This window comes from Sutcliffiella horikoshii (genome assembly GCF_020524325.1).
Lineage (GTDB): Bacteria > Bacillota > Bacilli > Bacillales > Bacillaceae_I > Sutcliffiella_A > Sutcliffiella_A horikoshii_D.
In genome coordinates this window covers 170,791-286,133 of record NZ_JAIVKY010000006.1, presented here as the reverse complement: position 1 = coordinate 286,133, position 115,343 = coordinate 170,791, and the positions used below count along the sequence as shown (strand labels likewise).

The following is a 115,343-nucleotide window of genomic DNA, read 5'->3' as shown; positions in this document are numbered from 1 at the left end:
GGTCGGAACGGAGGAAGACCTTTCAAAGACCCTAAGTTGGTGGAACGTGCTTTGAAATTACATTCATCTAAACAATATAGGGGTATCGTCAGGAAAATGCGGATTTACAACGTTAAGCAAGTTTTCCTGACGATTACCCCGTTTTTAACAACGTTAAGAAAGTTTTAATGGTCTTAAAGAATCTAATGAAACCATTTTCTCCGGACTGAAATGGTATTCCCCTAGTAAATTAATATGCTCCCAGCCTAAAGGAGACATATGATGCAACAAGTCCTCTTTAAAATCACCTAAACCCTTTTGGTATTCCACTGCTTTTGTCAGATGTAGCGTATTCCAAACACTAATGGCATTGATAATTATGTTTAAAGCACTGGCCCTTTGTAGTTGATGCTGTATCGTTCGTTCCCGAAGTTCCCCTTGTTTCCCAAAGAAAATAGCTCTTGCGAGACCATTCATCGCCTCTCCTTTGTTTAAGCCTTTTTGAATTTTTCTTCTTAAAGATTCACTAGTAAGGTAATTAAGAATAAAAATAGTTTTTTCGATTCTTCCCATTTCACGCAATGCTGTAGCTAAACCGTTTTGTCGAGAGTAGGAGCCAAGCTTCCCCATAAGAAGTGATGCCGAGACAGTTCCTTCTCTTATTGAATGAGCTAATCGTAAGACATCATCATAATTATCTTTAATAATTTTTGTATTTATATGGCCACGTAAAATAGACTCTAATTTTGGATACTCGCTTGCCTTTTCTAATGTAAACAGCTTTGAATCTGACAAATCTCTTATTCTTGGCGCAAACTTAAAGCCTAAAAGGTGAGTTAATCCAAAAATTTGATCTGTATAGCCTGCTGTGTCTGTGAAATGCTCTTCTATATTTAAGTCGGTCTCGTGATGCAATAATCCATCTAGAACATGAATAGCATCTCTTGAATTAGTATGAATAATTTTTGTATAATACGATGAGAACTGGTCGCTGGTAAATCGGTAGATTGTTGTACCTTTTCCGGTTCCGTAATGCGGATTTGCGTCTGAGTGTAAAGATGAAACGCCTACCTGCATTCTCATTCCATCTGACGAAGAAGTTGTACCGTCACCCCAATAGGAAGATAAGTCTAACTTGTGGTGAAAATTTACTAATACAGCTTGCGCTTTGTTCATAGCATCTTCATGCATTCTCCATTGAGATACATTGGCAAGTTGTTTATATGTAAGATCAGGCGTTGCTTCAGCCATCTTACTTAGCCCAATATTCAATCCCATTCCTAATAGGGCTGCCATGATGATAACCGTTTCTTCTTTATCTGGTTTACGGTTATTTGAGGCGTGAGTAAATTGTTCATGAAATCCAGTTATATGAGCAACATCCATGAGTAAATCGGTTAATTTTATCCTAGGAAGCATTTGATAAAGGCTAGCACTAAATTTTTTGGCTTCCTCTGGAATCACCTTCTCCAACCGTGCAATTGAAAGCTTTCCTTTCTCGAGCGAAACTCCCTCTAGTTTATTCCAATTGTTAGATAACCATTTTAATCTCTCATTAAGACCATTGTTCCTTTCTTGAATGTAGTCTTCGAACGACAAGCTAACTGATAATCGTGTATGATCTTTGTCTTGGTTCCACGTATCTTGTGAAAACAAATATTCCTCAAAATCTCTATATTGCCTACTGCCTGAGATAGACACATCACCGGCTCGAACATGCTCTCTTAATTCCGTTAAAACAGCCATTTCATAATAGTGACGATTGATTGTACCGTCTTCTTCATATAAATGCTTTTTCCAACGATTTGAAACAAAATCTACAGGAGCTTCTATAGGGACTTTTCGCTTTCCGGAATCGTTCATTCCACGTATAATATCAACCGCCTGCAAAAGTGGTTCGTTTGACTTTGTTGAATGAAAATCGAGAACTCTCAATAGGGTCGGTGTATACTTTCTAAGGGAATAAAAACGCTTCTGGAGTAAATCAAGGTAATCATAATCAACAGGTCTGGCTAGTTCTTGGGCTTCTTCTACTGATGTGACAAAGGAATTCCATTCAATAATGGACTCTAAAACCTCAAAGACATCTAACCCTTCCGTTTTCGCTTTTATTAATGCTTGGCCTATGTTAGAAAAGTGAATTACTTTTTCATTGACTTTCTTACCATTTCTTTTCTGAATTTCTTCTTGTGCTTTTCGTCCTTTTGACAGCAGGCTAAGTATTTGTCTATCATGAATTTCAAACGCCTTATCTGTTAACTCCTCAGTAAGTTGCAATAAATATACGGTTAGAATTGTATAACGTTTGTTTTCTTGGAAGTCACGAAAAGCATAAGGTTCATATCTTGAACCTAGTCGAGAAAATTGTAAAAAGCGATTCCGGTGTAAATGATTAACTTTAACGCTTCCTAGTTTCATTCCCCGAATATATTCTAGTCTTTCTATTACTTTTAAAAATGTCTCAGGAGAAGGATGACCTGGTGACTCCTTTAACCAACCCAATATTGTCTTATTAGTTTCAGATCTATGCTGAGAGGTAATGATTTCTTCAAGCTTTTCCTTTTGGTCATTAGTTAAAGATTGACTGACGGTATTAAATATCTTCTTTTCTGCCATTGCCCTAGCTTCCCATACCATCCTTTCAAGTGTTGTAATAGCAGGCAGTATAACTCTATTCTTTCTCAAAAAATCTATGCTCTCGTGAAGTAAATGAATAGCATCTCCATTTTCCAATGCTAATTGATAAAGGTGTTTAAATGTCATTCGATATTCTTTTAGAGTGAATGTTATAAAACCATATTCGTTCCGAATCTCTTTCAAGTGATCCCACAGCGTATTTTCTCTTTGAGGATAAAGACTAAGTGAAGAAGGATCCGCATTAATTTGATTTGCTATGTATCGCATAAACGAATCAGGCAGGTTTTTAATATGTGTATATGACCAGCCTGGATATCGAAGAACAGCCAATTGCACTGCGAATCCTAATCTATTTTCTTGCCTGCGTCTCTTATTAATAACTGCCAAGTCTTGATTAGAAAATGTATAGTAGGTTCCTTCAATCAAATCATCTTCCGGAATCTCCATAAGAAGATTCCTTTGATCCGTTGTAAGTAATTCTCTTCCTCTTGCAATTTTCAAATTGTATCATCTCATTTCTTTAACTATTCAGTTTATTAGTATTATTATATATCAATAGAGTGTACTCTATTGATACAATAGTAGAAGATTGGTAGAATCAGTGTTAGGGATGTCTCATAAGACTTGTCTCAAAATTGAGGTGATATTTTGCGGAAAATCGGTTATATTCGTGTTAGTTCAACTAGCCAAAATCCTTCAAGGCAATTTCAGCAATTGAACGAAATCGGAATGGATATTATGTTTGAAGAAAAAGTTTCTGGTGCAACAAAGGATCGTGAGCAACTTCAAAAAATGTTAGGGGATTTACAGGAAGGTGACATTATTTATGTTACAGACTTAACTCGGATCACTCGAAGTACACAGAATTTATTTGAATTGATTGATTTAATACGAATTAAAAAAGCAAGCTTAAAATCAATCAAGGATACATGGCTAGATTTATCTGAAGATAATCCATATAGTCAATTTTTGATTACGGTTATGGCTGGGGTTAATCAGTTAGAACGAGATCTATTACGTATGCGACAGCGTGAAGGGATTGATTTGGCAAAGAAAGAAGGAAAATTTAAAGGTCGGTTAAAGAAATATCATAAAAATCACGCAGGAATGAATTATGCTGTTAAGTTATATAAGGAAGGAAATATGACTGTAAACCAAATTTGCGAAATAACAAATGTCTCCAGAGCTTCTTTATATAGAAAGGTATCGGAGGAAAATCTCATTATTAATAATTAAATAGTTTAAATGAATTTTATAGGGGCAAACAATTTCTAGAAATAGTATAATTATCTGGAAATCAAAAACAAAATTGGGGGGATAAAGTTGTTAACTAGTGAAATTCATCGTATTTTGGCAAGTAGGAAAAGCAAATTTTTTATTTCTTTGATATTTATAATCCCATTTATTGATTTATTGAGTAATTGTTATACTTATTTTTATGATTTTTTAATGCATCCAGATGCCTATGGGGGTGCTATTTCTAGAGAAACATTATTACATCCTTCAAAAGCCAGTTTTCTATCCGGTTCTTCACAAGGTCATGTTGCTCAAATGTTATTAATTTGGGTGTTGCCTATATATTTTTTAATTATATATTCTGATTTTTATATACAAGAAAAAAAATTAGGGTACTCTAACATAACTTTTACAAAGTTATCAAAAAAAAAATTTTTAAGCATTCGTTTTTTTGTTACATTCTTTTTACCATTTACTATTGTATTAATATCCTTATTATTAAATTTTATCCTTGCAGTTGTTATTTTTCATGGAGGACAGAGCTTTCAAGGAATGGAAAGTTATTCTAATCCGCATCCATTATTAAGCTATTCATTAAATAATCCTTATTTAGCCTACATAGGTTACATATTTATTTTTTCATTAATTGCTGGGTGTTGTGGAGTTATTTGTACATCGCTAAGTTTATTATTTTCTAAATATAAACATGTATACTCTATTGCTTTTTTTATTTGGATCATACAGATTATTTTACCTAATAGCCTTACTTATTTAATTCAACCTTTTATTGAATACGGATTTGATAGAATAATTCCAGCAAGTATTTTATTTAGTTCTATTGTCATTATATTATTTGTATCATCATGGTTTTATAAGGTGAAATTTGATGAGATATAACTACTTAAATCTTCTACCTTTAATTGGATTCTTTCTTTTTTTCTGGGTTTTCTTGAATAGAAATAATATCAATTTTATTAACACTAATTCTGATTTATTAGATTTATTAACATCTTACGCAGGATATAATTCTCTAATGCTGCATGGGACTATGTATACATTATTGTTTCTATTATTACTTTTTTCCTCAATTCCGAATAATTTAACTCAACTAATGGTTAGGGTGACTAGGAAAAAATTTATAAAAAAGATAATAAAAAATGTTATATTACAAGCATTTATATTTGTAGGTATATTTACTAGTATAAACTTAATCTTAACCTTATATTTTGTAGATACTTCAATATTAACAAATTCTGGATTTTTTGTGGGATTTATTATATCTTTTGTGAGTACAGTATTTTTATATATTTTAATAGGACTACTTTTTTCTATTATATATATATCTCTCTTTTCAGAAGTAAAATCTCTCATACTAACCTTTATTATTAGCACAATATTTGTTTGTGGAGACCTAATATTAGGTTGGAATACACCATTCCAAGATACTATTGTTTATGATTACCTTTTAAATTCCGGTATAAACTTAATAAAATACTTATATATTTACTTCAAAAATATAGTGTTAATATTTTGTGCCTATTACCTATTAATAACTATTTTTAAAGAAAAGGATATTATAAATGTTTAAATCAAAATATAGTCTGGTATTAATGATGGTTTTACTTACTATCTATAGTATCTTATGGGCATTTCTAAATCGAGACGAAAGCTTATTAGTCTTATACGGAGGTGTTCCATTTGATGGGGAATGGTATGTTTATTTACTAAATTATTTTATGTTCTCTGGGTATGTTTTTTTTGTTTTTAAAAAAAATGATAACTATGTTAATGGATATGGGATTTATGTAGTCCTACGTTTTCAATCTAAGATGAAAATAATAATCCGGATCATTATTAATACAATGTATTATGTTTTTATCTTTGAATTGTTCAAGTTATGTATATATACAATAGTTCTATTAGTCATTAATAAACAAGTTTTTATAGAGAACTACTTTACTTTTATAAATATGATTTCAATAAATTTATTTCTATTGTTTTTATTTTTATTTGTCCAAATAATATTAGAGTTGTTTTGGGACAGTAAAATTGCTTTGGTCTTAATGCAGAGTAGTTATTTATTATTACTCTCATTAGGGAGTGTTGTTAGAATGGTTATTGGAGATAGTTATTTGAATTTGTTAATCCTTCCTAATGTTTTAATGTACGAAAGATTAAAGAGTTTTTATACCTTTGACTGGATTAATATGGTATTTATTTACTTATTTTTAATAGTTATCTTTATTACACTAATACTTATAGTTAAAGTATTAATAAATAAAAAAGATTGGTTAGAAAGGGTGTAGGGTTATGTCGAAAATTAGAATTATCAATTACTCGAAAACTATTAAAAAAAAATCTATTTTAAAAAGTATTAATTACACTTTTGAATCTGGTAATATATATGGTTTGTTTGGAAGAAATGGATCAGGAAAAACTATGATTCTAAGAGCAATTGCAGGGTTAATATATCCAAATGAAGGACATATAGAAATTGATGATAAAGTTTTACATAAAGATATTGATTTCCCCCCTGAAATAGGAGTAATTATAGAAAATACAGAACTGTTACCTCAATATTCAGGTTATAAAAACTTAAAAATTCTAGCGAATATAAATAAAAAAGTATCAGATGAAGAGATATTAACTACATTACAGCAAGTAGGCTTATCTCCTTATATAAACCTAAAAGTAAAAGAATATTCATTAGGTATGAAACAAAGACTAAGTATAGCTCAAGCTATTTTTGAAAAACCTAGGATACTATTATTAGATGAACCTACAAATGCCCTAGATGAAGAAAGTATTACTTCAGTTAGAAACTTACTATTAGAATTGAAAAATCAAGGTTGTACAATCTTAATCGCTAGCCACAATAAAGAGGACCTAAACATATTGTCGGATAAAATTGTAAAAATTGTTGATGGGGCAATTGAATAGTAGTAAAATATAGTAGATTCATAATTTACTAAAAATTAAGAAAAGTAGTTGTTTAATTTATGAGAAAATATAGCAAAATTACCAAACTGGCTTGTGTTGCTGTTATTGCCGGGGCAGTATCAATACCTTTCACATCATTTGCTACAAATGATGATGTCCCTTATGAATTTAAAATCTATGGGTATCAACAGAACGGTAAAGAAGCTGATGGTAGATACAGACAAACTAAAAGTGTTGATAATACCTGGAAAGTAAAGTTAAATAAAACTGGCGAAGGTTCAGGATCTGTCACTAGATTCTGGATAGAAGACTCTTCAGCACGCAATGTTAGTATTCACAAAGATGTTAAACAAGGTAATGGAGAGTATCATACAAGTCCATATGCAAGTGCAAATGAAAGGACAGTTTGGTTAACTGCACAAAATAACAATTATAATGGTACTAGTTATACTGTTGAAGGAATATGGGATGAGGAAATTTGGTAAAGTGATATGAAAACCCATTATAACCTATAAAACTACTTCAAAGGTATAAAGAGAAACTTTCTTAAGACCAGATTTTAGATTTGCGGTTAATTGCTTACTAATTTTAAGAAAACAAAATACCTTTATATTTGGTTATCAGCCCAATTTCTCGACTTTAATATTGAGAAATTGGGCTTTTATTTATAAGATATTCCTTAACGTTGTAAATCCGCATTTTCCTGACGGTACCCCAATATAGCATTAAAGAAATTACGGATATGACGGGTGTTAGTAAATCAGTTTTGTATCGAGCTTTGGAAAAAATTTAAGCCTTTGGGTTGGATTGGGGGATATTCCTGTGTATCTAAGAGCAAGAGAACTACTTACACCTGATCAAAGAAAGGATTTTTTGACAATCCCTTCTACTTTAAGTAAATGGGAATTATCATATTACTACACCCTTACACAAGATGATATTGAGATAATTAAACGTAGAAGAAGAGACCATAATCGATTGGGATACGCTATTCAAATTTGTCTTTTTCGATATCCTGGTTGGTCTCTATCGGATATCAAGAACGTTCCTGATAAGGTGCTAACCTATGTTGCTAAACAGTTACAAGTAGATGCAAGTGAATTTAAGTTATACTCTGAACGAGGGCAAACGAAACATGAACATATGGAAGAAATACGAAACCATTATGGATTTTCTAATTTTTCCGCACAGTCATATCGGATTATTTCACAGGCATTACTCCCCCATGCAATGGAAAATGGAAATGCCTTATTCCTAATAAGGATGACTTTAGATGAAATGAGAAAGCGAAAAATCATCTTACCTGCTATTACAACGATTGAAAGGTTAGTATGGGAAACACGGCGAAGGGCAGAGGAAAAAGTATATAATTCACTCTATAAACCGTTATCCCAATGGCAAAAACAACAATTGGAAAAATTAATTATTACCACTGCAGATAGATCAAAAACAAAACTTGGGTGGCTAAGGGAAATACCGGGTCAATCATCACCAGATGCTTTTTTAAAAGTAATTGAAAAATTAGACCATATCCGTTTATTAAATCTTTCAACAAGGATCGAACACATTCATTCCAATAGGTTGCTTCAGCTTGCTAGGTTAGGTATCCGGTATGAACCTCATTCTTTTCGAAGGTTTAAAGAGAATAAAAGGTATGCTATTCTTGTAGCTCATCTTTTAACTCTTAGTCAGGATCTAATCGATCAAGCTATAGAAATTCATGACCGCCAAATCATGATCTTACAGTCAAAGGGTAGAAAAGCCCAAGAGGAACTGCAAAAGCAGAATGGAAAATCTATCAATGAAAAAATATTGCACTTTGCAGACATAGGAGAAGCTTTAGTAAAAGCACGAAATGAAAAGTTAAATCCATTTGAATTGTTAGAGAAAATAATGCCTTGGGAAAAGATGGTTGATTCTATAGAAGAAGCAAAACGTTTAGCTCGACCTATGGACTACGATTACTTAGATTTATTAATCAACCGGTTCACATACCTTAGAAAGTATACACCAGTACTTCTTAGTAAATTAGAATTCCATACAACTCAAGCTGCTGAACCCGTATTGCGTGCTCTAAATGTCTTGCGTGAAATGAACGAAAATAAAAAACGTCAAGTTCCTGAAGGCGCACCATTGGATTTTGTGCCAAAGAGATGGCAAAAGCATGTATATAATGAGGATGGAAATATTAATCGCAAATATTATGAATTAGCAGCATTAACCGAACTAAAAAACCATATTCGTTCAGGAGATATATGGGTTGTCGGAAGTCGTTTACATAAGGATTTTGAGGAATACTTAGTCTCCAAAGATGTTTGGGATAATACAAAAAATACAGGCAATAGATTAGCCGTTGGTATGTCTGCCAATGAATATTTAATAGAAAGAAACGAATCTTTAAATAAGAGATTAGATTATATCTTGAAAAACTTAGATTCTCTCGAAGGAATAAGTATTGAAAAGTCAAGGATACGGTTAGATCGTTTAGAGAAAGACACACCAGAAGACGCAAAATCTCTTAGTCAAGCTTTGTATAACATGATACCTAGAGTAAAACTTACGGACTTATTAATTGAAGTTTCCAATTGGACAGGATTTGATGAGCACCTTACCCATGCATCGAATAATCGTCCTCCTAAGGGAGAAGAAAAATCTATTGTAATGGCCGCGATTATGGCGATGGGAACCAATATTGGGCTTACCAAAATGGCTGAGGCAACACCAGGAATTTCCTATCATCAGCTGGCTAATGCAGCCCAGTGGCGACTACATGAGGATTCTTTAAGTAAAGCTCAAGCTACTTTGGTTAATTTTCAACATCACCTTTCTTTATCAAAACATTGGGGAGATGGCAGTACTTCTTCTTCTGATGGCATGCGTGTACAAGTTGGTGTTTCTTCTCTTCATGCTGATGCCAACCCACATTACGGAACTGGGAAAGGAACTACTATCTATAGATTCACGAGCGATCAATTTTCTTCCTTTTATACAAAGGTTATTAACACTAACGCTCGGGATGCCGTCCATGTTATAGATGGGTTGCTTCATCATGAATCAGAATTATCTATTGAAGAACATTATACAGATACAGCTGGTTATACAGACCAAGTCTTTGGATTAAGCCATATATTAGGTTTTCGTTTTGCTCCTAGAATGCGGGATCTATCAGATTCTAAACTTTATATTATGGATAAATCTAATGACTATTCAAAGATTGAAAGCATATTACGGGGGAAAATCAATATTAAAATCATTAAAGATAATTATGATGATGTCTTACGATTAGCACATTCTATACGAGAAGGAAAAGTATCAGCTTCTTTGATTTTGGGTAAGTTAGGATCCTATTCTCGCCAAAATAAAATGGCAACAGCTTTACGTGAAATGGGTAGAATTGAAAAAACAATCTTTATATTAGACTATATTTCTAATGAAACATTACGTCGACGTGTCCAAAGAGGATTAAATAAGGGAGAAGCAATGAATGGATTAGCAAGAGGCTTATTCTTTGGGAAACGTGGAGAGATAAGAGAAAGAGGATTGCAAGATCAGCTTCAACGGGCTAGTGCCTTAAATATCCTTATCAATGCTATAACAGTTTGGAATACAGTTTACCTTACTGAAGCTACGAGGATATTAAAAGCTAAAGGATTATTAAAAGAGGAATTATTACCTCACATTTCCCCATTAGGTTGGGAACACATAAACTTATTAGGTGAATATACATTTGACTTAAAGAAGGCACCTAACTCAAATGAACTACGTCCATTAAAGACATAAGGATAAGCTGATCTTCTCTTAGCGTTGGAGAAATCAGCTTTTATTTACCATTTATTGTCTTAACGTGGGTTTTATGTCAAAATGCTGGCGGTACCCCTATCTTAGAATTAATGCTTTGGTCACAACGCTCCATAAAGAAGTATGCTTTCTTTAATTGCTGAACAACCTTTTGGACGCTATTAGGATTTATTCGGTTTACTCCAATATCTTGAAGATATGCAAATGCGACGGCCAAAGAAGGTAATAGATAGTCTGAACTCAAAAGATTGGCATCATATTCAATCAAGATTTTAATTTCTCTTTTCAATTTAACTTTATATTTTTTGAACTGTACGATTAGCTCTTCCTGCAATTTTGCTTTCTGTTCATAGTTTGATCCTTCATAGCTTTCAAGTAAATCAAGAAGGACTTTTAGCTCATGGCGAAAATAGTGTAAAGAAGCACGGACTTTTTCCATATCATAATCATTCATAGGTATTACCTCACTTAAAAATTATAATATGACTTTTTTCGACAATTTACTACATAAGTCCTTCTTTTATTCCTATAAGAATAGTTATATTTATTTTACAGGCACTGTTGTTGCCATATATCTTTTTTGAAGGATACTTAAACGCCATGAAAGCCCGACTGCACCTGCTGCTAACCCACAAATTAAGCCGATCCAATAACCGAATGCTCCAAATTCAGTAAAGTTTGCGAGTAGATATCCAATTGGCAAACCGATAATCCAATAGGATACAAAAGCTAGCATAAACGTAACATTGACATCTTTATATCCTCTTAAAGCCCCTTGGATCGGTGCAGCAATTGCATCAGATAGCTGGAAGAAAATAGCGTATAAAAGGAAAGCGGTTGTAAGTGCAATCACTTCTGGATCTTTTGTATAAAGAAAAGCCACTTCTGCTCTAAATAAATATAGAAAGACAGCACAAATGGAGGAAAGAAGAACTGCTGAAGCTACGCCCAGGATGGTGTACTGTTTGGCATCATGAATGCGACCTGCTCCAACTTCAAACCCAACCAAGATAGTTAACGCCATTGAAATGCTGAGCGGAATCATATAAAGCAGGGAAGCAAAATTCAGTGCTACTTGATGAGAAGCGATCGTTACTGTATCGAAAGAACTCATCAGAAGTGTAACAGCTGAGAAAATACTGGTTTCAAAGAAAATCGAAAGTCCTATGGGAACCCCGATTAATAGGATCTCTTTCCACTTGGAAAAGGAAATGGGATATAGTTTCTTAAACAAAGGATACTTGGTAAAAGGCTTTTTTTTCAGGACAATGTATAGTGAAATGAACATGATTAGCCAATAGGTTAATGCAGATGCAACTCCAGCACCAATTCCCCCAAGGGCAGGAAGTCCAAGTTTTCCAAAAATCAATAGGTAGTTAAGTAAGACATTTATAGGTAGGGAAAGGAGTGTAATAATCATAGACGTTCTTGTATGTCCTAACGCATCAATAAAACAACGAATTACTGTATAGACAAACAATGGAATGATCCCAAAGCCAAGTGCAATCAAGTAATAATTAGCTATGTGTCTAACTCCGTCTTCCAGATTCATTCCAGAAAGTATCGGGTTAATCAACATAGCCCCAAGTAAGATTACGATTATACTCATGGCAAACGCGACATATACACCTTGAGTGATCGAAAAAGGGACACCTTCTGTTTTCTTGGCACCAACTAATTGGGCCACGATAGGAGTAATGGAGAGTAATATTCCACTAAGACCAGTGTAGACTGGAACCCAAAGTCCAGAACCAATTGCCACACCTGCTAAGTCGCTTGCACCAACATTTCCGGTCATCATAATGTCAAAGAGATTCATCGAAAATAATCCGAGTTGAGTGATAAGAATAGGAACGACAATTTTAATGAAAAGTTGAAGACGATCTTTATAGGAAAATACTTGATGCATATCGAAGCCACGACCTTTTATATGTAGTAAATATCTAATAATGGTATGGATTATATCATAAAACATTTATTTAGAGTGTAGAAATAAACTATTTGAAATGTAAGACAATTAATTTCCTTTAGTTGCATGGAGAGGATTAAACAATGTGTTGACACATTTCTATAAAGCTACTAGAATAGGTATATATTAAAACTACATATGCACAAGCCCAATCAAAGGGGAGTAGCTATGAGAACGATATTGCCGTCATGACGTGACTGAATAAATCAGCACCGGCTTTATCGGCAACCTTGATGTTGTTAGCAAGACCTTTGCCTAAACTGGAAATTGGACAGTTCTAGGTAAAGGTCTTTTATGTGTTAATAAAAGCCTTTACCTATTTCTGGGAAAGGCTTTTGTTATGTAAAAAGGAGAGGAAACCATGGAATTATCATTATTATTGGAATACGGCTGGGTTCTTCTTGTCTTGATTGCACTAGAAGGTATATTAGCGGCTGACAACGCACTAGTACTAGCAATTATGGTTAAGCACCTACCGGAAGAGGCCCGTAAAAAGGCTTTATTTTACGGTCTGGCAGGGGCACTCGTCTTCAGACTTGGTTCTTTGTTTGCCATTTCATTCTTAGTAACAATTTGGCAGGTGCAGGCGATTGGTGCCGCATACTTGCTGTTTATCGCACTCAATCATATATGGCGACGGTTTGCAGTGGCAAAAGTGGAACATGCTGCTACCGTTGATTCGCCAAAAAAACAGTCCGGTTTTTGGATGACAGTTTTCAAAGTTGAAGTTGCAGACATTGCTTTCGCAGTAGACTCTATCCTTGCAGCTTTCGCATTGGCCATGACGTTGCCAAAAACAAACCTGCCTCAAATCGGAGGTATTGATGGAGGTCAATTCATCATTATCTTCCTGGGTGGATTTATCGGGGTAGTTATTATGCGTTTTGCTGCTACCTTGTTCGTTAAGTTGTTAAAAGAGAGACCAAGTTTGGAAACAGCCGCATTTTTGATTGTTGGTTGGGTAGGTTTCAAACTGGCTATGTACACATTGGCACACCCAAGTGTTGGCGTGCTTCCATACCACTTCCCGCACAGTCCGTTATTTAAAGCGATGTTCTGGATTGTCTTAATCGGTATCGCTGTTGGTGGCTGGATTGTTTCCGGAAAGAACAAAGTAGTTCAAGAAGTGGATAGCATTAAGTAAGCTAACTCTTTTTACTTCAAGTAACATACAATAATTGATATAATGTACTAGGCTGTTGACAATCTAATGTCAGCAGCCTTTTTCAATCATACGATATCTAGGCCCATATTGTGGGATACTAAAGGGAATAAGTTAAAAGGAGACTGAAACATGTTTGCTATAGATCAATTACCTACAGCTATTCAAGAAAAGATAAAAAGCAATAAAGAAAAAGAAGGTAGCAGCTCCCTTATAGGGGCTGCAGGGTATACATCAGCTGACGATGATGTGTTGTTTGATTGTATCATTGCTTTATCTATGGGGAAGAACGTTCTTTTAAAGGGACCAACCGGCTCAGGAAAAACGAAGTTGGCAGAAACATTATCTTCCATTTTTCATCAACCGATGCATAGTATCAACTGCTCGGTAGACTTAGATGCTGAAGCACTACTTGGCTTTAAGACGATTCACAATAATGATGGAAAAGCGACGATAGAATTTGTACCAGGTCCTGTAATCAATGCCATGAAACAAGGAAACCTCTTATATATAGATGAAATAAATATGGCGAAACCTGAAACCTTGCCGATTCTAAACGGGGTACTAGACTACCGTAAAACCATTACGAATCCTTTTACAGGTGAAGTAGTCAAAGCAAATCAGGACTTTGGCGTGATCGCTGCCATCAATGAAGGGTATGTGGGAACGGTACCATTAAATGAAGCGCTGAAAAATCGATTTGTTGTTATCGATGTACCATATGTGCAGGGAGAAATTTTACTTCAAGTATTGAAAAGTCAATCCAAGTTGGAAGATGAAAAGCTACTAAGTAAGTATGTAACATTATCTGCGGACCTTATCGCGCTTGTTGAAAACGGAAATCTATCGGAAGAGGCTGCGTCTGTGCGCGCATTATTAGACACTTGCGATCTTAGTGTATACTTGCCACCACTCAGAGCGATTAAGCGTGGTATTGTTGAAAAGTTGGAAGATGATAGAGAAAAAGCCGCTATCTTAAACATCGCACAAACTTTGTTTGAATGAGGAGATTAACTTGAGACCTATCGTTTTTAATGATAAAAAAATTGATTCCTTTCTATTTATGGAGTTATCGGACTTAGCAACTTCCCTTTCTAAGAAGAAAGACCTTGAAGTGGAATATGCCTTCAAGTCCTACTACGACCCATATATGAATAAAATGTTTATCAGTTTATTTTGGGATAACCATCCCACTTTTGAAAAACTGCACGGGATGAAAAGTGATGTGTATTTACGAAGTGTGGGATCTGTTGCACATACGGATTACAAAGTGATTAAACAGCTGTTTGCTTTTATGAAAAAAACACACTTATCAAGTATTAGCAGACAATTGTTTATCTTGATGGAAGACATAAGACTTGAGGAACTCTGCAAACGAGAGCGGCCAGGCACCACAAAAACCTTTCTGGTGAGAAGAGTGGAATATCGAAAATATTTCAGAAGCCAGCTAACGGTCAATTTGGAAAGAAACATTATGACAGATGCGCTTTACAATCTGTTGTATCTTTTATTGACTACTGATAATCCCTTGGAGGAAGTACCTCCATTAAACGAAGAGTTAGATTTAGCTATCCCATTCCTTCGGGACGAAATTACTAAATCTTATGAAGCGAAGAATACGAAGGAAATCTTTGGGAGTATCCAAACCATCGTTGAGGTATTGGAAGACCTCTTGGAGAAAGATATGCTTAATACTTATTTTTTCCTTCCGGACTTTTCAGAGATGCCTGAAATAGACGAGACGCCAACCTTTGATGAAATGAAAAGAAAAAGCGAACTGAAAAATGACGATATAAAACAAAAGGATAATAAAGACGACGAAGAAGATGTTCATGAAGACAAGCTACCAACATGGCACCGTGAATCAGAAAGCAACAACAAAAGCTTCCTCCAATTCGATATGGAACAAGGAACAAAAACTGATTTAATGGGGGAAGGCATGCGCGAAGGGGAAGACGGAGATCAAGCAATGGGCTTTGTTCAAGGGGAAAGTCAGCAGACGAATAAGAATGATTATTCCAAGCTAGAAGCGCTGGACGTTCTCAATGATACAAAGAAAGAAGGAGGAAGCGGCGCGGAGTTTGGGAAAGAGAACAAATACGCCTATCCTGTCTTCTTAAGTCCAGAGAAGATATCAGCAGAACATTATGCTGGGTATGATGAATACAAACTGTTTGTCTCCACCTACCAAAAGAAATTAAAACAACTGATACAGAAAACGTTGGAGCACAAAAAAATCATGCCAAGAAGTGACCTTCCATTTGGCAGGCTAAGCAAGAAGCTTTTACCATGGTTTACGGAAGAAAATCCAAGAGTGTTTTATAAAAAAGATAATCCTTCTATTGAAATTGATGCTGTATTCTCCCTATTGGTTGATTGCTCGGCGTCCATGTTCGATAAAATGGAACAGACCAAATATGGAATCACTCTTTTCCATGAAGCGTTAAAATCTGTGTTTGTCCCACACGAAGTGGTAGGATTCTGGGAAGATACGAATGATGCAACAAAAACAAGCCAACCGAACTACTTTAAAACAGTGATAGATTTCAACTCAAGTCTCAGACCTGCTTCAGGCCCTGAGATTCTCCAGCTTGAACCTGAAGAAGATAACAGGGATGGTTATGCAATCAGACATATGACCAAAAGACTTGTACATCGTAGCGAAAAACAAAAATTCCTACTCGTATTCTCCGACGGGGAACCTGCAGCGATGGACTACGAAAAGAACGGGATAGTCGATACCCATCAAGCTGTCATGGAAGCACGGAAAAATGGACTTGAGGTTATCAACGTATTCTTGGCAAACGGTGAAATCGATGAGGGACAAGTAAAAACCATTCAAAACATGTATGGAAAATATAGTATCTTAGTTCCGGATATTGAAGAGTTACCAGATGTGCTCTTTCCACTTTTGAAAAAATTATTGTTAAAAAGCTTATAAAACTAGGATTAAGGCTAACTCTAAGATACAGGAGTTAGCCTTTATTTGTTGGGAGCGACATTATGAATAATTACATAAAACCTAACACTTTGTTTAAAATATGCGGTATTCTTTTTTGCATTTTTCTCATGGTAGCATTGTTGATTAATATAGAAGCAACGGAATCTTGGGACAGGATGATTGGTGAAAGCCTTTATAGAATAGGTGAGACGGATGGTTTTTTTATCTTTTTATCCTATATAGGGTCGAGGCTGTTTTTCTACCCAGCACTTGCTGTACTGACAGTCTTCGTTCTTTTCAAACGAAACTGGTATTTGGCCTTATTCCTTTGGACTAATCTTGTAGGCGTGCGAATGCTAAATACATTTTTAAAGACGATTTTTTCAAGAGACAGACCAAGCTTGGATCATGTTGTAGAGGCAGGGTTTTATAGTTATCCTAGTGGACATTCCATGAACTCTATGGCATTCTTTGGGGCTATCGCACTCTTGTGTTACTGGATGATTAAGAAAAACTGGTTAAGGAATACATTGATAATTTTTTGTTTTGTATTAATAGGACTAATTGGAATTAGCAGAATCTATTTAGGGGTACACTATCCGCTTGATGTATTGGGCGGGTTTGCAATGGGGGCTTCATGGTTATTGTTTTTGAGTGGGATTTATTTAAAAGTTGTACATAACAAAAAGAGTGTAATGAAGACCTAAGTGACGAGGAAAAAGGAGTAGGGAAGTCCTCATAGCCGGTATGAAGACCTGTGTGACGAGGAAAAGGGCCGAGAGAAGTCCTCATCGCTGTGATGAAGACCTGGGTGACGTAGAAAAGGGCCGAGAGAAGTCCTCATCGCTGTGATGAAGACCTGGGTGACGAGGAAAAGGGCCGAGAGAAGTCCTCATCGCTGTGATGAAGACCTCAGTGACAAGGAAACAAGAGTAGAGAAGTCCTCATGGACGTTATGAAGACCTCAGTGCCGAGGAAAAAGGAGGAGAGAAGTCTTCATCGCTAGTATTAAGATCTTTGTGACAGACTAAACAGAAATTTCGAGTGGCGAATTAATTCATTCCATGGTATAGTTTTCTTACAACAACACAACCGATCGGAGAAACTATCATGTGGAAAAACCGGAATGTATGGATTATTTTAATTGGTGAATTTATCGCAGGTTTAGGCTTATGGACTGGTATTATTGGAAACTTGGAGTTTATGCAGGCATTGGTTCCTTCCGACTTTGCCAAGTCTCTTATTCTATTTGCAGGCCTCCTTGCAGGTGTGATGGTAGGACCGTTAGCCGGTAAAATCATCGACTCAACAAGTAAAAAGCGAGTAATGCTAATTTCAGGATTTGGTCGGATGATCAGCGTAGTATTTATGTTCCTAGCAATTGAATATCAATCTATTCTCTTTATGATCATCTTCATGATTGCCATTCAGTTATCAGCCGCATTTTATTTTCCGGCATTGCAATCATCTATTCCTTTGATTGTGAAAGACAAAGATCTATTAGAAATGAACGGGGTCCATATGAATGTATCCACTGTATCTAGAATTGCAGGGACAGCACTTGCAGGAGCGATGCTAGTCATCATGAGTCTATCTTCTTTATATATGGCATCCATGGTTGCCTATGGAATACTATTCTTACTTACCTTTTTACTGAACTTTGAAGAACCGAACCAAAACGACTCAATAGAAGGCAAGAACAAAAAGTCAGGGGATTTCAAAGAGGTCCTGCCTGTTTTAAAGGAAACGCCGATTGCTCTTACCGTATTAATTCTAACGTTTATCCCATTTTTGTTCATAGGCGGCTTTAACCTTATGGTCATCAACATCAGTGAAATCCAAGATGATCAAGCGATTAAAAGTTGGATTTACACTATTGAAGGTGTCTGCTTTATGATTGGAGCATTTGCCGTAAAGCGCATTTCCAATGATAACAATATGGTACCTTTAATGTTTTTCTTTGTTACACTTATCGCCATTTCTCACCTGAGTTTGTATTTTGCAGACATTAAATGGATGACCTTATTTTCTTTTGGGTTATTTGGCTTGGCGGTTGGATGTTTCTTTCCGATTGCAGCAACCATTTTTCAAACAAAAATACCGAAAGAGTACCATGGACGCTTTTTCTCATTCCGAAATATGCTGGATCGTGTGTTGTTCCAAGTAGTACTTCTTGGAACCGGACTGTTCCTTGATACGATAGGACTTCAGATGATGGCTATTGTTTTTGGTATGCTATCTTTAACATTGATTTTGATATATGGTTTACGACTATTTCGTCAACCAGTTACAGTTGCCGAACAGAAAACACCTTAAATGGTGTTTTTTTGTGTTCAATAAAGGGAATGTCCCATAAAGAGTGAATATATTAAGGGAGAATGTCCTGAAAACTTTTAATTGGAGGGTACACAATGGAAAAATATTCGATGTACATAAACGGTGAATGGGTGAATACAGAGGAAGTAATTGAGGTGACAAATCCTGCAACTGGCGAAGTAATTGGTACGGTACCTAGCATCTCCGAGGATCAACTGGAAAATGTGGTCCAACATGCAGAAGTAGCGTTTCAAACATGGAGGAACTATACAGCATATGAGCGTGCAGATATTTTAAATAAATGGTTCCTTTTATTAGAGGAAAATAAAAAGCTTATCGCAGAAACCCTTACAAAGGAGCAAGGCAAGCCGTTCCGGGAAGCATTGGGAGAGGTTGGTTATGCGAACAGTTTTGTAGATTGGTATAAAGAGGAAGGCAAGAGAATCTACGGAGAGACCATTCCATCTTCCTCTAAGGAAAAAAGAGTTCTGATTCAAAAGCAGCCGGTAGGAGTTGTAGCCGCAATAACGCCGTGGAATTTCCCTGCGGCTATGATTACTAGGAAAGTTGCTCCGGCTCTAGCTGCTGGATGCACAGTAATCGTGAAGCCAGCTGGGCAGACTCCACTTACTGCCTTACTTTTGGCAAAATATGCAGATGAAGCAGGGGTCCCAAAAGGGGTTCTGCAAGTCATCACTGGTAAGTCTTCCGTTATTGGTGAGGCATTAATGAAACATAAAGACGTGAAAAAGCTTACCTTTACAGGCTCTACGGAAATTGGTAAAAAATTAATGGAACAAGCATCTCATACAGTCAAGAAACTATCATTGGAGCTTGGCGGGCATGCGCCATTTATCATTTTTGAAGATGCCGACCTTCAGAAAGCAGCGAAAGGGCTTGTTCAATCAAAATTCCGAAATGCCGGCCAGACATGCATTTGCGCCAATAGAATATATGTACAGGAGAGTGTAGCGGAAGAATTCACTTCACTTTTCGTCAAAGAGGTTTCTAAACTTAAAGTTGGAAACGGGATGGAGCGCGGAGTGGATCTTGGACCACTGATTGATGAAGATGCCTTAGAAAAAGTGAAAGAGCATTTAAGCGATGCCAAAGAGAAAGGTGCATCTGTTGCCTTTGGTGGCGAAGTGAAAGATAAAACGTTCATGGAGCCGACAGTCATCACAGGTGTAACAGATGAAATGCTTTGCATGAATGAAGAAACTTTTGGTCCTCTTGCACCAATTACCACATTTAAAGAGGAAGAAGAGGCAATCAAGCGAGCTAACAATTCTCCTTATGGATTGGCTGCGTATGTATTTACCGAGAAAATGTCGAGGATTTATCGAGTTACAGAAGGGCTTGATTATGGAATTATTGGTGTTAATGATGGGGCACCATCTGTGGCACAGGCACCTTTTGGCGGGTTGAAGGAAAGTGGTATCGGCAGAGAAGGCGGACATCACGGAATGGAAGAATATTTGGAAGTGAAATATGTTTCCATAGGCATTTAATAAACTTTAAAGCCCTTGATATCAACATAATCAAGGGCTATTTTCATTTATTCTATTGGCTGATACATAAAATATTTCGTATTCCTACTTCTTTCCTATATAATAAAACTATAATTTATTGAAACCTTTCCATTGTTCAATACGTAAGAAAGGTATAGTTTATTTTAAGCCTTTTAAAAAGGTGAGGAGTGAAGTTATGAAACGGTTTTTACTGCAAAGTTTTATTATCATATTATCGTTTAATTTAGCTGCCATCGGTTTTTTAATAGTATTCCTTTTAACAGGTAATCAAATTCAACTGGGTATCCTTGGCGCATTTGGTGGCTTTCTTGGAAGCTACTGGGCGTTGAAAAGAAAACTGCTTCCTAATAACGATCTGGAAAAGATAGAACGAAAAGAGAAAAAATATGTTAATGCTCAATTGAAGGAAGCGAAAGAAAAAGCAAGGAAGATTAATAGTTCAAGGTTTCGCGTGCGCTCGATTTTTGTTTATCAAACGATAACAAAATTATCTAAGATCTCGACTAAAATCATTAAAATGGTGGAAAAGGAACCGGTACGGTATCGTACAGCACAAAATTTCTTTCACCATCATCTCGACTCCTCTGCTATCATCACTGAAAAATATGTGCACTTATTAAATCAACCAGTGCGGACTCATGAAGTTTCTCAAGCGCTTCGAGAAACAGAAAGTGCCTTAAAACAATTAGAACGCAGTATGGAAAAAGAGATGATGGCAGTACTGTCAGGGGATATGAATAATCTTACGACAGAAATCAAACTTATGAATTATCAACAGCTTGATACAGATAAGAGAATAATTGAGAAGAAGTAGCTTATGGGGTGAGTGACGATGAAAAATAATGATCAGGTTAAGAGCCAAGTAAAGGAAGATACATTGAACGACTTATTGAGCAATCCATTCTCGACACCGAAAATGGAAAACGAAATGATGACGCAAGATCCAAATGAGGTTCAATCAGAACCAAAAAAAGAAAAAGTAATGGATACCCTTTCTGAAGAGTACAAAGCGAAAGCCATCGATATTGCTAAACAAATTGATCCAAATGATCAACACGCTATATCATCCTACGGAGTCACTGCACAAAACGAGTTGTCCACTTTTTCTAATTCCATATTGTCTCATGTTCAGGCAAAGGACGCAGGCCCGGTAGGAGAAGTAGTTTCAGAATTAATGAAAAAGATTAAAGAAGTAAAACCAGGAGAACTGGAACCGCAGAAAAAAGGTTTTTTTGGTAAACTTTTTGGAAGTGTTAATAATTCAGTTCAACAACTATTTGCGAAATACCGTAAAATTGGATTTGAAATCGATAAAATTTCAGATCAACTCGAAAGCTTTAAAAAGGTTTTACAGCGTGACAATATCATGCTTGAATCTTTATACGACAAAAATAAAGATTACTTCCAGGCATTAAATATTTATATCGCTGCAGCGGAGCATAAATTTGATGAAATTCAAGCGACCATCATTCCGGAGCTAGAACAAAAAGCAAGGCAAACGAATAATCAAATGGATGTACAGGCCGTTAGTGATATGATGCAATTTGCAGACCGCCTTCAAAAGCGCACACATGACCTGAAAATCAGCCGCCAAATCACCCTGCAAATGGCACCGCAAATCAGGATGATTCAGCATACCAATCAGACATTGGTGGAGAGAATACAATCATCCATTCTTACAGCCATTCCACTTTGGAAAAACCAACTGGTTATTGCCGTTTCCTTATACAATCAACAAAAGGCAGTGGATACACAGAAAAATGTTTCTGAGACTACCAATGAACTGTTATTGCGCAACTCAGAAATGCTTAAACAAAACACAATTTCGGCGGCACGTGAAAATGAACGTGGTCTTGTCGACATCGAAACGCTGAAGAAAACGCAAGAAAACCTAATCGAAACACTAGAAGAAACCTTACAGATCCAACAAGAAGGCCGAGAAAAGCGCCACCAAGTAGAACTAGAACTCGTCCAAATGGAGAACGACCTCAAAAACAAACTACTAGAAGTCCGTTCGAAAGCGAAACGGGACTGATTGAAACATATCAAAAAACAGGTTTGATCCTATGAAGGATTAGACCTGTTTTTTTAATAGATGCCATAGCTTAATCTCTTCATTTCATTAGTTTGTAAACCGACAGAACAAAAATGGCTTATTCAACAAACGGGCCAGATTGTTGAGGAACTTCTATCACAGAAACCCTGTTTTTACGGTGCAGTTTATTTAGTCAGTTTGGAAATAGTAAAAGTTAAATAATGTGGGGAGCGTCAGGAAGTCTCGGATTTATAACGGTAAGAGAATACAAATATAAAAAGCCTAGCTTCTCGTGCTTATAAGTGAGAAATTAGACTTTAGTTAAAATTATTAAAAAGACATTTTGTGTTAATAAAACATTGGTTATGAAATGCTAGATATTTTAGTTCTTTATTGTTATTAAATTACTCGGGTATGTTCTCCAATTTACCTGTAATAGGTTTCCGTCTTCATCTTCTAAAGTCTCAAAAGGGCTTTCAAAAAGTATAATATTTAAGTTGTTTTTAGTTTCAGATGTCATTGAGGGTATAGAAAAAGGTATTTCCACCAATCCTGTTTCCCTAATTGTAATAAAACGAGACGTTATATTTACTTGTTTATTGTTTAGAATACTGACAATAGCATAGTTACTGTCTTCATTCTGGTTATAAAAATTCAGAGTATAATTTTCTCTTGTTTTTATATTACTTAATGGTTCATTAATTTTTTTTGTAAGAAAAGGAGAATCAGTGATCATTTCATTGTTAGTAGTCGGAAGATAATGATAATCCACAGTTTCTATAGAGTTTTCTTTAACTATAAGAGTTGCTCTTCTTTTTAGAATTCTTCCGGAACCAGGAATAAACTCCCTTTCCTCAACAAAATAATCAGGCTCACGTATTACCATTATTATAAGATCATGAGTACCTGTTTTTAAGTCTTCAAAGGTAACATTTATTAATTCTTTACTATATGGTTCAAGGTTTATATCTATAGATTCTTTTGACTCACCATTATATTTCACATTTACTTGGTTATAATCCACAAGGAAAAATAATCTGTATTTACTTGACACTTCATAATCATTGAGTAACTCAACATCAGGTGAAAATTTATTTTCATTTATTATAAATGTTAAATTCTTTTCTGTAAGAGAATTATTTTCTTTTAGAGAAAGCTCGAAACCTCCATTGAGATTAAATATATCTAATGTATTTTCTTCTACTTTTTTAGAATACTGTTGTTCTTGTTTCAAAGTTTGATTAGAAGTATTGCAACTGATTAATAAAAAAATAGAAGAAATAAGCAAAAAAAGTGGGATTCTTTTCATAAGCAACTCCTAATTAAATAAAACAGGAACATTATGTAGCTCCTGTTTTATTTATTTCAAATATAAGATTATCTATTTGCTATCCTTTAATACTAATTTAATCTAGTATCAATGGTTCTAGTGGTATAAGTTCTTGAAGCATATCCAGCATCTTCTAATGTCACCGAAGATTGACCTCTCCAGTATGCTCCCCCAGAATAAGGCGTTTGGTACGAGTCTACCCAAATGCTATTCTTATTAATATTCTCAGTAACACGAGGTAGATTCTGTAATATATCATTCTTGTAAACACTTGTTGAAATGACTAATTTGTTTAAAGGGAATAACTCATTTTGGTTTTTTGGATTACATTTTGTTTCACCGTAAGCCCACATGACCCTACTTAGATTAGTATTAGTATGAATATAAAGCTTGGTATTTGATGTACAGCTAAACACTGAATAACTAAAATTTTGGGTACCAGTTGCACCAACTTGAGTAGCAGCTTTAACGCTATTAACATTTCCAAAGGATAAAACGGAAAGCAAGACAATTAAAACAAATTTTTTTATATTAACCACTCCTTTTTTAGTTTCAAGATTACAATTCTTCAAAAGAATTCAATTTCCTTCTTTTTTACTTATGAAATTGATTAATTTGTATATTTTTTCATTTTATACTAATTATATAAAAGATTTACAAATGAAGAAAGGGTGTCTTTATTGAAAAAACTAATAGTCTTAACAATTATACTATCGGGTCTATATTTCGAGAGTGGTTTCATTTATGCAAATAATGACTATACTGAATGTCAAAAGAAAATAGTTGAAGTCTACAATAAGTATTATAAGGAGATCAAAAAGGATTTATTGAGTAGTTACCATTTAAACTTATCTCTATACGATGAATATACTGTTCGTGAAGTTGATAAATTAGGAAGAGATTTAAAGAACAAGAAAAGTCTATCTTCTTTAATTGAATTATTTGATGGTGAATTTTATGGACAAAAATATTTACTTATTAAAAAGAACCAATTACAAGGATACGTATTATACAAGAACAACGAAGGGAACAATATACTTCAGACAATTAAAAACGAGAACAATAAATGGGTAATAGTTTCAACAAAATCAAAGAATGCTCAAAAAATCATCCTAAAAAAAGAGGAAGTACGATGTAATTAGTATTAAATTTATATAAAGTTTGTGATAGAAACAAACGTTTTAAGAACTAGGAGAATCTTGGGTTATCTTTTCATTTGACACCTCATATATTTTCCTTAGACTCATTCCATAATCGGGCGCATTTCTGGATCATCTATTTTTATTGAATAGGTCATTTATTTGAAGAAAATTTTAATAATTACCTCTTACGTTGCTTTTAAATTTATAATTTTTGTGTAATAATAAGGAAAATATATTTGAAACGCGATGATGAGGAAAGTAAGTCAACCATCATTTTCTTACAGAGAGCTTCGGTAGCTGAAAAGAAGCAGAAAATAGTTGATTGAAAATGGCCTTTGAGCAGCAAAGTCGACTTTCAGTTATTGAAATAGACCTTGACGAGATTTGGCACTCGTTATAAATGTCAAAGTATAAGAGTGAAACACTCACTCCGTACTTATTGAGGCTGATAATGTGAATTATTAGTAAATAAAGGTGGTAACACGAGATATACCTCGTCCTTAGGCAATTAATTTGTCTATGGGCGGGGTTTTTTTGATTTTATTAAGGAGGAAGAAGAATATGACCATTTTTATAGGAGGAGCATGGCCATATGCTAATGGATCACTGCATTTAGGGCATATAGCAGCTTTATTGCCAGGAGATATTTTAGCAAGGTATTACAGACAGAAAGGAGAAGCAGTACTTTATGTTTCAGGTAGTGACTGTAATGGAACACCCATATCTATACGAGCAAATCAAGAAAATACGACAACTGAATCAATTGCCAACCGTTACCATCAAGAATTTGTAGAGTGTTTTCAAAAGCTAGGTTTCACTTATGATTTGTACACCCGTACAGATGCCATACATCATCATAAGTCTGTACAGGTTATTTTTTCAAAGCTTCTTGAAAATGGTTATCTATACAAAAAGACGATTGAGCAGGCTTATTGTGAAACGGATCATCAATTTTTACCAGATCGGTTCGTAGAAGGGATTTGTCCGAATTGCGGTGCGAAAGCAAGGGGAGACCAATGTGATAATTGTTCTGCCATTTTAGATCCTCTTGATTTAATCGATAAGCGTTGTAAAATCTGTGGGAACCAGCCCACCATTAAAGAAACGGAGCATTTTTATTTCTCGTTTAGTCAATTCCAAAAAAAATTAGAAACCTTTGTGGAGACCGCGCGAAGGGGAAATAGGTGGCGTGAAAATGCGATTTCTTTAACAACAAGATATTTAAAAGAGGGTGTACCTGACCGAGCAGTTACACGTGACTTGCCGCATGGTGTTGAGGTTCCCATAGCAGGTTTTGAAGGTAAGAAAATTTATGTGTGGATTGAAGCAGTTGCAGGCTATTTAACAGCAAGTATAGAATGGTCGAAGCAACATAACGAAAATATAGAAGATTGGTGGAATAGTGAAACCATTTCCTATTACATTCATGGGAAGGATAACATTCCATTCCATACGGTCATTTGGCCATCTATTCTGATGGGTATCAATAATCCTGCTTTACCAACACACATTATTTCCAATGAGTATTTAACCCTTGAAAAGCGGAAGTTATCGACGAGTCAAAATTGGGCTGTCTGGGTCCCATATATTTTAGAGAGATATGATGCTGACTCTATTAGGTATTTTCTAACAATCAATGCACCTGAAAATCGAGATACTGATTTTTCATGGCGTGAATTTGTATATAGTCATAACAGTGAATTACTAGGTGCATATGGTAATTTTGTCAATCGCACGTTAAAGTTCATCGAAAAATCTTATGAAGGTAAAACACCAGAAGGTAAGATTAATTTAGAAATAAAGGCTAAGATTGGTCAACTATATAAAGAAGTTGGCTCACTAGTTATGAATGCCCATTTTAAAAAATCCTTAGAGATTATCTTTGAATTTGTGCGTTATGCTAATAAATATTTTGATGAGCAGAAGCCATGGATTCAAATTAAAGAAGAAAAACCCTTATGTGATAATACAATGGCAAATTGTATCTATATAATTTCAAATCTTACACAGCTATTAAATCCTTTTCTTCCTTTTTCAAGTGAAAATGTTAAAGAAATGTTAGGATTAAATGAACTTAAATGGGAGGAAATTGAAATTTCTTCCCTGTCCCTTAAAGAAATTAAACCACTTTTTGAAAGGATAGATTTAGTAAGAATTGATGAGGAATTAGAGAGATTAAATGAAGGGATTTTATAACAGTGAAGATATCTGTTATTCAAGAAACGGGCGCGATCCAGTAACAAGGATCAGCGCCATTTTTGTCGTGGCCAAAGAGAATTTCATATTGTAGGAATTTTTATATTATGAAATAATTGGAATTAAGCAATCGGGAGGATTAATGAATAAGCAAAAGTAGATAAAAGTAAGTTTGAGCTGGTTTCATTTCCTGGCCATATCAGCTTCTGAAATGATTCTACAACGGTGAGCAAAATGGTTATTGATAATTGTTTGTTATCCACTAATGCCTAAGGACCGCCTTTATTACATATAAAATAAATAAATAGTGTAAAATTATTATACATAAAAGCCACTTCTTATAAAAAATACGAGGGAGACTACACACATGATACTTACAGTCGATAACGTAAATAAATCATTCGGAAAAGAAAAGATTCTAAAAGAGGTTACGTTTAAAATCGAGCGCCCGTCTATTATCGCTTTAGTTGGCCCAAATGGTTCGGGTAAATCAACCCTACTAAGTATCATCACCAATCTACAACGAGCAGATAGTGGAGAAATAAGCATTTTAGATAAAGAAAATACTGATGTGAGTCTATTTAGAGAGGTTTCTTTCATGCAAGACAATACCGTTTTATATGACTATTTAACTGGATATGATCACATGCAATTTATTGCGGATGTACAGTCTTTATCTAAAAGCCAAATTGTAGAAACCGCAGAGCGCATTGGTATTACTAGATACTTGAATAAACGTATTGGTAAATATTCCTTAGGTATGAAGCAACACCTTCTACTCGCAATGGCAATCCTCAATAAGCCCAAATTGTTAATATTGGATGAACCATTGAATGGACTTGACCCCACAAGTGCCATTAAAGTGCGCAACCTGTTGTTAGAGTTACATAAAGAAGGCACCTCTGTTCTATTATCCTCTCATAATTTATCGGAGATTGACCGAATTACCTCAGAAATTTTATTCCTGAAAAAGGGAGCAATTATAAAAGAAGATATCTCCCAATATGAAAGGATATGTTACCACCTTACTGTAAATGACGTTTCAGATGCACATAAGCAATTAACTAAGGAATTATATGAAGTAGAAATTATATCAAACCAGAAAATCTCCCTGTTCCTGAAAGACACTCCCCTACATATTCCTCTGTCTTTGCTTATGCAAAGTGGGACTAAGATAGTTGAAATGGAAAAAATAATTTTTGGCTCAGAGGACCGTTATCAAAATATCTTTGGAGAAAAGGATGCAGACCATGAAGATATTCCTATTTGAGCTAAAAAAATTATGGAGACAAAAGAAATTCCTCTGGGTATCTATTATTTGCCTACTTTGTACCGTAGCTATCTTTCAATCCAACGCTAATGAACAAGAGGAAATGATGGAAAGAGCACAAGAGGAACTAATATTACACCAAGAAATTGTCAATGGAGTCCAAAGGGATCTTTCAGAATTAGATAGGCAACAGGAGCTACAAGAAATTCAACAAAATCAATTAAACCTTACAAAAGAAATGAACTTAATATTAATGCAGTTAAATAGAGTGATGGAAAGAGAAGAATGGGAAAATGTTTACCCATTAAAGCATTCGTTTCTAGAATTGGTAGAGCAATACGAAGCATATGGAGAAACTTTCCCTATCTTAACCGGGCAAGAATTAAGCATGGAAAAAGCTATAGCAGAGTGGTTTATTTCACACAATCTTAGCTATGAAGATGAAGAGTATCCTGTTTCTCCCCATTTAATCGTAAAGGAATTAAGTGACTCGGCATTCAGTTTAGCTGGCCTTTTTGTATTGATGTTGCTATTTGGGAATATATACACTAGTGAGAGGGAGCAACGAACATGGTTGACTTTACAAACTCAACCGATAAGAAAGTGGGAGTTGCTAATTTCCAAATATATTAGTCTGTTATGTGCCACCTTAATCTTCACGGCTTTATTCATCGTTGTTGGAATAGCCGTTACTACTATTTTTACGGATTACTCCTTTAGTGGACAATATCCGATTTTGTTACAAGATACCCAAACTTTCTATATACTACCAGTCATTACTTACATTATTAGAATCACTATCTTCTTTGTCAGTGCGGCTATTTTTCTTTTTGCAGTGGTAACGATTTTAAGTAGCTTACTAAAAAATACGTTTATAACAATTATACTAACTTCTTTTATTATCATGGTAGGTTATAGTTTAACGGAACTTAATGACCCGTTGCAGGTAATAGGAAATCCGTTTCAACTCTTTCGTATTTCCGCTTTATCAGCGACCATACCTACTGGAGATGATTGGATTTATCCCTGTGTATCGATTATCTGGGGTTCGATACTGATACTTTGTGCAAATTTTAATCCTGAAATAAGAATTTTGTCGTTCTTCCAACAGTCTTCCCACATTCAACCTTTTAAGAGTAAAAATGGATCGATTTTAAATAGGTTAATGTTTTTTGAAGGGAGAAAAGTAATTAGAAAAAAGCTGTATGTACAGATCAATATTTTATTATTGTTATTTGTGACGGTTAGTTATTTTATTCTTTTTCAACAATCTAGTGACCAAGAAACACAGTATCTAGAAGATTTATCAAAGATGGAAGAAACAGAAAATTTGATTGCACTTTCTGAAGAATCCATAGATAGGTACGAAGATGTAAAAAAGCAATCAGGAGAAACGATATACGATGACCTCATTGCTGATGTCTATAAATCCATCGATTTCTTTAAAGAGAGAAGAGAAAAAGGTATAGAAGCAGCTAAGGAATACGAACAAAAAAATTGGACAGCATTTTATCATTATCAACTCTTTGATAATCATACTGCAGCTGGAGAGATAGATACAGGTGGTTTTTATCTGGATAACAGAATGGATACTCTCGGAAAATTCACTGTGGAAGCCAGTATTACAGAAAAGGAATGGTTGATGAAAAACAATATTCAACCTATTTTTACAGGTACCTTTATCCCGACCATCTATCATCAATTTTCAGATGAGGAACTCCATCAGACATTCAAAGAAGAAAATAGAAAACTAGATAGTAGCGGTCTGTTTTCTTTATATTTATTTAACAAGTACTATCTTTACTTTATTCCTATTCTCTTATGTTTCTTCTTGTTTGGAGGGGGCTTGGCTTCAGAGAGAGGAAAAAAACAAACGTTACATTTATTACAAACGCAACCACTAACGTTAAGTAGCCTTTTCTTAGGAAAAATAATGACAAATAGTATTTTATCGATTTTCACTGGGTTAGGGTTATTTTTAATCATTATTTTGTTTGGAAGCTTATTCAATCGTTTTGGGGATTGGTTTTACCCGATTTTATATTATAACCATGAAGACATCGTGAATTCTTCCAACTACTCTGGCTTGATTTCAAGTGGAAATGGCTATCATTTCATCACTTTAGGGGAGTACCTTATCTACAGTATAATCTTGTTTGTTTTATGCTTACTTTTTGTCCTGGCACTTACCATGGTTTTGTCGATTTTTATAAACAATGCATTGACCGTTTTTTCGGTTTCTATCCTTTTTAACGTCTCTGGATATTACGCCACAACTAAAATAGGGATGGACATAGCTCATTTACTTCCATTCACATACTTTGATTTTCCTAAAGTTATAAACGGTGAACTATCTATTGTGATGGATAACGCAAAAATCAATGTATTACATGGATGCCTTGTACTTTCAGGACTGTCTATCTTTTTAGTGGTCATCGGTTATTTTGTGCTTAGTAAAAAGAAGACACGAAAATAAATCTCATACAAAATAAAAGGAGGTATTTTGATTGAGCAAAAATTATGAAAAAAGACATTACTTTATTGTAAGCACCATTGCTTTATTAGTTCTTTCTCCATTAGTCATCTGGTTACTTCCATATATTCTACAAAGAAGTACCTTTAGCCAAAGCTCCATATGGATGTTGGAGACGCCAAGTATTACTTACGCTTACTTTGCTGTAGCTTGGTTCTTTTTACTTGCGGCTTCCATTGCTTCTTATTTTTTTTACAGATGGAAAGTAGGTATTTGTTTACTAGCAGTCATTATAGCCCTACCACTCATGTACATTGGAGTAAAACCCATAACTATTGTTGGTTCAGCAGGATTTACAATGGTAGATGCGCCTTTTGACGAAAAAATTCTTTACAGCTGGGAAGATGTAGAGAAAGTATACTTAATTACCAATGATGAAACGAAAAAAGATAGTTTGGAGTTTCATTACAAAGATAATCAAACCATCATTATTGATAATCATCAGGAGGTACAACAGCTAAGAATAATGCTTCTAGAACTAAAAGATACTTATGGATTTACTTTTACTTCAAAAGAATAGATATTAGCATTGTTAGGACTTTTGTGTCAAAAAAAAGACACAAAAGTCTATAGTGCAACGGTTTATACTTATTTAGGTGCTATCGGAACAGGTTGTTTGGAATAGGCTCTCTTCTTATGGGTCTGCTAGCAGTAAATAAGTTGTTATAGATAAAGTGGCAAATGCAGATTTAAATATTATCTTGATATCAAGTCTTCAAGAAAAGGGCGCGATCCAGGAACAAGGATCAGCGCCAGTTTTTATATTGACCAAAGAAATTATCATATTGAAGGAATTTTTAGATTATGAAATAATTGGAATTAAGCAATCGGGCAGTTTTAATGAAGATGAGGTTGAGTTGAATAAAATATATGAGAGATATTATGAATAGGGAATTCTTTTGGTTGTAACTATAATTTATAGGTGTTGATTCATATGCATACTTGGAAATATAAAACCACAAATGATTTTTTTGAATACTTGGATTTTCACGATTGCGTTGTCGAAAAGACAATAGTTGAAAAAGGCACAGTCATTATAGATTTTGAATTTGTTTATGTTTCCCCAGATCATCATCTTAATCCCTATGGTGTAGCAAAATCAACGGATAGATGTAGGCTTACATTCAATGAAGTAACAGATAGTAATTGCATTATTCACTTTGGTGATGGGACGGAAAACCAAGTTTTAATAACAGACTTAGAAGAAATGGAATTCTTGCAGTTCAATCAAAAACCATTAGATAGTTATATCATTTTTGAAATGTTTGGTACTGATTGGAGAACACATCAATTTTGTAGTATTCAAATTAAAGCAATCAGTTTTACTTTAGAATGGAATAATTTTACTGAAGATGCTTGGTATGTGAAAAAACAAAAATAGGATATCTGTGTGGAAATCCTTATTCCCTTATTCTATTAAATAGGGCGATTGCAGCATAGGTAATTGCTCTTTCCATACTTAAGAATTGGGCAGGATTGTTCAATAGTCATATACTAGAGATTGTAAGGAGTGGAGTGAGCTAATGAATTCTTTTCTAGTCTTTATTATTCTTATTTTTACAGTTGTCATCGACTACTATTGGCTGGACACAGACCGAAAAAGATGGGGCTGGATGAAAAATTGGTCTACCAGAAATAAAATATTATTTTTCAGTGGATTTATTGCAGTTTCAAGTTTGATTTATTTGGGATTAAGCTATAAATACTTTTGATGAAAGTTTGGATTATGCAACAATCTAGGGCTTTTATTGAATAAGGCCTATAATTCACTAATAAAAATACCGACTTTTTGTAAAGTCGGTATTTTTGTGCAAATATCCTTGTGAGTTAGCAAGCGTCTTATTAGTGATAACATTATGAGATTATATGTGATATTTGTCTGTTTGCACCGCACAATTAACCCCGTTACTAAAAGCTTAGATTGTATTTTATATAAAAAATGCCCGTCTCTTAAGTAAATGATCAGACAGGCACTGTTATGTAATTCTTTTAATGGCTTTGTTTTACCGACTCACTAGGTAAGAAGGGATTGGGTGTGCTTTTGAGTATTTTAACGGGTTTGTCTTTTAGAACTGTAAATAAAAAGCAGCCTGCAATAACAATGCCACTGCCCACAGCTTGAATAAATGTCATTTTCTCTCCTAGAAAAGTAAAAGCTAGAACGGCTGTAAAAACGGGATTGAAATTCAAGAACAATCCTGAAGTATTTGGTCCCAGTTTATTTACTCCGATATTCCAAAGGACCATACACAGGACGGTTGAGACTAGGCCAGTATACAAAATGGCTTGAACAAATGAAGTATCTATGTTCGTTACCTTGAAGCTTGAGATGTTAAATGGAAGCAGGACAATAAGTCCGAATATTCCGGAGTAAAGAATCGACATCATCGGACTGACAGTGGCCATCGCCCATTTGCTACAGACCGAATAAATTCCCCACATGCCTACAGCTATCATCATATAGAGGTCGCCCACATTAAATTCCATCATAAATAACAGTTCATAGTTCCCCTTTGAAAGGACAAGCATAACTCCAAATAATGAGACGAACATGGAAAGGAACTGAAGTGAATTCATTTTTTCTTTTAGAAAAAAGAAGGAGAAAGCAGCAATTGAAAACATATTTAAGGTCGAGATTAACCCAACATTCGTGGCAGATGTTTTTTCTAGGGCCATGAATTGCAGTGCCTGAAATAGGGCTACACCCGTTACGCCCATTAAAAACAGGGGCAGGAGGGCTTCTTTTGATGGGAAAAGCTTTTTTTCTTTTCGCCAAACAAGTGGGACCAGACAAATAATCGCAATCCCCCATCTTATAATGGTCAAGGTTCCAGGGGAAGCATGATCCACAAGTGTTTTACCCACTATAAAATTACCGCCCCAAAGAAAGCTGGTTAATAGCAATATAGAATAATATTTCAAATCTTTTAGCCCCTTTTCTTTTATATAGGCTGTTTTAAAGCTTATTGGTTGTTATTGCACCCCTGTTGACTTCAGTGCAAAACAATAGACCAGTTTAACAGAGCTTCTTTATATTAAGAAATAAGAGCCATTGTGCACAATGACAGTATCTATATGAAATATCTTATCATTTCCCTTCAAAAACAAAAGAACATTTTGTATAATTAAATAAAATCAAAATAAATGAAAGAAAAATAGATTGTTAGTTTAAATAATTCATTTTATGATCATGCTTTTGTGTGTTGTTGGAATAATTGAAAAGGTGGAATTAATTGTGGAATCGATTGTAAGCAAAGTTTTGGACAATGTGGATATTAAAATCTTGGATTTACTGCAAAATGATGCTCAGCTAAGCAATCTGGAGCTTTCAAAACGGGTCAATTTATCGGCACCAGCTGTACATGCAAGAATCAAGCGATTAGAGGCGGAAGGATACATAAAAAAGCAGGTCGCCATTTTAAGTCATGAAAAGCTGGGCTTTGATCTATTGTGCTTTGTGTTTATGAGCACCAATCTGCATCTGGCTGAAAAACTGGAATCTCTTGAGAAAACATTGGAATCAATGGAGGAAGTTCTGGAGTGCCATTGTTTAACAGGGGAGTACGATTATCTATTAAAGGTAGCCTGTAAGGATCGCAAGGGGCTAGAGGTGTTTATTAGAAGGTTGAATGAATTGGGAATCACCAAAATACAGACTAGTTTAGCACTAAGGGAGATTAAGGATTCGACTGTGCTACCGATACAGGAGGAGGGGCGTTTATAAAACAGGTGGGTTCCACAGAACACACCATTATTAATATCTTGAATTCTAGGAAATCCCTGTTTAAGGGGATAACACTTAAAGATCATTTAAGAATTAGTTAAGAATTTTGTAAAACTCCTCTAAACTTTATACGTTATAGTTTCTTTAAGTTATTTATTAAGGAGGAGTAAAGGATGACATGGAAAAGGATTATCTTGTTTGTGGGAGTATTAGCTTGCCTTTCGATAGGCTGGTATTTGCTTTCGCCATTATTTATTAATCAAGTAGTAAATGAAGAGGTAATTCCTTTAAGTACAGCATCCTCTAAAGGAAAGTCTGCAGATTCTCCCTATGATCAAGTAGTGCTAACAGAACAGGAACCAGAAGTAATGACTGCCTCTTTTCAAGGAGCAGACTCTCTTCATAAAGTCAGTGGTACGCTTCTTTACTATAAAGAAACAGAGGAGCCTTATCTACGATTTGAAGATTTTGAATCGACGAACGGCCCGGACCTTTACGTCTATCTGGTGAAACAGGGTCAAGATACGAAAGACGGCCTATCTCTCGGTGAACTGAAAGGGAATATTGGTAATCAAAATTATCCACTTCCAAAAGGTGTGACGCTGGAGGGTGGGGATTCCATAGTCATCTGGTGCAAACAATTTGATGTGGATTTTGGCTTTGCAACAGTAGAAAAAGGAGAGTAAACATGAGTTACAAAGTGTTGTTAGTGGACGATGATGAGAACATTCTTGATGTATGTACACGGTACCTCAAGCTAGAAGGATATGATATCACTATTGCCAAGAATGGGGAGGAAGCACTGAAGCTTTTTCATAAGGTAGCTCCCCATGTAGTGGTACTCGATGTCATGATGCCCATCAAAAATGGCTGGGATACCGGGGAAGCGATGCGTCATGAACAAGACACACCGATTATCTATGTGACAGCACTTGGTCAGGAGCATGATCGGTTGTACGGATTATCACTTGGCGCTGATGACTACATGGTAAAACCGTTCAGCCCAAAAGAACTTGTTCTCCGGATTCAAAATATTATTCGAAGAGTTTACGGAAAAAGCGAACGGAAGGAAGAGAAAGGAAGTCTATTAAAACATCAACATCTCACACTTGATTTAGAGAAAAGACAAGTCCATGTAGCCGGTAAGGAGGTAGAGCTAACGGTGAAGGAGTTTGAACTATTAGCTCTTTTCATGCAGCATCCACAAAAGGTGTTTTCCAAGTCACAGCTCCTCGAAAAGCTCTGGGGTTATGAATATATGGGAGATGCCAATACCATCAATGTCCATGTGAGACGCTTACGTGAAAAAATGGAAGAAAACCCATCCAAGCCAGCGTTTATCCATACTGTATGGGGCATTGGCTATAAATTTGAAGGAAATCGCCATGAAGCTTAAAACCCTACTTGCCGTTACCAACGGTTTATCCATTTTACTGTTTTTACTCTTTTTAGTTATCAGCTATGTGCAAATGTTTCTTTCTAAGGAGGTCGTGCTCCTCCTCACCGTTATTACTCTGGTGGCCGGCGCTATATCCTTTCTCGCTTTTTACGTTCTTATCAACCCGCTTTTAAAGGTTGTGGATCAGGTTTCGAAGGAAGCACAAAGTATGGCAAACGGAAACCTCGAAGTAAAGATGAAGGAAGCTGGCCCAAAAGAAATAAAACAAGTCGCAAAGAACTTTAATGAAATGGCTATACAAATTAAAGAAAAAATCGAGGACATTGAACGTTCCGAGCAATTTAAGTCCGAGCTCATCGCTAATGTCTCCCATGATTTAAGGACACCGATCGCCTCTATCCGTTCTTTTACCGAAGCGTTGGAGGACAACATCTTACAAGATGAAGAAACGAAAAAAAGGTATTTATCCATCATTAAACAAGAGACCTTGCGTCTTGGAGATTTAATAGAGGAGCTACTTTATTTTTCAAAACTCGAACAGCGGAGTATACCGTATACTCCAGTGCTAACACCAGTGGACGACCTCCTTTTACAATCCCTTGGGCCATTTGAGTCCATGCTTTCTGAGCGGGGAATAGAGGTGAAAGTGGAGATGAATGAAGAAATTTCATCTGTATTGGTGATGCCGGAGAAAATCATCAGGGTTCTGAACAACCTGTTCAAAAACGCCATTACCTATTCACCTAGCAATGCCACCATTTTTATAAAGGTCACCAACGAACAGAATTCCTTACGCTTTCAGATCACAGATGAGGGTCCAGGAATTGAACAAGAAGAGCAGGAACGAATTTTTGAACGCTTTTATCGAACGGAAAAATCGAGGAATAAAGCCTATGGTGGATCAGGACTTGGCCTTGCGATCGCCAAAGAATTGATTGAGTGGCATGGCGGAACCTTAGGCGTTGTTAGTAAATGGGGGAAAGGAAGTACCTTCTGGTTTACCATTCCCTATGAAAAGGAGAGGGGAAGAGATGAAGAAGATTACCATGACCATTCTTAGTATCATCGTGGTCGCTTTGGCCATTTTCATCCTACCGAAAGTTTATGAAAGTCAGACAGAAAAATCGCTTGGTAGCAAACTTTATGAGGTTCATAACACTGGGGAGAAAGAGATTGCCATCTTTGCTGGTGGCTGCTTCTGGTGTATGGAACCACCGTTTGAAAAGATAGACGGTGTATACGAAGTTGTATCCGGCTATACAGGTGGGGATACCGAAAACCCAAGTTATGACGAGGTTTCAAGTGGCACAACTGGTCACATTGAAGCGGTAACAATAGAATACGATCCTACGATGGTAACATATGAAGAATTGCTGCAGGTATTTTGGAGGCAGATTGACCCAACGGATGATGAAGGACAGTTTGTCGATCGTGGTGAGCAATACACGTCCGCCATTTTTTATCAAAATGAGAAAGAGAAGCTTCTTGCAGAAGAATCCCTTAAGGAGGTAGAGGAAACAGGGCGTTTTGATGAGCCCATTGTCACTCCCATCCGTCCGGCAGAAACCTTCTATGTTGCAGAGGAGTACCATCAAGATTACTACCAGAAAAACAGCTTCCGCTACGAATATTACCGCAGCCGTTCAGGAAGGGATGAATTCCTCGATAAAGCATGGGGAGCGGATCGAATATACAAAGTGAAGCCGAAAGCAAAAGCCACCTCTGCCTATCCAACATACACGGATGATGAGCTACTTCAAATGCTCACACCAATTCAATATAAGGTGACACAGGAAGATGGTACAGAACCAGCTTATGATAATGAATATTGGGACCTGAAGGATGAAGGGATCTATGTGGATATCGTCTCTGGTGAACCTCTTTTTAGTTCAAACGACAAATATGACAGTGGAACAGGCTGGCCAAGCTTTACAAAGCCGCTTCTTCCTGAGAATATCGTCTTACGAGAGGATAACAGCCTGTTCATGGTACGAACAGAGGTCCGAAGCAAGCATGCCGATTCCCATCTTGGGCATGTGTTTGACGATGGACCTGAGCCGACAGGACTTCGATATTGTATGAACTCTGCAGCTCTCCGATTCATTCCTAAAGAAAACATGGAGGCGGAAGGGTACGGAGAGTTTCTATCTGAATTTGAATAAAGAAGATGGAATAGGGACATCGTGAAATCACGCTGTCCGTTTGATTGATTAATTGGAAGTAGGATTTACTGTGATCTCATTGCAACTAAGTTCAACAAACATAGGAGGCATAGTAATATTAACTTTATATTTACTGCTCGAATCTAGATTATTTTCGTTAACTGATATGTCATGAATGGTATAGGGTAATTGAGCAAATGTCCATTTTTCAGGAGGAATACCTTTTTCAAATTTAGGTGTATGTTTAATTTCTAAATTATAACACCCCTTAAAAATATAAATTCCTGATTCACATTCTAAAATCAATTCATCTGCAAAATACTTAATGTCAAAGGCTAAGACCTTTGAGTCCCAATAATGAATAGAGTCTACTAATTTTTGAATTTTCATGTAGTCACCTTAGATAGGGAATATGAGCTTCCTACTTTTATAATCAACTACTCGCCTGTATTTACTTAATGGTTGTCCGTTAAAGCTATATATGAACATGATGATAGTTAATTACTTTATCTGGCGGATGAATCTTTACTCTTGTAACATTATTATACCTGACTTCAATAAAAAAAGACTAGAAAAACCCAGAGCCATAAGGTTCTGGGTTTTTCTCAGTTAATTACAGTTATTTTTAAATTGTTTTTTCTTCTGGTTTCCTTTTCCTACATTATCTAGAAGTCGGGAATAAACGTTGCACTACTTCTGTAAACTCATCAAAGATTCCAGCGACAGGTCTGCCTTCCCTTATGTCATTCGTATAACCTTCCATACGATCGACAAATTCAGGGTTTACAGATACATACACATTACGTATACTACCGTCTGATTTGCGCACTTGATCTGCTATCTTCTTTTCCACGTCTTTTGTTAAGTCCTTTTTGCCTCCACCTTCTAATACAGCTGCCACATAGGCATTGCGGTTAGTTACGAGGACACTGCAGGATTCTACCTCTTTTAAATCAGTAATATGTTTTGTAGCTTCATCTGCCACTTCAAGTCTTGGTTCGTTTGTTTCATTCACTCTTCGAGGGTTGATGTCGCCATTTCTAACATTCCTATTGTATTGCCCCATTTTATCGTAATTGACATTTAGAGCGTCATCAGGATTGTCATTTCTTGCCGTTCCATAATCATCTACATTTCCACAACCAGTCATCACCATCGTCATGACAAGGCCAGTTACTAAATATCCTTTAATGTTCAATTCTCTACACCTCTTTCATCATATTTACCTATATGTTTCATCAAGAGGAAGGGAATTATTCGGTTTTTTGTTCGAAAATAAGGTAAGATAAGAATAACTAATCATGTTCATAGGGCGAAGAGAGGTCAACTATGGTAACATATGACAAGCAGGAGTATTTAAACTTTTATGGTCTAAATAAATGGGGATCCATACATATAAGTGAAATAATTACCCACCATCAACATGAAATATTTATTCAATCATTTTTGCCTCCAAAAAATAAGGGCATAGTCACTATTGTTCACGGGTATCTTGACCATTCAGGAGCACTTTCCAAAATCATCAATATGTTAGTTACCGATGGATATGGTGTCATTACGTTTGACTTGCCAGGTCATGGTCACTCTGGCGGGGAAAGAGGAGATATTAAGGATTTCTCTGAATACGTCCAAGTCCTCCATGCTGTCCATTCTCACATGACCCAAAAAGGAATAACTCATAAAAGTTGGTCAATAATGGGACATAGTACAGGTGCCGCCATCATTCTAACTTACATGAACGTGTATAAATGCTCATTTGATAAAGTAATTCTTGTTGCACCCTTAATTCAGCCATATTTGTGGTCATTTTCAAAGTTTGGTGTTAAACTCATTGGGGAGAAAAATATTCACTTAAAGAGGACATTTAGAAAGAACTCTTCAGACCCAGAGTATTTAGCACTTGTGGAGAAGGATCCTCTTCAATTCACGAGGTTACCTGTAAGATGGCTTCAATCTCTAGAGCGGTGGAACAGCAGTCTGTCGGAACAACTTTCTGGGAGTGAGAAAGCCCTTTTTATCATTCAGGGAAATAAAGATACGACAGTTGATTGGAGGTATAATTTAGTTTTTATTTTTAAAAAATACCCAAATTCCAAATGTGTTCTTATCGATCGAGGTAACCATCAACTTTTCAATGAAACGGCAATAATTAGGGATATAACTTTTACACATATTAAAAGATATTTATCAGCCATTGGGGATAATAAGGATAGAAGAGACTAAAGAATTAAAAAAAGGTGGAATTAGAACATGGAAGAAACAAAATCAACAAATGTTCAAGTTGGAGATACAATTCAAATTAATAAAGGATCAAAAAAAGGCAGTAAAGGCACGGTTATCGTTGTGAGAGACAGCTCGGTAATTGTTGAACTTGGTAAAAATCCAAACACTGGAGAACCAATCCGTACTGTTATCAACCATAAAAATTACAAAGCACTATAATCAAAAAAGCACCGGGCATAACCCCGGTGCTTTTTTCAATCATATTATTGTGCAAATACGTGATTACCGATTGTTTTCGTTACTTTTCTAGTTCGGATCCACTCATCACTTGTTTTGTCAGGGTTAAAGAAATAAAGGGAGTTGTTGCCATCTCCACGGAAGGCAATGGCTTCTTCTACCGCTTTTAATGCTTCTTCATCTGCTGCTTTATCAATTTGACCGTTTCCAACAGGGGAAAATTGATAAATTCCACCTGGCGTCGTTTCATACACTACTTCTTTAATCGAGTCAGGAAATTGCTCATTGTCAACACGATTTAAGACAACTGTTGCCACAGCAACTTTCCCTTCATACGGTTCACCTTTAGATTCCGCATGTACAAGACGTGCCAATAATTCCTTTTCTTCTTTTGATACTTTTTCTGGCAGTTGTAAAGCTTCTCCTGGGAAAATCAAATGGTTGTTTTTATTGTTTAATTCTTGCATTTCTTTTACGGAAACCCCGTACGTTTTACCTATATTCCAAAGCGTATCGCCTGATTGTACTTTATGTGAACCAGCTGCATGTGCATCAAACCCTGTTCCTGCAAATAATGCTACAGCTGCAGTAGAGATTGCAATAAGTTTTTTCATAAATAGAATTCCTCCTTGTGTTGTGTATAATCATCAACTCTCGGACGCTCTAGTAAACATCGTAACAAGTATATACAACTATTTCACTGTATAAATGTTGGCATGGGATGATATATATTGTAGATATTACCTACTTTTCACAATTAAGAGGATAATGTTGGAACAAAGGTGGGAAAATAAGTTCATTACGCCAAGTATAACCTAATCCAAATTGATGGGAGATGTAGATTTGCGCTATACAGCAAAGTATCCAACAGCAGTCCATAGCTTTATTTTATCCTTGATGTTGATTCAAGGAACTTATCAAATGTTGCAAGCTCATTATGGCAGGGGAATAGTACAGCTTTCTATAGGAATGATTATCTTGTTTTCTTATTTCATTCGATATGAAATAAAGATAGATGATACTAGCGTGCTCTATGACATCTTGTTTTTAGGCCACTCGTTTTATTCGAAAAAAATAGCTGCCAGTGACATTAGGAAAATAGTCTTTAAACGAGTGGGATGGTCAGCAAGAGGAGCATTCATTTATACAGATAAACTGTTCCCTATCCGACTAATAAATTTTAAACCTGATAATATGTATGATCAATTACATCTGTTCGCGAAGAAAAACGGAATTTCCATCGTATGTATAGAAGACTTTATGGATCAAAGTCAAAGTATGACAAAAGAAAGCTGAAGCATACATAAGTAGCTCCAGCTTTTTATCGTTGTGCTCGTATGATAGTTAATTCAACATGTTCCTGCGATTCATAGGTTAGCTTTTCATGTTGATGCATCACTTCAAAGTAGGTATCTTCAATTACTTCAGATGGGTTGATTTCTGGTTCAGAGGGTTCTAATTCTCCTAACGAGAATGGAGAGACTTCTACCTTTTTAAATCCATGTTGTTCAAGTGCTTCTTTCCATTCCTTATTACTGAATATTCTCGGCATATTATAGAATTGCTTCATTCTGTCTTCCAATTCACGGTGCATGGTACCTTTCTTCGTCATCTCAAACGCCAACAGAACACCTTCATCTTTCAGCAATCGAAACAACTCAGGAATTGTTTTGTTTGTGTCAGTAAAGGAAAGTACAGATTCAGAAAGGATAAAATCAAAAGTCCTATCTTTAAACTCAGTTTTTTCAATATCCATTTGTAGGGCTGTTATCCCTGCTTGATGTTCTGCAAATCGATGGTTGGCTTTTTCAATCATTAAGGGATGGTTGTCTATTGGTGTAATGTCTATATTCATAGCATGGAGGAACAAAGACGTTTGACCTGTGCCGCAACCAATTTCAAGAAGTTTCTTATCTTCAAGATTTTCTTTTAAAAGGGTAGTTTTTGTAAGCTCCAACCCTCCAGGATGAGCACCACCAATCCCAATTAAAGCCAGTAGATCCGTATACGCATTATTGCTCATACATTTTCACCTCACCTAATCATATGAGAAAACAGTTGTGTTTGTTCATTAATAAAAGATGAGGTAAAATAGGTGAGAGATAACTGTGGAGGTGCAAGGAAATGATACATAATTCTTGGGATAAAAAAGAAACGGTACAGCTCGTAAAATGTGTACATACTGACGCAAAAAAATATCTAGTAAGCAATATGCTGACTGTCGGACAAACGTACGAAGTGAAGAATGAAACGGAAGAGTTTATTTTCGTAAAAGACAACAGTGGCCATATTGGCGGATATTATAAAACTTATTTTGAAAAAGCATAAGGCAACGAAGAGACAAGGCGTAAACACGTCTTGTTTTTTTTGTATTTTCATTCGTTATTTGGATTAGACGTGAAAGATGAGGGGAAAAGAGTAGAGGGGTGACTTTTTTGAAAAATTTCATGTTAACTATTACTTTGTTATGCGTTTTTATAACAGGTTGTACACCTGTAGTAGAACCGGAAAAGAAATATAATAAAGAAGTACAGGAAACGACTACTTCACCTGACACGGAAGTGGAAAATCAACAATTTAGCGTTGGTAACAAAGAAGTAATAGCCACCAAGTTAAACGTACCATGGTCTATCACTAAATCAGGAGATACATTTTTCATTACAGAAAGAACAGGGAAGATAGTAAAAATAGATAGTTTCGGAATGACGAGGGAAAATATTCAGCTTGATAAGCCCTTATTGATTTATGGGGAGGGCGGATTGTTAGGCATGGAACTTCACCCTGACTTTCAGGAGAACGGACTCGCATTTGCCTATCATACATATGGAACGGAAGAGAAAGTAAAAAATAGGATTGTCACGTTGAAGTATGACGGAACAGAATGGAAAGAAACAGGGGTTCTCTTGGAAGATATCGATGGAGCAATTTATCACAATGGAGGACGGCTTAAAATCGGACCAGATAACAAGTTGTATGCAACAGTAGGCGATGCCAATAAACCTGAGTCGGCACAGAATAAAGAATTACTTACTGGCAGTATTCTCCGTATGAACCTGGAAGGTACTGTTCCAGAAGATAATCCGTTTCCAGGATCCTATGTTTACAGTTACGGCCATCGAAATCTCCAAGGGTTAGCATGGGACAAAGAAACTAGTGAAATGTATGCATCTGAGCATGGCCCGTCTGCATTCGATGAAATCAATATAATAAAAAAAGGCAAGAATTATGGATGGCCAACTTATACAGGAGATGACCATGCGGGAGGAGTAGAAGCGCCACTGTTTCACTCTGGGACTCAAACTTGGGCTCCATCTGGCATTGTTGTTGATAACGGACTTCTATATGCAGCAAGCTTAAGAGGGGAAATGGTGAGAGCTTTTGACATTAGTTCCAAGCAACAATCGATACTTTGGAAAGATAATGGTCGTATTAGGGACATGTGGAAGGAGGGGGATTCCATTTATTTTATCACCAATAACACTGATGGGAGAGGAAACCCTGTCCCAGAAGATGACCAGCTGATTAAATTGGAGCTAACGGTTGAATAACTAAAAAATTCTAGCTGTTGATTGTAGCAAAAGGCGAAGACTCCAGCGGGGGAGTAGCGACAATGTTGAGACCCCGCAGCGAATGCGAGGAGGCTCAAGGTCGCCCCGCGGAAAGCGAAGCCATTTGCGGAAATCAACAGCGGCTTTTACGAGAGTTAATTGGTCTTTCGCCAATCATTTAGGGGGAACAAGATGAAGAACTTTATAAAGAAAAATAAAATGCTGACTTTTATTCTTATACTTATTACTATTATCATCTTAACCAGTGTTTATCACAGTTATAAGCCTTTACCAGAAGGTGTATCATTTGAAGGAGACGTTCACTATGTTTCAGAAGTGGATTTCCTCTATGATATCACTTACGGAGAAAAGAATAATCTTGAGAAGGAACACGAGATATTTGATCGAATCTACGAAGTGATTGAAGAAGCAGAGGAATTTATCGTAATAGACATGTTTTTATTCAATGGATACCATGATGGAGAAATGGATTATCCTCCATTAAGCTCAAATCTAATGGAAAGTCTAATCTCTAAAAAGAAAGAAAACCCAGAGTTAGACATTGTATTCATAACCGATGAAATCAATACGACTTATGGATCACATGAAGCGGAGGAACTTTCAATCCTTGAGGATAATGGAATTAGAATAGTTGAGACAAATGTAAAGGTTTTACGTGATTCTAATCCGCTTTACTCAGGTGTCTGGCGAGTGTTTTTTCAATGGTTCGGCCAAGGTGGTTCAGGCTGGATTCCAAACCCGATGGCAAAAGAAGCACCGGAGACAACCGTGCGCTCCTATCTAAAACTCCTGAATATTAAAGCTAACCACCGAAAGGTAATTGCGACAGATAAAACTGCCATCATCTCGTCCGCAAATCCACATGATGCCAGCGGACTCCACTCTAATACAGCTTTTGAAGTGTCTGGAGACATCATTGGTGATATCTTAAAAACGGAACAGGCAATCCTCGATTTTTCCGGAGGAGGAACTTTACCGAAATACACCGGACAGGCAGAGGAAGGTGACATTGCAGTTCAATTGTTGACTGAAAGAAAAATATTAGATCATATTCTAGAAGAAATTAAAGAGTCCAAAGATAAGGAAGAAATTTGGGTAGGGATGTTCTATTTAGCCGAAAGAAAAATAATTGAGGAATTAATTGCCGCTGCAAATCGAGGAGTAACCGTTAATTTAATACTTGACCCTAATGAACATGCATTCGGCCAACAGAAAATTGGCCTTCCCAATCGGCCAGTTGCAGCAGAAATGGTCGAAGAAGGACAAGGTAATATCGAATTAAGATGGTACAATACACAAGGTGAGCAATACCACCCTAAAATGATTTATTTTAAGCGGGCGGAGGAATCCACCATTATCGGTGGTTCTGCAAACTTTACGAGAAGAAACCTCTATGATCTTAATTTAGAAACTGACATAAAGATAACTGCGAATAACAATGCGCAGGTTATGAAGGACATGAATGATTATTACTTGAGGTTATGGAGCAACGAGGAAGAGATGTACACATTACCATACGAAAACTATAAAGAAGATATGCCTATCGTAAAAAAAGCAATGTACCGACTACAAAAAATATTCAGATTTACAACCTACTAAAAAAAGCTGTCCATTGTGACAGCTTTTTTTATTTATTGTATAGGCAACACATATAACAAAACAAAAAAGAAGTGCAGCACAGTACCGCCTAACACAAACAAATGCCAAACCGCATGATGATACGGAAACGCCCGCCACACATAAAAAACTGCGCCTAAACTATAAACAACTCCACCAGCAACAAGATAGGCAATACCACCAGTACCAACTGTAGAAGTAATATCACTCCAACCAAACACAGCAAGCCAACCCATCAAAACATAAAGTAGGGTAGAAGCCAGAATAAACCTTTTTACGAAAAATACTTTAAATACCGTTCCTGCTATTGCCAGTCCCCATACTATACCAAAAAGTGTCCACCCTAAGGCACCATCCATGATGATAAGCGTAATAGGGGTATAGCTTCCCGCAATAAAGAAATAAATAGAAGAATGATCAAGAATTTCAAAAACATTCTTAGCTTTCCCTTTAGGCAATGCATGTAATAATGTAGAAGATGTGTAAAGCATCAACATAGTAACTCCATAGACGATAAAAGTAGCCAGATGAAGAGGGGTTCCGTTGATTGCAGAGAACACAATTAATAAAACGAGTGCCGCAATACTTGTTAAAATACCTATTCCGTGGGTAACTGTATTTGCAATTTCTTCTCCTTTTGAAAAGGTATTTGTTTGAGCCATATTTATCATCTCACTTTTGTCGTTTAATGAACTAAACTGATTTGTTCCTTACTATCATAACAACTATAAGTACATTTTTCCAATAAAAAAGCATGCCATGAAAGTGAAATCAACTTTGCATGACATGCTATTTAGGATGTAAGTGAAGATGTTGTTGTTGTTGTGATCTGTTTTGTACAAAAATCGGGAGAAAACACTCGTTTTAATGGGAGTCTCGAGTCGTTCGGTCATTTGGAACCATGGTTTGGACCATTTCCTCGCTTTTTTATAGGGGGTTCGGACATTTTTGATACGTGTTCGGTCAACTTTTAACGACCTTTGGACACCTCAAAATTTCGTTCGGTCAACTTTTGGAAAACTTCGGCCAACTTTGCCAAAACTTCGGCCAAAATCGGAAAAACTTTGGTCAACTTTTGAAAAACTTCGGACAATTGCCGCGTGGCCTCCCGTTATCTGTCTCCATGCCCCGCGTCAACGTCGATCATCTGTCCCCATGTCCCGCGTCGACCTCAGTCATCCGTCCCCACGACCAACTAAACACTATTCCCTATTTATAGAAGCGAATCTTCCGTAACTTTCACTTTTCTCAGTTTAATAAATCGAATGGTATGCAGAACAATTACTTTTGAAACGGCATAGGTTGGTACAGCAAGCAGTAGGCCAAGGAGTCCTGCAAACTTACTAGCGACCAATAAGAGTAAAATAATCGTCAATGGGTGAACATCCAATTTCTTACCCATAACCTGTGGTGAGATAAAATTGCTCTCTATCTGCTGAACAATTACCACTACTAAGAGTACCCACAGTGCCATAATAGGTTCGTCGAAAAAGGCTACGACAACACTTGGGATCGTCCCGATAAAAGGCCCGATGAATGGTATCACGTTTGTAAACATAGCAATCAATGCTAAAACGAGGGAATACTCAAGTCCGATAATTAGAAACCCTATATAAATTAAAACACCAACAAATACGCTGACAATGATTTGCCCTTGAATGTAGGAACTTAAAGCTATATCCATGTCTCTCAGTACATTTCTACCTTCGCGTTCATGTTGGCGAGGGATAATTTTGATCACCTGATCAGGTAAACGGTCTCCATCTTTTAACATGTAAAAAAGAACAAACGGAATAACTACAAGGAGAACTAGAAAACCTGTAATTGCGCTTATTATGTTCACTACATTTGACCCAAAAGCAGTAACATAAGCATTTAAATTATCCGCAAGTTTTCCGGATATTTCTTCTAAAGAAAAACGTTCGTTCTGCTGAAACCTTGCAATATATTCATTTTCTTGCAATTCAATGGTGTAATCTCTGATATCATTGATTATTTCTGGTGTATTCTTCACAAGACTATTAACCTGTTGTTGTAACGTAGGACCAATAAGGAACAAAAGTAAAGTTATAAGTCCAATAAACATAAGGTAAATACTTAAAATTGCCAATGCTCTTGGCACATAGCGATCTGCAAGATTAACAAGAGGTCGAAGTAAATAATACATCACACCTGCAAGTATAATTGGTGCGAATAACGTGCTGATCATCACGGTGAGAGGGGTGAAGATAAAATCTACCAGTGATGCTAAGAAAATAATTAACAGGATGACAATAATTCCATAGCCAACTTTAAACCACTTCGTTTGCGGCATTCCTACACCTCATTCATTCTAATATTCTAATAGTTAATGACCTAATAATTATATAGGTAAATTGTGAATATTACTAATACGGAACAAAAACAAGAAGGTTTCACGATTTGAAAAAAGCCCTTTGGAAAAAGGGCCTTTCACAATTTTAGGAATGAAGATCAGCTAATTGCTGTTGTACACTTGCATCCTCTAAATATTCATCGTAAGTCATTTGTTTATCAACCATACCTTTAGGTGTGATTTCAATGATTCTGTTTGCAATCGTTTCGATGAACTGATGGTCATGAGACGTGAAAACAATAGAACCTTTGAAATTAATTAACCCGTTATTAAGAGCAGTTATTGACTCAAGATCCAAGTGGTTCGTAGGGTCATCAAGCAATAGGACGTTTGAGCCTGAAAGCATCATTTTAGAAAGCATACAACGTACTTTTTCCCCTCCGGATAGAACACTTGCTTTTTTCATTACTTCTTCACCAGAGAATAACATTCTTCCAAGGAATCCGCGCAAGAAGCTTTCCGTTTGGTCGTTAGGGGAGTATTGACGCAACCAATCAACAAGGTTCATATCTACGCCTTCGAAATATTTTGAGTTGTCTCTTGGGAAATACGCCTGGGTAGTCGTGATTCCCCATTTGAAAGTTCCACTATCAGGTTCCATTTCACCAGAGATAATTTTTAAAAGAGTGGTATTAGCAATTTCATTTCCACCCACAAGGGCAATTTTATCATCCTTGTTCATAATGAAACTTACATTATCCAATACTTTCTCGCCATCAATCGTTTTAGTCAATCCTTCCACACGTAAAAGGTCATTACCGATTTCGCGTTCCGGTGTGAAGTTTACATAAGGATAACGGCGGGATGAAGGTTTGATATCATCCAATGAAATCTTATCTAAAAGCTTCTTACGGGATGTAGCCTGTTTGGATTTTGATGCATTTGCACTAAATCGGGCAATAAAGGCTTGAAGTTCTTTAATTTTTTCTTCTTTTTTACGGTTTACATCAGAAGCCATTCTTGATGCAAGCTGACTGGACTCATACCAGAAGTCATAGTTACCAACATAGATTTGGATTTTTCCATAGTCTAAGTCAGCGATATGTGTACAAACTTTATTTAAGAAGTGACGGTCATGGGATACAACGATGACTGTATTCTCAAAGTTGATTAGGAACTCTTCTAACCATTGAATGGCTTTAATGTCCAAGTGGTTGGTAGGCTCATCGAGTAGAAGTACATCTGGCTTTCCAAAAAGAGCTTGCGCCAAAAGTACTTTTACCTTTTCGCCACCCGTGATGTCGGCCATTTTCTTTGTATGAAGATCTTCTGAAATACCTAAACCTTTTAAGAGGATCGCTGCTTCTGATTCTGCTTCCCAACCATTCAATTCAGCAAATTCACCCTCAAGCTCAGCTGCTCTCATCCCATCTTCATCTGAGAAGTCTTCTTTCATATAAATAGCATCTTTTTCTTGCATGACTTCATAAAGACGACTATGTCCCATGATTACCACTTTAAGAACTTCGTGCTCTTCATACTCAAAGTGGTTCTGTTTCAAGATAGCCATACGCTCATCTTTATTCATGTGAACGTCTCCGGTTTGTGCTTCCACTTCACCAGAAAGAATTTTTAGAAACGTAGATTTTCCTGCACCATTTGCGCCAATTAACCCGTAGCAGTTGCCAGGGGTGAATTTTATATTAACATCTTCAAATAACTTTCGATCGCCATAGCGTAATCCTATATTCGTAACTGTAAGCATGTAATTAGTTTCCTCCAAAATTAATGTCGTTGAAATTATACCATTAATTGAGGGCGTTGCAAAAGATTCATTTACAATAGAAGCATTAATTATGTAAATAAAAATGACCAGTCTCCATTTTGACTGGTCATTGGTGAATTTAATAGACGTAAATATAAGCCACCATTGGAGGGCTATGATGTCCGTTATGGTGAGAATGAGTGGAACAGATTAGTTTATATACACCTGCTTTATCAAATTTCACATCAATTAGAGTTTCCTCGCCCTTTTTTATAACCCCATTAATATCTGTTCCTTCAATTGAATATGGATGTTCACTGCCGTTAACTCCAAATATACTCAACGTTATATCTTTACCTCTTGGAACGGTAATCGTACCAGGGTCGAATCGGTAGGCTTCTATTTCTGTACCATCTTCCAGTTTCGTCTTAAATTCAGATGTAATCATATTAAATACCAGTTTTTCTTCTTCAGATGGTTTGCCAGTAGTGGGGACTACGCCTTTGTTAACAACATACCATCCCCCTATACCTGCGATTATACAAAGTACAACAGTAATTAGGAAACTCTTTTTTATCACAAAAAATCTCATGTGTTTGCCACCCTTCCTTTTAGCTTGTCTTCTTCTACTTAAATGTGTATGCAGGGGAAGAGAGTGGGTTGTCTACATTTTAAAAAAAAGAAAGTTATTTTATAGCAATTATTTTTGTGGGACATACTAAAAAAAATTAATCTCGGGAGGGGTAAGTCTAAATGGATAAGCAGTTGTCATCGTCTGAAATAGGTAATCTGTGGATGACGTATCAACAGAAAACGATGCTGGCGAGGCTTTTAGAGCATTTCCTTGCGAACAAACGAAATGAAGAAGTACACAATTTGGTACAAACCTACTACAATCAAGAAATAAATTTTATAAATGAACTAACAGAACTCTTTAAGAGAGAAAATATTGTGGTACCTGTCGGGTATGTCGAAAGTGATGTTAAACCGTCAACAAAGCCATTGTATGACCAGTATTTTGATGCACTTTTCCTAAGAGTGATGATGAAAATAACTATTGGTCTTAACGCTTTGAATGTCAGTATGTCTTATCGACAAGACATCACCGAGCTATATAAAAGATTTTTGGATGTATCGCAAAATACATATAACGACTCGACTCAATTTTTGTTAAAAGATGGGGTGCTAACTCGTCCACCAATGATTCCAATGCCGGAGAAGGTAGAGTTTGTAAAAGGTGAAGGCTATATGGCAGGATTTAATATTTTCAGCGAAAAGAGACCATTGAATGCAATAGAACTTTCCTTATTGTATCAAGGTATTGAAACCAATGTTCTAGGTTTTCAGTTGTTAAGAGGGTTTGAACAGGTAACTAAGGACAAAGAAGTGAAAAAGTATTTTGAAAAAGGGAAAGACTTGGCTAAGCAAATAATTGATACGTTCAGTGATATACTCCTAAAGAGTGATATACAGCCTCCGATAGTTGCTTGGGGAAATCCAACCCTGTCAACAGAATCGCCTTATTCAGAGAAGCTTATGATGTACCTGACAAACTTGCTCAGCAGTTTCGGGCTTACAAGTAATGCCCTTGGAACATCATTCAGTCTTCGTTCGGATCTACCGACTAAGATGACATTGATTGCTAAAGAAATTTTTGATTATGCAAAAGATGGTGGACAATTAATGATTAAGAATGGTTGGATGGAAGAACCACCTCAGTCATTAAATAGCACGAAATAAGTAAAACCGGGCAAATTGTTACCTGCCCGGTTTTTTTATTGTTTAGGGAATTATAAATAATCGAATTGTGGATAGTCTCAGAGTAAGTCTTAATCGTCCCGATGAAGACTTCGGTGACAAGAAATTAGAAGCAGAAATGGCATCATTGTTGTTATGAGGACCTCCGTGACAAGAAATCAGGAGGAGAGAAGTCCTCATCATCCGAATGAAGACTTCTGTAACATGGAATTAGAAGGAGAGAAGTCCTGATCGGCCGTATGAAGACCTCAGTGACAAGGAATTAGGAGGAGAGAAGTCCTCATCGTCCGTATGAAGACTTCAGTGACAAGAAATCGGAAGGAGAAAGGTCCTCATCGCCCATATGAGGACCTTAGTGACGAGAAATCAGAAGGAAAGAGGTCCTCATCACCAATATCCTAACGGTAAAATAGCTTTTGGCCTTAAGGTGAATGAAGTCACCTTGTTGATTGGAGTGGAAGGCGCGCAGACGCCCGCGGGAGGAAGGGACAGGTGAGACCCCGGAAGGCGAAGCCTGAGGAGGCTCACGGACCGCCCGCAGGCAAGCGAAGCGCCTGGAACGGAAATCAACCGTATATCTATACTTCCATAACTATGTAAAAAGGCGTCCATCAGAGGACGCCTTTCTTCATTTTGGGAAAACTTTTGATCTGGTTAGAAAACGGACACCTTCCGGACCTTCTAAGGAGAACATGCCACCTCTGCCTGGAACCACATCGATAATGAGCTGTGTATGCTTCCAGTACTCATATTGCTTTTTATTCATGTAGAAGGGAGCACCGCCTATCTCACCAAGAAGGACATCAGAATCTCCAATCATAAAATCTTCTCTTGGATAACACATAGGCGAACTGCCATCGCAACAGCCTCCAGATTGATGAAATAGTACAGGTCCATGTTTGCCTACAAGCTTTTCAATTAATTCATGGGCAGCTTCGGTAGCCAGTACTTTATCCATTTTAAAAGAATCCTAATTTTTTTGGACTGTAGCTTACTAAAAGATTTTTCGTTTGTTGGTAGTGGGAAAGCATCATTTTATGGTTCTCACGGCCAATTCCACTCATCTTATATCCACCAAATGCCGCATTGGCAGGGTAGGCGTGGTAGCAGTTTGTCCATACGCGACCCGCTTCAATTTGACGACCGAAACGATATGCGGTGTTAACATCTCTCGTCCAAACGCCTGCTCCAAGTCCGTAAAGACTATTGTTTGCAATTTCCAATGCTTCCTCAGCCGTTTTAAAAGTAGTAACAGAAACAACTGGACCAAAGATCTCTTCTTGGAAGATTCTCATTTTATTATTGCCTTTAAAAACGGTAGGTTTCACGTAATATCCATTTGCCAGGTCACCTTCAAGCATATTACGTTCTCCACCTGCAAGTAGTTCAGCACCTTCTTCTTTCCCAATTTCAAGATAGGAGAGGATTTTCTCTAATTGCTCGGAAGATGCCTGAGCGCCGATCATCGTTTCCGTATCAAGTGGATTTCCTTGTTTGATCTGGGATACTCGCTCAAGTGCACGCTCCATAAACTTATCATAAATGGATTCATGGATCAGGGCACGGGAAGGGCATGTACATACTTCCCCTTGATTTAGTGCAAACATCACGAATCCTTCTACTGCTTTATCGAAGAAATCATCATCAGCAGCCAACACATCTTCAAAGAAAATGTTCGGAGATTTTCCGCCAAGCTCAAGCGTTACCGGAATGATGTTTTGAGAAGCATATTGCATAATTAGACGCCCAGTTGTCGTTTCACCTGTAAAGGCAATCTTGGCAATTCGGTCACTGGAGGCTAATGGTTTACCAGCTTCAACACCAAATCCATTGACAATATTCAACACCCCTGGTGGAAGAAGATCTGAGATTAGTTCTATCAACACCATAATGGAAGCAGGTGTCTGTTCAGCAGGCTTTAACACAACACAATTACCTGCAGCAAGAGCTGGGGCTAGCTTCCAAGTGGCCATTAACAATGGGAAGTTCCATGGAATAATTTGACCGACTACTCCAAGTGGTTCATGAAAGTGGTATGCAATCGTGTCATTATCTATTTCTCCAAGCGATCCTTCTTGAGCTCTAATACAACCTGCAAAATATCTAAAGTGATCAACTGCAAGAGGGAGATCTGCTGCCATCGTTTCACGAACTGGTTTTCCGTTCTCCCACGTTTCCGCAACTGCAAGCATCTCCAAGTTTTCTTCCATACGATCTGCAATTTTATTAAGAATGTTAGCTCTTTCAGCAACTGAAGTTTGTCCCCAAGCTGATTTGGCTTTATGGGCAGCATCTAATGCCAATTCAATGTCTTCTGCAGTGGAACGGGCTACTTCACAAAATACTTGACCTGTAACAGGAGTGACATTTTCAAAATACTCTCCTTTTACTGGAGCGACCCATTCGCCACCAATATAGTTGTCGTATCGATTTTTGAAAGTAACTTTGGAATCTTTTTCACCTGGGTTAGCATAAATCATTTGAAAATTCCTCCTCGTGATAGATTAATAGATTATCAATCGAACCCTCAGTATGTAAGCGCATACAAAATACTGCAAAAAAAGAAGAGGTTAGACAACCTATTGTATAATGAATTTTAAACATTCTGATAATAAAATGCAAGAAAAAAGTTTTTTAATAGGCAATCGTGATTAACTGGCTTCCTCTCACTTTGGTTGCAGGTCCTTTTGCATTCAGTTAAAATAAAAACATAATACTTACTCCCCCATATATTTGACTCCAACAACCTTCCAAAACATTTTCCATTTTAAACGAGGTGTACTATGTACGAACAAGGAAAAAACATATTGAAAAAATACTTTGGTTATGAAGACTTTAGACCTGGCCAAAGAAAAATTATTGAGAGTATATTAAATAAATCCAATACATTAGGTGTAATGCCTACTGGTGGGGGGAAGTCCATCTGCTATCAAGTCCCAGCACTATTAGAAAGTGGCCTGACAATTGTCATTTCCCCCTTAATCTCACTAATGAAAGACCAAGTGGATTCCTTAATCAATATAGGAGTTCAGGCAACGTATATTAATAGTTCGCTTAACGCAGGAGAAATCAGAGAAAGAATTCAACAGGTAGAACAGGGTGAAATTAAACTATTATACCTTGCACCAGAAAGACTGGAAACCTATGAGTTTCAATCGATTCTATCAGCTGTTGAGGTTTCGATTGTTGCAATAGATGAAGCACACTGTATGTCTCAGTGGGGGCATGATTTTAGACCAAGCTATCGTGAAGTAGGTTCCTTCATCAAGAGAATACCAGGAAACCCTATCATAACTGCTTTTACTGCGACTGCAACGGAACAAGTTATTGAAGACATCCAAACGATGCTTGGAATAGCACCAGAACATACATATGTAACTGGCTTTTCACGTGATAACCTGACATTTTCCGTTTTGCGCGGACAAAATAAGGACAATTATTTAGAAAAATTCCTGAAAGCCAACAAGGAAGAATCCGGGATAATATATGCAACTACCAGAAAAGAAGTTGATCAGATATATTCCTCATTGACTAAGAAAGGTTACAAGATTGGTAAGTATCATGCAGGTCTTTCTGAAGATGAGAGGAAGGAATATCAGGAAGATTTTCTTCATGACCGCCTTAAACTGATGGTAGCCACGAATGCTTTTGGTATGGGAATTGATAAGTCTAATGTGCGATTTGTCATCCATTACAATATGCCGAAAAATGTAGAATCTTATTATCAGGAAGCCGGAAGAGCAGGAAGGGATGGAGAAGAAAGTGAGTGCATCCTCCTGTTCAATGCCAGGGATATTCAGATTCAGAAGTTTTTAATCGAAGAGAGTATCCGCTCACCCGAACGCAAGATGCAGGAATATAAAAAGCTTCAAGCGATGATGGATTATAGCTATACGCAGCGTTGCCTGCAAGCATATATTGTAAACTATTTCGGCCAAGAGACAGACCTCATTTGCGGTAAGTGCAGTAATTGTTCCTCAGACTTCGTAGAGCAGGATATTACACTTGAAGCACAGAAAATATTTAGCTGCATTCATCGTATGAATGAAAGATTTGGGGCCATCTTGGTTGCTAAAGTGTTAAAAGGATCAAAAGACAAGCGTATCCAGCAATTCCGTTTTGATAGCTTGCCAACTTATGGATTGATGAATAGCTATACAGAAAAAGAATTGGTTGACCTTATTAATATTTTGATTGCAGAAGGGTATTTAATCCTAACAGAGGGGCAATATCCTATCGTAAAATTAGGTACACGTGCTGTTCCTGTGTTAAAAGGAAAGGAAAAAGTCCTTTTTAAAGTAAAAGAGCAAGTTAAATCTGTCGTAGAAGATAATGAATTGTTTGAGATGTTGCGTGAGTTACGTAGAAACCTATCAAAAGAAGAAGGGGTACCTCCCTATGTTATTTTCTCTGACAGCACGTTAAGAGAAATGAGTGAGGTTCTTCCAAAAGATGAAACTGCCATGTTAGATATTAAAGGGGTAGGTTCGTTAAAGTTTGAGAAATATGGAGAGTTGTTTTTACGTGAGATAGGTAGATTTATGGGGGAAGATGTGTCTGACACAAAACCTATGAAAAAAGAAGTTACCACTAAAAAGATCCAGAAGCCAGCCATTCCCCTGAACCCAGGGGAAACAAGTCATATGTTTACTTATAGACTATTACAAGAAGGCATGACTTTTAAAGAAATAGCCAAGGAACGTGGAATGAGTATAATTACTATCCAGAACCACCTTTTTAAATGTGCAAGTGAAGATGGTGTAAAGGTTGATTGGGACTCTTTTATTCCAGAAGCGTATGAGGAAGAAATTATTAAAGTAATCGAGGAAGTAGGTACGGAAAAGCTGAAGCCTATTAAAGAGAATTTGCCTGACGAAGTTGACTATATTGCCATAAAAGCTGTTATGGCGAAGCATGGGATAAATTAATTTTACGTTTCTCCATAATGTTTAGTTTTTATCTAGCCGGGAATATCAAGTTTATAGATAAAACCATTTAACAGGAGGCGTTTAAAATGAATACACGTCAACTAAAGAAACCTTTAATCGTGGCAGGAGCTGCTAGCCTCACCGGAGCAGGATTATTAGCATATAAGCCATACAGAGAGAAGATTGTTCATTACTCTAAAATAGTTAAAAATAAACTAGTTCCATTAAAATATAGAGAAACGGATTTGCCCATTGAAAAAGCAGGTAACCCAGATCCTGAAGATCTCCAAGATAACAACATGGTCAGTGAAGGGGCCCAATACTCAGTAGACTATTATAATAAGAAAATGCAATAAAAAAAGGCGTTCGGTACTACAAAACCGAACGCCTTTTACATATTTTTTAAACGAAGAATATAGCGTAAGCTACACCAACAACACCTATTAAAGCCAACGTATACACAGGTTTTATAGGCATCTCACCATTGTTCTCCATTGCTTTTCCAAACATGAAGAATACAAGCGGATGAACTAAGAATGGCATAGAAAAAATAAATGGAATCAAAGCAGCAGCTTCAGCACCAAACATTTCACCTTGTATGGCTGCAAATAAGCCAAAATGCGAAATCGCAGAAGACTGAGCCATAGCAGCGTAGTCAATAGACATGGTACTTAGACTCAATAATGCCAATCCACCGAATACCGCACACATTTGCCAGCCGAAAGAGAACTGCATCAATGCTTTTACTTCTTTTTTATCCTCTCCATTAGCTTTTCTTAAGTTGACCAATGCAAGAATAGTCAATCCTACACCGACAGCAACAATTAACATAGAAGGGAGTATCCAAAGACTACCTCTTTCCGCACTAATTGCAAGTACAGAAAAGACAAATATATGACCAAAAAACGGGATGTTAATCATAATTGGAGCTCGTTGTGCAGCAGTTTTTCCAAAATCACCTGCTGTACATGCGCCAGTTAAACCTGAATGGGACAAAGAACCAGCCATACCAGGTGCAAGATTTCTTGTATTTGCATTTTTAGCAAAGAACATAATCAATGCAATCCCACCAAACATCCAGAACAATTGGCCAAAGAACCCATAGGCCAATACTGCATTCATTCCATCAATGGAAAAAGCATCGCCTATGCGGGAACCACCAACCATAAAGTTGGCTGCCAATACAACCGGGATACCTGCTACTAATAATGCACGAATGGTTGGTCCAAAACTCCAATTATAGAAAACCGCCCCTAAAGCAGCAGCAATCATCATCGCAAAGAAAATTTGAGGTAAGGCGATTACTGGCTTTACCCACATCGCAATATGGTATGAAATCACAAGTAACAGGATAATCGCTGCCATTTCTACGATTCCTTTTTTCATGTACTGTTTCTTATTCTGAAGTTTAGCTTTGTTATCAATCAATAAAACGGATCCGATAATTCCAATATAGGCAATCAGTGGATAAACACTGTCAAAACTTTGAGTACCATCTGAAAGAATCATTCTCGTAATTCCTTCTAGTCCAAATAATAGGAAGAATGCACGGACGATAAAGAAAAATTGTGTTCTTGAAGTACCTAAGAAAGTCTCTTCATCTGAGACGACAACAGTATCCTCAACATCCAAGTCTTTATTACCAAGAATTTTTCGTAATTCTTGGCCGCCTACGAAGAAAGATACTGTCAAGGCGATAATGGTAGTTCTCGCCATAAGGTCAATTAAAGGGTATTCAATTAAACCGGGTGTCGCAACCCCTGTGTTTACAAGTAAGTAGCCCATTCCTAACCCAAGTATTACAATAATAAGAATAGGGGAAAATCTAGTTCCAGCCACAACCATCCTTGAAACCAATACTATAGGAATAAGGAAGAAAAGTATTAGCCAAAACTGATTGATCAAGTCAATATTTGAAAATTGTTCTATCATTTTATTAATCAGACTCCTATCGTTCATTTTTTCACAAAGAATTATCGTACAATACTCTTTGGAAAGTGTAAATCATTGTAAACGCCATCATTAAAATGTTTAACTATTTAGTTTATATTAAGGTATTTTATCATTTTATTATGTAAACTAATTGCATTGTATCTGAGCGAAGTTATTGTAACTACAAGACAGTTAGTGTAAAATTCCATCAAACACACACTTAAGTTAGGGAGGAAGAAGGAATATGACAACAAACAAAACAGAACTTGCTACATTTGCTGGAGGATGTTTTTGGTGCATGGTTAAACCATTTGACGAGATGCCCGGTATAGAAAAAGTAGTATCCGGTTATACGGGAGGTAATGTCTCCGATCCTACATATGAAGATATTAAAAAAGGGAATACAGGTCATTACGAAGCTGTCCAGATTGAATTTAACCCAGATGTTTTTTCATATGAAAAATTATTGGAGCTGTATTGGCCGCAAATTGATCCTACTGATGATGAAGGCCAATTTTTTGATAGAGGCAGTCAGTACAGAACAGCTATCTTCTATCATAATGAGAAACAGCGAGAGCTTGCAGAGAAAACCAAGCAGGAGTTAGAAGCAAGCGGAAGATATAAAAAGCCAATTGTAACGGAAATCAAACAGGCGTCGCCTTTCTATGAAGCAGAAGAATATCATCAGAAGTTTTATAAGAAAAATCCTGAAAAATATAAACAAGAACGTCAAGAATCAGGGAGAGATGCTCATATAAAAGAGTACTGGGGAGAAGAATATACAAAGTAAGTGAGGGTAGTGAAAATGCTTACCCATTATGATTAAGGGGGACTACAATTGATTCATCTTTTTACACATAATGATCTGGATGGGGTTGGCTGCGGGATATTGGCCAAGCTTGCGTTTGATGAGAAAGTTAAGGTTCACTATAATTCAGTCGGCAGTTTAAATTATCAGGTTGCGGAGTTCATGGAAGAAGCAACTCCAAGGCATCAAATATACATAACTGACTTATCCGTTAATGAGGAGAACGCCAAGAAACTGGACTACTTTAATAAACAACAAGAAGGCTTTGTTCAATTCATTGATCATCACAAAACTGCCCTTCATCTTAATGAATATAGTTGGGCATCTGTTACTGTTGAGTATGAGGATGGCAGACTGACAAGTGCCACTTCTTTATTCTATGAGTATCTGTTAGAACAGAATTTAATAGATAGGACTGAACCTTTAGATGAAGTAGTAGAATTAATACGCCAATATGATACGTGGGAATGGGATCGAAATAACAATACGAAGGCAAAAAGATTAAATGACCTTTTGTATATGATTTCTATTGATGACTTTGAAGCGAGAATGCTTCAGAAGTTAACAAGTACCGCCAAATTCGATTTTGATGATTTTGAAACGCAAATCCTTGATATGGAAGAGCAGAAATTGGAAAGGTATCTGCGTAAAAAACGCAGAGAAATTATTCAAAAGCCTGTAGGGGATAATTGGGTTGGAATTGTCCACGCTGAGTCATTTCTCTCGGAACTTGGAAATGTGTTGGGGAAGGAAAATCCCCACTTGGACTATATCGCGATGATAAATATGGGAAGTAAACGTATTAGCTTGCGCACCATACATGATCATGTCGACGTTTCACATGTGGCCGGTAAATTTGACGGCGGCGGGCACGCTAAGGCATCTGGTTGCAGTTTGAATGAGCAGGCGTACAAGCTTTTTGTAGCGGAGGCATTTCCATTAAATCCTCTCAAACAAGATGCTCATCACAACGTTTTCAATGTAAAAGAATCTCCTAATGGTGTGTTGTATGACTCAAAAGAAAAAGGAACATTGTTTCTTTTACCAAAAGAAGATGGCTCATGGAAGGTGGAAAACAAGGAAAAGTTCTTGGACACATCCTTTTCTTCTTTTCAGGAAGCTGAAACCTTTATTAAAAGAAAGTATGCAGCATGGTTGGTGAAAGACGAAGAATATGTCAACTTCCTAGTAGAAAACATTAGAAGGTTAAAAACAAGCTAACATATAGATGATGGGGAGAGATGAATTATGGCAATTAAGAGGTTAGAACATGTTGGAATCATGGTGAAAGATATTCAAACATCCATAGAATTCTATACGAAGATTGTAGGATTTTCTTTAAAGGGGCAATTAGATCATCCAAATGGGGAGATAAAGCTTGCATTTCTTGGATTTAATGAAAGTGATGAAACGGAATTAGAGCTTATTCAAGGCTATAATGACGATTTGCCTGTAGAAGGTAAAGTGCATCACCTAGCATTAACGGTGGATGATGTAGAGGGAGAGCATGAGAGGTTGAAAGGCTTGGATGTTACGTTTATCGAACAGGAGATCACGACGCTTCCAAATGGAGCAAGGTATATCTTTTTTGCAGGTCCAGACGGAGAATGGATAGAATTGTTTGAAACACCGGTAAAATAAAGAGAAGGCAGGGAGTAATTTCCCAGCCTTCTTTTTTAATGATATAAGTCAATAAAACTGTTGATTTCCGTTCCAGGCGCTTCGCTTGCCTGCGGGCGGTCCGTGAGCCTCCTCAGGCTTCGCCTTTAGGGGTCTCACCTGTCCCTTCCTCCCGCGGGCGTCTGCGCGCCTTCCACTTCAATCAACAAGGTTACTTCGTTGAACTTAAGTTTTAAAAACTTTCTAATTTGAGTTATCAGGAAAGGCAATAACATACCTTTAAGTAACTTATAGCTGTGAATTGGAGCAAATGGCGGAGACTCCAGCGGGGGAGTAACGGTAGCTTGAGACCCCACAGCGCAGCGAGGAGGCTCAAGCACCGTCCCGCGGAAAGCGAAGCCATTTGCGGAAAGAAACAGCGTCGATTAACCAATCAATTAAGGTTTTTTATCTTTTCTTATTTCCTATCAATAGGCTTTCCTTTAGCACGTGAACTTTTTAACATATGTGTATACGTGAAGCCTAGACAAATGATGCCGGTGATAGAACAAGCATACCGAATGATGGACATCCAATCCATGATGGTCACCCCTAAGAAGGTATTTGTCCTTATTCTCTCAAATGCTTGATTAAATTATTCTTAAAAGAAATTTTATGAACTGTATTTTTTATTTAACCGCTCTAAAATCATCGTCAATTCACTAGGCTTTAACATTTCAACCGGTGACACATTCTTTTCAAATTGAAGAAAATCACCTTCTAAAAGGACCACATAACGGTCGTTAATCTTCGCTATATGAACATTCTCACCAAAGTCGGCCAACAAGCCTTTAACCGATATATGATCGAGCTTGAATTTAAGTTCAATATCAGGTGTCTGTTCAATAATAGAGGAAGATGCCTCTATTACCTGCTCGTCAGACCAACGTTCCTGAAGTTCTCTTTTCGGTGAAGTAGCCCAGGCTTCCATTGCTTGCTCCACTTTTTCTTTTTCTTCGCTTTCCTCTTGGTAGGTCTCGGAAATCTCTTGATGCACCATCCCCATTACTTGGTTCTTGATGATTTCTGGCATGGACTCGCCATATTCTACATACTTCAAGAAATCCTCGAAGTAACGGGAGTGAGAGGACTGGTGGATCTTTAATTCTCCTTCTTCTACCATTCCATCCTCTACCATATAAGGATACTGAATGGACTTCATGTTTTTTGTAGTGATGGCCATCTGGACGTTATGAATCAACGTCTGTTCATTAGTGATGGAAGCAACTTTTTGTTCAAAGTCACATTTTAAGATAAAAACAAAGGGCTCATCAAAATATTTATTTAATTTAGCCCTGGTGACAATGAGTACACCACCTCTTACTGCAGTTGTATCTGTGTAGGTAGATGCCATTTCATCTGCCGCAGAAGAAAATGCTTCTAAGCTTTCGGCCTGTTTGATTCGATTGAATTGGTTGAAGTTTGGGTTTGAGCCTAGGTCGTAGCCTGGTTCTACAATGAATCTCCCAATCTTTGTTGGAACTTGTTCATTTTTAGGATGTCGATCTACCTTCCTTTTCGTGATTTTCATCAGTTCTCCATCAAGAAAGGGTTTTAGAGCGCTTTCTTCATATGTATCTTCGTCTAATACTGCCATAGGTTTAAATTGTTTCTTAGCATTATCTCCACTGCCTTCTACTTCAATAAGGTAAAAAGCTAATGACTTTATATCAAAATCCATTATTATCACCATTTTCGCTAGGTATCTTTAAGCACTTTAACAAGTATAGGCAAAAGAAAAGAAAGGGTCAACAGGAACCCTTTCCTTAAATCAGTTATGCATTTCTCTAACTCTTTGATCACTAGGAAGGAAGAATGTCAACAATCCTATAAACGGTAGGCAAACAGTAAAGATGATGGTATTCGTTAATCCGAGCCAATCTGCTAGAACACCTAGCGCAACCGATCCCACGGCTCCCATACCAAACGCCAATCCTACAATAAGCCCGGATACCAATCCAATTCGACCAGGAACCAACTCCTGAGCGTACACTACCGTGACAGAAAAGCTAGAAAGGATGATGAATCCAATAATAGCAACAAGTAAGTAGGCAAGTGTGGGGCCTACAAAAGGCAGTAATAACGCAAGTGGAGCGGACCCCAGCATGGAAAGGGAAATTACCAACCTTTTCCCGAAACGGTCTGCCAACGGTCCTCCAAAGAATGTGCCAACAGCACCTGCTCCTAAGAAAACAAAAATATATATCTGTGAATCTGCGATAGGAATCCCATAGTTCTCAATGGCATAAAAAGCATAAAAGTTGGTGATACCTGCATGGAACCAGGAACGAGCAAATACTAGAAAAATTAGCAAACAGATGGAAAAGGTGATGATCCTTCTATTTCCAATAGATTTACCAGTTGATTTAACTTTGATAGTTTTCTTCTTTTGTTTTAAAGGTCTGTTTGTATTTGCTACTTGCTGTTTGTACCAGGCAGCGATGTATAAAAGTAATATCACAGCTGCTGCAGCAACAATGGTAAACCATAGGACGCCTTTTTGCCCGAGAGGCAACAGGATATAAGCTGCCATCAAAGGAGCCAAGGCCTGACCGGAGTTGCCTCCTACCTGATAAATGGACTGTGCTAGCCCTCTACGGTTTCCTGCTGCCATATAGGCTACACGGGAACCTTCAGGGTGGAAAGCGGCGGAACCAAGTCCAATGAACAGCACCGAAATAATAATTACCCAAAAGCTTGGTGCCAATGCCAAACCAATTATTCCGAATAAAGAAAAAGTAAGTCCAATTGGCAAGGCGTAAGGAGAAGGTCTTTTATCCGTTATGATGCCAACAACAGGTTGAATAAGCGAAGATGTTGCATTCAGCGCGAATGCAATCAGTCCCAGTTGAGTAAAGGTCAGTCCCATGGAATTCTGCAACACTGGGAATAAGGCCGGTACCACAGATTGCAATGCATCATTCAGCAAGTGCACTAGACCTATGATAAAAAGAATGGGATAGACGGTAGAGCTTTCGGTAGTAGCGGTATCTAATCTGACTTTTTGTGCCTGCATAAATATTTATAACTCCTTCGATGATAATATTGAATGCCAACATTTGTATGTAAAATATCATAGCACGTGAATGCGGGTGAGTGGTGAATTATTTTACGGAATGCGAAATAAATAGGATTCTGTTAAACTGAAAGAAAAACAGAAGGGAATTGTCATTATGATTGATGTAAGAAGTGATACTGTAACAAAACCAACAGAGGAAATGAGAAAAGCCTCCTATGAAGCAGAGGTGGGAGATGACGTATACGGAGAAGATCCGACAGTAACGCGATTGGAAGAAAAAGCAGCAGAAATATTAGGAAAAGAAGCGGCACTATTCGTTACGAGCGGGACACAAGGAAACCAAATTGCGGTGTTGACGCATTGTAGTCCAGGAAATGAGATATTACTAGAAGAAGAGTCTCATATTTTTTATTACGAATCTGGTGCAGTTGCCGCATTGGCAGGAGTCCAAACAAGAACCATTCCCGGCGTTAACGGGATGATGAATCCTCAAGATGTGGAGTCTGCTATTCGCGGGGAGGATCAACACTTTCCTGAAACCGGTTTGATTTGTATAGAAAATACACATAATCGCGCAGGTGGGGCAGTGGTGCCAGTTTCCAACATGGCAGAAATCTATGAAGTGGCACAAAGATATTCTATACCTGTCCATGTGGATGGTGCGCGACTATTTAACGCCGCTGCAAGTTCGGGGATACCAATACAAGAGTTCACCAAACATTGCGATACGGTACAAATATGTTTGTCTAAAGGGTTGGGTGCACCGGTTGGTTCAATCATTGCCGGCTCTAACGAATTTATTAAAAAAGCAAGAAAGTGGAGAAAGCGTCTTGGCGGGGGATTGAGGCAAGTAGGGATCATTGCGGCACCGGGTTTAATTGCTTTAACCCAAATGACTGAAAGACTTTCAGAAGATCATGAAAATGCTAAATTTCTGGCGGATGGATTAAGAGAAATAAGCCCTTTGAGAATAGTTAATTCCGTTGATACGAATATTGTGGTAGTAGATGTATCCGACTTGGGCATGAAGGCAGAACAATTTGTACAAGCGTTAAAAGAGAATGGTGTTTTGGCTGTTACGTTTGGACCTACGCTTGTACGACTTACATCTCATTTTGATGTGAGCAGAGGGGATATGGAGACAGTTATTAGTACGGTTAATGCGATAGTGCAATCTAGAAAATAAAACGGTAAGGGGATCTCCCCCTTACCGTTTTATATTTTCACAAGTGTATTTACTGCATATTCTCTGAGTTTGTATTTTTGAATTTTCCCCGATGCGGTCATTGGATACTCGTCTACAATCTCTACATAGTAAGGGATCTTATATTTAGATATTTTTCCAGTGCAATATTCTTTGACTTCTTGGCTGTTTAAACTTTCGCCCGGTTTAACTTTAATAAATGCTGCAACCTGTTCGCCGAACTTTTCATCTGGGACTCCTACAATTTGAACATCAAAAATTTTCGGATGTGAATATAAAAATTCCTCAATCTCCCGTGGATAAATATTCTCTCCACCTCTAATTATCATATCTTTTAGTCTACCTGTAATGACGACATATCCGTCATCATCCATTGTCGCGAGGTCCCCTGTATGAAGCCAGCCTTCACTATCAATGGCATCTTTCGTTTGTTCTTCCATATTATAGTAGCCTTTCATAACAAGGTAACCTCTTGAACAAAGCTCGCCCTGGACTCCATTTGGCACAGATTCGCCAGTTGTAGGATCAATAATTTTCACTTCCACATTATCTAAAGCGCTTCCAACAGTGGATACGCGCCTCTCAATGCTGTCATACGGTCTTGTTTGTGTAATAACGGGGGAGGCTTCCGTTTGCCCGTATGCAATCGTAATTTCTCTTGCTCCCATATCATGAACCACCCTCTTCATTATTTCTGTCGGACATGGTGATCCTGCCATAATACCGGTTCGTAAACTAGATAAATCGTATTTTTCAAAATCCGGGTGGTTTAGTTCCGCGATGAACATGGTTGGAACTCCATAAAGCGCTGTACATTTTTCTTGTTCGACAGCTTTCAGAACTAATAGTGGATCAAACATAACAAGAGGGACCATCGTGGCTCCTGTTGCTACAGCAGCCAATGTGCCCATCACACATCCAAAGCAGTGGAAAAAAGGAACTGGAATGCATATTCTATCTTCAGCAGTAAGCTTTTGGCATTCGGCAACATTGATTGCATTGTTGATAATGTTGGAGTGGGTAAGCATGACTCCTTTTGGAAATCCTGTTGTTCCAGATGTATATTGCATGTTGATGACATCTTCATAGTTTGTACTGTTTTGTCTGGCCAGTAATTCCTCATCTGAAATAGTTGATGAATTATTCAATATGTCATCCCAAGTGAACATACCCGGGTGACTATCGTTGCCCATGAAAATAACATTCTTTAACTTTGGTAAACAAGTAGATGTAAGTTCTCCAGGGACACAATTCGTAAGTTCAGGACATAATTCTTGAAGCATGTCCAAATAGCTGACTCCTTTAAAATTGTTCATAAGAAGAAGGGTGGTGGATTCTGATTGGCGTAACAGATATTCGAGTTCCTTTGATTGATAGCTAGTATTTACTGTTACTAAAACGGCACCAATTTTTGCACTCGCGTATTGGGTTATTAGCCATTCTGGTTTATTCGAAGCCCAAACCGCAATATGATCACCTTTTTTAATTCCTAGATTCATTAGCCCTTTTGCTACTTGGTTACAGATTTGCTGAAATTCTTTATAACTATAACGCAATCCTGTTTCCACATACACTACAGCTTCTTTATCAGGGTAACGTGATACGGTTTCATCCAATAGATTACCTATTGTTTTATGTACTAACTCTGCCATCGTCCAAACCTCCATAATAGAAAAAGTAAGTGCTAGTTAAATATTAGTATGAATGTTCAGAAAAATCAAACGAAAAAAAGAGCAGTCCGAAAACTACTCTTGTTTCACTTCTACTTTTTTCATTTCATTGTTTGTATTTTCAACCGGAGCCTTTTGAATAATTCTTTCTTTTAATCCGCTCATACTTCCACTTAAATAGTGGAGTGTTTGCTTATATTTACTGTCAATGGACGAAATGGCGTTTTCCAATTTGTCCACTAATGTTTGTCTTAAGGTATTAAGCTGATCGGCAATTTTCTGGGAGGCAATATCTTGGCTGTCCATTCGCTCCATTACCGACTTGTGAAACATTTCTTGAACCTGTAATTTATTGTTTATTTCTTGGTAAAAATGTTCCTGATCATGTAATGTTGATTGAAGGTCTGCATACAACTCTTCATATTTCTCTAACTTGGTGTGTATGCCTCTTGTCAGGTCTTCTTGGAATGCCAACTGATCTATTGTAGCTTGACTCAAAAGTTTTTCTTCTTCCAATGACACTTCTAATTTATCCAGTCTTTGCTCTACTTTCTTACTGCTTTCTTCATTTGATGCGATATTTTCTTGAAGTTCTTCATGATTTTTTTCGTGTACAAGTACTTTGTCATACAACTGCCGAACATTTGAGTCTTGAGTGGTTATCATTTCGGATAAAGTTTTTTGAACTTTTTCCTGGGAGTATAACTTATCTAACAGAAGTTGATGATTTTTATCCTGTATAGATATACTTTGTTGTAAATTATCATTAATCTTGTTAACTGTTCTAGAAACAGTCAAGTTCGTTTCTTCCTGTTGTTTTAAAATATCTTCTAAATAGTTTCTTCGAAATTCCTGCTGGTTAGACATAACGGATTTCGTGTGATGGAATAATTTAGGGGTGGGAAGCAGGTTATTACTTTTGTCCCTCATAACTTGACTCCTTTATTTAAGATAGGTTTTTTAACTACACTATCTTATGAGAGAGTATTTGATTTGCGAGTGTTTTTAAGAAAACTAGGCAAAAGACTAGATTTGATATTTCAGCAAATAAAAAGAAGACCATCTTTATGGTCTTCTATTTTACGCACTATTTGTAGGTGTGGTGTAAGATGGGTATAGCAAGGAGGCTATGATATGCTTTGGCAGGAATTGTAGGTGTTTTCCGGCACATTAGATAAGAAGGAGTGTTGCATGGCAGGCGTTTTTTTGGAGTGTTGTTGCTGAAGCGGGCAAGTCTTCAGCAATATTATAAGATGTCTATAGCTACAACAAGTGCAATCAATAGTTGAAGAAGTAGTTGGATGTTTAGTACTAGGTCCGTGTCAGTAGTTGTTACTCTTACACCACGAGAGTTTGAAATATACGTTTGTTGGCGGCTTACTTGTACGGATTTGGAGCTTTGAAGCAACTCTTGGATTACTTGCTCAGCTTTGTTGCTGTCCGCAATGCTTACGCTGATAACCAAAGCGATTGCAGCTTGGATCGCTGCTTGCAAGGATAAAGCAATCTTTGTGTCAGTTGTTGTAACTTCAACATCCGCTGAATCCTTGATAATAATTTGCTCATAAGATTTTTGAATCATTTTGTTCACTTGGTCAGCTTCTTGAGCTACACCATCATTGTCAAGTGGATGTCTGCTTCCTTCTGCCAATGCGCTCCAGCCATCATTGTCATATCCGCAGCTTCTTCCACCGAATAACCAATCTTTACTCATTATTTAAATCCCCCAGTTTAAAATTTTTTATTTTTCTTCTTTTTGAAGTTTTTCCATTTTCCCGAAAGAATCTTGGATGTCTGCAACCAATTTCTTCAGTTGCGCTTTTTGCTCTTTGGAGATTTTATCTCCACTTAGTTTCACATTGTGTTTCTTTAAAACATTTTGAAGCATCATGTTTGTTGTTGCCTGGGTGAGTTTTGAAATCTCTCGTTGCATATCTTTGCTATCTGCCATTCTTACACCCCCTTTTTCTTATCTACCACATACTATGAATTTACTAGAGAAGAGAGTGGACGCCTGTCCTCTAGCAAACGTCCATTTTTGATAGATTTAGTAAAATAGGCGTAAAAAATCTATTAATTAAACGATAGATTTTGATTGGCCCGTGCTGAAGGGGAAGACTTTCATTCTGACGATGAGGACTTCTCTAGGGTGGAAAAGGTAAGTTGGATGTCTTCATGCGTGCGATGAGGACCTTTCTTGGGTGAAAAGGGAACAGGGGAAGTCTTCATTCGTGCGATGAGGACTTCTCTTGGGTGAAAAGGGCATGGGAGAAGTCTTCATGCGTGCGATGAGGACTTCTCTTGGGTGGAAATGGAACAGGGGAAGTCTTCATGTGTGCGATGAGGACTTCTCTTGGGTGAAAAGGAACAGGGGAAGTCTTCATTCGTGCGATGAGGACCTTTCTTGGGTGAAAAAGGAACAGGGGAAGTCTTCATGTGTGCGATGAGGACTTCTCTTGGGTGAAAAGGGCATGGGAGAAGTCTTCATGCGTGCGATGAGGACTTCTCTTGGGTGGAAAAGGAACAGGGGAAGTCTTCATGTGTGCAATGAGGACCGCTCTCTGGCGGAAAGGGAACAGGGGAAGTCTTCATGTGTGCAATGAGGACCGCTCTCTGGCGGAAAGGGAACGAGAGAAGTCTTCATCCGTGCGATGAGGACCGCTCTCTGGCGGAAAGGGAACGAGAGAAGTCTTCATCCGTGCGATGAGGACCTGTCTATCCTGACATCGGTTTCACTGAGATCTTCATCTCTAATTGTAAGTTAAATAAAGTGGTGTTTTAGCACATAAAAAGCGAAGATGGATTAATCTCCACCCTCGCTTACTTCTAAAAACATATATAATTACCGCACATTCTCAAAACTCATAATAACTCCACTGATGTACACCTTTTGTATTCAAATGCTTTTGAAGCACTCGCCTGATCACCCGCTTTGCAAGTTTCCCATTACCCCAGTCAAAAATCGCATTTGTAGTTATTTTCATTTCAGGAAACAGCATAGTAAAATGATGAACAATTCGTAGAATACGTTTTTCAATTGATTCTTTTTTTGAGCACACCAAACAATAACAGTAAGGTCCCTTAATAGTAAATTCTAACGCGTCACAATACGAACAAGGCAAACCTTTTTGTAGCTCCTCATATTGATAAGAAGGTGGAAAATAGAATGGAGCAATAGGGTTATGAAGGGACTTAAGTTTATCTGCAAGTTCGAAGTGGTTATTATCTAGTGTTGAAGACATAGTACGTATGCTCTTTAGGAATCTATTAATCTGACCTGGGTACACGATTTGCTTGTTAATGGGTGCTTGGTATAGCGTGAATTCGGGGTTTACAAAAACTACGTATGATTGAATAGTCATATCATTACCGAGCTGTTGTAACAGTTGTCGGAACAAAGATTCACTTCTATTAAGTTGAATAAGCGGGTTGGTTACTTCAGTATGTGGTGGAACCCTTGTAAAGAGGCGGTCTTGTTCATAAAAATAATCCCCTTCGAAATTTTTCACTTCAATTATGTAAATGGTCTCTGGAAGAATGATCAGTGAGTCGATTTGAAAAGTGTTTTTGTTGTGGGGAAGAAGTAAGTCGTTGAGAATGAGACATTCGGCTTTAATAACTGAAGAAGTCAAGTTATCAAATAGCAATTCTCCCTCGTACCCTTTTTGAAGGGCATAAAGGTGCTTCCTCTCATTATCTAGTAGATTTTTGCGAGAATTAAGTAATTGATAAACTTCTAACTCGCGAGGTATAGTCCGAGGTTTATATATCATGGCACACTCCTTTATTTTTTATACCTCTTACTTTACCAATACTTGAGTGGAAAAGGTAGGGGTTTTTTTGTTAAAAAATTGAAATTTAATCCATTGCTTATTGTTGTGGTAATTATGAAGACCTGTCTCCCTTCGATGTTGCACCACTGAGGACTTCTCTAACACAAAAAAGGAACGAGAGAAGTCTTCATCCGTGCAATGAGGACTTCTCTAACACAAAAAAGAAACGAGAGACGTCTTCATCCGTACAATGAGGACTTCTCTAACACAAAAAAGAAACGAGAGACGTCTTCATCCGCCCAATGAAGACTTCTCTAACACAAAAAAGGAACGAGAAACGTCTTCATCCGCCCAATGAAGACTTCTCTAACACGAAAAAGAAACGAGAGACGTCTTCATCACCCCCATGAGGACTTCTCTAACACAAAAAAGGAACGAGAAACGTCTTCATCCGTGCAATGAGGACTTCTCTAACACGAAAAAGAAACGAGAGACGTCTTCATCACCCCCATGAGGACTTCTCTAACACAAAAAAGGAACGAGAGAAGTCTTCATCCGCCCCATGAGAACCTCTCTATCACGAAAAAGGAACGAAAGATGTCTTCATTGTTTGACCTTGAGTTAATTCTCAAATGAAGAAACTAAATAAAAAAGAACCGCCCTTGTCTAACAGGCGATTCTTTCAAGAATATAGGTTATCTTTGGTCCGCTGGATAGACCAGACCTATTTGTTTGCGTGCTTCTTCTATTAACTCCATAGTTTGCAGAGAAGCACTAAGAGAGTTAATAGAAGATTCCTTTTCACCAGTTTTAATAAGTCGAATAAATTCTTCAGCCTCATAAAACATAGATTGACCCTTTTGAGGGACCGTAATATCTTCCTCTGTCCCGTCTTTAAACCTAATCAGTATCTTCTCTGGTGTATGAATCGTATCTAAAATGATGGTTCCTTCTTCCCCTTGTATTTCGGACGGAAGGTAGGAATTTGCTATTTTGGAGTAGGCCACAGATGCATCCATTCCATCATACTGGAACAAGATGCTTCCTTGCCCATCCACTCCGGATTCCAACATATGGGCCATGGCATGCAAAGATTGAGGTTTCCCAAACAATGCCACCATTGGATAGATGGTGTAAATACCAATGTCCATTAAAGCTCCATTGGAAAACTCGGGCTTGAATGCATTAAGTACTGTACCTTCTTTGTATTTATCATAGCGGGAAGAGTACTGACAGTAACTTCCAACATAACGCCTGATTTTCCCGATTTTGTGCAGGTTTTCCTTAACTGCCAAGAAGTTCGGAAGCAGGGTGCTTTTCATTGCCTCCATCAATACCACATTATTTCTTTTTGCTGCAGCTATCATTTCAGATAATTCAGCAGTATTAGATGCTATCGGTTTTTCACATAACACATGTTTACCTTGATCCATACAGGCAATTGCTTGCTTTGCATGCAGAGAGTTCGGGCTGGCTATATAAACGGCATCGATTACGGTGCTTCTTGTAAACTCATCCAAATCAGTATATGTAGTAGTGACATTAAATTTATTCCCAAACTCCCTTGCTGTTTCTTCTTTTCGGGAATAGACAGCCGTTAAACGGAAATCTTCCGACTCTTGCGCTGCATTGATAAATGATTCTGTTATCCAGTTGGTGCCGATCACTCCAAAGCGTATCAAAATAATACCTTCTTTCTCTAATAGATGTAGACAGTATAGCAGACATGGCGAAAAAGTAGCAAAAAAAAAGAAGGCCACCTAAAAAGGTGCCTTCTTTGCGTATTGAGGCGAGGGACAGCACGACCACATTCATGCCTTGCTCAAAGAGCGCGTCCGTCGACTTACACAATTCAGCTCATCGCCCAATAAATATAACATAAATTAGCCACAATGTATAATAGATAGTTTATTCAGATAAAAATTTCTTTTTGAGGGAAATTAGGTTTGAATTCTTAAAATAGGTAGAATAAAGGAAATATAGGACTTAATAAGTAGAAAAGGTATAATAGTGAATGAGAATAAATATATGTATATAAAAAGTGTATGCGTCTAAATGTCAGGAGAGAGTAAGATGAAAGAGTTTTTACAAAATAAACAAACTGAAATGCTAGAGTTGTTGGAAAAACTGGTCAATATTGATAGTGGCTCAACTTCAAAGGAAGGAATCGATCAAATAGCCTCTATTTTATCAAAGGAGTATAGATCTATTGGATTTTCCGTCCAAGTGTTAGAAGAAGAAAAGTATGGAAATCATTTAGTTATTCAACACCCTTTAGCAAAAGAACCAAAGATTATTATTGTGGCACATATGGATACTGTATTTCCCAACGGTACAGTACAAAGTAGACCTTTCAAAGTGGAAGGTGACAGGGCATATGGACCGGGTGTGATTGATATGAAAGCCAGCCAAGTTTCCATCCTCTACGCTATGAAAGCGTTAATTCACTCACATTCTAAAGCTTATCAAGATGTTGTTCTTGTATTGAACAGTGATGAAGAGATTGGATCTCCGTCTTCCAAATCGCTTATCGAGAGCAAAGCAGCGGATAAAAAATATGCGCTTATCATGGAACCTGCCAGAAAAGACGGTTCTTTAGTTACGGCGAGAAGAGGAAAAGGGAAATATACGATAAATGTACGAGGGCGCGCTGCTCATTCTGGGATTGAGCCTGAAAAAGGAAGAAGTGCGATTGAAGAGCTCGCTCATAAAGTGATACAACTACATGCACTTAATGATCATTCTAAAGGAATTAGTGTGAACGTAGGCTTGATAGAGGGGGGATCCTCCGTTAATACCGTATCTGACAGTGCTGTTGCGCATGTAGACATCAGGATCACAGAACGAGAACAAGCACTGCCCATTGAACGGAAATTGGAAAAGATTTGTGCTTCTACTGATGTCAAAGGCACAGAGGTTGAGCTTGTAGGGGAAATGAACCGGCTACCTATGGAGAAAACGGCACGCACAGAATCATTGTTGCATGTCATTGAAAAAGTTGGGGAGCAGATAGGAGTCGAGGTGAAAGATACTGCTACAGGCGGGGGATCGGATGCCTCTTTTACTGCCGCAATGGGGATTGCCACCGTTGATGGAATGGGTCCGGTTGGCGGGAATGCCCATAGTGAAGAAGAATACTTAGAGGTTCCCTCTCTAACAGAACGAACCGAACTACTCGCAAAAACGATTGCCGCCTTGGGAGAATAAAAATTAATAAAGATGACCTTGAGAAATCTATTCGCTCAAGGTCATCTTTTTTTAAAAAAACTTATTGTATTTTTATACATACATAGTTATAATAATTCATATTATAAACGCATGGAGAGGATGAATATCTTGAAGGTTGGTATTATCGGTGCGAACGGATATAGCGGTGTAGAACTTGTTAGGCTTTTAAAGCAACATCCGGAAGCGGAAATAAGTTTTCTTGGCTCCTATTCAACTAGTGGAACACTGATTTCGGAGCAATATCCCCATTTAATGGGGATTGAAAAGGACAGATTAGAAGAAGTGAATGTAGATAATTTGATGGAGAGTGCTGACCTATTCTTTTTTGCAACACCGTCAGGAATTGCTAAAGACATGATTTATAGATTCGTAGAAGAAGGGATTCCCTGTATTGATTTATCTGGAGATCACCGCTTAAAAGAATCTAATTTATACGACAAATGGTATAAATATTCATCAGCCCCTGATAACGTTCTACAAAAATCTACATATGGGTTACCTGAACTTTTTAGGGAAGAAATTAAACATGCCTCTTTAATAGCTAACCCGGGATGTTATCCCACTGCTACATTGCTAGGTCTTGCACCATTATTAAAGACCAATTTGATTAATGTAAACAGCATCATCATTGATGGGAAATCTGGAGTAACAGGTGCAGGCAGAAAAGCTAGCATGGGCACTCATTATTGCGAAGTAAATGAAAATGTAAAAGCTTATAAACTAGGAAACCATCAACATATCCCGGAAATGGAACAAGTCATTCAGACATTTTCAGGCATGGATGTCTCCATCACGTTTACTCCGCATCTTGTCCCAATGTCCAGAGGGATTTTGTGCACCATTTATTGTGATTTAGCACAATCAATAACTACAAAAGAAGCAGTCGCACTCTACAATGAGTTCTATCAAAAAGAGTATTTCGTTCGAATCAGACAGGAGAATCAATGGCCCGCCACTAAAGAAGTTTACAGCTCTAACTATTGTGACCTGGGAATAGCAGTGGACGAAAGGACCAACAGAATTACAATCGTATCTGTTATAGACAATGTAATGAAGGGCGCATCAGGTCAGGCTGTTCAAAACATGAACATCTTGAACGGCTGGAACGAACAGACAGGATTAAAGATCACTCCAGTTTATCCATAAAAAGAGGTGAAGACATGAAAGTGGAAGTTTTATCTAAAAAAGAGAAATGGATTGCCTTGGAACAAGGAAATATATGTACTCCCAAAGGTTTTTCTGCTGGTGGTGTACACTGCGGGATAAAACGCAAACGAAAAGACCTGGGGTGGATATATAGTGAAGTTCCTGCAACAGCTGCAGCAGTCTACACAACCAATCAATTTCAGGCACCACCGCTTAAAGTATCACAAGAAAGCATCAACACCGACGGAACTCTTCAAGGCGTTATCGTTAATTCAGGTAATGCTAACTCTTGTACAGGAAAAGATGGATTACAAAATGCTTATAAAATGAGAAGCATTTTTGCTGAAATGGCTTGTCTGAACGAGCAGGATGTTGCAGTTATTTCTACAGGTGTCATAGGGGAACAGCTGCCAATGAACAAGATAGTAACAGGAGTGGAATCGATATCAACGCAAATATCCGGTAATGATGCGACTTCTTTTGAAGAAGCTATTTTGACAACAGACACATTTACGAAACACATATGTCTTCAATTAGAGACCGAAAATAAAGTTTATACAATAGCAGGTGCTGCAAAGGGTTCAGGGATGATACATCCAAACATGGCAACCATGCTTGGATTTGTCACGACCGATATCAATATAGACCATGAAGCATTACAACAAGCATTAAGAGAAGTAACGGCAAAGACATTTAATATGATTACCGTAGACGGTGATACAAGTACAAATGACATGGTGCTTGTATTGGCAAATGGGATGGCTGGTAATGATCGATGGACGCAAGATGACGATGAATATGCACTTTTTAAAGAAGGACTTCATATTGTCTGTCAATCACTTTCTCAACAAATAGCACGAGATGGTGAAGGAGCTACAAAGCTAATTGAAGTGCAAGTAAATGGAGCAGTAACAGCTCACGATGCCCAAGTCATTGCTAAAACCATTGTCGGTTCGAGTTTAGTGAAAGCAGCAGTTTTTGGCCAGGATCCGAACTGGGGGCGGATTGTGTCCGCTGTTGGATATAGTGGGATTACCATAAATACGGAAAAAATCAAAGTGATGATCGGGCCAATCTTAATCGTGGAAGATGGGATGCCTGTTACATTCTGTGAAGAGGAAGCCAAATCTTATTTAAAGAATGAAAAAATAGACATAGTTATAGACCTTTTAGCAGGAAGGGAACATGCTACTGCTTGGGGTTGTGATTTATCTTACGATTATGTACGGATTAATGCATCATATCGAACGTAAAGGAGGCCAATCAATGAAGTCGCTCGTAATCAAGTGTGGTGGCAGTACAGTAGAGAAGCTTTCTGCCTCTTTTTTTACAGAATTAGTAGAGTTAAAAACAAAGCATCATATTCAACCAATCGTTGTTCATGGAGGAGGACCCTCTATTTCGAATATTTTATCCTCGCTAAATGTGGAAACCACTTTTGTCAACGGTTTAAGAAAAACGACAGAGCCTGTATTGGAAGTTGTGGAAATGGTTTTGTCAGGATCGATGAACAAGCATTTTGTACGCGAAATAATGAAAGCCGGCGGAAATGCAATGGGTTTAAGTGGTGTGGATGGAAGGTTTCTTATGGCAGAGCCAATTGCCAATGCAGAGGAGCTAGGGTTAGTTGGTGAAATTGTGGATGTAAATAAAGAATTACTACTTACAATCATGCAACAAGGAATCATTCCAATCATCTCACCGGTTGCTGTTGATAAAGACGGCCAGCACTACAATATTAATGCGGATATGGCAGCGGCGGCTGTTGCAACGGCATTCCGTGCACCTCTTTGCATGATCACAGATGTTGATGGAGTGCTTGTAGGAGATTCTGTCGTGTCTAAGTTATCAGATTTAGAAGTTAATAGCTTAATAGAAAGTAATCAAATTACTGGTGGGATGATTCCAAAAGTGGAGGCAGCCATTCAATGCTTAACAAAAGGGGTGAGTAAGATTGGAATTATAAATGGCACTACAAGGGACGCCTTGATCGATTTTGCATTGAACCATACAGGTGCAGGTACATCATTCTACCTTGAGGAGGTTATGGAGAAAAGTGTCTAAATCTGCTACTGATTACTCACCAATAATGAATACATACAACAGGCTGCCTTTATCTATCCAAAAAGGTAAAGGGGCATATGTCTGGTCTGACAAGAATGAAGCATATCTGGATTTCACTTCAGGAATTGCAACATGCAATCTCGGGCATTGTCCCCCAGAAGTTCAAAAAGCTCTTGAGAAACAACTGTCCAATCTATGGCATACGTCCAACCTTTATCACGTGCCAAAACAGGAAGAGCTCGCCAGCCTTTTGGTGGAAAAATCCTGTTTTGATCAGGCGTTTTTCTGTAATAGCGGTGCAGAGGCTAACGAGGCTGCTATTAAGCTTGTAAGGGCCATTGCCAATAAGAAGCATAAAAAGCAAGCTAGCATTGTGACTTTTCAGCAAAGCTTTCACGGAAGAACTTTGGCTACAGTGGCTGCAACTGGTCAAGAGAAAATCAAGGCTGGATTTGAACCCATGCTAGAAGGGTTTATCCACCTGTCTTATAATGATTACCAATCTCTACAAACAATAAGTGAATTGGAACCAACCGCTGTCATGTTAGAACTTCTTCAAGGCGAAGGTGGAGTGGTACCGACAGATCCTGACTGGGTAAAAGAACTATCTGCTATATGTAAGGAGAATGGGATACTACTTGTGATAGATGAAGTGCAAACGGGAATGGGTCGTACCGGAAGCTTGTTTTTATATGAACAATACCATCTTGAACCAGATATTATGACACTAGCCAAAGGGTTGGGCTCAGGTTTTCCTATTGGGGCGATGCTCGCTAAGGAAGAGGTCTCTGCTGCCTTTCAACCTGGAATGCATGGAAGTACTTTTGGCGGAAACCCGTTGGCATGTACTGCAGGCATTGAAACGTTAAATATTATAAGCGAAGAAAACTTTTTGAAAAATGTTGCAGAACAGAGCAAGTTTCTGCATTCACAGCTTGAAACTTTGCTAGATGACTTTTCCTTTATTAAGGAAATAAGGGGAAAGGGTATGCTTATTGGTTTGGAGATAAATGGGAACGCAATGGACATAGTCAACATGGCATTAGAACAAAATCTATTATTATTAAGTGCCGGTCCAAACGTAGTAAGATTGCTTCCACCTCTCACAATCTCACAAGAAGAAGTGGTCTCTTTTATTCAAACATTCACCAAGGTACTACAACAATACAGGGAGGAAGAACATGGATAATGGATATTTAGTTTTAGAAACAGGGGAAGTTTTTCCCGGTACTTTAATAGGAAGTAAAGGGGATGCAATAGGGGAAGTGGTTTTCAACACCAGTATGACAGGTTATCAAGAAATTATGTCAGACCCCTCCTATGCTGGCCAAATTATCGTCTTCTGTTATCCTTTAATTGGAAACTACGGGATTAACCCACAAGATTTTGAAGCCGCAAATATCTATGCCAAAGGGGTAGTCATGGGAGAGGCGTGTCATTTGCCTAATCATTATTCTTCTGAGGTTGCAGCACCGGAGCTTTTAGGTGAAATGGGAATCAGTGGACTTAGTAATGTGGATACAAGAGAGCTTGTTAAAACCATTCGAAAACGCGGATCTGTGAAAGGGTTTATTACTAACACTTTAAAAGAATTCCCCGATATAAAAGTTCCTGATAATTGGGTGGAATTGGTGTCCACCCCTAAAATAAAAAACTTTCCTGGTGCAGGTCCTCATATTGTTCTGGTGGATTATGGTTATAAAAAGTCGATACTAGAAGCTTTGCTTCATGCAAACTGTCAGGTAACAGTTGTACCATTTACCACGAGCTTAGAAGAAGTAGAGGCCCTTCAACCTGATGGGGTGTTACTAAGTAATGGTCCTGGAAATCCTGAAGTATTAAAGAGTCACTTGCCAAAAATTAAAATGATTGTTGAAAAATTCCCAACGCTTGGAATCTGCCTTGGTCATCAATTGTTAGCAATGGCATTTGGTGCAACCACAGAAAAGTTACTTTTTGGCCATCGAGGCGGCAATCACCCTGTAAAAGAACTTGTTACAGGGAAAGTGTATATCACGTCACAAAATCACAGCTATAACGTAAAAGAAGATTCTATTAATCTAGATGTCTTTTCTATCACCTATAAAAATATAAACGATGGAACAGTGGAAGGCCTTCAACTTAAAAATTTCCCTGCTTTAAGTGTCCAATTTCACCCGGAAGCACACCCTGGACCGCAGGATACCAATTATATATTTGAGAAATTTCTAACACTCATCCATGAGAAAACAGGAGTAATGTCATATGCCATTTAACAAAAAGATAAAAAAAGTGTTGGTAATCGGGTCAGGACCGATCGTCATCGGTCAAGCAGCTGAATTTGACTATGCTGGAACACAAGCTTGCCTTGCCCTTAAAGAAGAGGGGATAGAAGTGGTCCTCGTAAACAACAATCCTGCGACCATTATGACTGATGTTGATATTGCAGATCATGTTTATATGGAACCTTTAACAGTGGAAAGTCTAGAGAACATTATCGAGAAAGAGCTGCCTGACGGAATTATTGGAACGCTCGGCGGGCAGACTGCATTAAACTTGATAGTAGAGCTATCGGCCAAAGATATCTTGAGTAGACATAATGTTTCAGTCCTTGGAACATCCGTTCACTCTATCCAACAGGGAGAAGACAGAGAACTGTTTCGAGAACTGATGTTGGATTTGAATGAACCAGTACCTGAATCCCAGATTGTTCATTCTCTAAAAGAAGGCCTTCAATTTGTTAAGGAAATCGGGTACCCGCTTATCATCAGACCTGCTTACACCTTAGGTGGAGAAGGTGGCGGCTTTGCATATAACGATAAAGAATTTGAATCCATACTGAAAAAAGGGTTGAGTCTGAGTCCTATCGGTCAAGTTTTAGTGGAAAGAAGCATAAAAGGCTGGAAAGAAGTGGAGTACGAGGTGATGCGTGATGAGAATGATACGTGCATCATCGTCTGCAACATGGAGAATTTTGATCCGGTCGGTGTTCATACAGGAGACTCTATCGTAGTGGCCCCTTCCCAGACTTTAACAGATAGACAATATCAACTACTAAGAAATGCAAGTCTAAAAATAATAAGAAATTTAAAAATTGTCGGAGGTTGCAATATCCAATTTGCAATCGATCCACATTCAGACGATTACTATATTATCGAGGTGAATCCTCGGGTAAGCCGTTCATCCGCTCTTGCATCAAAGGCAACCGGTTATCCGATTGCAAGAATGGCAGCCAAGTGTGCAGTCGGTTACCACTTGGACGAAATAAAAAATCCAATTACAGGCTCTACGTTTGCTTCCTTTGAACCTGCTCTTGATTATGTTGTTGTTAAGTTACCAAGGTTTCCATTTGATAAATTTCCTGAGGCGGATTCAACCCTTAGTACACAAATGAAGGCAACCGGTGAAGTACTTGCGATTGACCGTACTTTTGAAGGAGCATTAAATAAAGGACTTCGCTCTTTGGAGATGAAAGTAAACGGGATTACACATCCTGCCATGGAGAGTATAGTGGAAAATCAGTGGTTGGGATTACTGAAAGAACCAACGCATTTAAGACTCTTTGCCATCACCCATGCTTTTAGCCAAGGTGTTACATTAGAGTCCATACATGAGGTAACTTCTGTTGATAAATGGTTCCTTCATAAGTTACAACAAATGGTATTGCTTGAACAAGACATTTCAAACAACAGCTTGGATACATTACCCCTTGATACTTTAAAAATAGCAAAACGTCATAATATCAGTAATGACAAATTGTGTGCTTTATTAGGTTGTAACCATGAAGAGTTGGCTTCTCTTATGAAGGATCAGCATATCTTTCCGTCCTATAAGTTGGTAGATACATGTGCAGCTGAATTTGAGGCTATAACTCCATATTACTATTCGACCTATAACGGAGGGGATGAAGTAGAAGTCAGTCATAACAAGAAAGCACTCATCATAGGGTCCGGTCCAATCCGTATCGGTCAAGGAATCGAGTTTGACTATTGCTCTGTTCATGCAGTGAAAGCATTGAAGAAATCCGGCTATGAAACGATTGTAGTAAACAATAATCCAGAAACGGTCAGTACAGACTTTTCAGTAGCAGATAAACTTTATTTTGAGCCCATTACAGTAGAAGATATTTTACCCATCATTCAAAAGGAAAAGATTGATCTTGTCTTTATTCAATTTGGGGGACAAACTGCTATCAATCTTGCTGAAGGACTTACAGGTCAAGGTGCGAAAATTGCAGGTACTAGCACCGAATCCATTGACAAGCTAGAGGATCGATCCCTCTTCTATTCATTATTGGAATCAGAAGGCATTCCTCATATAGAAGGAAAAATTGTGGAACAAAGCAGTCAATTAAAAACAGAAACACAGGCTTTAGGATATCCGGTATTGGTACGTCCATCTTACGTGATAGGAGGACAATCCATGTATACCATCTATGACGACAAAGAATTAGAATCATTCCTTGATATAAACCAAAATAATGATTTTCTATGGCCACTATTAGTAGACCGTTATTTGCCTGGACTTGAATGCGAGTTGGATGTAATCTCAGATGGAGACCAGATATATATTCCAGCCATTTTTGAACATATAGAAAAGGCAGGAGTTCACTCAGGTGACAGTCTTGCAGTTCTGCCTTCTTTATCGCTGTCAAACCAGATGCAAGAAAGACTAGTAGACTATACAAAAAAAATATGTAATGCCGCGCAAATAGTTGGCATTGCCAATATCCAGTTTGTTATTAATGAAGACAATATCTACGTGTTAGAAGTAAATCCAAGAGCATCCAGAACAGTCCCGATAGTGAGTAAAGTTACGGATGTCCCAATGATTGAACTTGCAATCAAAGCACAATTAGGCGAGAAGCTTAGTCAAACTGGGCTAAAAGAAAATCCGGGTTTCTGGACCGTCAAAGCACCTGTCTTTTCCAATACAAAATTAAAAGACGTGGATCATGTACTGGGACCAGAAATGAAGTCTACGGGAGAAATCATCGGACTGGGAGAAACTTTAGAAGAGGCGATGACTAAAGCGTTGTTTCTAGGAAAAGCTAGTCCCTTCACCTCCAAGCAGGAAGAAAAAGTAGTCTTTTGTTCCATCTCAGATCGTGAGAAACCAAATGTACTTCCACTGTTACACGAACTGGTAAAGAAAGGTTTTTCTTTTGTCGCAACGGAAGGAACTGCTGAATATTTGAAAGGAAATAACATGGACGTCAATTCAATATCACAGAATGTACTGGTCAACACTTTGAAAACACATAAATTTTCTGCAGCCATTATCATTCCTACAATAGGAAGAGACCCTTCACGTAATGGGGCAATGTATCGTGCGTTATGCACAATGAACGGAATTAAGACTTTTACATGTTTAGAAACTGCTTATCAAGCCATTGTATTGGAAGATAACATACAAGTAAATTATCAAACTATAAAAGAATATTTACAAAACGAAAAAAGAGAGGTTGAATATTTATGCAAAGTGTACTAAAATGGGAAACGAAGAAGGACACCTATCAAGTTAGTCAATCTCATTTTTTGACACTTGGATCCTTTTCACAAGAAGACATTCATTTTTTATTAGAAGATGCTATTAAACTTAAAAAATATCAAAAAGAGGGAATACCTCACCCATTCTTACAAGGAAAAGTGCTCGCCATGCTATTTGAAAAGGCTTCTACCAGAACAAGAGTATCGTTTGAAGTCGGTATGCTGCAACTTGGTGGTCATGCGATTTTCTTAAGCTCCAATGATATCCAATTAGGGCGTGGAGAGTCCCCAGCTGATACAGCAAAAGTTCTGTCCCGTTATGTAGACGGATTGATGATACGGACCTTTAATCATGAAATATTAGAAGATTTTGCACGTCATTCGGACGTCCCAATCATCAACGGCCTTACCGATTCACATCACCCTGCTCAAGTATTGGCAGACCTTTTGACCATCAAAGAGCATAAAGGGAAATTAAAAGGCTTAAAGCTTTGTTACTTAGGTGATGCAAACAATAATATGGCCCATTCTTTAATAGAAGGTGCAGTAAAAGTTGGCATGGACATTTCCATCGCTTGTCCAATCGGTTTTGATCCGGATCCGTCCATTCTCGCTGCAATGCAGAAGGAAGCACTCTTAACAGGTTCTTCCATTAAGGTCGGAGAGTGCCCGGTTCAAATGATTAAGGATGCAGATGTAGTCGTAACAGACGTCTGGACCAGCATGGGGCAAGAAGCAGAAACAGAAGCAAGACTCAAAGTTTTTGCACCTTATCAAGTAAACAAAGAGCTTTGTCAACACGCTAAAGATGATTTCATCTTTTTGCACTGCCTGCCAGCACACCGCGGGGAAGAGGTAACTGCTGAAATCATTGATGGATCCCATTCTGTTGTATTGGATGAAGCGGAAAATAGACTTCATGCACAAAAAGCCATTCTGAAGGCTTTGCTAGGTAACTAAATTTTTTTACACTAAAATGCATAAAAATACAACATCATAGATTTTTATACCTGAGGAGGAATTGGAATGAAGAAAGAAAAAGTGGTTTTGGCATATTCAGGAGGACTCGATACTTCTGTTTCCGTTAAATGGTTACAAGAGAAATATGGTTACGATGTCATTGCACTGGGTCTTGATGTTGGAGAGGGTAAGGACTTGGAGTCGATCAAACAAAAGGCTCTCGATGTTGGTGCAATCAAAGCAATAATGGTTGATGCAAAAGAGATGCTGGCCAAAGATTATATTGTCCCCGCATTAAAATCGAATGCGATGTATGAAGGTAAGTATCCGTTATCATCCGCGTTGTCTCGTCCGCTTATTTCAAAGCTACTCGTGCAAGTCGCAGAGGAAGAGGGAGCTGTGGCAGTGGCACATGGTTGTACTGGGAAAGGGAACGATCAAGTCCGTTTTGAAGTGTCCATTCAAGCGCTAAATCCTAATTTAAAGGTCATTGCGCCAGTTCGTGAATGGGGAATGACAAGAGACGAGGAAATCGAATACGCATTAAAGCATAACATCCCAATTCCGGTTAATTTGGATAACCCCTTTTCCATAGATGCGAATATATGGGGCAGAGCATGTGAAGCAGGTGTACTGGAAAATCCGTGGAATGAAGCACCAGAAGCTGCCTTTGATTGGACTAACCCGATTGAACTGACACCAGATCAACCAGAATACATCGAAATTAGTTTTGATAAGGGTATTCCTGTAGCGTTAAACGATAAGCAAATGGGCCTTGTTGATCTTATCGAAGAATTAAATCTGCTTGGAGGAAAGCATGGGGTTGGAAGAATCGATCATATCGAAAATCGCTTGGTTGGAATCAAATCAAGAGAAGTATACGAAAATCCTGCAGCCCTTATTCTTATCCAAGCTCATAAAGAACTTGAGTTTTTAACCCTTCCAAGAGAAGTCAGTCAGTTTAAAGCTACCATTGATGAGCAAATGGCCAAGGTCATCTATGAAGGTCTATGGTATTCTCCATTAGTTAACGCACTCGGGGCATTTATTGAGGAGACACAGAAAAATGTAACAGGTAAAATTCGCGTGAAGCTCCAAAAAGGCAACCATACTGTAGTTGGACGTCAATCTCCAAACAGCCTTTACAATGAAGAACTTGCAACCTATTCCAAGGGGGATATGTTTGATCATAACGCGGCAGTCGGCTTCATCAAACTCTGGGGCCTCCCTACAAAAGTATACGCCGAAATACACAACAAACAAAAAGTGACCCTGTAATATGGTGTAACTGAGTTGATTGTAGTGGAAGGCGCGCAGACGCCCGCGGGAGGAAGGGACAGGGGAGACCCCGCAACGAAGTGAGGAGGCTCCCGGACCGCCCGTAGGCAAGCGAAGCGCCTGGAACGGAAATCAACAGTTTATGCAGAAACTTACAGAAAGAGGAGGCAACAACATGACAAAGCTCTGGGGTGGAAGATTTACAAAAGAAACAAACAAACTAGTAGAAGAATTCACAGCATCCATCGAATTTGATAAAGAACTCGCACTAGAAGATATCCAAGGAAGCATGGCACATGTCCAAATGCTAAGTGACTGCGGCATCATTCCAAAAGACGACGCAAAAACAATTCAACACGGACTCCAAGTAATCCAAAACAAAATAAATGCAGGCGAAGTCGAATTCTCCGTTGCACATGAAGACATTCATATGAACATTGAAAAGCTGTTAATAGATGAAATCGGGCCAGTAGGAGGAAAACTTCACACTGGAAGAAGTCGTAACGACCAAGTGGCAACAGATATGCACTTATACCTAAAAAAACAAACGGAAGAAATCATATCACTGCTAACAGAAGTACAAAATTCCATCTTAATGAAGTCCAAGGAAAATGTGCAAACCATTTTACCAGGCTACACGCATTTGCAACGCGCTCAACCCGTGTCATTTGCACATCATCTAATGGCATATTTCTGGATGTTTGAACGTGACAAGGAGCGTCTACAAGACAGCCTTAAGCGAATTAACTGGTTACCGCTTGGAGCTGGTGCCTTAGCGGGCACTACCTTCCCAATAGATCGAGCTCAAACTGCCTCCTTATTAGGATTCGATAAAATATACCCTAATAGCATGGATGCCGTCAGTGACCGTGATTTTATCGTCGAGTTTCTATCTCATGCATCACTTATCATGACACACATCTCACGGCTTTCAGAAGAAATGGTCATATGGTCAAGTCAGGAATTCCAATTCATTGAACTAGATGATTCTTTCTGTACCGGTTCAAGTATTATGCCTCAAAAGAAAAACCCGGATGTACCGGAACTGCTTCGAGCCAAAACTGGCAGAGTCTACGGAAATCTGGTTGGGCTTCTCACCGTACTAAAAGGTTTACCATTGGCATATAACAAAGACATGCAGGAAGACAAGGAAGGGATGTTCGATACAGTCAAAACGCTGGTTGGTTCCCTGAAGCTGTTGGCACCGATGATTCATACGATGACTATAAATGAAAATAAGATGTATGAAGCGGTATCAAATGACTTTTCAAATGCTACCGATATTGCTGATTACTTAGTGACAAAAGGTCTACCATTTAGACAGGCCCATGAAATCATCGGTAAAATTGTGCTGTATGCCATCAATCAGGATAAATATCTTTTAGGCCTGAAATTGGATGAATATAAGCAGTTTTCTCCTTTATTTTCAGACGATATTTTTGAGTTGCTTCAGCCCAAACGCGTGGTGGGGGCAAGAAAAAGTGAAGGTGGCACATCCTTTGAACAAGTAGAAAGTCAGCTAGAACTAGCGGAACAGCTAATATATGATTCTGTTCCTTCTTCATAATTTGCAAAACGCGATACCCTCGTTCACAATGGAGTTATATTCATGTGAAGGAGGGTATTTTTTATGAAACTACATAACAAAAAAGTAATACAATTGGTCAGTGACGATTTTGAGGATTTGGAGCTTTGGTATCCTGTTCTACGTTTGCGTGAAGAGGGTGCAGAAGTAGTCATTGCTGGAGAAAAAGCAGGTACCACCTACATCGGAAAATATGGCGTCCCCATTGAATCAGACATATCTTTTCATGATGCAGATCCAGCAGATTATGATGCCATCTTAGTTCCTGGAGGATGGTCGCCGGACAAACTCCGAAGATATGATGACATACTTTCCATGATCCGTACGATGGACGAACAAAAGAAACCAATCGGTCAAATATGTCATGCAGGCTGGGTATTAATTTCCGCAAAAATACTTCAAGGCAAAAAAGTAACCAGTACACCAGGAATTAAGGACGATATGATAAACGCAGGAGCAGAATGGGTCAATGAAGCCGTAATTGTCGACGGAAACATCATCTCCAGCAGAAGACCACCAGACCTTCCAGACTACATGAGAGAATTCATCCAAGTTCTAGCCGAGAAATAGATAGAAATCAACTGTTAAAGCTATCATAGGGGGAGAAACATTGAAAAAAGTATATAAGGTTGGAGTAGTTGGGCTTGGTGTAGTGGGCCAGCGGCTAATTTCAGCATTCCAAAAAAATGAAAATACTCAAATCACTGCAGTGTGCGACTATAATGAAAACTTAGCAAAAGAAACAGCCGTTGAATGCGGTGATATATCTTACTTTTTAGACTACAAAGAACTGATTCAACGAAAAGAAATCGATTTTGTCTATGTCGCAGTTCCACCAGCAGTACATTATGAAGTCGTAATGTTCGCTTTTCAGCACAAGAAACATGTTCTCTGTGAAAAGCCACTTGCCAATTCCGAGGAGGAAGCAGAAGCAATGCTTCGAGGTGCAGAAGAATCTGGTTTAATTCATGCCATGCATTTTCCTCTTGTATATGAAAAAGCATTTGCAACAATAGAAGACCTTATAAGCAAAGACTCCTTTGGGGAAATAAAGCGCATCACATTAAAGATGCACTTTAATCAATGGCCAAGACCTTGGCAACAAACAAATTGGATAAATTCTAAAAAACAAGGGGGATTTATCAGGGAAATTTCGCCACATTACCTTCAAATGATCCTCCATTTTTTTGGTCCAGTAAAAGAAGTCAAAAGTTATGTGGATTACCCATCCAACCCAGAACTAAGCGAGCAAGCTGTTATTGCGATGCTTAGTCTTGAAAATGGAGTGCGGGTACTAATTGATGGACTAGCCGGGCAAGCGGAAAATGAAGAAATAGCCTTTACCATACATGGGGAAAATCAGAGCCTTTCTTTACTTAATTGGAGAGAGGTAAAATTGGCAAATAAGGGAGGAACATGGAAAGACATTAAAGACTCCGAGCTAGTTTGTTCAAAGGGGAGCTTGGTCGAACATTTTGTAAAAAGGTTAAATAATGAACAAGCTTTTCTTGTCGGATTTAAAGAAGGTTTACAGGTTCAACGTGTGTTAGAGCAACTAATACGATAAAAACAGTTACCAATTTTATCTCTTTTTTATCATTATTACCAATAATACTTTCAGGTGAAATTGCAAAACTAAAAAAGTATTAATGATGAAAAGGAGATGTACAAATGACGAAACTTTTGAAAGTAACTGTAATTACTGCTTTTGCATTATCATTAGTGGTCGGTTGTAACAATAATGCTACCAACAATAATGATAATATGGATAACAACAATACAGCATTTCTTGATAATGATAACGGAAATGGAATTACTCATGTAAGAAATGATGCTCGTGGGATGGGTCAAAGTGCAGATGTTCAAGAGATTAACAATGGATACTTAACAATTGATCAAAACTCTTTCAGCACATCAATACCTAGTGAAAAGTTCCCGCATTTTGAGAAATTCCAGCAAGAAGGACCATTTGCTATCTACAAATTCCAGCAAGAAATACCTCAGGGACAGCAAGGCCAGCCTGCACCTGCTCAGCCAGAACAAAAACAGGCTCCACAAGGCGGTCAAGCTGCACCACCTGAGAATCAACCTGATGAAGAGCCTAAAGAAGATAATCAACAACAAGCTGAAGAGTCAACAGAAGGTATTTCAGAAACAGAAATGAAAGTTATAGAACTAACAAATGCGGAGCGCCGCAAAAATGGATTATCAGACCTAAAAGCTGATGCTTCACTAAGTAACGTTGCTCGTGATAAATCCAAAGATATGCAAGCCAATAATTACTTTTCTCACACAAGTCCAACTCACGGATCCCCATTTGATATGATGAGAGACTACGGTATTACCTATAATACTGCCGGAGAAAATATTGCAATGGGCCAACGTTCTCCAGAAGAAGTTGTTCAAGCTTGGATGAACAGTGAAGGGCACCGTAAAAACATCCTAACTCCAGATTTCACACACATCGGAGTAGGTTATGTAGAAGAAGGCAACTATTGGACACAAATGTTTATCGGTAAATAAGTAAAATAAAAAGCAAATCTAGTCAGATGATTAGATTTGCTTTTTATTATTTTAAATAATTGTATTATGGAGTAATCGTTAGGGTATTTCTTGATCTGATCGTTGTGATGAAGACATCAGTGAGAAGGAAAAAGGAACAGACAGGTCCTCATTGGGGTGATGAAGACCTCAGTGACAAGAAAAAAGGAGCAGACAGGTCTTCATAGATGTCATGAGGACCTCAGTGAAGACTAGAAAAGAGTAGACAGGTCCTCATTGGGGTGATGAAGACCTCAGCGACGACAAAAAAGGAGCAGAGAGGTTCTCATAGATGTCATGAGGACCTCAGTGAAGACTAGAAAAGAGTAGACAGGTCCTCATAGGGGTGATGAAGACCTCAGTGACAAGAAAAAAGGAGCAGACAGGTCTTCATAGATGTCATGAGGACCTCAGTGAAGACTAGAAAAGAGTAGACAGGTCCTCATAGGGGTGATGAAGACCTCAGCGACGACAAAAAAGGAGCAGAGAGGTTCTCATAAAGGTGATGAAGACTTCAGTGAGGAGAAAAAAGGAGGAGAGAGGTTTTCATATCAATCAAGGAAAGCGTAAAGGCTCGCTTAGGCCAATATTTCAAAGTATCTGAGACCTTGATTCCTATTCGCCAGATACCCGAGGATATGTATTTTTATTATTTTTAAATGTTTAAGTAATTCTCCATTTAGGGAATAGAGTTTTTAGAACAACTTACATATCACTGATCGGAGGATTACAAAATGACAATTGATTTGGAATATACGGATAAGGTGACAAGACATACATGTGAAAATGAATTCGGAGAATTGCAAAAGGTCATTGTGTGTCCGCCAACTCATATGAGCATCACAGAAGTGATTAATGAAACACAAAAACATTTCTTGGAAGACAATATTGATGAGACGTTGGCAACAAAGCAACATCGTGATTTTGTTCAAGCTATGTTGGCAAATGGAGTGAATGTGTATAGTCTACCTCCGAGTAAGCAATATCCAGAACAGGTTTTCACAAGAGATATAGGCTTTACTCTTGGAGATACCGTTTTTGTGTCGAATATGGGCAGTGATATTAGATCAGGAGAAGAAAAAGTCCTAAAATCGTGGCTAGATGAACAAGACTTAGCATATAAACCCTTCTCAGGTTACAGTGTGGAAGGCGGGGATATCATCATTGACCGTGATATCGTGTACATTGGAATTAGCGGTAGAACTAGCAATAAAGCCTTTGAACATATAAACCAATCTCTTTCTAACTATACCGTTAAACCTATACCGATAGACAAATCATATCTCCATTTGGACTGTGTATTTAACGTCATTTCCCCAACAGAGGCACTGGTTTTTTCTCCAGCACTAAGAGAAGAAGAACTAGACTTTCTATCAAAAAGATATGAATTGATTGAAGTATCTAAAGAAGAACAATTCACCATGGGTACGAATGTATTGTCTATTGGCAATAAGAAGATTTTCAGTCTGCCTTGCAATAAACAAGTGAATGAGCAACTCCGCTACAGGGGCTATGACGTAATAGAAGTAGATATTTCTGAAATCATCAAGTCCGGTGGATCGTTTAGATGTTGCACGTTGCCTTTACTCAGAGGCGGAAAATGAGAGGTGGGTGTGAAAGTTGTCGCGACTTGTTAAGTTCTTAAAAAGATTAGGCCTTGAAATGAAAAAAGACCGAGCAACAGGGTTGGCGGCAGAACAGGCCTACTATTACATGCTATCACTATTTCCTTTGTTAGTGCTGGCCTTATCCATTATCCCTTACTTGAATATTGATCCCCAAAAAGCGATAGAGTTCCTGCAAACCATGATGCCGCCCGAAACCGTTGCCGTATTCGAAGATAACATCAATGAATTCGTCAATAAACCGAACGGCGGGTTGTTGACCTTTGGAATACTCGGAACAATATGGTCAGCTTCAAACGGGATGAACGCCTTTATCAGTGCAATGAATGAAGCATTTAATGTAGAAGAAAGCAGGCCTTTTTATTTGGTAAGATTACTGTCTATTGGGCTAACTATCGGTTTGATTTTTGCATTCCTTATTGCATTTTTCCTACCTGTATTTGGAGGGATCATCATCAAGCAGTTGGAATCGTTTATTTATATTCCAGGAAGTACAGCCATCATATTAAATATCTTAAGGTTCCTCATTGCGTTTTTTGTTATTTTTACGATTATTGCGGTCCTTTATCGCATTGCCCCTGATGTAAGCAAGTCATTTAAGCAGTTGTTACCGGGTGCCCTGGTTGCAACAGTAATCTGGCAGCTTGTATCCTTAGGATTCTCGTTTTACATTAGTAACTTCGGGAATTACTCCGCAACGTACGGTAGTCTTGGTGGGGTAATTATCTTGATGTTATGGTTGTTTTTAACAGGACTTGCCCTTGTCATCGGAGGCGAAATTAATGCCATCTATCATAAAGATCGGATTACTACCGGCTCCAATAAATATCACGATGAAAAATTCACAGCACTATAATTGCAAAAGCACCGTTTTCCCTTTATGGGAGACGGTGCTTTTGCTTGATATCTTCTCTTACATGCCACGTTCATACTCATGAAGTTTTTGCTTGGAACTACTTTTGAATGCATTGGGAAGTTTCTTTATTTCTGCAACTGTAAAGGTAAAGACGGATTTCTTCCAATCCATATCATTTTTTATGGCCTCTTGTTTACTTTTTAATTGAACTACCTGTTCTTGAATGGCATCATTTTCTTCCTGAAGACGTTCACTCACCGAGTTGATATAGGACAGGGTAGGGTTTGTCTTTTTTCGAAAAGAGATAAATGCGATACTGAGCAGAATGATGGATGCAACTAGAATTCCAATACTTATATATACTAACAGCATTTCTTCCTCCTCCTTAGGCCTTCATATAGAATAATTACCCCGCAGATAATGATAAAAACATGGAAGGTTCCTAAAAACATAAAAAAGAAACCCATGCAGGGAGCCTTGGGTTTCTGGAGTTGAAATTATAAATTAGCTTTGTTTGATTTCTTCTTCGAAATAAAAGGTTTTAGGGTTTTCTTTTATGGTGTAGGAGTATCTTTTTAAATTGGGGACGTAGTTGAATTTTAAGATGGTAACTTCCTCGCCAGTGCTTTTCAAAATGACTTTTTCATTGTCTTGGAACTTGTTTTTTTGTTTCATTAATGTTCCTTCTTTCCATTTGGAATTTCTAATCATTCTTTCATTATCTCATAAATTTAGGCGTAATCCCACTTAATCCTCAAATATATTTTCTCCAATCCCGTATATTTATAGAAAATGGTGGTAGAAACTGGCTGGAGAGGTTACACTATAAAGAGAGGTAAGTTCCTTTGGTATCCTGGTGTTAAGATTCGCCGTCTAAAGGTGTGAAGCCGACACACAGAGAGGATGACCTATATGTCATGTCTATTTTACCAAGCAAAGGCTGGAGACGGGTTGAAAAAAAGAGGATTGAAACGATCTGATACTTTCCTTGAAACCGCAGAGGATGCTGTTTCAGAAGCCCTTGGTTTAAAGGAACGAATGGATAAAGCCTACAAAAATAATATAACATGGGACTATGAAGAACAGATGAAAGGCTCTACTAATAAAGTGAAAATCCTTAAAGGATATTTAGATGGAGATAAGAACTCCAACCCTTTTTACCTTGAAATTTCAACATTAGATGGTGCAGATAAGGTTGCCGTTGCTCCCATCAAACCAAAGACTATATCCAAGCAAGATAAAAAAGTACTGAAAAATGTTATAAGTTTTTATAAATAAATCCCAAAGAATAGCCAAGATTTCAACAAAATTTGTTGAAGGAATCTTGGCTTTTTTAATTTGATAATGTTTGTGATATAGTTTGGGAATGTAAAAAATGATGAGTTGAGGAAAGAACAATGAAGACAATCCAATATATCAACGAATGGAAAAAAGCATTACAAGCTGAAATACACCATCTAAAAAAATTTGGCAGCACCAAATATCTTATAAATAACGGACATCTTATATCAAGCGATAAAGGGTTTACTTACTTTTTTGAAACCTATGCTTCCGTAAGAATTCCTGTTGGTTCACTCGTCAAAGTGGAATGGGGAGGAATCAAAACGGAAGGGAAAATTCTTTCATCAGAAGGAAGGAATGTTATCGTTTCCTTTGAACAGTCACTCGGAGATATTATTACAGAAGCGTATCTTTTCCATGACCCTTGGGAGCTTTTGGATCAACTTTTCCAGAGGCTCGATGAATTGAAAGAAAGTAAAAAGAAGAGAAGTCGCATTAAAAGACTGATGCAACCTGAAATGAAGCCAAAGCACCCTACCGATATTATTAAAAGCAGTGTCCATGAACTAATCCTTCGTTCTAAATACAATCCCGTAACCTTTGTATGGGGACCGCCTGGAACAGGGAAAACCCATACTTTGGCAAGGGTTGCTGCAAATAAATATTTTAAAAAGAAGAAGGTTTTGCTGTTATCTCACAGTAACCAGTCAGTGGATGTATTGATGCGAGAAATTTCAACTTTTCTTTCTAAGCAGGAACGCAATAGAGAAGGGGATGTATTGAGGTATGGTTCACATAACAGTGACATATTGGCAAATCTACCTGCCATCACAACCTCACAACTACTCCAAAACCGTGACCCATTACTTGCCAATGACAGAGACCAACTGATGGAAGAACGGAAACATTTAAAAATGGATTTATCCAAATCTTTCAGTAAGAGGGATTCGGAAACATTGCTGAAACTTGAAACAAAAGTAGCAAGAATTTTGGAGAAAATAAGGCAGAAAGAAGTGGATTTTCTAGAAGAAGCATCCATCATTGGCACGACTCTTGCTAAAGCTGCGATGGATCCTGCCATCTATGAAAAGGAATATGACGTGGTCATTGTGGATGAGGCGAGTATGGCGTATGTTCCTCAATCAGCATTTGCTGCATCATTGGCTAAACATATCATCATATGCGGTGATTTCAAGCAACTACCGCCCATTGCCTCAGCAAGAAATGAGTTAGTAGACAAATGGTTAAAAGAAGATGTCTTCCATCGGACAGGAGTAGCGGACAATGTTCATGCATCTCGCCTGCATCCACATTTATTCTTATTAAAAGAACAACGGAGAATGCACCCTGATATCTCTGCTTTTACAAACAAATTTATTTACCATTCTCTTGTTGGAGACCATTCAAGTGTTAAGAAAAATAGACAGAACATTGCCAAACAGAGACCATTCCCTAATCAAGCATCCGTTTTGCTTAATACGAGCTATACCGGAGAGCATGCCTTTATGGAAAAAAGCAGCCGATCCCGAATCAATTTGTGGCATCTGCTACAATCTTTTCAACTAATTCATGAAGCATATGTAGAAGGGGGAAGGTCTATCGGATATATTTCTCCTTACCGCGCTCAGGCTCAATGGATGGATATGTTGCTTCAAGATATTTATGGAGTTGAACTTGAAACAGCCGAGATCGTATCTGCTACGGTCCATCGTTTTCAAGGAAGTGAACAGGATACAATCATTTTTGATTCTGTCGATAGCTTTCCAATGGAGAGACCAGGGATGTTGTTAGTGGGAAAAGAAAGTGAACGGCTATTAAATGTTGCAATCACGAGATCAAAAGGAAAGTTCATTCACGTTTGTGACAGTCAGTTTATTAAGAAGAAGGTTTCCTACAATAAGATTATTAGAAAATTGGTGGAATATCAGGAAGCCTCCCAATTTCATGTACAACCTTTTCAAATAGGTTCTTGGATCAAGCACCAGCATCCCAAGGTTCAATGGATGCATGCTAGAAAATGGGATAGAGTGCTGGAGGACATGAAGCTCTCAAACACAACTATCACCATGGGCTTAAAAGACAGCAATGCTATACCCGAAGAATGGGATAGCAAACTGACCGAGTGGAAGAAAAGGGTATCTATCATATCAGAGGAAGTAACATTTCCTTTTATTATTATCAACAACCGCATCCTTTGGCTTGGAGTGCCTGTAGAGGCAACTACAAACACGAAACCACCTTTTGTAAGTGTTAGGTTGGAGTCTGCAGCAATATGCAGGGAGGTTTTAAATCAGTTTGGAATGTAAAGGGGGGTGACCCTGCTTTACACTCCAAGACATATTAAAAGAGGTTTTGAATGCATTATGGTATGATAATACATACAAGTTTAAGAAATGAGGTGCAACGATGAAAATAGAAATCTGGTCTGACTTTGTTTGTCCTTTCTGCTATATCGGAAAACGAAGATTAGAAAAAGCCATGGAAGATTTCCCACATAAAGATAAGATTGAAATTGAATATAAAAGCTTTGAATTAGACCCAAATGCAAAGCGTGATACTGATTTGACAATATATGAAATACTCGCGAAAAAGTATGGAATGCCTGTAGAAGAGGCGAAAAGAATGAGCGCTGGGGTTGCAAAACAAGCTGCTGAGGTAGGATTGCAATTTAATTTTGATACATCTATTCCTACCAATACTTTCGATGCTCACCGTTTAGCCAAGTACGCTGAAACTAAGGGTAAAGCTAAAGTAATGACCGAACGTTTATTACAATCTTACTTTACAGAATCTAAGCACATTGGCGATAAAGGCTATTTAAAAGAATTAGCGGTAAGCCTAGGATTAGACGCTGTGGAAGTGGAAGAAGTGTTAGCTGGGAATTCCTTTGAAAAAGATGTCCGCTTCGACCAAAGAGAAGCAAGAGAAATTGGTGTACAAGGCGTGCCATTCTTTGTATTAAACAGCAAATATGCCATTTCCGGAGCACAGCCCCCGGAAGTGTTTGCAGAAGCTTTGGCTAAAGTCTGGGAAGAAGAGAACGAAAAGCCAAAACTGCAAAATTTTGAGTCTAAGAATAAAAATGAAACATCCTATTGCTCTGATGACTGTTGTGAGTGATGGGTTTAGGGGACAGGTAATTTGACCCGCTTTTCCCGTCTTTAAGCCTGTATCATATATTATTGTTTGAAGTAGCCAGAACCCTTTAGGATGGGGTTCTGGCTTTTTTTGGGGAGAGGGGGGCAATTTACTAATCAGGTAGAATGAAGACACTATAATGATGGTTTTTGGGTGGAAAGTGTCTTCATAAGGGGGCTGAAGACACTTTAGAGCTAGATTTTTCCTCGATAGTGTCTTCATAATGCCAATGAAGACACTTCAAAGCTGAATTTACGTAAAGTGATGTCTTCATTAATGTTTATAGATGATTATAATATTATTATGTCAACAAACACTTTGGCTGAAAGAGTGTCAGAAGTTTTAGATAAATCCTTTCAGGTACAAAGACATACTCATTGATGAAATATGAACATTCGCTACAAAAGGAATTTTTGAAGTTTTTATCCCATTACATAATTTAACAAAAACAGTACTCCGGACATTTAAGGAGTACTGTTTTTTCTTTTCCCGAGGCTTGTCAACAAATCTATAAAAATCGGAATTTTCTCTTTGTCTACTTTATATAGTAATAGTAGTGGGACGAATATACATTACGATTTATCAGGATAATAGAGAAATAGATAAAGGGCAGGAGGGAAAAGATTTGCTTCACATTGTTGCCTGTATAAAGCAAGTACCAGATACGAAAGTAATTAAAATGAATCCAAAAACGAATACGATGGACCGAGCCAGTGCACCGGCGATATTAAATCCTTATGATGCCCATGCGGTAGAAGAGGCTGTCCGCCTGAAAAATAAATATGGAGGATCTGTATCGGTCGTGACAATGGGTCCACCACCAGCGGTTAAAGCCATTCGAAAATGCATCGAGATCGGGGCCGACGAGGGGTATATGATTTCTGACAGGGCTTTTGCTGGAGCGGACACTTTAGCAACCAGTTATGCTCTGACAAAGGCAATCAATAAAATCAGTGAAATCAGGCCGATTGATTTGATTATCTGCGGAAAAATGACCATTGACGGTGATACAGGACAAGTAGGTCCCGGTATTGCCCGGCGTCTTGATATACCACCATTGACTTCTGTTAATAAAGTCGTCGAAATCCAAAAAGAGGATGGCTACATGGTGGTCCATCGGAAACTTGAAGATGGATTTGAGGTCGTACAGACTACATTGCCTTGTTTGCTTTCGGTAGAAAAAGAGATTAATGAGGTTCCTTATTCTTCTTTTCCGAATATGCTAAAGGCTGCCCGATATCAACCTGTTATTTGGTCTGTCAACGATCTAGAGGATATAGATCGTAAACAGTTAGGGTTAAAGGGCTCCCCAACCATTGTAGCAAAAGTATGGGCCCCGCCTAAACCTGAAGGCGGAAAAATACTAGAAGGCAACTCAGAAGAACAAGTGCAACAGCTGCTTTCCGTGGTGCTTGAAAAGAAAGAGTTGTTTGCAGAAATGAGGGGATCGAAGTGAGTTTTGAGGATTATAGCGGGGTCTGGGTTTTCATTGAAGAGAATGAAGGGAAGATCGCACCAGTTTCCTTGGAACTGCTTGGGGCCGGGCGAACGCTTGCGGACAAACGTGGAGTAGAGCTTGCTGGAATTATTATAGGTGAAAATATCAGTGAACTTTCAGATACAGTTTTTGAATATGGAGCAGATACGGTTTATGTATATGATCAACCAATCTTCCAATTGTATCGCACGGAATCTTTTATGAAAGCACTGCTCCATTGCAGTGAAAAGTACAAGCCGGAGATCATTTTGTACGGGGCCACTTCAACTGGTAAAGATCTTGCAAGTGCAGTTGCGACAGACCTTCCAACAGGCCTAACTGCTGACACAACCGAACTGGATGTGGAAGAAGATACAGGACTTCTTTTGGCAAGTCGTCCTGCATTCGGGGGAAATATCATGGCGACTATCCTGTGTAAAAAATATCGCCCACAAATGGCTACTGTCCGTCCGAAAGTGATGAAAGCGCTGCAACCTGAGAAGGGCCGTACCGGTAAGTTGATTTCAGAGCAAATTGATATAAAAGAAGAAGATATGCGTACAAAAGTATTAAAGATTGTCAGGGAAACCACCAAAAAGGTAAGAATCGATGAAGCAGATATAGTGGTCGCTGGCGGAAAAGGTCTTGGAAGTGCACAAGGATTTGAACTTGTCCAACAACTAGCGAAAACACTTGGGGGAGTGGTTGGTGCAAGCCGTGATGTAGTCGAAGCAGGCTGGATCGACCACCATCATCAGGTCGGACAGACTGGGGTAACGGTTACACCAAAGATTTATTTTGCGATTGGTATCTCAGGGGCCATCCAGCATATTGTGGGAATGAAGAATTCCGGAATGATTATCGCGATTAATAAAGACCCTGAAGCAGCCATTTTTCAATCTTGTCATTATGGGATTGTTGGTGATGCTTTTGAAATCGTCCCATTGCTTGTAAAGGAATTTCATAAAGCTCTACACGGAGAGGAGGTCGAGGTTTAATATGCCAGAAAAGTTTGATTGTATCGTAGTTGGTGCCGGGCCTGCGGGTATATCTTGTGCATATGAACTCGCTAAGGGCGGTGCAAATGTTCTTTTATTGGAAAGAGGAGAATATCCCGGATCTAAAAATGTAATGGGCGGAGTGTTGTACAGAAAGATGATGGAGGATATTATTCCTGATTTTCATAAAGAGGCCCCGCTTGAAAGGCCCATTGTCGAGCAACGCTTTATGATGATGGACAAGGAATCTGCCGTTACATTCGGTTACAAAGGGCTGGAGTGGGCACAGGAACCTTATAATAATTTTACCGTCCTAAGGGCGAAGTTTGATCAATGGTTTGCAGGGAAAGCAGTGGAACAGGGGGCATTACTTGTCAATGAAACGGTCGTCCTGGAGTGTATTGTGGAAAACGGAAAAGTAGTGGGGGTAAGGACAGATCGGCCGGACGGGGAAGTTTATGCAGATGTAGTAGTCCTTGCTGATGGAGTGAATTCCTTGCTAGGTAAATCGCTTGGCTTTCACAAGGAATACCGTCCTGATGAAGTGGCACTTGCCACGATGGAAATCATTAAACTGGACAGTAAGGTGATTGAGGACCGTTTTAACCTGGAAAAGAACCAAGGTTGTACGATTGAACTTTTAGGCGATGCGACAAAAGGCATTCTTGGTACCGGATTTCTCTACACTAATAAAGACACGTTAAGTATTGGGGTCGGAACACTTCTATCCGGATTAATTGAGCATAAAATAAGACCATATGAACTGTTGGAATATGTAAAAACACATCCAATGGTCCGACCATACCTTCCTGGCGGGGAACCTGTCGAATACCTGGCCCACTTAATTCCAGAAGGCGGCTTGAAGTCAATGGGGCGTATCGTGGCAGACGGGGTATTAGTGGTAGGAGACGCGGCACAGCTAGTGAATGCCATTCACCGTGAAGGATCGAACCTTGCTATGACTTCAGGTAGGTTGGCGGCATCCACAATTCTTGAAGCCATGTCAGTAGGGGATTTCTCCGAACGGACACTGGATCAGTATCGCATTAATCTAATGAAAAGCTTTGTTGGTCAGGATATGAAAAAGTACAAGGATTCCACTCATCACTTTAATAAGTTTCCACAGTACTTTGATCAGTACATCCCAATGGTAAACAGAGCAGCCAGCCAGATGTTTACAGTTGATGGTCAGTCCAAATGGCAAAAGCAGAAAAAGATTTGGAAGGACCTTGGCTCACCGAAAGAAAAACTTAAACTAGCCCGAGATGCATACCGGGCATGGAAGGTGATGAAGTAATGAGTGAACAGAAAAAGGGTCAGTCTATCGAAGAAAAACAATATCTGGTTCGCTTTAATGCTGACACCAAATCACATTTAACGGTTATGGATGAAGATATTTGTTTAACAAAATGTCCCGATAAAATCTGTACTATCTTTTGCCCGGCGGAAATTTATAAATGGGAAAACATTAGGATGCATGTCGGTTACGAGGGTTGTCATGAGTGTGGAAGCTGCCGAATTGGTTGTCCCCATCAAAATATTAAATGGGAGTATCCAAAAGGCGGTCATGGAATTGTATTCCGTTTAGCATAAGAGTCTATCGCATTAGCGGTGGGCTTTTTTTGTTCTTTAGCAGATTATAAAATAATGGAAATGACGATAATGAATTCCTCTGTGGTGACAAGGGTTTGGTAATAGAGAGGTCCTCATCGGGGTAAGACATCAGTGAAGAGAAATTAGGAGATGAGAGGTCCTCATCGGGGGTATGAAGACATCACTGACGAGAAAACAGGAGGAGAGAAGTCCTCATCGGGGGTATGAAGACATCAATGAAGAGAAATTAGGAGAAGAGAAGTCCTCATCGGGCGTATGAAGACATCAGTGACTATAAAACAAGAGGAGAGAAGTCCTCATCGGCAATATGAAGCCCTTGGTGACAAGGGGTTTTTATGAAATAGTCAAATGTGAGCGCAAAGGGAAGACGGTCAAGGTCAATTTTTCACAGCTATGCGGAAATTATAAAATTGGGGCGGAGTTTTTCCTCGCGCTAGCGATTTTGTTCGTTTTAGAGTGGGTCTTTAAAGAGGAAACCTAGGGAAATCATATGTATATTCTTTCACAAACGTGTGCAAAAAGAAAAACATGGTGTTTTTCTTTTTTTATACTTTTCTTTCTTAACCCGCGATTGTATAAAGCTGACCGTCACTTGCAATTCGTTCGACTTCAGAGGTGTAGTCAATGGCCTCATCAATGGATAAAAAAAAGGAAGAAACATAGAGGGGATGCTTATAGTCAAAACCTCCACCTATTTCTGCGGGGAACACAACTACTTGCCAATGGTAATAATCTTCTCCCGTCCCCATTGCTCTGCCTTCAAGGGCAATCAACCAATGGCTGTAGTTGTCAGAGCACTCAAAATCCGTCACTTTTTCTAGAAAAATCACAAGATCTTCTTTATTAATCGGAACCAAAGACTTAGGGTAAAATTCTCCGTAATTAGGAGTTTCTCTCATAAACATCTCTCCTTTACATGATAATTGGGTAAGTAGTAGTTGTATTATTATATGAAGGCCAACTTGAAATATTTTGTGTTTTTTGAAAATTTAATTTTATTTTCTTAGAAAAGGCCGAGTCCCTGAGGAACCCGGCCTTTTCTAAACCATTTATCTATGGTGATAAAAATCACTAAATGCTTTCACAAACTCGATTCCTTGAAATAGTAAGAGACTAATCGAAGTGAACGAAAAGAAGCTGATCGCTATGATTCGAACCCATAACACGATGACATTCCTCCTTCAATATTTTTTTGAATAAGAATGAGGCAATTCATCATGAATTAGATATAACTCCCCTGATAAAAAACCGTCACAAGGTGAAAGTTTAATTTTGTACCTGGTTGTTCAAGAATATTGGAGATGTGGATGTTTCTATAATAATGACTGTTAGATACTATTCCAGTAACGCCTTCGTCATCAGGATTCTCAACCAAAGGGGCATTATCCAACTCGAAATAAAAGGATTTCTCATAGATAGCTAGAATACTATTGGGAGTGGAATGATTCAAATTAATAAGGACAGTCGTTAATAAAATACCAAACAGCGTAACTATTCTTAGTAAATACATTCCATCCCTCCCTATTAAACATTATGTTATTAACATCTTAAATGATTCACAAGGTAAAGAACAGTGTATGTTTATGACAAATTTCTTCTATATATAAAGGAGTGATCGTTTTGAATCAAACAGAGATGTTAACAGAAATCCAATATCTGGAGAAAGAAATCCTTGAAAAGAAAAAGCAGCTGGCAGAAATGAAACGCAACGTAGAAAAAGAAAAAGTCGATAATTATGTATTTTCATCTTTTCAAAATGGAAGGGTAAGTCTGGCAGAGTTGTTTGGAGATAAAAATGAATTATTCGTGGTCCACAACATGGGAAAAAGCTGTTCCTATTGCACGATGTGGGCAGATGGATTTAACAGTGTATATCATCACATTCGCAGGAAGGCAGCGTTTGTCGTGTCGACTCCTGATGAGCCTGATGTGCAAGAGAACTTTGCAGCAGAAAGAAGCTGGACTTTCCCGGTTGTCTCCACTAAAGGAACTTCATTCAAACAAGATATGGGGTTTGTTTTAGATGAAGGATTTTACCCTGGGGTGACTGTTTTTTCAAAAGATGATCAGGGGGTTATATACCGCCATGCAAGTTCCTTTTTCGGACCCGGAGATGACTACTGTTCAGTGTGGCCGTTATTTGATTTGCTTCCATCAGGGTACGAAGATTATAAACCAAGTAAAAAGATCAATGATCGTTCTCCTTATCAGTTAACCAATAACATAGCTATTCAAGTGAAAGATTACGAGAAGGCTATTGAATTCTATCATCAAACCCTTGGGATGAAACCAGAAAAAAGTACAGATTCTGAAACTTTATTTACTACAAATGGCATGAATTTTTATATAGAAAATCATAATAATTCTAAAGATCCCTCCGTATTTTTCGAATTCGCTGTTGATAACATTGAAGATGCAAAGAAAGTTTTAATCGCAAATAATTGCATCATTACGAAGGAGTTTAGTGAGAAGAGTCTGATGGTAAGTGACCCTTATGGATTAAAATTTCATCTATTTCAAGTATAATGACAAAGGTTGGAATCGCTTTTCTTTTTGAAAAGCGGTTCTTTTTGATATACTGGGCTAAATATAGTAATAGTTTAGAAGGGAATTAAATGCACCTATGAAACTTGTATCGTGGAATGTGAATGGAATAAGAGCTTGTGTGAAAAAAGGATTCATGGATTATTTTAACGAGATGGATGCGGACATTTTTTGCATCCAAGAAACGAAGCTTCAAGAAGGACAAATTGAATTAGATACACCAGAGTATTATCAATATTGGAACTATGCAATTAAAAAAGGATACTCAGGCACTGCTGTTTTAACCAAAGTTAAACCAATTCAAGTGCGTTATGGGTTGGATGAGGAAAAGATAGAAGAATGTGAACCGGAAGGAAGGATACTTACACTAGAGTACGAGGATTTTTTCCTAGTGAATGTGTACACTCCTAACTCTCAGCGAGACTTGGCCAGGCTGCCGTTCAGACTGGATTGGGAGGACCGCTTTTTAGCTTACATAAAAATGCTAGATCAGAAGAAGTCCGTTATTGTTTGCGGGGACCTGAACGTAGCACACGAGGAAATCGACTTAAAAAACCCTAAATCTAACCGCAATAATTCTGGTTTTACAGAAGAAGAAAGAGGGAAGATGACCAGATTACTAGGTGAAGGTTTTACAGATACATTCCGCCACTTTTATCCTGAATTGACAGACCAATACACATGGTGGTCGTATATGAATAAGGTCCGTGAGAGGAATATCGGTTGGCGAATTGATTATTTCATCGTTTCCGATAATTTAAAGGGTTCATTGAAGGCCGCTGAAATACACGCTGATATTATGGGAAGCGACCATTGCCCTGTTGTACTTTTATTAAATAAATAACACATTTGGAGGTGTTGGGAAATGAAAGTATTGCTGAATGATGAGATGATGGAAAGAAACGAAGCAAAAGTGGATATTGAAGACAGAGGGTATCAATTTGGCGATGGGGTTTATGAGGTTGTCAACATATACGATGGCGTTCCTTTTACCTTAAAAGAGCATATTGCACGGTTGTATCGAAGTGCAAAGGAAATTGGCATTCTACTAAACGAACAACCAGAACAGCTTTGTAACAGACTGCTAGAACTTATTAAAGCTAATAACATGACAAAGGGAGGACTTTACCTCCAAATTTCAAGAGGAGTCACTAACAGGTCACACCATTATGATCAAACATTAACTCCCCAACTTGTTGCATATCCACTCCCCTATAAAAGTGTAGAGGATGCGCAGACAAAAGGAGTGGAAGCAATAACTGCAGAAGACATGCGCTGGCTTCGATGCGATATCAAAAGTCTTAACCTTCTTTACAATATTATGGTCAAGCAAAAAGCAAGTGAGGCGGGGGCTTTTGAGACCATTCTTATTAGAGAAGGGGTTGTTACAGAAGGTTCATCTTCTAATATTTTCATCGTCAAAGACGGAGTTCTCCAGACCCATCCAGCCAATAATTTGATACTGAACGGAATTACAAGAACGAAACTGTTAGAAATTATGGATACGAACGGTTGGGACTATAAACTCGAACCATTCCAAAAAGAAGAACTGCTGGAGGCAGATGAAGTATTCCTTACATCGACAACCAGCGAAGTCATGCCTATCATAAAAATCGATGGTGTCACATTTTCACAAGGAAAGCCAGGACCGTATACATGCAAATTCCAAACAGCCTTCCGTGAAGCAGTAAAATCCGAAACAAAAAAGACTACCGAAAAAGCATAGAGATCAACCTCTATGCTTTTTTATTAGGTCTTCTTGACTTGCGAAGGCGGAATCCCCATCCACTTTTTAAACATCCTGTTAAAATATGACTGATCACAATACCCTAAGTGCTCCGAAATTTCCTTAATCGACATCTTCGTTGTACTAATTAAATTCCAAGCATTATTGATGCGAGTCTGGTGCAGATACTGGATAGGAGTGATTCCTAATACCTCTTTAAACAACACAGTAACATAATTCGGTGTCACCCCAGTTAAAGCTGCCAATTCCTCTATCGTAATGTTTCGGCGATAATGCTGAAGAATAAATTCCTGCATGTCACGGACAGAAGTTTCTTTTACAGGAGAAGTATGCCATTCTGCTTTCTCCTGAGCTATCATGATCAGAAGCTCTAATAAGATATTTTGAGACAATTCTTCGTGAAAAACCCTTTTACTGAGCCACTGCTCATTTAAAAAAGTCAATCGTTGTTCATAATAAGCAGACTTACGTGGTTTAAATGAAACAATCTCATTTTCTACAAAATTTTGATAAATGTTCTCGTCTTTCTCAAACACGACGGTATATTTTCGATGCCCCTCATTGTTATCGTTCTTCCACGACCTAATATACTTTGAAGGAATGAATAAAAGATCTCCTTTCGTCAATTGCATAACATGATCTTCCACCTGATAATGAACTTTTCCTTCTGTAACATAAACAAGTGTGTCTTGACCTTTTGCTTTCTCTACGTCCCAATGTGGGGAAATATCGTAAAAAACCCCGTGAATAATGGGCATGATATTCTCTCCATTCTAATAAAAATCGATGAATTATCCAACTAGTATAGTTTTGTCTATTTTCACAGAACAATATATTTTGTATGATAATTATATCATTTTCAGCAATGAATTTGATTAAATAAAAAATACAAAAGCATGAAATATACAAGTTTCTTCCATTAACTGGACGAAAGGGGCAAAAGAGATGCCAACCAATGAGTATAAAAATCTACCAACTAAAGTACAACAGTTTTTTGATCGCCAATTTCATGATTCCTACGCATTATATGAAGCTTCAAGGAATCAACAAACAGGTTTATATGCAGATGGATATATGACACTTGGAGAAAATCCAGATTTCCGCTCCTCCATAGCAGCCACTGGTGTCGGTCTAATCAGCCTTGCAATTGCTGATTTAGAAGGATGGGATGATAATGCCGCTACTAAAGCATTAATTACCTTGAAAGGGGTATCCGGGGAAATAGAGGGATGCCGGGTTGCCAGGGATGATAAATCTGGTTTCTTTGCACACTTTGTAGATATGGAAACAGGAGAAAACCTGGATTCAGAGTTTTCTACAATAGATACAACCCTTCTCTTAACGGGTGCACTATTTGCAGGAAATCATTTTGCTGAAAAAGAGCCAATGATCCTCGAAATGGCAAAAAAACTTCTTTACTCTATCGATTGGAGTATCGTAGTTGCAGATAAAGATAAAGGTGTCATTAACATGATATCTAAAGACGGAGATGGGATTGCCCCGCTACCGGCCTATAATGAATATGTAATGGTATCTTACCTTGCTCTATTAGGGAACCCTCATGATGAAAACATCCAGGCCCTTTGGTTGAACAATTTTGCAGAAGATAAAATTAAGGAACTCCCACAAGAAGACTTCCGTGGGCTAGCGGTTCTAAACGATCATCCTGGAGCGTTTTTATCATCCTTCGTTCATCAGTTTCCATATTATTTAGTTCCGGAATATGCAGAAAGTACAACGTATCTGGAGTACTATAAAAATGCTTGTCTTGCTGACAGAATGAAATGGAAAGAGCTCGAGGAGGTACCATCTTATATTTGGGGATATGGTGCAGGTCCGAATGATGGGCTATTCGATGGCTATCATGCTGACAGAATTAACGATGCTCCACATAATATTGCTTCGTCCTATATTATAGGAGGTTATCTTCCGGTATATCCTGCTGGTATTTATGACCTGTATGCACAATATTCCCTGCACATTCCATATGATGTGTACTCTAACCCGGAGGATAAAGAGGACGAAGAAAAATTCAAAGCGGCTTACAAATACGGATTACACCGCATATCCTGGTGGCACCTTGAGCAACCAAACCGTTGGTACCCAACAAAAGTAACCCTAATCGACTGGAGCAGCATGCTCTATGGTCTAGCTGCATACAAACACGGCATGACAATATTCAGCACAAACCTACCAAGAGTAAATGAGGTTTTAAATAAGTAATAGTATGGTAACTAATTACCATGTTGATTGTAGTGAAAGGTGCGCAGACGCCCGCGGGAGGAAGGGACAAGGGAGACCCCGCAACGAAGGACGCCACTGAAAAAGTCTATTAATTAAGATGTTGTATAGACACCGCTGTTGATTTCCGAAAAAGGCTTCCCTTTCCTAGGGGCGCTGCTGGAGCCTCCTCGGCTACGCCTGTGGGGTCTCCACCTAGCGCTATCTCCCTCAGGAGTCTTCGGCTTTTTCTCCAATCACCAGCTAGAATTCATTTAAGTACATGAGATTTCAGTTTTTCAGCGGCTTCCAACGAAGTGAGGATGCTCCCGGACCGCCCGAAGGCAAGCGCAGCACCTGGAACGGAGATCAACAGTATATGCAACCTTTAGGCAGGAACCACTATGGTTCCTGCCTTTTTACCTTAGAAAACTAGACAAATCCTAGTGAACATGATATTTTTTGGGAACATAGGAAAAATCTTAGGGGGTATACATAATGAGTAATCTTCAAAAAACCATGGAAAAATACGCAGAACTTTCTGTTAAAGTCGGAGTGAATGTACAAAAAGGCCAAACGCTAATTGTAAACGCTGACATCGCAACAGCACCTTTCGTTAGGCTTGTGACGAAAAAAGCATATGAAGCAGGAGCAAAACTCGTTCAAATTGAGTGGACGGATGAGCAAGTAACAAGAATCCGTTACGATAAAGCACCAAACGAGTCGTTTGAATATTTCCCTACGTGGAGAGCAGAAATGCTGGAGAAGGCTTATGAAGAAGGAGCAGCAATGCTTGCTATCACATCTGTAAACCCTGATTTGTTAAAAGGTGTAGATGCTTCTAAGATTGCAAACTTACAAAAAGCAGCAGGTGAAGCAACAAAAGGCTATCGCAAAATGGTCATGGCAGATAAAATCAGTTGGTCAATTGTTGCTGTTCCATCTAAAGGATGGTCTGCAAAAGTTTTCCCTGATTTAACTGAACAAGAGCAAGAAGAAAAATTATGGGAAGCTATTTTTCATGCAACTAGAGCAAATCTTGAGGATCCAGTCCAAGCATGGATGGACCACAAGGAAAAACTTAGTGAGAAGGTGGAATTCCTTAACGAGAAGAAGTTTAAATCTCTTCATTATAAAGCTGAAGGTACAGACCTAACGATTGAGTTAGCTGAAAAACATGTTTGGATTGGACCAGAAAGCATTAACGAGAATGGGGTTGCCTTTATTGCCAACATGCCAACAGAGGAAGTCTTCACCACACCACTTAAAACAGGAGTTAATGGAACGGTGAGAAGCTCCAAGCCATTGAACTACGGCGGAAATATGATTGACAATTTTTCCATTACGTTTGAAAACGGAAAAATTGTTTCATTTGAAGCAGAAGAAGGATATGAAACGCTACAAAAATTGATCGAAACGGATGAGGGATCACACTATTTAGGAGAAGTTGCACTTGTACCGCATGACTCACCTATTTCAAATACCAATCTAATTTTCTATAATACGTTATTTGATGAAAATGCATCGCATCATCTGGCGATTGGTAACGCGTATTCCTTTGCGCTTGAAGGCGGAAAACAGATGTCAGAAGAAGAACTAGAAGCAGCGGGAGCCAATTCAAGTATTACCCATGTTGATTTCATGATCGGATCAAGTGACATGGATATTGACGGAATCACCAAGGACGGAGAAAGAGTACCGTTGTTCCGCCAAGGTAATTGGGCATAAGCCATTATAGAACATTCCTTGCCTAAAAAACTTTCCATAGCCTATACGTAGGACGGGTATCATGCATAAATTGTATTGTAGTCTACGTGAAGGAGGGAATTGTATGTCAGGTGGAAATTATGGTGGAGGATTTGCGCTGATTGTAGTGCTTTTCATTATTTTGATTATCGCAGGTGCAGGAGCGTTAAGATACTAATTTAACAAGAGATAAATCAAATGGTTGGAGTGTTTTTCCAACCATTTTTTCATATTCATATAAGGACAAGCGTTGGGGAGGTAAAAGAATGGCACAGTTACATGACAAATTATTTCTGCCAAATGGGGTGGAAATTAAAAACAGGTTTTTTAAAGCAGCGATGAGTGAAGGGATGGCAGACGAACACAATAGACCAACTAAGAAACTGGTACGCGTTTATGAAACATGGGCAGAAAGTGAAGCAGGTATTGTTGTGACAGGTAATGTTATGGTCGACAAACGTGCACTTGGGGAACCTCGAAACGTTGTTGTGGAAAATGAAAAAGATTTAGACTTATTAAAGAGTTGGGCGAATGCAGGAACGAAGAATGGAACTCACCTTTGGATGCAAATCAATCATCCAGGCAAACAGGTATTTAAAGGAATCGTAAAAGAAGCGGTGGCCCCGTCCAAAGTGGAGTTTGATCCAAAGCTCCAACGTTACTTCCCTGTAGCTAGGGAGCTCCAAGAAGAAGAGATTAAAGACATTATACACCGATTTGCCAACACAGCAAAAATTGCCAAGAAAGCTGGGTTTACAGGTGTCCAACTCCATGGTGCCCATGGTTATCTCATCAGTCAATTTTTATCACCACGACATAATAAAAGGACAGACAAGTGGGGAGGGTCACTCGAAAACCGCATGAGATTTCTGCTCGAAATCTATAAAAAGGTTCGAGAAGAAGTTGGTGACGCTTTCCCGATTGGAGTGAAACTAAATTCTGCAGACTTTATGAAGGCTGGATTTACAGAGGATGAAGCTTTACAGGTTATCCAAACATTGGACCAACTGGGAATAGATTTAATTGAAATTTCAGGGGGTTCCTATGAGAGTCCGCAAATGACTGGAATTAATGTAAAAGAGAGTACCAAAAGGAGGGAAGCGTACTTTCTTGAATTTGCAACTGAAGCTAAAAAGGTTTCAAAAGCACCCCTTGTTGTCACCGGTGGATTCAGGACATTAAGCGGAATGAAGGAAGCAATTCTTGATGGGGCAACATCGATGGTGGGATTAGCTCGACCGATGGCCGTCTTTCCTTACCTCCCTAAAGAACTTCTGCAAGGAAAAAGGGAATCGATTGAATTAGCGCCACGAAAGACAGGAATAAAACTAGTTGATCAAACTGCCATGTTAGAAATGACATGGTATAGCAATCAGTTAGAGCGAATAGGAAAAGGAAAACAAACAAATCCGAAACTGTCTCCTAAAGTGGCACTAATTCAAACACTATGGAAAAATGGACTAGATGTCTTTCAAATGAGAAGAGTTTAACGCTGTGGAAGCTTCCAATAAGATGGGAGCTTCCTTATTTATCTTGAGGCAAAATATTATTATTTGAAGAAACTTCGTGTTACTATATTTCCATTCACTAAATAAATTGTCCAAAGGGGATTAATAAATGAAGCAAATCATAACAGATTTCCTTGATTCTTATAAAAATGACTTTTTTGAGATTAGTACATATATAGGTGAAAATCCTGAACTAGGGCATGAGGAATTTAAATCTGCAAAAGTACTTTCTGACAAACTATCAGAACACGGATTTGATGTTCAAGTGGGGATTTGTGATCTGCCAACTGCTTTTGAGGCTGTTTTTGACAGTGGACAACCAGGTCCAACCCTCGGGTTCATGTGTGAATATGACGCGCTACCTGAAATCGGACACGCTTGCGGCCATAATTTAATAGGTACGATGGGGATCGCTGCCGGGATTGCCACTAGCAAAGTATTACAAAAAACTGGCGGCAAAGTGATTGTCTTTGGTACTCCTGCCGAAGAGACTAAAGGCGGCAAGGTGACAATGGCGGAGCAAGGTGTCTTTGATAAATTGGATGTAGCGATGATGGTCCATCCATTGCATTCCTATGTGAAGAGCGGTTCTTCGCTAGCGATGGATGCAATTCAATTTGAATTCTTCGGCAAACCTGCCCATGCAGCGGCAAACCCTGAAAAAGGTATTAATGCATTGGATGCTGTTATTCAGACATTTAATGGCATCAATGCATTAAGACAACATGTTACTAGCGATACACGCATTCATGGAATCATTCCTGAAGGCGGAAAAGCTGCCAACGTGGTACCTGATTATGCTGTGGCTCAATTTTACGTGCGCGCCAAATCACGGAGTTACGTGAATGAATTGGTAGAAAAAGTGAAATCTATAGCAGAAGGCGCAGCATTGATGACCGGGGCAACAATGAAAATGTCCAACTATGAATTATCCTACGATAACATGGTTACCAATGAAACACTGTCCGATATCTTTACAGAACAACTGGTATCACTTGGAGTGGATTCTAATGAAATTGTTGAAAATAGAGACGGATCTGGTTCACTAGATATGGGCAATGTAAGTCTAGTAGTTCCCTCTATTCATCCATACATTAAAATCTGCAATGAGTTATATAGTTGCCATACCACCGAATTTCGTGATGCGGCATTAAGTGAGCAAGGGAAAGAAGCCCTGATTCTTGGAGCAAAAGCCCTGGCATCAACTGCTCATGAACTTTTAACGAAACAAGATCTTCTCTTAAAAATAAAAGAAGAGTTCGATAAAGCACCAAAGTAAGAAAGGAGAATAAATGATGACCGTTTTAAACAACCAGACACCATTATCAGTTTTGGATCTGGCGCCAATAGTAGAAGGAAGTAATGCTCAAACATCTTTTAAAAATAGTGTGGAACTTGCACAGCATGTCGAAAGTTTAGGATATACCCGTTATTGGCTTGCCGAGCACCATAATATGAGGGGAATTGCGAGCTCTGCAACTTCTGTAGTAATCGGACATATAGCAGGGGCAACAAAATCAATAAGGGTTGGTTCCGGTGGCATTATGCTGCCCAATCATGCCCCGCTTGTGATTGCAGAACAGTTCGGGACATTAGAGTCTTTATATCCCGGGAGAATTGACCTCGGCCTCGGCCGGGCACCAGGAAGTGACCAACTGACTGCTGCCGCACTTAGACGCGAACGCGGAACAGGGGGAGAGGATTTCCCTAATCAGTTAGCGGAATTACGTTCTTATTTTCACCCAGATGGGACCACTAGAGTAAAAGCAGTACCTGGGGAAGGACTAGATGTTCCAATTTGGTTGCTTGGTTCAAGCGGCTTCAGTGCTAAGCTTTCTGCTGAACAAGGTCTCCCGTTTGCTTTTGCCAGTCATTTTTCACCAGACTATACGCTGCCGGCCCTTCAAATCTATCGCAGTTCGTTTAAACCATCGGAGCATCTGAAGAAACCATATGCCATTATTGGCGTAAACGTAATTGCTGCAGATAGTGATGAGGAAGCTGAATATTTAGCGACGTCTATTCAGCAACAGTTCCTTAACTTAATCCGAGGCAACCCAGGCCAGTTGAAGCCACCAGTGGAAGATATGGACTCTCTATGGAGTGAGTATGAGAAACATGTGGTTGCACAACAATTAAAATACACCGTAACCGGCAATGCAGAAACAGTAAGGAAAAAGCTTGAAGCTATAGTGGAAGAAACACAAGCAGATGAACTAATTGTGAATACTCATGTCTATGACCAGCAGGCAAGGTTGAAATCTTATCAGATTTTGGCAGATGCTTGGTTTGGGCAATAATTTTGCAATAAACAGTAAAAACCCAGACCTAAATGGTTCTGGGTTTTTACGTTTTTATCAACTTTACTTTTTCTTTTTTCTTTTTCCAATGATTACAACAGTTATTAACACAATCATTAATAAAAACATACCTTCAACCATAAAATTCGCCTCCTAAAATTTTTAAATATTTCATCTGAACGACTAAAGTGGTCGGTCTACATATTAAGATTTTATTCTCTAAATACATACGAATAGAAAGAAGAATAGTTTCAAAATACAGATAATTAATACGAAAAAGAGAAGGCCTAATCCATATTCTAATTTTCTCTCCTTAAGCGGAACCACTTAACTTTTTGGGTGGAGTTTTTTTGTTTTTGGGAACAAGTGGGTTGCAAAATTCGTCTAATATTTATAATGAAGACAATTACAAGCTGTCTTTAAATATGAGATTGTCTTGATAAGGTGGATGAAGACAATTTGAAGCAGTTTTCTGAGTTGGGATTGTCATCATAAGTGGAATGAAGGCAATTACGAGCAGTTTTCTAAGATGGAAATGTCTTCATAGCAAGAAGTCTACATAAAGAGTTAACGGGGAGACCCAACTTTTAGAGAATTATTAAAAGTAATAGAAGAGATTAAGGGGCTGGATATACCAAGAAACGTTTGAATCTTTTTCCTTTAACCAATATGGAAATTCATGTATCCTTAAAATTAAGAGACAAGAAAGGATGGGGGCTTCAATGAAAAAGGTATCACTATTGTTTATCATGTTGTTTATACTAGCTGGGTGTCAAAAAGAACCCGTCAATCCTTATGATGTATTAAACGTCTACATAAACACTTGGGAGGAACAAGATTTCTCGAGAATGTACGAGGAATATCTCCAATCCGATTCAAAAGAAAACGTTCCACAGCAACTTTTTGAAGAAAAGCATAAAGAGGTTTATGACCTTTTTGAAATGGAAAATCTAAAAGTAGAAGTGTTGAATCAAGAAGTTGAGTGGGAAGAACAAGAAACCGTCACCATTCCAGGTAAAATCACCTATGACACATTTGCTAGAAAAATAGATTACGAAGTCAATTTTGTCATGGATAAAGTGTTAGATGAAGAAGAAAACGAACATTGGTATATTCAGTGGGAGCCAAGTTTTATTTTTCCGGAATATGATTTGACAGATGAGTTTGTGATAGATTACACCGAAGCGACTAGGGGTGAAATTTTAGACAGTAAGGGGAACAAGCTTGCTGCTAATGAAGAAGTGATGAATCTGCAAATTGTTCCAGGTGAGTTTAATGCGGGAAGAGATTTAGCAAAACTTGCTGAGATGATTGATATGTCAGAAGAAGAAATTACAGGTCTTTATACGTTAAACTGGGCACAGCCACATTATGCCATGCCAATCAAAGACTTTCGAGAAAACGAAAGGGACCTGGTTTTAAAATTGATAGAAATAGAAGGAGTTACAAATGGAAGATCAATGGAACGTGTTTATCCATTCGCAGAAGCAACAGCTCATTTAGTAGGATATATAGATGAGGTTTCCGCGCAGGATTTAGAAGACTTTGAAGGGTATGAACAGGGTGATAAATTAGGTGTCACTGGAATTGAAGGGTTGTATGAAAAAGAATTAAAAGGAAAGAAAGGCTTAGAAGTAACCCAAGTAAAAGAAAATGGCACAGAAAAAACAATAGCAAGAACAGAGCCAGAGCGTGGTCAAGACATTACTTTAACAATTGATGCTAACATGCAACAGAAGTTGTATGATGTCATGAAAGATGATGCAGGGCATGCAGCTTCCATTGACCCAAGTACCGGAAAGGTGTTAAGTCTTGTGAGCACACCTGCATATGACCCTAACACTGTTACTATGGGAACCTCAATGAGTAAGAAAAAGAGGATTAATGAATTAAAAGAAGTCGGGATTAATGCGAGCGAGAATCGCTTCCGTGGTACCTATTCCCCCGGCTCCACTATGAAACTCCTAACTGCCATTATTGGTCTTGAAAGCGGCAAACTTGACCCGAACCACCAATATGACATTCCAGAAAAACAATGGGATATCGGGGGAAGTAAAGTAACAAGGGTCTATGAAGACGATACGAAAGTAGATTTAGTTAGTGGATTGAACAACTCAGATAATATTTATTTTGCTAAAGCTGCGATTGACATTGGAATAGAGGATTTTGAAGAAGGATTGGCGAAATTAGGTATTGGGGAAGAACTTCCTTTTGCTTATCCACCAGTAAGCGATTCTCAAATTTCAAACTCAGGCTCTTTCGACAATGAGGTCCTATTGGCACACACCGCTTATGGACAAGGCGAAATCTTATTAAACATCGTACACCTTGCAAGCATTTATGGTGGGGTAGTAAATGACGGATCGATGATGAAGCCATTGTTGCTAGAAGTAGAAACTTCTGAAGTATGGAAAGATATTGTATCGCCTGAGAATGCAAAACTTCTTCAGGACAATCTTAGAAAGACTGTTACAGAAGGGAAATCCAGTGTAGCAAACCTTCCAGGCCGTGAGATTGCAGGGAAGACCGGTACAGCAGAGATAAAGAAAGAGGAACGATTGGAAAATGGGTTATGGGTTTCCTACGATCAGAAGGACCCTTCATTATTGACAGCAATGTTGATTGAGGATGTGATTGATAGAGGGGGAAGCAGATACACAATAGAATTGACGAACAAATTTTACGAGGCTCTTTCAAACTAATTAGGGCAGGTGTTATAGATGGAAAGTTTTATTAGTGTATCTAAGAGAAAAAAACAAGACATCGTCACCAAGATTATCAATGAATGGGATCCTATGGACCTTCTTGCAATGGGAGCGGGGGAAGACAGGTACCGTTTAGAAATTGATAAAATTGTAGATGCGCTAGATCAAGTTGACTCGGTAGACAAATTAGCACGGTCTATTAAACAATATATGGACGCTTCTTTTTCCACCGATTTACCTTCTATAACTTGCTTACAAGTAGCGGTTTTAATCTGGGAAGAAATTCAGGAATAAATAAAAAGGGAATTGCCATTGTAAAGCAATTCCCTTTTTGTTATTATCCCTTAGCTGCTTGTAATTGCAATGCTATCTTAATTTGATCTCCCACTAGTACGCCGCCCGCTTCTAATGGAGCATTCCATGTCAAACCGTAGTCACTGCGCTTAAGTTTTCCCTCTACTGCAAAACCTGCTTTCTCATTTCCCCAAGGATCTTGACCAGTTCCTTCGAATACAACGGAGAATGTTTCAGATTTTG

General features: G+C 38.1%; 107 protein-coding genes and 1 other annotated feature (2 of these 108 only partly in view). Of the genes, 76 read left to right on the top strand and 31 right to left on the bottom strand.

The genetic code is table 11. The features are described from left to right. Positions 1-168, top strand: partial view of a recombinase family protein gene (locus LC091_RS08450; RefSeq protein ID WP_319003648.1) — the final stretch only. 405 nt of this gene lie to the left of the window's left edge; only the last 168 of its 573 coding nucleotides appear in the window; its start codon lies off the left edge, out of view; it ends in the stop codon at positions 166-168. Here the strand turns inward: LC091_RS08450 and LC091_RS08445 are convergent. Further along, on the bottom strand, positions 154-3,117 hold the full coding sequence (locus LC091_RS08445) for a Tn3 family transposase (protein ID WP_226681584.1): 2,964 nt from the start codon (positions 3,115-3,117) through the stop codon (positions 154-156). The genes LC091_RS08450 and LC091_RS08445 overlap by 15 nt on opposite strands. A gap of 147 nt (positions 3,118-3,264) precedes the next feature. On the opposite strand from LC091_RS08445, the gene LC091_RS08440 reads away from it, so the two are divergent. The 7 genes from LC091_RS08440 to LC091_RS08410 all read left to right on the top strand — a co-directional run bounded on the left by LC091_RS08440 (position 3,265) and on the right by LC091_RS08410 (position 10,572). Beyond that, the gene (locus LC091_RS08440) at positions 3,265-3,852 is read left to right on the top strand and encodes a recombinase family protein (protein WP_226681583.1); all 588 of its coding nucleotides are present in this window, start codon (positions 3,265-3,267) and stop codon (positions 3,850-3,852) included. An 87-nt stretch (positions 3,853-3,939) separates the two neighbouring features. Continuing rightward, entirely contained in the window at positions 3,940-4,749 is an 810-nt protein-coding gene (locus LC091_RS08435; protein ID WP_226681582.1) for a hypothetical protein, read from the top strand. Next, a complete protein-coding gene (locus tag LC091_RS20565) occupies positions 4,739-5,440 on the top strand; it encodes a WxPxxD family membrane protein (RefSeq protein WP_226681581.1) in 702 nt (233 codons plus the stop codon). Before LC091_RS08435 ends, LC091_RS20565 begins: the two co-directional genes overlap by 11 nt. Then, positions 5,433-6,158 carry a DUF2705 family protein gene (locus tag LC091_RS20560; RefSeq protein ID WP_404819672.1) on the top strand — a complete coding sequence of 242 codons (726 nt, stop codon included), beginning with the start codon at positions 5,433-5,435 and terminating at the stop codon, positions 6,156-6,158. The genes LC091_RS20565 and LC091_RS20560 overlap by 8 nt, the downstream gene beginning before the upstream one ends. Before the next feature lie 4 nt (positions 6,159-6,162). Further along, positions 6,163-6,792 (top strand): ATP-binding cassette domain-containing protein, encoded by a 630-nt coding sequence (locus LC091_RS08420; protein WP_226681580.1) that lies wholly within the window; start codon positions 6,163-6,165, stop codon positions 6,790-6,792. 59 nt (positions 6,793-6,851) lie between these two features. Beyond that, a complete protein-coding gene (locus tag LC091_RS08415) occupies positions 6,852-7,277 on the top strand; it encodes a DUF2712 domain-containing protein (protein ID WP_226681579.1) in 426 nt (141 codons plus the stop codon). A 337-nt stretch (positions 7,278-7,614) separates the two neighbouring features. Next, entirely contained in the window at positions 7,615-10,572 is a 2,958-nt protein-coding gene (locus LC091_RS08410) for a Tn3 family transposase (protein ID WP_226681578.1), read from the top strand. 76 nt (positions 10,573-10,648) lie between these two features. Here LC091_RS08410 and LC091_RS08405 read toward each other — a convergent pair whose 3' ends face one another. Together LC091_RS08405 and LC091_RS08400 are read right to left on the bottom strand one after the other, a co-directional pair. Beyond that, positions 10,649-11,044 carry a hypothetical protein gene (locus tag LC091_RS08405; protein WP_226681577.1) on the bottom strand — a complete coding sequence of 132 codons (396 nt, stop codon included), beginning with the start codon at positions 11,042-11,044 and terminating at the stop codon, positions 10,649-10,651. Between the two features lie 90 nt (positions 11,045-11,134). Continuing rightward, positions 11,135-12,499, bottom strand: coding sequence for an MATE family efflux transporter (locus LC091_RS08400; RefSeq protein ID WP_226681576.1), 1,365 nt, complete (start codon positions 12,497-12,499; stop codon positions 11,135-11,137). Between the two features lie 421 nt (positions 12,500-12,920). On the opposite strand from LC091_RS08400, the gene LC091_RS08395 reads away from it, so the two are divergent. The 8 genes from LC091_RS08395 (at position 12,921) to LC091_RS08360 (ending at position 22,545) form a co-directional block, all read left to right on the top strand. Beyond that, entirely contained in the window at positions 12,921-13,703 is a 783-nt protein-coding gene (locus LC091_RS08395) for a TerC family protein (protein WP_226681575.1), read from the top strand. A 150-nt stretch (positions 13,704-13,853) separates the two neighbouring features. Then, positions 13,854-14,726, top strand: coding sequence for an ATP-binding protein (locus LC091_RS08390; protein WP_226681574.1), 873 nt, complete (start codon positions 13,854-13,856; stop codon positions 14,724-14,726). Positions 14,727-14,736: 10 nt separating this feature from the next. Then, positions 14,737-16,662, top strand: coding sequence for a vWA domain-containing protein (locus tag LC091_RS08385; RefSeq protein ID WP_226681573.1), 1,926 nt, complete (start codon positions 14,737-14,739; stop codon positions 16,660-16,662). Between the two features lie 62 nt (positions 16,663-16,724). After that, positions 16,725-17,369, top strand: coding sequence for a phosphatase PAP2 family protein (locus tag LC091_RS08380; RefSeq protein ID WP_226681572.1), 645 nt, complete (start codon positions 16,725-16,727; stop codon positions 17,367-17,369). A 403-nt stretch (positions 17,370-17,772) separates the two neighbouring features. After that, a complete protein-coding gene (locus LC091_RS08375; RefSeq protein ID WP_226681571.1) occupies positions 17,773-18,978 on the top strand; it encodes an MFS transporter in 1,206 nt (401 codons plus the stop codon). A 95-nt stretch (positions 18,979-19,073) separates the two neighbouring features. After that, positions 19,074-20,489, top strand: a complete 1,416-nt coding sequence (locus LC091_RS08370; RefSeq protein ID WP_226681570.1) for an NAD-dependent succinate-semialdehyde dehydrogenase — start codon at positions 19,074-19,076, stop codon at positions 20,487-20,489. Between the two features lie 196 nt (positions 20,490-20,685). Then, positions 20,686-21,324, top strand: a complete 639-nt coding sequence (locus LC091_RS08365) for a 5-bromo-4-chloroindolyl phosphate hydrolysis family protein (protein WP_226681569.1) — start codon at positions 20,686-20,688, stop codon at positions 21,322-21,324. 18 nt (positions 21,325-21,342) lie between these two features. Continuing rightward, entirely contained in the window at positions 21,343-22,545 is a 1,203-nt protein-coding gene (locus tag LC091_RS08360; RefSeq protein ID WP_226681568.1) for a toxic anion resistance protein, read from the top strand. Between the two features lie 382 nt (positions 22,546-22,927). Here the strand turns inward: LC091_RS08360 and LC091_RS08355 are convergent, their stop codons facing one another. Continuing rightward, the gene (locus LC091_RS08355; protein ID WP_226681567.1) at positions 22,928-23,854 is read right to left on the bottom strand and encodes a hypothetical protein; all 927 of its coding nucleotides are present in this window, start codon (positions 23,852-23,854) and stop codon (positions 22,928-22,930) included. A gap of 92 nt (positions 23,855-23,946) precedes the next feature. Further along, positions 23,947-24,447 (bottom strand): hypothetical protein, encoded by a 501-nt coding sequence (locus tag LC091_RS08350; RefSeq protein WP_226681566.1) that lies wholly within the window; start codon positions 24,445-24,447, stop codon positions 23,947-23,949. Between the two features lie 108 nt (positions 24,448-24,555). Here LC091_RS08350 and LC091_RS08345 point away from each other — a divergent pair, with 108 nt between their 5' ends. The 8 genes from LC091_RS08345 (at position 24,556) to LC091_RS08310 (ending at position 32,728) form a co-directional block, all read left to right on the top strand. Then, positions 24,556-25,017 (top strand): hypothetical protein, encoded by a 462-nt coding sequence (locus LC091_RS08345; protein ID WP_226681565.1) that lies wholly within the window; start codon positions 24,556-24,558, stop codon positions 25,015-25,017. A 237-nt stretch (positions 25,018-25,254) separates the two neighbouring features. Continuing rightward, positions 25,255-25,522 (top strand) — a binding site (T-box leader). Positions 25,523-25,578: 56 nt separating this feature from the next. Beyond that, the gene (gene metG / locus LC091_RS08340) at positions 25,579-27,213 is read left to right on the top strand and encodes a methionine--tRNA ligase (RefSeq protein WP_226681564.1); all 1,635 of its coding nucleotides are present in this window, start codon (positions 25,579-25,581) and stop codon (positions 27,211-27,213) included. A gap of 367 nt (positions 27,214-27,580) precedes the next feature. Beyond that, positions 27,581-28,483, top strand: coding sequence for an ABC transporter ATP-binding protein (locus LC091_RS08335; protein ID WP_088019138.1), 903 nt, complete (start codon positions 27,581-27,583; stop codon positions 28,481-28,483). After that, positions 28,455-30,959, top strand: a complete 2,505-nt coding sequence (locus tag LC091_RS08330) for an ABC transporter permease (protein ID WP_319003647.1) — start codon at positions 28,455-28,457, stop codon at positions 30,957-30,959. The genes LC091_RS08335 and LC091_RS08330 overlap by 29 nt, the downstream gene beginning before the upstream one ends. A gap of 31 nt (positions 30,960-30,990) precedes the next feature. Beyond that, positions 30,991-31,536 carry a hypothetical protein gene (locus tag LC091_RS08325; protein ID WP_226681562.1) on the top strand — a complete coding sequence of 182 codons (546 nt, stop codon included), beginning with the start codon at positions 30,991-30,993 and terminating at the stop codon, positions 31,534-31,536. A 154-nt stretch (positions 31,537-31,690) separates the two neighbouring features. Beyond that, positions 31,691-31,906: a hypothetical protein gene (locus LC091_RS08320; RefSeq protein WP_226681561.1), complete on the top strand. Its 216-nt coding sequence runs from the start codon at positions 31,691-31,693 to the stop codon at positions 31,904-31,906. 44 nt (positions 31,907-31,950) lie between these two features. Then, positions 31,951-32,397 carry a hypothetical protein gene (locus tag LC091_RS08315; protein WP_226681560.1) on the top strand — a complete coding sequence of 149 codons (447 nt, stop codon included), beginning with the start codon at positions 31,951-31,953 and terminating at the stop codon, positions 32,395-32,397. A 142-nt stretch (positions 32,398-32,539) separates the two neighbouring features. Beyond that, positions 32,540-32,728: a hypothetical protein gene (locus tag LC091_RS08310; protein WP_226681559.1), complete on the top strand. Its 189-nt coding sequence runs from the start codon at positions 32,540-32,542 to the stop codon at positions 32,726-32,728. 277 nt (positions 32,729-33,005) lie between these two features. Here the strand turns inward: LC091_RS08310 and LC091_RS08305 are convergent, their stop codons facing one another. Next, positions 33,006-33,938: a DMT family transporter gene (locus tag LC091_RS08305; protein WP_264179262.1), complete on the bottom strand. Its 933-nt coding sequence runs from the start codon at positions 33,936-33,938 to the stop codon at positions 33,006-33,008. 313 nt (positions 33,939-34,251) lie between these two features. On the opposite strand from LC091_RS08305, the gene LC091_RS08300 reads away from it, so the two are divergent. The 5 genes from LC091_RS08300 to msrB all read left to right on the top strand — a co-directional run bounded on the left by LC091_RS08300 (position 34,252) and on the right by msrB (position 38,301). After that, a complete protein-coding gene (locus tag LC091_RS08300) occupies positions 34,252-34,740 on the top strand; it encodes an Lrp/AsnC family transcriptional regulator (RefSeq protein WP_226681694.1) in 489 nt (162 codons plus the stop codon). 173 nt (positions 34,741-34,913) lie between these two features. Further along, on the top strand, positions 34,914-35,426 hold the full coding sequence (locus LC091_RS08295; protein ID WP_226681558.1) for a DM13 domain-containing protein: 513 nt from the start codon (positions 34,914-34,916) through the stop codon (positions 35,424-35,426). A gap of 2 nt (positions 35,427-35,428) precedes the next feature. Further along, on the top strand, positions 35,429-36,136 hold the full coding sequence (locus LC091_RS08290) for a response regulator transcription factor (RefSeq protein WP_226681557.1): 708 nt from the start codon (positions 35,429-35,431) through the stop codon (positions 36,134-36,136). Next, the gene (locus LC091_RS08285; protein WP_226681556.1) at positions 36,126-37,199 is read left to right on the top strand and encodes a sensor histidine kinase; all 1,074 of its coding nucleotides are present in this window, start codon (positions 36,126-36,128) and stop codon (positions 37,197-37,199) included. Before LC091_RS08290 ends, LC091_RS08285 begins: the two co-directional genes overlap by 11 nt. After that, the gene (gene msrB, locus LC091_RS08280) at positions 37,171-38,301 is read left to right on the top strand and encodes a peptide-methionine (R)-S-oxide reductase MsrB (protein WP_226681555.1); all 1,131 of its coding nucleotides are present in this window, start codon (positions 37,171-37,173) and stop codon (positions 38,299-38,301) included. Before LC091_RS08285 ends, msrB begins: the two co-directional genes overlap by 29 nt. A gap of 48 nt (positions 38,302-38,349) precedes the next feature. On the opposite strand, the gene LC091_RS08275 is transcribed toward msrB, so the two are convergent. Both LC091_RS08275 and LC091_RS08270 read right to left on the bottom strand, forming a co-directional pair. After that, on the bottom strand, positions 38,350-38,691 hold the full coding sequence (locus LC091_RS08275; RefSeq protein ID WP_226681554.1) for a hypothetical protein: 342 nt from the start codon (positions 38,689-38,691) through the stop codon (positions 38,350-38,352). Between the two features lie 271 nt (positions 38,692-38,962). Further along, positions 38,963-39,499, bottom strand: a complete 537-nt coding sequence (locus tag LC091_RS08270; protein WP_226681553.1) for a YhcN/YlaJ family sporulation lipoprotein — start codon at positions 39,497-39,499, stop codon at positions 38,963-38,965. A 131-nt stretch (positions 39,500-39,630) separates the two neighbouring features. Between LC091_RS08270 and LC091_RS08265 the strand changes: the two genes are divergently transcribed. Next, complete coding sequence (locus LC091_RS08265; RefSeq protein ID WP_226681552.1) at positions 39,631-40,524, top strand: alpha/beta hydrolase; 894 nt, start codon at positions 39,631-39,633, stop codon at positions 40,522-40,524. 27 nt (positions 40,525-40,551) lie between these two features. Next, positions 40,552-40,743, top strand: coding sequence for a DUF2187 family protein (locus LC091_RS08260; RefSeq protein ID WP_226681551.1), 192 nt, complete (start codon positions 40,552-40,554; stop codon positions 40,741-40,743). A gap of 44 nt (positions 40,744-40,787) precedes the next feature. Here the strand turns inward: LC091_RS08260 and LC091_RS08255 are convergent, their stop codons facing one another. Further along, the gene (locus LC091_RS08255) at positions 40,788-41,375 is read right to left on the bottom strand and encodes a cell wall hydrolase (RefSeq protein ID WP_226681550.1); all 588 of its coding nucleotides are present in this window, start codon (positions 41,373-41,375) and stop codon (positions 40,788-40,790) included. 211 nt (positions 41,376-41,586) lie between these two features. On the opposite strand from LC091_RS08255, the gene LC091_RS08250 reads away from it, so the two are divergent. Beyond that, a complete protein-coding gene (locus tag LC091_RS08250; protein WP_226681549.1) occupies positions 41,587-42,057 on the top strand; it encodes a hypothetical protein in 471 nt (156 codons plus the stop codon). 25 nt (positions 42,058-42,082) lie between these two features. On the opposite strand, the gene LC091_RS08245 is transcribed toward LC091_RS08250, so the two are convergent. Next, on the bottom strand, positions 42,083-42,784 hold the full coding sequence (locus LC091_RS08245) for a class I SAM-dependent methyltransferase (protein ID WP_226681548.1): 702 nt from the start codon (positions 42,782-42,784) through the stop codon (positions 42,083-42,085). 101 nt (positions 42,785-42,885) lie between these two features. Here LC091_RS08245 and LC091_RS08240 point away from each other — a divergent pair, with 101 nt between their 5' ends. From LC091_RS08240 to LC091_RS08230, 3 genes are all read left to right on the top strand, one after another. After that, complete coding sequence (locus tag LC091_RS08240; RefSeq protein WP_148989994.1) at positions 42,886-43,089, top strand: DUF6501 family protein; 204 nt, start codon at positions 42,886-42,888, stop codon at positions 43,087-43,089. 107 nt (positions 43,090-43,196) lie between these two features. Continuing rightward, positions 43,197-44,309 carry a PQQ-dependent sugar dehydrogenase gene (locus tag LC091_RS08235; protein ID WP_226681547.1) on the top strand — a complete coding sequence of 371 codons (1,113 nt, stop codon included), beginning with the start codon at positions 43,197-43,199 and terminating at the stop codon, positions 44,307-44,309. A 192-nt stretch (positions 44,310-44,501) separates the two neighbouring features. Then, the gene (locus tag LC091_RS08230; protein WP_226681546.1) at positions 44,502-45,929 is read left to right on the top strand and encodes a phospholipase D family protein; all 1,428 of its coding nucleotides are present in this window, start codon (positions 44,502-44,504) and stop codon (positions 45,927-45,929) included. Between the two features lie 32 nt (positions 45,930-45,961). Here the strand turns inward: LC091_RS08230 and trhA are convergent, their stop codons facing one another. From trhA to LC091_RS08210, 4 genes are all read right to left on the bottom strand, one after another. Further along, positions 45,962-46,609, bottom strand: a complete 648-nt coding sequence (gene trhA / locus LC091_RS08225; protein ID WP_226681545.1) for a PAQR family membrane homeostasis protein TrhA — start codon at positions 46,607-46,609, stop codon at positions 45,962-45,964. A gap of 551 nt (positions 46,610-47,160) precedes the next feature. Beyond that, a complete protein-coding gene (locus LC091_RS08220; RefSeq protein ID WP_226681544.1) occupies positions 47,161-48,261 on the bottom strand; it encodes an AI-2E family transporter in 1,101 nt (366 codons plus the stop codon). 145 nt (positions 48,262-48,406) lie between these two features. Continuing rightward, positions 48,407-50,026, bottom strand: a complete 1,620-nt coding sequence (locus tag LC091_RS08215) for an ABC-F family ATP-binding cassette domain-containing protein (protein ID WP_226681543.1) — start codon at positions 50,024-50,026, stop codon at positions 48,407-48,409. A gap of 139 nt (positions 50,027-50,165) precedes the next feature. After that, on the bottom strand, positions 50,166-50,618 hold the full coding sequence (locus LC091_RS08210; RefSeq protein ID WP_226681542.1) for a cupredoxin domain-containing protein: 453 nt from the start codon (positions 50,616-50,618) through the stop codon (positions 50,166-50,168). 161 nt (positions 50,619-50,779) lie between these two features. Between LC091_RS08210 and LC091_RS08205 the strand changes: the two genes are divergently transcribed. Continuing rightward, complete coding sequence (locus tag LC091_RS08205; protein WP_226681541.1) at positions 50,780-51,766, top strand: DUF3231 family protein; 987 nt, start codon at positions 50,780-50,782, stop codon at positions 51,764-51,766. Between the two features lie 373 nt (positions 51,767-52,139). After that, positions 52,140-52,280: a hypothetical protein gene (locus tag LC091_RS08200; protein ID WP_226681540.1), complete on the top strand. Its 141-nt coding sequence runs from the start codon at positions 52,140-52,142 to the stop codon at positions 52,278-52,280. A 132-nt stretch (positions 52,281-52,412) separates the two neighbouring features. Here the strand turns inward: LC091_RS08200 and LC091_RS08195 are convergent, their stop codons facing one another. Together LC091_RS08195 and adh are read right to left on the bottom strand one after the other, a co-directional pair. Next, a complete protein-coding gene (locus tag LC091_RS08195) occupies positions 52,413-52,742 on the bottom strand; it encodes a DUF779 domain-containing protein (RefSeq protein WP_226681539.1) in 330 nt (109 codons plus the stop codon). A gap of 1 nt (position 52,743) precedes the next feature. Next, positions 52,744-54,264 carry an aldehyde dehydrogenase gene (gene adh / locus LC091_RS08190; protein WP_226681538.1) on the bottom strand — a complete coding sequence of 507 codons (1,521 nt, stop codon included), beginning with the start codon at positions 54,262-54,264 and terminating at the stop codon, positions 52,744-52,746. 303 nt (positions 54,265-54,567) lie between these two features. Between adh and recQ the strand changes: the two genes are divergently transcribed. Further along, entirely contained in the window at positions 54,568-56,712 is a 2,145-nt protein-coding gene (gene recQ, locus LC091_RS08185) for a DNA helicase RecQ (RefSeq protein WP_226681537.1), read from the top strand. An 86-nt stretch (positions 56,713-56,798) separates the two neighbouring features. Beyond that, positions 56,799-57,068, top strand: coding sequence for a hypothetical protein (locus LC091_RS08180; protein WP_226681536.1), 270 nt, complete (start codon positions 56,799-56,801; stop codon positions 57,066-57,068). 46 nt (positions 57,069-57,114) lie between these two features. Here LC091_RS08180 and LC091_RS08175 read toward each other — a convergent pair whose 3' ends face one another. After that, positions 57,115-58,644, bottom strand: coding sequence for a hypothetical protein (locus LC091_RS08175; protein WP_226681535.1), 1,530 nt, complete (start codon positions 58,642-58,644; stop codon positions 57,115-57,117). Between the two features lie 244 nt (positions 58,645-58,888). On the opposite strand from LC091_RS08175, the gene msrA reads away from it, so the two are divergent. The 3 genes from msrA to LC091_RS08160 are packed head-to-tail and all read left to right on the top strand — an operon-like array spanning position 58,889 to position 61,093. Further along, positions 58,889-59,434, top strand: a complete 546-nt coding sequence (gene msrA / locus LC091_RS08170) for a peptide-methionine (S)-S-oxide reductase MsrA (protein WP_226681534.1) — start codon at positions 58,889-58,891, stop codon at positions 59,432-59,434. A gap of 48 nt (positions 59,435-59,482) precedes the next feature. Beyond that, complete coding sequence (locus LC091_RS08165) at positions 59,483-60,673, top strand: DHH family phosphoesterase (protein WP_226681533.1); 1,191 nt, start codon at positions 59,483-59,485, stop codon at positions 60,671-60,673. A 27-nt stretch (positions 60,674-60,700) separates the two neighbouring features. Continuing rightward, positions 60,701-61,093 (top strand): VOC family protein, encoded by a 393-nt coding sequence (locus LC091_RS08160; protein WP_226681532.1) that lies wholly within the window; start codon positions 60,701-60,703, stop codon positions 61,091-61,093. Positions 61,094-61,724: 631 nt separating this feature from the next. Here LC091_RS08160 and LC091_RS08155 read toward each other — a convergent pair. Both LC091_RS08155 and LC091_RS08150 read right to left on the bottom strand, forming a co-directional pair. Further along, positions 61,725-62,792: a DUF3900 domain-containing protein gene (locus tag LC091_RS08155; protein ID WP_226681531.1), complete on the bottom strand. Its 1,068-nt coding sequence runs from the start codon at positions 62,790-62,792 to the stop codon at positions 61,725-61,727. A gap of 90 nt (positions 62,793-62,882) precedes the next feature. Beyond that, positions 62,883-64,127 carry an MFS transporter gene (locus LC091_RS08150; RefSeq protein WP_226681530.1) on the bottom strand — a complete coding sequence of 415 codons (1,245 nt, stop codon included), beginning with the start codon at positions 64,125-64,127 and terminating at the stop codon, positions 62,883-62,885. Positions 64,128-64,284: 157 nt separating this feature from the next. On the opposite strand from LC091_RS08150, the gene ltaE reads away from it, so the two are divergent. Next, the gene (ltaE, locus tag LC091_RS08145) at positions 64,285-65,316 is read left to right on the top strand and encodes a low-specificity L-threonine aldolase (RefSeq protein WP_226681529.1); all 1,032 of its coding nucleotides are present in this window, start codon (positions 64,285-64,287) and stop codon (positions 65,314-65,316) included. A 29-nt stretch (positions 65,317-65,345) separates the two neighbouring features. Here ltaE and LC091_RS08140 read toward each other — a convergent pair whose 3' ends face one another. From LC091_RS08140 to LC091_RS08115, 6 genes are all read right to left on the bottom strand, one after another. Beyond that, the gene (locus tag LC091_RS08140) at positions 65,346-67,001 is read right to left on the bottom strand and encodes an AMP-binding protein (RefSeq protein ID WP_264179261.1); all 1,656 of its coding nucleotides are present in this window, start codon (positions 66,999-67,001) and stop codon (positions 65,346-65,348) included. Between the two features lie 78 nt (positions 67,002-67,079). After that, complete coding sequence (locus tag LC091_RS08135) at positions 67,080-67,934, bottom strand: transcriptional regulator (protein ID WP_226681527.1); 855 nt, start codon at positions 67,932-67,934, stop codon at positions 67,080-67,082. Between the two features lie 316 nt (positions 67,935-68,250). Next, positions 68,251-68,718, bottom strand: coding sequence for a spore coat protein (locus LC091_RS08130; protein WP_226681526.1), 468 nt, complete (start codon positions 68,716-68,718; stop codon positions 68,251-68,253). 27 nt (positions 68,719-68,745) lie between these two features. Further along, a complete protein-coding gene (locus LC091_RS08125; protein WP_226681525.1) occupies positions 68,746-68,955 on the bottom strand; it encodes a hypothetical protein in 210 nt (69 codons plus the stop codon). 904 nt (positions 68,956-69,859) lie between these two features. Further along, complete coding sequence (locus LC091_RS08120; RefSeq protein WP_226681524.1) at positions 69,860-70,777, bottom strand: nuclease-related domain-containing protein; 918 nt, start codon at positions 70,775-70,777, stop codon at positions 69,860-69,862. Positions 70,778-71,472: 695 nt separating this feature from the next. After that, positions 71,473-72,459, bottom strand: a complete 987-nt coding sequence (locus LC091_RS08115) for a Gfo/Idh/MocA family protein (RefSeq protein WP_226681523.1) — start codon at positions 72,457-72,459, stop codon at positions 71,473-71,475. Positions 72,460-72,850: 391 nt separating this feature from the next. Between LC091_RS08115 and LC091_RS08110 the strand changes: the two genes are divergently transcribed. The 15 genes from LC091_RS08110 to LC091_RS08040 all read left to right on the top strand — a co-directional run bounded on the left by LC091_RS08110 (position 72,851) and on the right by LC091_RS08040 (position 91,528). Beyond that, entirely contained in the window at positions 72,851-73,984 is a 1,134-nt protein-coding gene (locus LC091_RS08110) for a M20 family metallopeptidase (protein ID WP_226681522.1), read from the top strand. A 129-nt stretch (positions 73,985-74,113) separates the two neighbouring features. Next, positions 74,114-75,151, top strand: a complete 1,038-nt coding sequence (gene argC / locus LC091_RS08105) for an N-acetyl-gamma-glutamyl-phosphate reductase (RefSeq protein WP_226681521.1) — start codon at positions 74,114-74,116, stop codon at positions 75,149-75,151. Positions 75,152-75,165: 14 nt separating this feature from the next. Then, a complete protein-coding gene (gene argJ, locus LC091_RS08100; protein ID WP_226681520.1) occupies positions 75,166-76,404 on the top strand; it encodes a bifunctional ornithine acetyltransferase/N-acetylglutamate synthase in 1,239 nt (412 codons plus the stop codon). Between the two features lie 13 nt (positions 76,405-76,417). After that, positions 76,418-77,215, top strand: a complete 798-nt coding sequence (argB, locus tag LC091_RS08095; protein WP_226681519.1) for an acetylglutamate kinase — start codon at positions 76,418-76,420, stop codon at positions 77,213-77,215. A 25-nt stretch (positions 77,216-77,240) separates the two neighbouring features. Next, positions 77,241-78,404, top strand: a complete 1,164-nt coding sequence (locus LC091_RS08090) for an acetylornithine transaminase (RefSeq protein ID WP_264179269.1) — start codon at positions 77,241-77,243, stop codon at positions 78,402-78,404. Next, the gene (locus LC091_RS08085) at positions 78,397-79,470 is read left to right on the top strand and encodes a carbamoyl phosphate synthase small subunit (RefSeq protein WP_226681517.1); all 1,074 of its coding nucleotides are present in this window, start codon (positions 78,397-78,399) and stop codon (positions 79,468-79,470) included. The genes LC091_RS08090 and LC091_RS08085 overlap by 8 nt, the downstream gene beginning before the upstream one ends. Beyond that, complete coding sequence (gene carB, locus LC091_RS08080) at positions 79,460-82,684, top strand: carbamoyl-phosphate synthase (glutamine-hydrolyzing) large subunit (protein ID WP_226681516.1); 3,225 nt, start codon at positions 79,460-79,462, stop codon at positions 82,682-82,684. Before LC091_RS08085 ends, carB begins: the two co-directional genes overlap by 11 nt. Beyond that, positions 82,669-83,643 (top strand): ornithine carbamoyltransferase, encoded by a 975-nt coding sequence (gene argF / locus LC091_RS08075; protein ID WP_226681515.1) that lies wholly within the window; start codon positions 82,669-82,671, stop codon positions 83,641-83,643. Before carB ends, argF begins: the two co-directional genes overlap by 16 nt. A 66-nt stretch (positions 83,644-83,709) precedes the next feature. Continuing rightward, positions 83,710-84,921: an argininosuccinate synthase gene (locus tag LC091_RS08070; RefSeq protein ID WP_226681514.1), complete on the top strand. Its 1,212-nt coding sequence runs from the start codon at positions 83,710-83,712 to the stop codon at positions 84,919-84,921. Positions 84,922-85,096: 175 nt separating this feature from the next. Continuing rightward, positions 85,097-86,488 carry an argininosuccinate lyase gene (gene argH, locus LC091_RS08065; protein ID WP_226681513.1) on the top strand — a complete coding sequence of 464 codons (1,392 nt, stop codon included), beginning with the start codon at positions 85,097-85,099 and terminating at the stop codon, positions 86,486-86,488. Positions 86,489-86,551: 63 nt separating this feature from the next. Next, positions 86,552-87,076, top strand: coding sequence for a type 1 glutamine amidotransferase domain-containing protein (locus LC091_RS08060; RefSeq protein ID WP_226681512.1), 525 nt, complete (start codon positions 86,552-86,554; stop codon positions 87,074-87,076). Between the two features lie 40 nt (positions 87,077-87,116). Then, a complete protein-coding gene (locus tag LC091_RS08055) occupies positions 87,117-88,073 on the top strand; it encodes a Gfo/Idh/MocA family protein (RefSeq protein ID WP_226681511.1) in 957 nt (318 codons plus the stop codon). A gap of 104 nt (positions 88,074-88,177) precedes the next feature. Beyond that, positions 88,178-89,029, top strand: coding sequence for a CAP domain-containing protein (locus LC091_RS08050; protein ID WP_226681510.1), 852 nt, complete (start codon positions 88,178-88,180; stop codon positions 89,027-89,029). Positions 89,030-89,781: 752 nt separating this feature from the next. Further along, complete coding sequence (locus tag LC091_RS08045; RefSeq protein ID WP_226681509.1) at positions 89,782-90,651, top strand: dimethylarginine dimethylaminohydrolase family protein; 870 nt, start codon at positions 89,782-89,784, stop codon at positions 90,649-90,651. Positions 90,652-90,667: 16 nt separating this feature from the next. Beyond that, positions 90,668-91,528 (top strand): YihY/virulence factor BrkB family protein, encoded by an 861-nt coding sequence (locus LC091_RS08040; RefSeq protein WP_226681508.1) that lies wholly within the window; start codon positions 90,668-90,670, stop codon positions 91,526-91,528. Between the two features lie 57 nt (positions 91,529-91,585). Here the strand turns inward: LC091_RS08040 and LC091_RS08035 are convergent, their stop codons facing one another. Continuing rightward, on the bottom strand, positions 91,586-91,900 hold the full coding sequence (locus tag LC091_RS08035) for a hypothetical protein (RefSeq protein WP_226681507.1): 315 nt from the start codon (positions 91,898-91,900) through the stop codon (positions 91,586-91,588). Positions 91,901-92,032: 132 nt separating this feature from the next. After that, positions 92,033-92,203, bottom strand: coding sequence for a hypothetical protein (locus LC091_RS08030; protein ID WP_010199486.1), 171 nt, complete (start codon positions 92,201-92,203; stop codon positions 92,033-92,035). A gap of 237 nt (positions 92,204-92,440) precedes the next feature. Here LC091_RS08030 and LC091_RS08025 point away from each other — a divergent pair, with 237 nt between their 5' ends. The 7 genes from LC091_RS08025 (at position 92,441) to LC091_RS07995 (ending at position 100,015) form a co-directional block, all read left to right on the top strand. Further along, positions 92,441-92,806: a hypothetical protein gene (locus LC091_RS08025; RefSeq protein WP_226681506.1), complete on the top strand. Its 366-nt coding sequence runs from the start codon at positions 92,441-92,443 to the stop codon at positions 92,804-92,806. A 119-nt stretch (positions 92,807-92,925) separates the two neighbouring features. After that, positions 92,926-95,115, top strand: coding sequence for a DEAD/DEAH box helicase (locus LC091_RS08020; RefSeq protein ID WP_226681505.1), 2,190 nt, complete (start codon positions 92,926-92,928; stop codon positions 95,113-95,115). A 100-nt stretch (positions 95,116-95,215) separates the two neighbouring features. Next, complete coding sequence (locus LC091_RS08015; RefSeq protein WP_226681504.1) at positions 95,216-95,929, top strand: DsbA family oxidoreductase; 714 nt, start codon at positions 95,216-95,218, stop codon at positions 95,927-95,929. A gap of 643 nt (positions 95,930-96,572) precedes the next feature. Continuing rightward, the gene (locus LC091_RS08010; RefSeq protein WP_226681503.1) at positions 96,573-97,403 is read left to right on the top strand and encodes an electron transfer flavoprotein subunit beta/FixA family protein; all 831 of its coding nucleotides are present in this window, start codon (positions 96,573-96,575) and stop codon (positions 97,401-97,403) included. Continuing rightward, the gene (locus LC091_RS08005; protein WP_226681502.1) at positions 97,400-98,422 is read left to right on the top strand and encodes an electron transfer flavoprotein subunit alpha/FixB family protein; all 1,023 of its coding nucleotides are present in this window, start codon (positions 97,400-97,402) and stop codon (positions 98,420-98,422) included. The genes LC091_RS08010 and LC091_RS08005 overlap by 4 nt, the downstream gene beginning before the upstream one ends. Position 98,423: 1 nt before the next feature. Beyond that, on the top strand, positions 98,424-99,719 hold the full coding sequence (locus LC091_RS08000) for an FAD-dependent oxidoreductase (RefSeq protein ID WP_226681501.1): 1,296 nt from the start codon (positions 98,424-98,426) through the stop codon (positions 99,717-99,719). Further along, entirely contained in the window at positions 99,701-100,015 is a 315-nt protein-coding gene (locus LC091_RS07995; protein WP_047968712.1) for a ferredoxin family protein, read from the top strand. Before LC091_RS08000 ends, LC091_RS07995 begins: the two co-directional genes overlap by 19 nt. 581 nt (positions 100,016-100,596) lie before the next feature. Here the strand turns inward: LC091_RS07995 and LC091_RS07990 are convergent. Both LC091_RS07990 and LC091_RS07985 read right to left on the bottom strand, forming a co-directional pair. Next, positions 100,597-100,935 (bottom strand): hypothetical protein, encoded by a 339-nt coding sequence (locus tag LC091_RS07990; RefSeq protein ID WP_226681500.1) that lies wholly within the window; start codon positions 100,933-100,935, stop codon positions 100,597-100,599. 323 nt (positions 100,936-101,258) lie between these two features. Further along, a complete protein-coding gene (locus tag LC091_RS07985) occupies positions 101,259-101,546 on the bottom strand; it encodes a hypothetical protein (protein WP_226681499.1) in 288 nt (95 codons plus the stop codon). A 110-nt stretch (positions 101,547-101,656) separates the two neighbouring features. Here LC091_RS07985 and LC091_RS07980 point away from each other — a divergent pair, with 110 nt between their 5' ends. The 3 genes from LC091_RS07980 (at position 101,657) to dat (ending at position 104,306) form a co-directional block, all read left to right on the top strand. Then, positions 101,657-102,562, top strand: a complete 906-nt coding sequence (locus LC091_RS07980; protein WP_226681498.1) for a DUF899 family protein — start codon at positions 101,657-101,659, stop codon at positions 102,560-102,562. Positions 102,563-102,659: 97 nt separating this feature from the next. After that, positions 102,660-103,424 (top strand): exodeoxyribonuclease III, encoded by a 765-nt coding sequence (xth, locus tag LC091_RS07975; protein WP_226681497.1) that lies wholly within the window; start codon positions 102,660-102,662, stop codon positions 103,422-103,424. A gap of 21 nt (positions 103,425-103,445) precedes the next feature. Then, positions 103,446-104,306, top strand: coding sequence for a D-amino-acid transaminase (gene dat, locus LC091_RS07970; protein ID WP_226681496.1), 861 nt, complete (start codon positions 103,446-103,448; stop codon positions 104,304-104,306). A gap of 23 nt (positions 104,307-104,329) precedes the next feature. Here dat and LC091_RS07965 read toward each other — a convergent pair whose 3' ends face one another. Further along, complete coding sequence (locus LC091_RS07965) at positions 104,330-105,085, bottom strand: helix-turn-helix domain-containing protein (RefSeq protein ID WP_226681495.1); 756 nt, start codon at positions 105,083-105,085, stop codon at positions 104,330-104,332. 187 nt (positions 105,086-105,272) lie between these two features. Here LC091_RS07965 and LC091_RS07960 point away from each other — a divergent pair, with 187 nt between their 5' ends. From LC091_RS07960 to LC091_RS07925, 8 genes are all read left to right on the top strand, one after another. After that, the gene (locus LC091_RS07960; RefSeq protein ID WP_226681494.1) at positions 105,273-106,550 is read left to right on the top strand and encodes a hypothetical protein; all 1,278 of its coding nucleotides are present in this window, start codon (positions 105,273-105,275) and stop codon (positions 106,548-106,550) included. A 495-nt stretch (positions 106,551-107,045) separates the two neighbouring features. Then, on the top strand, positions 107,046-108,275 hold the full coding sequence (locus tag LC091_RS07955; protein ID WP_226681493.1) for an aminopeptidase: 1,230 nt from the start codon (positions 107,046-107,048) through the stop codon (positions 108,273-108,275). A 103-nt stretch (positions 108,276-108,378) separates the two neighbouring features. Next, positions 108,379-108,471, top strand: a complete 93-nt coding sequence (locus tag LC091_RS07950) for a YjcZ family sporulation protein (RefSeq protein WP_010199532.1) — start codon at positions 108,379-108,381, stop codon at positions 108,469-108,471. Positions 108,472-108,559: 88 nt separating this feature from the next. Next, entirely contained in the window at positions 108,560-109,783 is a 1,224-nt protein-coding gene (locus LC091_RS07945) for an NADH:flavin oxidoreductase/NADH oxidase family protein (RefSeq protein WP_226681492.1), read from the top strand. A 127-nt stretch (positions 109,784-109,910) separates the two neighbouring features. Beyond that, positions 109,911-111,080, top strand: coding sequence for a M20 family metallopeptidase (locus tag LC091_RS07940; protein WP_226681491.1), 1,170 nt, complete (start codon positions 109,911-109,913; stop codon positions 111,078-111,080). A 16-nt stretch (positions 111,081-111,096) separates the two neighbouring features. Further along, the gene (locus LC091_RS07935; protein ID WP_226681693.1) at positions 111,097-112,101 is read left to right on the top strand and encodes an LLM class flavin-dependent oxidoreductase; all 1,005 of its coding nucleotides are present in this window, start codon (positions 111,097-111,099) and stop codon (positions 112,099-112,101) included. Positions 112,102-112,823: 722 nt separating this feature from the next. Next, the gene (locus LC091_RS07930; RefSeq protein ID WP_226681490.1) at positions 112,824-114,803 is read left to right on the top strand and encodes a penicillin-binding transpeptidase domain-containing protein; all 1,980 of its coding nucleotides are present in this window, start codon (positions 112,824-112,826) and stop codon (positions 114,801-114,803) included. Positions 114,804-114,821: 18 nt separating this feature from the next. Beyond that, positions 114,822-115,100, top strand: a complete 279-nt coding sequence (locus LC091_RS07925; protein WP_226681489.1) for a DUF1871 family protein — start codon at positions 114,822-114,824, stop codon at positions 115,098-115,100. Between the two features lie 43 nt (positions 115,101-115,143). Here LC091_RS07925 and LC091_RS07920 read toward each other — a convergent pair whose 3' ends face one another. Further along, positions 115,144-115,343 carry the final stretch of a YceI family protein gene (locus LC091_RS07920; RefSeq protein ID WP_226681488.1) on the bottom strand. 331 nt of this gene lie beyond the right edge of the window, so only the last 200 of its 531 coding nucleotides appear in the window; the start codon falls outside the window, past its right edge; the stop codon is at positions 115,144-115,146.

Coding starts and splice junctions, on each gene's coding strand:
- LC091_RS20565 (WP_226681581.1), top strand. CDS start 4,739: ATGAGATATAACTACTTAAATCTTCTACCTTTAATTGGATTCTTTCTT.
- LC091_RS20560 (WP_404819672.1), top strand. CDS start 5,433: ATGTTTAAATCAAAATATAGTCTGGTATTAATGATGGTTTTACTTACT.
- LC091_RS08420 (WP_226681580.1), top strand. CDS start 6,163: ATGTCGAAAATTAGAATTATCAATTACTCGAAAACTATTAAAAAAAAA.
- LC091_RS08415 (WP_226681579.1), top strand. CDS start 6,852: ATGAGAAAATATAGCAAAATTACCAAACTGGCTTGTGTTGCTGTTATT.
- LC091_RS08405 (WP_226681577.1), bottom strand. CDS start 11,044: ATGAATGATTATGATATGGAAAAAGTCCGTGCTTCTTTACACTATTTT.
- LC091_RS08400 (WP_226681576.1), bottom strand. CDS start 12,499: ATGCATCAAGTATTTTCCTATAAAGATCGTCTTCAACTTTTCATTAAA.
- LC091_RS08395 (WP_226681575.1), top strand. CDS start 12,921: ATGGAATTATCATTATTATTGGAATACGGCTGGGTTCTTCTTGTCTTG.
- LC091_RS08390 (WP_226681574.1), top strand. CDS start 13,854: ATGTTTGCTATAGATCAATTACCTACAGCTATTCAAGAAAAGATAAAA.
- LC091_RS08380 (WP_226681572.1), top strand. CDS start 16,725: ATGAATAATTACATAAAACCTAACACTTTGTTTAAAATATGCGGTATT.
- LC091_RS08375 (WP_226681571.1), top strand. CDS start 17,773: ATGTGGAAAAACCGGAATGTATGGATTATTTTAATTGGTGAATTTATC.
- LC091_RS08370 (WP_226681570.1), top strand. CDS start 19,074: ATGGAAAAATATTCGATGTACATAAACGGTGAATGGGTGAATACAGAG.
- LC091_RS08365 (WP_226681569.1), top strand. CDS start 20,686: ATGAAACGGTTTTTACTGCAAAGTTTTATTATCATATTATCGTTTAAT.
- LC091_RS08360 (WP_226681568.1), top strand. CDS start 21,343: ATGAAAAATAATGATCAGGTTAAGAGCCAAGTAAAGGAAGATACATTG.
- LC091_RS08355 (WP_226681567.1), bottom strand. CDS start 23,854: ATGAAAAGAATCCCACTTTTTTTGCTTATTTCTTCTATTTTTTTATTA.
- metG (WP_226681564.1), top strand. CDS start 25,579: ATGACCATTTTTATAGGAGGAGCATGGCCATATGCTAATGGATCACTG.
- LC091_RS08335 (WP_088019138.1), top strand. CDS start 27,581: ATGATACTTACAGTCGATAACGTAAATAAATCATTCGGAAAAGAAAAG.
- LC091_RS08330 (WP_319003647.1), top strand. CDS start 28,455: ATGCAGACCATGAAGATATTCCTATTTGAGCTAAAAAAATTATGGAGA.
- LC091_RS08315 (WP_226681560.1), top strand. CDS start 31,951: ATGCATACTTGGAAATATAAAACCACAAATGATTTTTTTGAATACTTG.
- LC091_RS08310 (WP_226681559.1), top strand. CDS start 32,540: ATGAATTCTTTTCTAGTCTTTATTATTCTTATTTTTACAGTTGTCATC.
- LC091_RS08295 (WP_226681558.1), top strand. CDS start 34,914: ATGACATGGAAAAGGATTATCTTGTTTGTGGGAGTATTAGCTTGCCTT.
- LC091_RS08290 (WP_226681557.1), top strand. CDS start 35,429: ATGAGTTACAAAGTGTTGTTAGTGGACGATGATGAGAACATTCTTGAT.
- LC091_RS08285 (WP_226681556.1), top strand. CDS start 36,126: ATGAAGCTTAAAACCCTACTTGCCGTTACCAACGGTTTATCCATTTTA.
- msrB (WP_226681555.1), top strand. CDS start 37,171: ATGAAGAAGATTACCATGACCATTCTTAGTATCATCGTGGTCGCTTTG.
- LC091_RS08275 (WP_226681554.1), bottom strand. CDS start 38,691: ATGAAAATTCAAAAATTAGTAGACTCTATTCATTATTGGGACTCAAAG.
- LC091_RS08265 (WP_226681552.1), top strand. CDS start 39,631: ATGGTAACATATGACAAGCAGGAGTATTTAAACTTTTATGGTCTAAAT.
- LC091_RS08260 (WP_226681551.1), top strand. CDS start 40,552: ATGGAAGAAACAAAATCAACAAATGTTCAAGTTGGAGATACAATTCAA.
- LC091_RS08255 (WP_226681550.1), bottom strand. CDS start 41,375: ATGAAAAAACTTATTGCAATCTCTACTGCAGCTGTAGCATTATTTGCA.
- LC091_RS08245 (WP_226681548.1), bottom strand. CDS start 42,784: ATGAGCAATAATGCGTATACGGATCTACTGGCTTTAATTGGGATTGGT.
- LC091_RS08240 (WP_148989994.1), top strand. CDS start 42,886: ATGATACATAATTCTTGGGATAAAAAAGAAACGGTACAGCTCGTAAAA.
- LC091_RS08230 (WP_226681546.1), top strand. CDS start 44,502: ATGAAGAACTTTATAAAGAAAAATAAAATGCTGACTTTTATTCTTATA.
- trhA (WP_226681545.1), bottom strand. CDS start 46,609: ATGGCTCAAACAAATACCTTTTCAAAAGGAGAAGAAATTGCAAATACA.
- LC091_RS08220 (WP_226681544.1), bottom strand. CDS start 48,261: ATGCCGCAAACGAAGTGGTTTAAAGTTGGCTATGGAATTATTGTCATC.
- LC091_RS08215 (WP_226681543.1), bottom strand. CDS start 50,026: ATGCTTACAGTTACGAATATAGGATTACGCTATGGCGATCGAAAGTTA.
- LC091_RS08210 (WP_226681542.1), bottom strand. CDS start 50,618: ATGAGATTTTTTGTGATAAAAAAGAGTTTCCTAATTACTGTTGTACTT.
- LC091_RS08205 (WP_226681541.1), top strand. CDS start 50,780: ATGGATAAGCAGTTGTCATCGTCTGAAATAGGTAATCTGTGGATGACG.
- LC091_RS08195 (WP_226681539.1), bottom strand. CDS start 52,742: ATGGATAAAGTACTGGCTACCGAAGCTGCCCATGAATTAATTGAAAAG.
- adh (WP_226681538.1), bottom strand. CDS start 54,264: ATGATTTATGCTAACCCAGGTGAAAAAGATTCCAAAGTTACTTTCAAA.
- recQ (WP_226681537.1), top strand. CDS start 54,568: ATGTACGAACAAGGAAAAAACATATTGAAAAAATACTTTGGTTATGAA.
- LC091_RS08180 (WP_226681536.1), top strand. CDS start 56,799: ATGAATACACGTCAACTAAAGAAACCTTTAATCGTGGCAGGAGCTGCT.
- LC091_RS08175 (WP_226681535.1), bottom strand. CDS start 58,644: ATGATAGAACAATTTTCAAATATTGACTTGATCAATCAGTTTTGGCTA.
- msrA (WP_226681534.1), top strand. CDS start 58,889: ATGACAACAAACAAAACAGAACTTGCTACATTTGCTGGAGGATGTTTT.
- LC091_RS08160 (WP_226681532.1), top strand. CDS start 60,701: ATGGCAATTAAGAGGTTAGAACATGTTGGAATCATGGTGAAAGATATT.
- LC091_RS08155 (WP_226681531.1), bottom strand. CDS start 62,792: ATGGATTTTGATATAAAGTCATTAGCTTTTTACCTTATTGAAGTAGAA.
- LC091_RS08150 (WP_226681530.1), bottom strand. CDS start 64,127: ATGCAGGCACAAAAAGTCAGATTAGATACCGCTACTACCGAAAGCTCT.
- ltaE (WP_226681529.1), top strand. CDS start 64,285: ATGATTGATGTAAGAAGTGATACTGTAACAAAACCAACAGAGGAAATG.
- LC091_RS08140 (WP_264179261.1), bottom strand. CDS start 67,001: ATGGAGGTTTGGACGATGGCAGAGTTAGTACATAAAACAATAGGTAAT.
- LC091_RS08135 (WP_226681527.1), bottom strand. CDS start 67,934: ATGAGGGACAAAAGTAATAACCTGCTTCCCACCCCTAAATTATTCCAT.
- LC091_RS08130 (WP_226681526.1), bottom strand. CDS start 68,718: ATGAGTAAAGATTGGTTATTCGGTGGAAGAAGCTGCGGATATGACAAT.
- LC091_RS08125 (WP_226681525.1), bottom strand. CDS start 68,955: ATGGCAGATAGCAAAGATATGCAACGAGAGATTTCAAAACTCACCCAG.
- LC091_RS08120 (WP_226681524.1), bottom strand. CDS start 70,777: ATGATATATAAACCTCGGACTATACCTCGCGAGTTAGAAGTTTATCAA.
- LC091_RS08110 (WP_226681522.1), top strand. CDS start 72,851: ATGAAAGAGTTTTTACAAAATAAACAAACTGAAATGCTAGAGTTGTTG.
- argJ (WP_226681520.1), top strand. CDS start 75,166: ATGAAAGTGGAAGTTTTATCTAAAAAAGAGAAATGGATTGCCTTGGAA.
- argB (WP_226681519.1), top strand. CDS start 76,418: ATGAAGTCGCTCGTAATCAAGTGTGGTGGCAGTACAGTAGAGAAGCTT.
- LC091_RS08090 (WP_264179269.1), top strand. CDS start 77,241: ATGAATACATACAACAGGCTGCCTTTATCTATCCAAAAAGGTAAAGGG.
- LC091_RS08085 (WP_226681517.1), top strand. CDS start 78,397: ATGGATAATGGATATTTAGTTTTAGAAACAGGGGAAGTTTTTCCCGGT.
- carB (WP_226681516.1), top strand. CDS start 79,460: ATGCCATTTAACAAAAAGATAAAAAAAGTGTTGGTAATCGGGTCAGGA.
- argF (WP_226681515.1), top strand. CDS start 82,669: ATGCAAAGTGTACTAAAATGGGAAACGAAGAAGGACACCTATCAAGTT.
- LC091_RS08070 (WP_226681514.1), top strand. CDS start 83,710: ATGAAGAAAGAAAAAGTGGTTTTGGCATATTCAGGAGGACTCGATACT.
- argH (WP_226681513.1), top strand. CDS start 85,097: ATGACAAAGCTCTGGGGTGGAAGATTTACAAAAGAAACAAACAAACTA.
- LC091_RS08060 (WP_226681512.1), top strand. CDS start 86,552: ATGAAACTACATAACAAAAAAGTAATACAATTGGTCAGTGACGATTTT.
- LC091_RS08050 (WP_226681510.1), top strand. CDS start 88,178: ATGACGAAACTTTTGAAAGTAACTGTAATTACTGCTTTTGCATTATCA.
- LC091_RS08045 (WP_226681509.1), top strand. CDS start 89,782: ATGACAATTGATTTGGAATATACGGATAAGGTGACAAGACATACATGT.
- LC091_RS08035 (WP_226681507.1), bottom strand. CDS start 91,900: ATGCTGTTAGTATATATAAGTATTGGAATTCTAGTTGCATCCATCATT.
- LC091_RS08030 (WP_010199486.1), bottom strand. CDS start 92,203: ATGAAACAAAAAAACAAGTTCCAAGACAATGAAAAAGTCATTTTGAAA.
- LC091_RS08025 (WP_226681506.1), top strand. CDS start 92,441: ATGTCATGTCTATTTTACCAAGCAAAGGCTGGAGACGGGTTGAAAAAA.
- LC091_RS08020 (WP_226681505.1), top strand. CDS start 92,926: ATGAAGACAATCCAATATATCAACGAATGGAAAAAAGCATTACAAGCT.
- LC091_RS08015 (WP_226681504.1), top strand. CDS start 95,216: ATGAAAATAGAAATCTGGTCTGACTTTGTTTGTCCTTTCTGCTATATC.
- LC091_RS08000 (WP_226681501.1), top strand. CDS start 98,424: ATGCCAGAAAAGTTTGATTGTATCGTAGTTGGTGCCGGGCCTGCGGGT.
- LC091_RS07995 (WP_047968712.1), top strand. CDS start 99,701: ATGGAAGGTGATGAAGTAATGAGTGAACAGAAAAAGGGTCAGTCTATC.
- LC091_RS07990 (WP_226681500.1), bottom strand. CDS start 100,935: ATGAGAGAAACTCCTAATTACGGAGAATTTTACCCTAAGTCTTTGGTT.
- LC091_RS07985 (WP_226681499.1), bottom strand. CDS start 101,546: ATGTATTTACTAAGAATAGTTACGCTGTTTGGTATTTTATTAACGACT.
- xth (WP_226681497.1), top strand. CDS start 102,660: ATGAAACTTGTATCGTGGAATGTGAATGGAATAAGAGCTTGTGTGAAA.
- dat (WP_226681496.1), top strand. CDS start 103,446: ATGAAAGTATTGCTGAATGATGAGATGATGGAAAGAAACGAAGCAAAA.
- LC091_RS07965 (WP_226681495.1), bottom strand. CDS start 105,085: ATGCCCATTATTCACGGGGTTTTTTACGATATTTCCCCACATTGGGAC.
- LC091_RS07960 (WP_226681494.1), top strand. CDS start 105,273: ATGCCAACCAATGAGTATAAAAATCTACCAACTAAAGTACAACAGTTT.
- LC091_RS07955 (WP_226681493.1), top strand. CDS start 107,046: ATGAGTAATCTTCAAAAAACCATGGAAAAATACGCAGAACTTTCTGTT.
- LC091_RS07950 (WP_010199532.1), top strand. CDS start 108,379: ATGTCAGGTGGAAATTATGGTGGAGGATTTGCGCTGATTGTAGTGCTT.
- LC091_RS07945 (WP_226681492.1), top strand. CDS start 108,560: ATGGCACAGTTACATGACAAATTATTTCTGCCAAATGGGGTGGAAATT.
- LC091_RS07940 (WP_226681491.1), top strand. CDS start 109,911: ATGAAGCAAATCATAACAGATTTCCTTGATTCTTATAAAAATGACTTT.
- LC091_RS07935 (WP_226681693.1), top strand. CDS start 111,097: ATGACCGTTTTAAACAACCAGACACCATTATCAGTTTTGGATCTGGCG.
- LC091_RS07930 (WP_226681490.1), top strand. CDS start 112,824: ATGAAAAAGGTATCACTATTGTTTATCATGTTGTTTATACTAGCTGGG.
- LC091_RS07925 (WP_226681489.1), top strand. CDS start 114,822: ATGGAAAGTTTTATTAGTGTATCTAAGAGAAAAAAACAAGACATCGTC.